Below are 83753 nucleotides of genomic sequence, written 5' to 3' on the forward strand. Positions count from 1 at the left end.
TTTGTTTCGGCATTTGCCATCAAGGAGCGGTAGGGCTCCCTGATGGCAAGAAGCCGGCGGCGTCAGGCCGCCGGGTCCGCTTCTGCGGTCTATGCTTTTGCGAGACGGTGTCCTTGCAGGATGTTGTTGGTGAGGGCGTACCAGAGCACGACGGCACGAATCTTCTCGATGCCGCGCACGGTCAATTGCCTGAGGTCCCAGTTCCGCCATCGGGCATGGATGCATTCGCAGATCGTGCGGGCTTGGTACTGTGCCTTGCCGGCTTCGCTGGCCATGCGAGCACGCCAAGCCGCTACCCCAGGACCGTCGCTGCTCCGGGGTAAAAAGGGATCGACACCGCTCCTGGATTTGGGGGGAGGACAGTAAATCTCAACACCTTCGCCATGCGCCCATTCGATGTCCTCGCCACTGCAGAACCCGCCATCGGCGAGGTAGCGGCCTGGCAAGCGCTTCAGCCGAGCGCGCGTTCGCTCCAGCATCGGCCGCATCAAGCCACGATCTGAGCCGCTGTTGTCGACATCGATCGCGACCACGAGCAGTTCGCCGGCTGCACTGGCGACCTGCACATTGTAGGCCGGGCGGAAGCCGGCATCCGCCATCTTCATCACCCGTGCTTGCGGATCAGTGGTGGAGGCACGTGATTCCTTCGGCTTTTTGCCGTTGCCGCCCTTGTCGTCGAGCTGCTTTCGCTTGCGCCTGATCTCAGCCAGCGCGGCTTGGGCCGCTTGCACCCGCTCGCTGCGTTCCCGCGCCGCACGCTCCCTGGCAGCCCGGATGCGCCGATTGCTGGCTTCCGGATCCGCATCAACCTCGCGCCTGAGCTCTTCCACTACGGCCTTCGCCTGTGCCATCTGCCGATCCAGCGTCGCCTCCCGCCGGAAGGAGCCAGTTCCCGCACTCGCCCGTATCCGCACCCCGTCCTGAGTCAGCTTCTCCAGATCGACCAGCCCTGCCTCATTCAGGGCCATCAGATGTTCGACCAGCAAACGGTCGAGCAAGTCGGCACAGCCGACCCGGAAGTCCGACAGCGTATGATGGTTCAAAGACACGCCGCCGCAGAGCCAGCGATAGACGTCGTGACTATCGCAGAGTCGGTCCAAGGCACGCGCGCTGCCAACGCCATCGCTCGTGGCGTAAAGCCAAAGCGCCAGCAACAGCCGCGGCGACGGTGCTGGATGGCCGGGCGTGTTTTCCCTCGCCTTGACCCGATCCTCCAGCTCGCTCAGGTCCAGCCCCTCAACATAAGCCCAGATCACCCGTGCCGGATGATCCTGCCCGATCAGGCTATCAATATCGACCGCTCGCAACTCGATCTGATTGCGAACAGGCTCGCGCAGCCGAGGTCCACCCCGCGGCACCTCCTCGGTTCGTGGCCCCGACTGTTCCGGCAATTCGCCAAAAAGTCCGTCGTCAGACATCACTGCCTCCAGCAATCAACCTGCTCAGAGAATCACATCCGCCCAACGCCCGGTACAAAAAGATTCACAGTCTCGTAGGGTGGGTTAGCGTAGCGTAACCCACCTCTTTGCTCTCCACGCGTCGAGAGAAGGGGTGGGTTACGCCGAGCGGACTGCGCTTCGCGCAGCCGCGGGGCTAACCCACCCTACGGCATCCCGCCTAATTCTGCTTCTCGCGCGGCTTCCTCGCGGCGGCGGGCTTCGCCGGCCCGCGGCGCGCGCCGTCGAGGGCGCCGTCCTTGCCCGCCTTCAGCACCTCGTCCGACAGCTCGCTGGAACCGGCAATGCGCGCCAGCAGCATGGTGCCAGCCATGGTCGCGAGCGTCGCGATCGCCTGCTTGCGTGCCGCCTTGCGCGGCATGTTGGGGATGAAATCGGTCATCATCTCGATCATCTCGTCCAGCTTGCCGGCAAAAGCCTTGCGGGTCTTCGGGCTCTCGCGGGCGATCTCGGCGCCAAGCGAGGGGATCGAGCAGCCGTGACCGGGATTGTCGCGATGGAGCACCGAGAGATAGGCGTCCGCGATCAGTGCCAGCCGCTTTTCGGGAGCGGCCTCGTCGGTGATCTTGCGCCAGTGCTCCATCGAGCGATCCATGGCATAGGCAAAGGCCTCCATCACCAGCGCCTCGCGGGAATCGAAGTGGGCATAGAAGCCGCCATGGGTCAGGCCGGCCTCCTTCATGAGGTCGGCGACGCCGATGCCGTGAGCGCCCTTTTCGCGCAGCCGCACGGAGGCCTTCTTCACGATGCGGTCGTGGGTTTCCTGCTTGTGTTCCCTGGAGTAGCGCATGCGGATCTCATTGGATGTCGGAAGTCATTTAATAGCACGGGAATGGCCGAGTGCGCATTAATTCGCAGTTAAGTCGTTGCCGATCATGGAAAAGGTTGCAGTTGCATGCACCGCTAGGGCCCCTTTTCCGTCACGGACGAAGCCCTCGGTGTAGCTGGTCCGGCGTCCCAGCTTGATCACCTTGCCTTCGGCCGAAACCAGCCCCGAGCGTACCGACAGCGGCCGCAGGAAGGTCAGCTTCAGATCGAGCGTGACGGACCCCTGCCCGGCCCCCAGCCGGGTCGAGATCGCACACCCCATGGCGGTGTCGAGCAGCGCCGCCGCTGTCGCGCCGTGCAGGAGGCCAATGGTATTCTCGAGGTCCTCGCGCGGCTCCAGTTCCATCACGATCCGCCCCGGCTCGACCACGGCCATGGTGAAGCCGATCAGCTTGGCGAAGGGTGGCGGCGGTAGGCGGCCGTCGCGAATGCCGAGCATGGCGTCCATGCCGGAGAAGCCCATGGCCGCCTTCGCAACCGGTGCCGGCACCTGCCAGTCCACCACGCGCTCGCGCCGGCGCGCGGGCGAAAACAGGTCGGGCTGATCGATGTCGGTCATGGCGGCCTCTTTATATTATGTATGTCATACTATGTCACGGACTTCGCGCTGGCAACCTCTCCTCGCCGCTTGACAAGCAGAGCGTTTCGGCCCGGAAGTGATCCCGACCGGTGCCCCCCGCGCACGTCCACGAAACTTAGAGATCCCGCCATGGAAATGCTCAATCATCACTGCGGCGTGACGCGCGATGCGCGCGGCGTCGTTCATGTTGCGATCTGCAACGCCGGCTCGCTCAACATCCTAGGCTCGCCGGTGACCGATGCGGTCCGCGAAGGCCTGCAGCAGTTGGCGGCCGATCGCAGCATTCGCGTGGTCGTGCTGCGCGGCCAGAGCGAAAAAAGCATGATCGGCGGCGCCGACATCAAGGAGATGGCGAAGCTCGACCAGACATCGGCCGAAGCCTTCATCAGCCGCCTGCGCGATCTCTGCGAAGCCGTGCGCGCCTTCCCGGCCCCCGTGATCGCGCGCATGCCGGGCTGGTGCCTCGGCGGCGGACTTGAAGTCGCCGCCGCCTGCGATTTCCGGATCGCCGCGCATGATGCGCATTTCGGCATGCCGGAGGTCCGCGTCGGCATTCCCTCGGTGATCCATGCCGCGCTTTTGCCGCGCCTGATCGGCTGGGCCCGCGCGCGCTGGCTGGTGATGACGGCCGAAAACATCGACGCGCCGACGGCGCTCGCCTGGGGACTGGTGGACAAGGTCGCCGCGCCGGGCGAACTCGATGCCGCGGTCGAGCACACAATCAAGAGCCTGCTCGAATGCGGCCCTGAAGCGCTGCGGTCGCAGAAGGCGTTGCTGCGGCAGTGGGAAGAACTGCCGCTGACGGAGTCTGTGAACCTCAGCGTCAAGGTGTTCGGCGAGTCGTTCCTGACCGACGAGCCGACGCGGCTGATGCAGGCGTTTGCGAATCGGAAGCGGTAAGCCTCCAAAGACGATGTCATGCCCCGCGAAGGCGGGGCATCCAGTACGCCGCGGCTTCTCCGTATCCGTGTACTGCCTCTGGAATACTGGATCGCCCGCCTTCGCGGACGATGACAGAGGCGTATGGGCCAACGGCTGCGTGTCAGAAGCTCCTCCGATCGAACGAGCAAAGCTCATCCGATCCACGACAAATTCTCATCCGAGCCGAGGTTGCATTTCCCGCGTCGCATCATATGATGATCATAATCCTAATGACTCGTCATCTCAGGGAGCCCGTCATGGCCGAAGCCGCCGATCCCGTCGTCATCCTCTCCGCCGCCCGCACCCCGCTCGGCCGTTTCATGGGCGAGCTGTCGCCGCTGGCCGCGCACAAGCTTGGGTCGCACGTGATCGGCGCGGCGCTGGAGCGCGCCAAGCTTGCACCCGAGAAGGTCGACGAGGTCTTCATGGGTTGCGTGCTGCCGGCCGGCCAGGGTCAGGCGCCGGCGCGCCAGGCGGCGCGCGCTGCTGGCCTCCCCGACGCCACCGGCGCGACCACCGTCAACAAGGTCTGCGGCTCCGGCATGAAGGCGACCATGCTGGCTCATGACATCATCCGCGCCGGCTCGGCCGACATCGTCGTCTCCGGCGGCATGGAGAGCATGAGCAATGCGCCCTATCTGCTCGCGAAGGCGCGCGGCGGCTATCGCGCCGGCCACGACCGCATCATCGACCACATGATGATGGACGGGCTCGAGGACGCCTACGAGACCGGCCGCTCCATGGGCGATTTCGGCGAGGCGACGGCCGAAGCCTACCAGTTCACCCGCAAGGACCAGGACGCCTATGCGATGGAGACGCTGAGCCGCGCGCGCAAGGCAGTCGAGGGCGGCGCCTTCAAGGCCGAGATCGCGCCGATCACGCTCACCGAGAAGGCCGGCCCGCGCATCATCGCCAATGACGAACATCCGCTGAAGGTTGATCCGGCAAAAATCCCGGGGCTGAAGCCGGCGTTCCGCGCCAACGGCACCATCACGCCGGCGGCCTCCTCCGCCAATGCCGACGGCGCTGCCGCGCTCGTGCTGACGAAGCGCTCGATCGCCGATCGGGCCGGCCTTCCGGCGCTGGCCGAGATCAAGGGCCACGCCACCCACAGCCAGGAGCCGCAATGGTTCACCACGGCACCGATCCCGGCAATCCGTAAGCTGCTCGACAAGATCGGCTGGAACGCCGGCGACGTCGACCTGTTCGAGATCAACGAAGCCTTCGCCGTGGTGGCGATGGCGGCACAACGTGACCTCGGCATTCCCCGCGACAAGCTGAACATCAATGGGGGCGCCTGCGCGCTTGGCCATCCCATCGGCGCGACCGGCGCGCGGCTGGTCGTGACGCTGCTGCATGCGCTGGAGGCACAGAACCTCAAGCGCGGCGTCGCGGCACTCTGCATCGGCGGCGGCGAGGCAACAGCGATCGCCGTGGAACGGATCGCGCGCTGACCGGACGAAACGTCCGAAAACGAGGGAAGTCTGGCATTTTAGACTTTTGAGTCCTGTGCCAGTCTGCAACGATGACGCGGGTCTCGCTATGCCCGCCAACCAAGATTGAGGGGCAATGATTTCGAACTGGCTCGCGGCAGCACTCGGCCGCCGCAATATCCACTACGGCTGGGTGATGGTCGGCGTGACCTTCCTCGCCGCGCTGATCAGCGCCGGCACCGTCGGCGCGCCCGGCGTGTTCATCGTGCCGCTCCAGAAGGAGTTCGGCTGGAGCACCGCGCAGATCTCATCGGCGCTGTCGATCCGCTTCATCCTGTTCGGGCTGATGGCGCCATTCGCCGCGGCGCTCCTCAACCGCTACGGTCTGCGCAACGTCACGCTTGCCGCGCAGCTCATCGTCGTCTCCGCGCTGGTGGCTTCGCTCGGCATGACCGAGGTCTGGCAGCTCGTGCTGCTGTGGGGCGTCGTGATCGGGATCGGCACCGGCATGACCGCGCTGGTGCTGGGCGCGACCATCGCCACGCGCTGGTTCGCGGCACGTCGCGGTCTCGTCGTGGGCATCATGACAGCAAGCGTCGCTACCGGTCAGCTCGTGTTCCTGCCGCTGCTCGCGAGCCTCACAGACCGCTTCGGCTGGCGCCTAGCGCTCGGCTTCGTCTGCATCATGCTCGGCGTCTCGGCGCTGGCCGTCGCGCTCGCGATGCGCGACCGGCCGAGCGACCTCGGCCTGCGTCCATTCGGCGATGAAGGCACCGAGCCCCTGCCCGCACCGCCCGTCAACCACGGCTCGATCACAGGCGTTGCGCTCGGCACGCTCCGCGACGCCTCGAAGTCGAGCGCGTTCTGGATCCTGTTTGCGACCTTCTTCGTCTGCGGCGCCTCCACCAACGGCCTCGTCCAGGTGCACCTGATCCCGATGTGCCTCGATTTCGGTATCCCGCAGGTGCAGGCGGCGAGCCTGCTCGCGGCCATGGGCATCTTCGATTTCTTCGGCACCATCATGTCGGGCTGGCTGTCGGACCGCTACGACAATCGCTGGCTCCTGTTCTGGTACTACGGCCTGCGCGGGCTCTCGCTGATCTTCCTGCCGTTCAGCGATTTCTCGTTCTACGGACTGTCGCTGTTTGCGATGTTCTACGGGCTCGACTGGATTGCGACGGTGCCGCCGACGGTGCGGCTCACCGCGCAGAAGTTTGGCCCTGAGCGCGCCAACCTGGTGTTCGGCTGGATCTTTGCCGGCCACCAGCTCGGCGCCGGCACGGCCGCGTTCGGAGCGGGCCTGTCGAGGACACTGCTGGCGAGCTATCTGCCCGCCTTCTTCGTCGCCGGCGCACTCTGCGTGTTCGCATCGCTGATCGTGCTGGCGCTCTCGCACCAACCGAGCCCGAAGCCGAAGCCCGCGATGGCCTGAGGGCGCGTATCAGGCCGGCGCGCGCCGGCCTAATACCTGATCGTGGTGGTCACGCCGAACACCGCGGCGTCGCCGATCCGCGAGATGCCGGTCGGATCGTTCGGATTCGGGATGCCGCCGGAGGGCCTGAACACGTACTGGAAGTAAGGCGCGATCAGCCAGCCCGGCTTGATGTGCGCTTCGTAGATCATCTCGATCAGGGTCTCGTTGCTTCGTATCGGATTCTGGGTACCGGTGTAGAACCGAGTATCGAGGTCGAGGTTGCGGGCGGTGTTCGAGATCCGCATGTAGGCCATCGCCACGCCGAAACGATCGAGCGCACGGCCGGGCGTGAAGCCGACGAAGCCGATGCCGCCGTCGAGATAAAGGTCGATCAGGTTGCGGTCCGCTGGGCTGTAGGCAATGCGGCCGAAGGCGGTGACGCCCGGGATCGATGCGGACGTGGTGTTGTCGGTCGTCCCCGGCGGCCGATACAGCACCTGCTCGATGACCGCGTAGATTCCGTAGTTGCCGCGAAGCTTGGCTGGAATGCCGGTGCCGTCGGGATCGGCAATCGACAGGCCCTCCGCCGTGAAGCGCTGGCTGTTGAAGTCGCCATAGTGCTTCCAGGCGCCGGGTGTGAAGTTGCCGGCGAGCGAACGGCCGCCAATGTCGAGATCGTAGTCGAAGTGAACCTGCCCGATGACCCAGGGCGGATCATTGACGCGAAACGCGAGGCCGTGATGGTCGCGCATCTGCGGATCGCCCCCGCCTGGCCCCGAGGGGTCGCCATTGAACACCGCGCCAAAGAGGGTGATCTTGTCCGAGACCGCGGCCTTGACGCGAATGCCGGGCACCGCGATCGGCGGCGCCGGGCCGCCGGCCGGAAGGTTGGAGGCCTTGATGGCAGGCCAGCCGAACGTGCCGTTGATGAAGAGGTCGTCGGTCTCGCTGTCGAAGAACTCGACATCCGCCGCCTGCTGGCCAGCCCTGATATTCAGCGCCCCATTGAAGAAGCTCTGCTCGAAATAGGCATTGTAGAGACGCTGGTCGGGCAGCGCCTCGATCTCGCTGATGGTGGCGAGGTTGAAGATGTAGTTGCGCGTCAGCCCGCGCCCGTAGATCTCGAAGGCGTTGGCGTAGAAGCGGCCACCGGTCCAGCCGACAAGCTTGTCGAGATCGGCGTCGACGGAGATATCGAGGCGGCCGAAATGGATCGCACCGCGCCCGACCCCGCCCGACACATTGCCGATATTGTCGGCGATGAAGGTCGCGCCGAAATTCAGGCCCTTGTTGGCGAGCCCGTCATGCCATTCGTTGAACCATTTTGGGGACAGCCACTCGGCCGCGCTTTCGTCCTTGGCGCCGGCGAATGCGCTCGTGCTCGCCATCGTGCTCGCCACCGCCATTGCGACCGCGCTCCGCGACCGAGTTCTATGGGCAGTCCCACTCACGGCCGGTACCGGTTCGCGTGCGCTATTTGAAAATGCCCGTGCGCCGCATGAACAGATAGGCCGCACCGATCGAGCCGACCATCAGCGCCGCGGCCCAGAGAAACCCCTCGTCGACATCGGTGAGCGGCAGGCCCTTGGTGTTCATGCCGAAGATTCCGGTGATCAAGGTCGGCGGCAGCAGCAGTGTCGTCACGATGGAGAGCGTGTGGAGGTGGCGGTTGCTCTCTTCCTCGTTCTTGAAGCGAAGCTCCTCCTCGAGCAGGCGGCTGCGCTCGCGCAGCTCGACGATGTCGTGATCGAGGCCATCGAGCCTCTGCGCGAGCTTGCCGGCCTGAATCCGCAGGCTCGGCGTCAGGTGATCGGTGTTCTTCTGGTCGAGGCGGTGAAACAGCACACGCAATCCCGTGAGCTGGCGATGTAGCCTGACGCAGGTGCGGCGCAGCCGGCCGAGGTTGCGGCGCATCTCGGGCTTGGCGTCGTCGGCCAGGATCCGCTCCTCGATGCCGTCGATCTCCTGCCCGAGCTTGTCGGCCATCCGGTCCAGCGTGTCGGCGACCTCGTCGACGATCTTCTCGAGGAGATGGGCGACGTTCTCGACGCGATAGCCGCCCTCGAGCACGCGGCGCGTCGCATCGGCCGAGCACAGCGCCTGATGGCGGCCGCTGACCAGAAGCCGCTCGGTCATGGCAAAGCGCAGGAATGCGGTCTCCTCCGTCGCGGCTTCGATGTCGCGCACGAGGTCGGAGAACACGCCGTAGACACAGCGGTCGATGACGTGGAGCTGCTGGAACGTGTCGTTGGAGAGCAGCAGCTCGCGCGCGAGCGGCGGCAGCTGTGAGGCCGCGATCCACGGCCGCACGCGCGCGTCGGTCAGGTTGAAATGGAGCCAGAGCCTGCCGTCATGGCTGAGCTCGATCGGCTGGTCGATCGGCAACGCCTCGGCGCTGCCGTCGCTGTGCAGCCGAAACGCCCACACCAGACCGGGAATGGCAGGCTCGGCGTCAGACATCGCGCTGACAAGCTTTGCCGGCTCAGCCATACTCACCCCCACGTCGATGCAGCCCATATCCGGGGGGGCAGTTGGCCGCCTCCTCCGGACTTCTCGCGGGTACTGAATTACGCTTCTGTTACAGCTTGATGATGGTGGTCTGCCCTATTCCGCGGCCAGCCCCGTCGCAGCCGCGGCCTCGGCTTCCTTGACGTAGTCGTGCACGACGCGGCCAAACGGCAGCGTCAGGTCGGCGATGTAGTGATGCGCGCCGACGACGCGGCGGACCGGAAAATCGGCAACCGGCGCGTTGACGTGCGGCACCAGATGCAGGCGGCCGGGCCCCATCCACGACCCCTTCGGCACGATGTCCGTGAGGTTGATCGCGACGAGCTGGCAGACCTCGAGGCGGCCATCGACGCCGGGAATCATCTTCAGATTGACTTGCGTCTTCGACAGCGTGGCGCGTGTGAGTTCGCCGTTGCCGGCCATGCTCTCATGCTTGTAGCCCATCGTGCCCATCGCAACGAGCTGGCCGGCATATTCGAGCGTGCCCGTCAGCGTGTCCTTGACGATCTCGAGTTTTGGATGGGCGTACTTCTTGGGAAAGCCCCAGATCTCGCGGCCCGCCGCGATCGGCGGATCGTCGTCCAGATACATCTGCGAGACGAAGTTGACCTCCTCGCCGTTGAGGCGCGCAGGGATCACGAGACCGGATTCGGTGTAGCTGCCGAAGCCGGACGAGTCCGGCATCCTGATCCATTCGTAATGCACGATCGGCTGGTCGATCGGCTCCAGCGGCTCAGGCAGGCCGGCGCGGATCAGATCCGGGTCGGTCTCGTAGGTGATGACGAGGAATTCGCGATTGATGAAGCGATAGGGACCAGCCGGATAGCTCGGTCCGGCAGCCGGCATGGACGGGAGTCTCAGAACGTCTTCCCTGCGCATCGCAGTCTCCTGTGTGATGCTGGTGTGATGTTCGTCCGGCGGCGACGAGCTTAGCGCAAATTGCTAGCCCTCGTCATTGACTGCGATGTGATGGATTTCCGTCAGGCGCGTGACCTAGCCGTCATGCCAGCGGCGCTGACCTGCATGCCCACGATGCATCGGCGCCACAATTGTCATCAGGCCGTCACCGCCGGGCGCAATCGTTTCGGCTTGTTGTAGAGGCATGTTCTCGTCGGAAAACCGCTGCGCACTTTTCCGGATCATGCCTGGCAGGAGGCAATCGGCCATGGACGCCAGGACGTCGCAACCGACATATCAGACACATCAGCCTCCCTCGCGGGGCTGGCGGCCCGAGCGCTGCGACCGCGTCGCGCTGGTGCTGCAGGGCGGCGGCGCGCTTGGCGCCTACCAGGCCGGCGTCTATCAGGCGCTGCACGAGGCTGGCATCGAGCCGGACTGGGTCTGCGGCGTCTCGATCGGCGCGATCAACTCCGCCATCATCGCCGGCAATAGGCCGGAGAAGCGGCTTGATGCGCTCCGCATCTTCTGGGAGCGCATCACCAACCGCAAGATCTGGCACTACACGCCCGACGGCGACGTCTTCCGCCAGTGGCGCAACTTCTACAGCGCCTGGATGACGTCGGCCATGGGCCAGCCGGGCTTCTTCACCCCGCATCAGGTCAATCCCTGGTTCAGCCCGGTCGGCGCCAGAACCGCGACCAGCTATTACGACACCAAGCCCTTGCGCGACAGCCTGCGCGAGCTCGTCGACTTCGACCTCATCAACGAGAAGAAGGTCCGCTTCGCGGTCGGCGCGGTGAACGTGCTGTCCGGCAACTTCATCTATTTCGACAATGCCCATGACGAGATCGAGCCGGAGCACGTCATGGCCTCCGGCGCGCTGCCGCCGGCGCTGCCGATGGTGCGGATCGGCACCGATCACTTCTGGGACGGCGGCATCGTCTCCAACACGCCCCTGCAGCACCTGCTCGACCAGGAGGACGCGCTCAACTCGCTGGTGTTCCAGGTCGACCTGTTCAGCGCGCGGGGCGTGCTGCCGCGCTCGATCCAGGACGTGATGGCCCGCCACAAGGACATCATGTATTCCTCGCGAACGCGCCACAACACCGACGTCTATCGCCGAACACATAACCTCAAGGTCCTGCTCTACAAGGCGCTGTCGAATATCCCGGACGAGCAGTTGTCCGAGGACGACCGCAAGCTCAAGACGAGCCTGCGCAACATGCCGGAGATCGCGATCCTGCATCTGATCTACCAGCAGAAGGCCTATGAGGGCGACGCCAAGGACCACGAGTTCTCGGGCACCTCGATGCGCGAGCACTGGTCCAGCGGCTACGAGGACACCAAGCGCACCCTGAAGCGCCGCGATTGGATCAAGATGCCCGAGGAAGGCATGGGCCTCGTCGTGCACGACGTGCACCGCGAGACGGAGAGCGCGTAGGCCGCCTCACCACTTGACCCGGCCATCCACGTGACGCCACACATGCTGAAGAACGTGGATGCCCGGGACAAGCCCAGGCATGACGACGGAGTGCGGGCGAGTGCTACCGGTCAACAGCCGCCAACAAAAATCTCGAAAACAACCCCATGCAAAGTAGCCGGTGGCGGGCGGCGGTCGCCTCGCGCACCCGCAAAATCAATTGACACGTCGGGCAAAACACCGGCATCACGTTATCATTGCGAACTCCGCAAGACGCCCCCATGCCCTGCCCGTCAGCCGGCGCTTTGCGGAGTGGCGCACACCTCGACATTGACGCCGGCTGTTTTCCTCAGCTCACCGAGCCGCGCGGGTTGACGACCGTATAGCCCCGCAATGAACGCGCGTGCATTCGCGTTGCGTGTCCGCCTGAGTTGGCGTCATACGCCATCCACATGTCGCCTCCGAGGTGCTGCTCCAGGACGAAGACGTGGCCGCGTCGGGCGGCAACCATTCCCGGTGCGGGCGACGTCCGGGGAAAACGCAGCCAGTTGGACGCGAGATTCAATTCCGGCACGATATGACCAAACACACGGATAGCCGCGCCGCAGCCGCAGAAGGATGAAGGGCATCCGGACGGCCGGCCGCCGACGACACGACTGCCAGAGACATTCACCACCGTGGCGGCGTTGCCCGCGTCGGTCACTGTCAATTGCTGCGAACGGTACGCTTGTAGTGAGTATCTCGACACCCGTTCGCGGCGTGTTTGCGAGTACGAGAAGTCGCAGGGCATGGTCACATTGCATTCGCGTGCTTGCGGAATGCGGTAGGGCCGTGCCTCGGAAGCGATAGAGCTAACGGTAAAGAACAGACACGCCGAAAGAACTTGCTTGAACATTGCAGGACTCCGAATTGAAGCTCCTGCCCCGGGGCCAGAGAAACCGATAGCAGTTTGGCTGAAATGGGCCTAAAGCACGGCCGAAAATGGCTGCATCTGCGTGTCGTGTTGTTCGGTTATCATAAGCTGAACGTTGCGACCGAAATGATTAACCCGCAATAGCACGAACGCTCGCCTCGGGCGGCGCACAACTCGCCCGCGCTGACGAGGTGATCGAGTGAGACACAACGCGCAACCCGCGCCGCGATGACAGAACGGGTCCCGCTGGATGTCCGCTTTGCGCCGCCAATAGCTGCCCTCCCGCCAGGTCGCATCTTGACCCGAGGTCAACCTCTGACGCCATTCAGTCAACCGGTCGGCAGCCATGATCCGACCCGCGCTCCAGCCGCTCATGTCGAGCTGGCCCGGCGCCGCAACGTGTCACCCGCCGGACCAACGCTCACGCTGCGACGTGCACGGTCTTTCTGGCGTTACGCCGCTAAGTGCCGGGCGTTTTGACGACCAGCTTTATATTCAGGAGATTGACGCCCTTGAACGGGTTCGGCGCACTTTCGATCGTTCCCGTGCCCGTAGCGTTCGCATAGACACCCGTGCCGGAAAGGATCGTGTATTCGCCCTTTGACTTGCCGTCTTTCGCCGAGCCGGTGTAACGCGCGGTTATCGAACCGTCCTCGAACGTATAGGTGCTATAGCCGAAGAACGGACCCGAACCTTTGAGCAGGTCCGAGGTATTGACGAACTCTTTCACCCCGATACGGCCGTCCTTGAAGACAGCAACGCCGAAAAATTTGCCGGACACGACCGTCTGTCCCTCGATATTCGCCGCCTCCATTACCTTGACATCGATCGGCCTGGTGACGAGCTTGAACTCGAGCACCTGCTCACCGGCTACGGCGGTTGACGCCGCAACGACGACTGCCATGCCAGAAAGAAAAAAGGCGAGAGACTTCCGCATAGGTTCCTCCTGCGCTTTGTGAGATCAATCGTGGGATGCACAGCGGGCTACCTCATGCCCCAGCTTTTGCGCTGCGGCACGACAAGGAGCGCTCAGCGCCCAGCTAGCGGCTGAAACTAATCGGTACTCGGCATGGCTGGGACGCAACTATGAGTCTAAACGATGGAGAAAAGGTTCAGGGTTCGATCGGACGAAGTTGTCAGCCGGCGCCACCGAGACGGCCCTCGGGCGCCCTGCCGCCGAAGCGCGATGTGATCAAAGCTGACGCTCGTTCTCAGTAAGGCATTTTCGACGCTGGCACTTCCAAGCCATGCGGGTCCGGTCGAACGCCCGCTTTTGCGCGAGAGCTTGATGATCGCGACCGCTTGCGAGCGGCACGATGAATCAAACGAGCGCACCTCTTATTCGCGGTTGTCATTCGATACGCAGGCACTATCGTGCGCAAGCGGCGCAGCCGCAGCGTTCATCCAATAATTCCAGATTATGGGAGAATCGCATGAAATTCATAACCACATGGAGCGTACCTCAAGGCACCTTCAATGCAGCCGTCGCCCGCTTTCTCGAAACCGGCGGCACACCACCCGAAGGCGTCAAGATGCTGGGTCGCTGGCACGGCATGAACGGACAGGGATTTGCGATCTCGGAATCGAGCGATCCGAAAGCCATGTATCGCTGGCTCGCACAATGGTCTGACCTGCTCCCGTTGACCGTCACGCCCTGCCTCGAGGATGGAGACGCCGGCGAAGTGATGGCCTCGCTACCCAAGCGTTGATCTTCTCACGTCATTGCCGCCGGGATCGGCGGCAATGGCAGGCCTGCTGAGCTTCGCCTCGAAGCTCAGCTTCGATCTGCCTCCGCAGGCTGGCGAGCCCGTCGACATCACCCGCTAATCATTCTCTCGAGTGCAACCAGTGATCCGAACACGATCCCGGTGACAGCGAGGAAGACGACGGCAAGATAGAGGCGATGCATGCGTAAAACACTCCGAATGCGCTATCAGCGATAACAGATACGCCTTCAGATGGTTTCTGCTCGAATGGTTAAGGGCAATCCTTCCGATCGAGGCGGCCCTGCCCTCTGTCACAAATCTGCAAAGCGCCCTTGTGATACTGGCGGCTTGGCCGCCGCTCTCTTCGGTTGAGAAGCATTTTCAAATGGCTGGAGCTGTCGATCAGACGTGCATCCGGCTGCCCGAACCAGCGCGCTGGCTACTGCCGAAAACCGCTAGCGAGTTCATTTTGATTGCTAGCTCAGATGAACTACCGTGGGGCTCATTTCAAGAATTAATCATATTTTAGGAGCGACCATTGCCGTCAAGCATTGAATCGATCGTTTCTGCATATGTACGTTTGAGGAACCGGCGAGCACTGGAAGACATGCAAGACCTTCGGCGCCAGTTGCTTGGAAACCTGCAGTCCACATCCAGCATCGATCCGCGCATGGCTCTCGACATCGTGCGCGAGGACCTGCAAGTGATCGAGGACGGACTGGAACAGCTCCAACCGCCGCCCGGGACTCTGCCCGAGAACGAGTGGCGCTAGTCGGATCCGGCCTTCGTACTCCGACGCAACGATAACCCGCCCAGCCTTTGGCCAAGCAGCTCTCGACCGTGGCAACGTTTTTCGATTTTTCGACCGAGATAGAGGATGGGGTTTCGAACGTTCAGGCGCACAACGCTTTGCCGGCTTCGGGCGCCGCAAGCGGGAGAACACATTCGAAAGATCCTTGAGACCTTGAACTTGAGGACCGATGGCTCGCCCTGCCGGACGATCGTGGCTTTACGTCGCTCTGTCGGAAGCAGCGGCATCGCGCGAGCAACCGCACAACGTAACTTCATCGAACCATGAACTTTTCTGTCTCACACGCATTGTGCCGCCGCTGGCGCGAATTCTGCGGAGGGGGAAGGTGCACAATCTTCCTGTCGTTCTCGTGGTCGAGGACGAAGAGTTGCTACAAGACATTGTTCATGACGCCCTCAAGGAAGGCGGCTTCGACTTGACGGCTGTCGCTTCCGGCCACGAAGCGGTGACGATGATCGACAGCGGGGTGGTCGTGTATTCCGCGCTCGTGACCGATGTTGTCCTCGGAGGACAGATGAGGGGCTGGGACATTGCGCGCCTGGTCAGGCAAATCGATCCTTCATTCCCGATCGTCTATATGACGGGCGCAGCGGCCGACGAGTGGGCACACGAAGGCGTCCCGAACAGCATTCTGCTGACGAAGCCGTTTGCACCAGCGCAGCTTGTTGCTGCGCTGTCTCAACTCCTTCATCTGGCTTCGTCGGACTGACGCGGGATCTGCCGCATCATCTCCCGAGCACTATGGTTGAGACAGAACAACATTGATCGCTGATCCCAGCTCTCTTGTCAGACATGGCTTCGTAGCACCGGGCGTTCGCGAAGCGTTGCGGGAACCCCGGCAGGGCCGTAGCCCGTGACGAAAAGCAAGGGAAGACCACGTGCCACGACAGCCTCCGCGACCGGCTGCACGTCGAACCCGTGCAGATTGATGTCGAGGATCGCGAGATCATACTCCTCTTCCTGGGCGAGCGCGCGGCCATCGCTGACATCTCCTGCGACCGCAATGACGCGATGCCCGAGCTCTTCAATCATGTCGATGAGCAACAATCGAATGAGCGCCTCGTCCTCGACAAGGATGACGGATGCCTTGCTCATTGCTCGCTCCTGCCTCCCTTTGGGCGGTTAGGCTGCCTTCGCCGCCGCTCTCTCACACGAAATGTAGAAAAGTGGGCGGAACGCCTTTGTTCCGCGGAGCCATCAAGATTTGGCACCGCGCTTCCGTCCTGCCGATCACCGGATGGACTCGTCGGGAAAGCCACGACTCCCTGGCTAGCGCTGAGGAGAGCGCGGAATCACCCATTGCTGGAGGCGATCGATTGACGCCTCCCGTTCGTGCTGGCCCAGCCAAATCGTGAGGAGAACCAGCGCGCCGGCGAGAGCGCCGATGCCGAAGTACAGGTTCCTCATGCGCGTTGAATGCGGAGCGCCGGAAATGGTTCCTCGCACCGCAGCCTATCGCTGCGCAGCTACGGCCGGATCGTCATATTCCCCGGCGGTCCCGGCGTTCGCAGCGGCTCCGCCAGCCGCGCGAACTCGCACAAGAGCGATCGTGTCTTGCGGGGGTCGATGATCTCCTCGACCCAGAATTTTTCGGCCGAGCGGAACGGCGAGCGCAGCTTGTTGAGGCGCTCCTCGATTTCCTTCAGCTTGGCCGCCCTGTCCTCTGCCGCGTCGATGTCGGCGCGGTAGGCAGCCTCGATGCCGCCTTCGAGCGGCAGCGATCCCCAATAGGCCGAGGGCCAGGCGTAGCGGATCGAGAAGCGGTCCGCCGGCTGATGCACCACGCCGGCGACGCCGAAGGCGTTGCGCAGGATCACCGTGCACCAGGGCACCGTGGTCTGGTTGACCGCGGCCATGGCGCGGACGCCATGGCGGATGGTGGCCGCCTTCTCGGCATCCAGGCCGATCATGAAGCCGGGGCAGTCCATGAGATAGACGATCGGCAGATGGAAGGTCTCGGCGAAATCGACCCAGCGCACCACCTTCTGGCACGCATCCGCCGTCCATGAGCCGCCATAGTGAAAGCTGTCGCTGGCGAGCAGTAGCACCGCCCTGCCCTCGAGCCGCGCGAGCCCGGCGATGATCGGCCTGCCGAAATTCCTGGCGACCTCGAAGAACGAGCCCTTGTCGACGACGGACTCGATGATGGGGCGCATCTTGTAGACTTGCTTGCGGTTGCGCGGCACCGCGTTCATCAGCGATTCTTCGCCGCGGTCGGGATCGTCGGTGCAGGGCAATGTCGGCGGCAGCTCGTAGACCGACGACGGCAGATAGGACAGGAAGCGGCGCGCGCAGGCAAACGCCTCCTCCTCGGTCTCGACGGCATGATCAATCGCGCCGGCGCGGGTCTGGATGTCGGCGCCGCCGAGATCCCCCTTCGAGAGGTCCTGTCCCAGCGCCTTCACAACCGGCGGTCCGGCGACGAACATCGCAGAGGACTTCGTCATGATCGAATAGTGGCTGGCGGCAAGACGCGCCGCGCCAAGGCCCGCGACCGAGCCGAGGCCCAGCGCGACCACGGGCACGCGGGACAGGTTTTCGGTCGTGAAGCGATACCAGCGCGTGCCGCCGATGCCGCCCGGCAGATTTGCGGCGCCCTTGGTCTCGATCGTCTTGACCGAGCCGCCGCCGCCCGAGCCTTCGATGATGCGGATGATGGGGAGGCGAAAATCGTGCGCCATCTCCTCAGCCATCAGCGGCTTGGCCGAGATCGACGCATCGGCCGAGCCGCCGCGCACGGTAAAATCGTCGCCGACGACGACCACGGTGCGCCCCTCCATACGCGCGCGGCCGAACACGCAGTTGGCCGGCGTGACGTGCTTCACTTCGCCCTTCGGATCGTACTCGCCGATGCCGGAGACGGCACCGATTTCGTGAAAGCTGCCTCTGTCGATCAGCTTGTCGATGCGCTCCCGAACAGTCAGCCGGCCCTGGTCATGCTGTCGCTTGACCTTGTCAACGCCTCCCATCTCCCGCGCGAAGGCTTCGCGCCGGGCGAGCTCGTCGAGTTCCGGCTTCCAGTTCATTCAATCCCCCCGGCGTGATCGGCTTGTTATTGTTTTGCACCGCCATCGCGATCGACTTGCGCGCGAGACGATTGTTGAACACGTCGGCTTCCGCGCCTTCGACCAGACTGCCCAGCGACCGGCCGAGCTCGACCATCAGCGGCGCGACTTCCGCATGCAGCCGCTGCTCGTCATACATCGAAGACAAGAGGCCGATCGTGATGACCACGAAGGTCTGATATTGCGGCGACCAGATCGGCACCGCGAGCCCGTTGATGTGCGGGCTCCACAATCCGCAGGCCACCACATAGCCATGCTCGCGCAGGAACTGGCGGTTGGCCTCGATGCGAGGCTTCAGCGTCTTCGCGGCCTCGGGGGCTTCGCGTTCCATTTCCGCAAGCAAGGCATCGCCGACCTCTGGTGCCAGCGCCGCCGTGTAGGCCGCGCCCGCGGCGGTCGAGGCCATCGAGATGCGGCTGCCGGTGCCCTCATGCAGGCCGAGTGCGGCCGCCGAGCGCGCGAATTGCACATAGACGAGATGGAAGCGGTCCGGCACGACGAAGCCGACCGTGCCCGGCAGTTGATCGGCGACCTCCTGGAGGCGCTGCCGGATCATGCTGCGGAGCTGCGCGCCCTTCATCATCGAAGCGCTCATCGCCACCGCGCTCGGCCCGATCCGATATTTCTGGTCACGCGGCAGATAGACGAGCTGACCCATGCGAGTCAGCGTGTGCGTGAGCCGCGATACCGTCGAGCGCGGCAGGCCGCAGCGATTGGAAATCTCGAGATTGCCGAGCCGGGCCTCGTGGCCCTCGAAGCATCGCAGCACGTCAAACGCGCGCGATACCACCTGGATGACATCACCTTCACCGGCATCGCCGGCGAGCATTCCTTGCCTACTCAAGCGCTCCGAACGTCGTCCCATGTTCCCTACCAAGCTGTGTTCCGCTGTGCGGAATTAAATTCCGCTTGAAGGACACGCTACCTCAGGCATTTTGCGACGACAACAAAAAGGCGATTGGCATGCCAGATATTCGAATTGTCACGGAGGTCGCGGGACGCGTGTGCGCGATTCCCGTGGAGGTTGGCGGAAGCGTCGCAGATGGCGATGACGTTGCAATCGTCGAAGCCATGAAGATGGAGATCCCCGTGTCCTCGCCCGCGACCGGCACGATCAATTCGCTTCTCGTGAAACTCGACGACGTCGTCGCCGAAGGTCAGGCCATCGCGATCGTCGCGAGCTGAAGCGCGCATCAAGCGCGTGGGTGAGCAATCTCTTTGTGGCCCATCCTTCGAGACGCCCGCTTTTGGCGGGCTCCTCAGGATGCGGCCTATTTTCGCGGCAAATTCGTAGACCTCATGGTGAGGAGCGCCGCTCGCGGCGCGTCTCGAACCATGGGCGCGCACTTTGCAATCGACAAGACGCCGGATGCGATTGACCTGCTCGTCGTCCGCGACAATCTGTCTGCCCGACTCTTCGCTGCGCGGTACGGCGTTGCCATCGCCGATTGCCGATGACATGATCCGATCCAAGCAAGAAAGTCTTCGCGGCAAGCGGAGACAATTGGAGGGAAACATGTTTCGTGGGCTGCTCATGCTCGCGCCTGCCTTGGTTGCGGGCTTTTCTTTTGCGTCTACACGCTATGTCTTCGCCGAAGACACCAAGCTGCCGCCGACCCTGACCTTCACCGCCTATGACACGGGAACCGCGGGCTTCAACATCGCGGTCGGCGTCGGCAAGATGATGAAGGACAAATACGGCACCGACGTGCGCGTGCTGCCGGCCGGCAATGACGTCGCGCGCCTCGCGCCGCTGCGCGCCAAGCGCGCGGCTTCCGCGGCGATGGGATCGGGCACCTACTTTGCGCAGGAAGGCGTGTTCGAGTTCGGTAGCAAGGAATGGGGCCCGCAGCCGCTCCAGATCCTGCTCTCGACCGTCGACTGCAATTGCGGCTCGCTCGGCGTCGCGGCGGACTCAGGCGTGAAGGAGCTCAGGGACCTCAAAGGCAAGCGGGTCGGCTTCGTGGTCGGCTCGCCGGCGCTGAACCAGAACTCGCTCGCCGTGCTCGCCTTCGCCGGTCTGACGAAGGACGACGTCAAGGTCGTCGAGTTCGCAAGCTATGGCGCGATGTGGAAGGGACTGATCAACAACGACACCGATGCCGCCTTCGGCACCACCATCACCGGCCCCGCCAAGGAAGCGGAGACCTCGCCGCGCGGCCTGATCTGGCCGTCGCTGCCTGCCAAGGACAAGGAAGGCTGGGCGCGGATGCAGAAGGTCGGCTCGTTCTTCTTCCCGCAGCTCGCGACCTGCGGCGCCGGCATCTCGCCGGACAAGCCGATCGAGCTCGGCAACTACCCCTACCCGATCTTCGTCGCCTACGCCGCGCAACCAGCCGACCAGGTCTATGCGATGACCAAGGCGATGATCGCGAACTACGACGCCTACAAGGACTCCGCACCCGGCGCCGGCGGGCTCGCCGCAGAACGGCAGACCAAGAACTGGGTGGTGCCAGTACATCCCGGCGCGGTGAAAGCGCTGAAGGAGGCGGGGCAATGGACCGACGCGCAGGAGGCCCACAACAACAAGCTCTTCAAGCGCCAGGAGGTGCTCGCGTCCGCCTGGGCCGACTACGGCAAATCCAATCCGCCATCGGACGACAAGGCGTTCCTCGACGGCTGGATGAAGCTGCGCGCGGCCGCGCTCGCCAAGGCCGACATGCCGAACGGGTTCGACTGATCGTCACTTTTTGTTTGCGCATGATCTTCTCGGAAAACCGCTCCACACTTTTCCGGATCATGCTTTAGCCTGCCGCAGCAACGTTTGAGGAGAGCGCGGATGTCCGACAGCGCGGCAGCGCCGGCGAAGAAGATCGAATTCGGGGATCCGCATCTCGGCGCGACGGCGGACTTGCAGGAAGCCGAGGTCACGCGCGTCCGCACACTGCAGGGCACGTGGCGCTGGGTGCTGATGGTCGCCACGGCGGCCACCATCCTGCTGTGCGTCAACCAGCAGTTCTCGCTGCGGTTCTTCATCGACTACACGCAGCTCAACACCGAATATTTCTACCTGCTGATAGCGCTGATGCTGCCGTTCACCTTCCTGATCTTCCCGGGATCGGAGACGGCGCCGCTCGACCGCATCCCCTGGTATGACCTGCTGCTGTTCGCGCTGACCTTCGGCTCGGCGATCTGGCTGATGCTGAACATCCGCAAAGCTGCGCAATTCGGCTGGGAGTTCGACGGCGCACCGGCCAACGTCGTCGCCGCCGGACTCGTGATGTGGTTCGTGCTGATGGAGGCGCTACGGCGCACCGGCGGCTGGAGCCTGTTGCTCAGCGTATTGCCCTTCACCTTCTATCCGATGTTTGCGGATTCCACCTGGCTCGGTCCGTTCCGCGGCACGCAATCGACGCTGCAGCAGACCACGTCCTATCACATGCTCTCGGGTGAAAGCCTGCTCGGAATCCCGATCCAGGCCTTTGCCGACACCGTGATCGGCTTCCTCGTGTTCGGCACCGCGCTGATGATGACGGGCGCCGGGAAGTTCTTCATCAACATCGCATTCGCGATGTGCGGCACGTTCCGCGGCGGCGCGGCGAAGGTCTGCGTGTTCGCCTCCGGCCTGCTCGGCACAGTCGGCGGCAGCATCGTCTCCAACGTGCTCACCGCCGGCACGATGACGATCCCCGCCATGAAGAAGACCGGCTTCACGCCGTCCTATTCCGGCGCGATCGAGGCCTGCGCGTCGACCGGCGCCGTGCTGGCACCGCCAGTGTTGGGTGCCACCGCTTTCGTCATGGCGCAGTTCATGAACACGGGCTATGCCGACGTGGCACTCGCCGCGACGATTCCCTCCGTACTTTATTATGTCGGCCTGTTCGCGCAGGTCGACGCCTATGCCGCCCGCCACAAGCTGAAGGGCCTTCCGCGCGCCGAGCTGCCGCGCTTCTGGGACGCCTTCAAGGACGGCTGGTATTATCTGTTCGTGATCGTCGTGCTCGTGGTGATGCTGCTCTACTTCAAGCGCGAGAGCCACGCGCCGTTCTATGCCTCCGTGCTGCTGGTGATCCTGCACCAATGGTCGGGGCCGGCGCCCTGGAAGCTCGGCAACACGCTCGTGCTCGCGGGCTCGATCGTGGCGACAGCAGCGATGTTCTGGTTCGGTGTGCTCAATGCCGCGCTGTGGGGCATGTGCCTGCTTGCGGCGCTCAACGAGTTCTTTCCCGGCAAGAACTGGGGCGGCGCACGCTGGCTGCAATTCCTCGAGCTGAACGGCAAGACCTTCGTCGAGCTGATCGCGATCCTCGCCGGCTGCGGCCTCCTGATCGGCGCGTTCTCGCTCACCGGCGTGATCTCGAGCCTCGCCAACGATCTCCTCAGCATCGCGGGCGGCGATGCCTTCCTGCTGCTCATCATGTGCGCCGTGACCAGCCTGATCCTCGGGCTCGGGCTGACCACGACGTCCTGCTACATCTTCCTCGCCATCCTGGTGGCGCCGGCGCTGGAGAAGCTCGGGCTCAACAAGATGGCGGTGCATATGTTCATCTTCTACTGGGGCATGCTGTCCTCGATCACGCCGCCGGTCGCGATCGCCTCGTTTGCGGCCGCCGGGATCGCCGGCGCGCCCGCGATGAAGACCGGGTGGGAAAGCATGTGGGTCGGCAGCATCATCTACTTCATTCCGTTCTTCTTCGTGCTCAATCCGGCGCTGCTGCTCCAGGGCAATAATCCCTATCTGGAGGCGTTCGGGCTCACCGGGCTCGCCTGCTTCGGCATCGTCTTCATCTGCGGCGGCATCCAGGGCTACCAGGCCTTCGTCGGCGATCTCCGCGGCGCCGGCATGCTGGAGTGGCCGCTCCGCGTGCTGCTGGTGATCGGCGGCTTCGTGGTCGCAACCCCCGGCGGTGGGATCATGCCACTGTCGCAGATGCAGATCACGCTGTTGGGGCTCGCCATCCTGGCGCCGACGGTTCTGATCGCGTTGCTGCTGGTCCGGCGGCAGGCCGTGGTGCCGGACGGGTTGCGCGTACCCTGATTGCGTTGCACAAAGAGAGGCGATGAAACCGCTATCGCCTCCCGCCTCCGCCTGGACCCGCTCGAAACCGCCCTTGCTGCGGTTTCTGGACAATTGTCTCAGCGAATTCTCCGCCGAAACCTCCGGCGCGGTCGCCGACTACATCCCCGAGCTCGGCAAGGCCGACCCTGCCTATTTCGGCATCAGCCTCGCGACGCTGGACGGCCACGTCTACGAAGTGGGCGACAGCCGGGTGCCCTTCACCATCCAGTCGATGTCAAAGCCGTTCGTGTTCGCGCTGGCGCTGGACCTGCTCGGGGCGGCGCGGGTCGAAAGCACGATCGGCGTCGAGCCGTCGGGCGATCCCTTCAACTCGATCCGGCTCAATGCCGAGAACCACCCGTTCAACCCGATGGTCAATGCCGGCGCGATCGCCTGCACCGGGCTGATTCACGAGAGCAAGGGCGACGATGCCTTCGAGCAGATCCGCCTCGCGCTCGGACGTTTCGCCGGTCGCGATCTCGACGTCGACGAGGCCGTCTATACCTCCGAAAGCCAGACCGGCGACCGCAACCGCGCCATTGCCTATCTCCTGCGCACCAATGCCGTGATCAAGGACAATGTCGCCGCTGTGCTCGACGTCTATTTCCGGCAATGCGCGGTGCTGGTGACGGCGCGCGACATCGCGGTGATGGCGGCAACGCTCGCCAACCGCGGCGTCAATCCGGTCACCGGCGAGCAGGTGGTGACCCCCTACGCGATCGCGCGGACGCTGTCGGTCATGACGTCGTCCGGCATGTACGACTATGCCGGCGAGTGGATCTACCGGATCGGCATCCCCGCCAAGAGCGGCGTCGGCGGCGGCATCCTCGCAGCCCTGCCCGCCCGCCTCGGGCTCGGCAGCTATTCGCCGCGGCTTGACAAGCACGGCAATAGCGTGCGCGGCATCAAGGTCTGCGAGGCGCTGTCCTCGCATTACGACCTGCACATGCTCAACCGCAGCGACGACGCCCGCAACGCCGTCATCGCCGACTACGACATCGGCAAGAGCCCGTCGCGGCGCGTGCGCCGTCCGCAGGAGCGCGAGATCCTGGCTGCCCATGAGCAGGAGGTGCGGATCATCGAGCTGGTTGGCACGCTGTCGCTGTCCGCGGTCGACTACGTGTCTCGGCGGCTGGCGGGGCGGCCGCGGCCGCAAATCGTCGTGTTCGACCTGCACCGCGTCACCTCCACGACACGCGCCGGCGCGCGGCTGATCGCGGAGGCTTTTGAGGAACTGGCAGCGCTGAATGTCACGGTGGTCCTGTCCGGGGTCAAGCGCGCCTCCCGGGAATGGAACAGCTTGCGCGAATGGACCGCCGAGCTGAAGAACGTCCGCGACTTCTATCTGCTCGACACCGCAATCGAATGGGCGGAAGACCAGATCGTGTATCGCTATGGCGGCTCGATCGACTTCCACGAGATCACCGAGCTTGCCGAACAGCCCCTGCTCGCCGGCCTGAGCGAGGAGGAGCTGACGGATCTGGCCTCGCTGTGCAGCATCCGGACCTATCAATCCGGCGCGAAAATCCTCACCACCGGCGATCCGGCCGATGCCCTGTTCTTCCTGCGCAGCGGCGCCGTCCACGTCACGCTGCCCGACGGCGTGCGGCTGGCAACGCTGACCGCCGGCATGGCCTTCGGCGAGATGGCGCTCCTGGAGCAGACCCGCTCCGCCGATGTGTTCGCCGACATGGCCGCGACCGCGTTCGAGGTGCCGTTGAAAGATTTCGAACGTTTCCGCAAGCAGCACCCGCGCGCCGGCGAGCGCATCATGCGCAATTTGGCGCAGCTCCTCGCCGATCGCCTGATCGTGGCCAACGCCAAGGTCGACATCCTGACGTCGATGTGAGGCCCTCCGGGATCTTGAGGCGCCTGTTTGTCTGCCGTCACCCATCGGCCTCGTCCTGCGGAGCGCGCTCTTGCGCGCGTCTCGAAGGACGGCCAGAGGCGAGATCCCGCCCGCGGCCATCCTTCGAGACGCCCGCTTCCAGCGGGCCCTCAGGATGAGGTCCATCAGATTGACCGCACGGAAGGGATCGTCTAGCGGCTCGCGGCCTCGCTGAGCCGCCGGTTGATCCTGGCTGCGCTTTTCTTGAGCAGTTCGGACGGCGTCTGGCCGGTCGCCGCGCACAGGCAGGCCCAGTAGTAGATGACATCGCCGAGTTCATCGACGAGACCCGCCTGATCGAGCCAGCCGTCGCGGAGGAGCTTCTTGATGTGGTCGGCGACTTCGCCGGACTCGCCGGCGAGGCCAAGACCGAGATAGGACAACCGCTCGTTCGACGGGTGCTCTTCGACTTTCGCAATGGTTGCGGCCCAGGCCGCATATTCATCGATCGTCATCGGCATCCCTCGCCGCTGCTGTCGGATCAGCCCACCACTTCGGTCACGGGCTGCAGATCGATCTCGAAGGTCTCGAGGAATTTCGAGGTCATGATGTAGAAGCCGACCGAGAGCTGCAGCTCGACCAGCGCGGCCGGCGTGAGCTTTGAGGCGATCGCCTTGAACGTCGCATCCGTCGGCTTGTTCAGCTTGACGATCTCGTCGGTGAAGGCGAGCGCGGCGCGCTGCGTCTCGTCGAAACAGCTCGCGGCCTGCCAGTTCACCAGCGCTTCATTCTGCTCGTCGGTGACGCCGACATTCTTGCCGATGCGCTTGTGTGCAACGATCTCGTACGGCGCCTCGCACAGAATTCCGGTGCGCGTGATCGCGAGCTCGCGCACGATCGGATCGAGCTCGCCTTTGTGGCGGATGGCGCCGCCGAGCCGGCAGTACTGCTCAAAATAGCTCGGCGAATGCGCCATCATGCGGAAGATGTTGGCGTGGCGGTTCTTGTCGAGGATCTCGCGGGTGCGGTCGGATGCCTTGGACGGATCGCTGTAGTCGATGCGGGCCATGATTTTCCTGAGGATTTTGGCCGAAGAGTTTCCTTGAGGATTTTCCTCGGACTTTCGATGCTTTTTGTCGTTGTCGGCGAAAATTCCCGGAAACTGTATTCGCACGCCGACGCAGGAGCAACATTATCGAGTCAAATTGCCGCCGCATTGCTGATCGACCTTGGCACAGTCGATATTCGCCGCGTGGGGACAAATCGCGGCGAGTACTCGAAGTGGGGTGTTCCGAGTAAAAATAATTGGCCATCGATTGCGCAGCGCGCGCAACGATGAGTCACGCCCAAGTCTAGGGAGAAAAAGGCATGAGGGAAGCCACCAGGAGGGCGGCCTCGGGAGCGCTCGCGCATATGCTGGCGGTGACGGCGATGCTCGTCATCGCCAGCATATTGTTCTACGGGCGTTAGCGTTAGTATGAGTGTTTTCGTCATTCCGGGGTGGCTCTCGCACAAGCCAGGCCCAGAATCCCGTTCCAGGTTCGGTCCTTCTGGACCGCCCCCGAATGACGAATCCTACTACGCCTTCTTGGTGAAGAACGGCACGAGCTTGCCGGCAAAGGACTTGAAGCTCGCATCGACCTCATCGCCGATGGCAAGACCGGCCTCGCCGTGCGCCATCATGCGAAAACCCTCGGCGCAATCGACCAGCAGGATGTTGTAGGGCACGTGCGCGCGCGTCTCGGGCGTGGCGGCGCGGCAGACCAGCGAGGTCGCATAGACCCTGCCCTTGCCGCTTGCGTGCTGCTGGCGCGGATTGGCAGCTCCGCAAGCCGCGCAGAAGGCGCGGTGGAAATATTGTACATGGCCGCATGAGCCGCAGGTCTGGTACGTGATGGCCTCTTCGCCCCTGGTCCAGTCGCCAATTCGCTCGTTGCTGCTCATCGCACCTGCTCCAGGAACATGCTGACATGCGAGGACAGCACGCCGCCATCACCGTGCAACAGCGCAATTGAGGCGTCGCGCACCTGGCGATTCGCCGCCCGCCCCGTCATCTGCAGATGCGTCTCGACCAGATGCGCCATGGCGCCGCCGACGCCACAATGGCCGTAGCTGAGAAGGCCACCATGGGTGTTGAGCGGCATTGCCCCGTCGCGGCCGAAATGCCCGGCGCGCACCCGCGCCGCCGCCTCGCCGCGACCCGCAAGCCCGAGGTCTTCCAGCAGCATCGCGAGCGTGATGGTAAAACTGTCGTAGACGGCAGCGTAGCGCACGTCCGAGATCGCAAGGCCCGTCGCCTCCTTGGCGCGCGCGATGGAGATCTCGGCGCCAAGCTCGCTCAGGGCAGGTGCCGCCGTCACATGCTGATGCGTGTGAGCCTGGGCGCAGCCGCGAATGCGCACCCCGGCCGCGCCCATCCGCTCGCGGCTGACGACGAACGCCGCGCCGCCGTCGGACACCGGACAGCAGTCGAGCAGCTTCAGCGGCATCGCCACCGGCTTCGAGGCCATGACGTCGGCGACCGTGATCGGCTCGTGAAATTGCGCACCGGGATGCGTGCAGGCATGCTCGCGCATCAGCACCGCGAACTCGGCAAGGTCTTCTTCGCTCACGCCGTATTCGTGCATGTAGCGTGAGGCGACGAGGCCGTAATAGGCGGGGATGGTCGGCCCCAGCGGCACCTCGTAGTCGGGATGACCGACCTGCGCCAGCGCCTGGATCGAGGCATCGCGGCTCTGTCCGGTAAGACGGTTCTCGCCGGCCACCACGAGCACATGCCGCACCACGCCGGCCTCGACGAGATGATGCGCGAGCATCGTCATCGCCAGCCCCGTGGCGCCGCCGACCTGCACAGCATGGGCATAAGAAGGACAAATGCCGAAGTGCTCGGCGAACACGGTCGCCAGCATGATGTGCGGTGAGACGGTCGAATAGCCGCAGAGAATGCCGTCGATCTCGGCGCGCTTGAGCCCGGCATCGTCGATCGCGAGCTGGGCAGCCCTGCTCATCAGGTCGAGCGAGGACGAGCCTTCGTGCTTGCCGTAGGGTGTGAGGCCAACGCCGGTGATGAAGCTCATGGGATCAACCTCCCTGTCGTCATTCCGTGGCGCGACAACGTCGCGAGCCCGGAATCAATCGTTCAGCATGTGAAGGAGATAAATGGATTCCGGGCTCGCGCCCCAAATGGGCGCGCCCCGGAATGACGAATGAGAGAGCCTTTGCCATCGCTTGCCCCTACTCCGGCAAAGAACGTGTAACACCATCGCGGACCATGGCCGCAATCTCGTCTGCGGCGTACCCGATCTCTCGCAAGATCTCCGCGCCGTGCTCGTTGAGCCGCGGTGCGAGACGGACCGGCTCGGCCTCGGTCTCCGACCAGCTCGCGGTGACCTTCATGCTGCGGATCGGGCCTTCGGTCGGATGCTCGACGACGGGAAAAAAGCCGGTCGCCTCCAGATGCTCATCGTGCAGGATCGACGCGAGGTCGTGCATCGGCATCACCGGCACGTCGGCTTTGGTGAGCAGCTCGATCCATTCGCCCGTGGTGCGCGTCTCGAAGATGCGTGCGAGCTCGGCGTAGACGACGTCGATATTGGCGGCGCGGCCGGCGAAGGTGGCAAACTTCGGATCGGCGCGCAAGTCATCGCGCTCCGTGGCCTTGAAGAAGTTCTCCCACTGCTTGTCGTTGTAGACGATGACGCTGAGATAGCCGTCTGACGTCTTGTAAGGTCTGCGGTCGCGCGAGAGGTGGCGGGCATAGCCGCCCTTGTCGAGCGGCGGCTCGTAGGTAAGCCCGCCCATGTGATCACCCATGACGAAGCCCGCCATGGTTTCGAACATCGGGATGTCGACGCGCTGGCCGCGCCCGGTACGGTCGCGATGCACGAGGCTGGCGCAGATCGCGCCGACGGCGGTTAAGCCCACGATGCGGTCGACCAGCGCATTGGGCACGTAGCGCGGCACGCCGTCGCCGGTCTGCGCCATCAGCGCCGGCAGTGCGGTGGCACCTTGAATCAAATCGTCATAGGCGGGCTTGGCCGCATAGGGCCCGTCCTGGCCGAAGCCGAACACGCCGGCATAGACCAGGCGCGGATTGATCTCGGAGACGACGTCATAACCAAGTTGCAGCCGCGCCATGGCCTGCGGGCGGACGTTGTAGACGAGGACGTCTGCCCCCCTCAGCAGCCGCAGCACGGCCTCCCGGCCGGCGGGCTTCTTGAGGTCGAGGCAGATCGAGCGCTTGCTGCGATTGGTGTTGAGGAACACCGGCCCCATGCCGGCATGCCGCATCGGGCCGATCAGACGGGTGACGTCGCCCTCCAGCGATTCCACCTTGATGACGTCGGCACCGTAGTCGCCGAGCATCTGGGTCGCATAGGGCCCCATCAGCACGGTCGTCATGTCGATGACCTTGATGCCCGCCAAAGGCCCCATAGTTCACTCCCGATTGCGCGGGCTCAGCTATCGGCCCGCGATTTCGGTCCAGCTAACGGCAGCGGCGCGGCGCGAGCAAGGGCGGAGAACGTATGCCCGCATGCACCGCGCGGCGGCAGAGGCGCTATTTCTTCTGGCGGGATTCGCGGATCTTCAGCAGCCGCTCGAGTTCTTCGTTCTGCTGGTTGATGCGATCGGCGATGCGTGCCTCGCTCTGCTCGCCGGAAGCGGCGGCGGCCTGCTCGATGAGCTGCCTGATATTGCTTTCGAGGATCGCAATGCGATCGTTGATTTCGTCGAGTGAAAGTGACGTGTCATTGCTCATGATGCGAATCCTGTAAAATCAATCAAGAGCAGTAGGGTGGGCAAAGCGCAGCGTACCCACCATGACTTAACGCAAAGACAAAGGTGGGCACGGCGCATTGCGCCTTTGCCCACCCTACGAAAGCTTACTTCAACGGCTCCAGCACGGAAACGTAGTTGGCGACGGCGGCGCCGCCCATGTTGAAGATGCCGCCGAGCTTGGCGTTCTTGAGCTGCATGCCCTCGGGGGCCTGGCCCGCAAGCTGCATCGCGGTCATCACGTGCATCGAGACGCCGGTGGCGCCGATCGGATGGCCCTTGGCCTTCAGGCCGCCGGACGGATTGACCGGCAGCTTTCCGTCCTTGAGCGTCCAGCCTTCCTTGATGGCTCGGGCACCCTGCCCCTTCGGCGTCAGGCCCATCGCTTCGTACTCGATCAACTCGGCGACCGTGAAGCAGTCATGGGTCTCGACGAAGGACAAGTCGGAGAGCGAGATTCCGGCCTTCTCCAGCGCGCGCTGCCAGGCAACCGTGCAGCCCTCGAACTGGAGGATGTCGCGCTTCGACATCGGCAGGAAGTCCTGGGCATGCGCGGTGGCGCGGAAGCCGATCGACTTGCTCATGCCCTTGGCTATCTCGGCGTCGGCCAGCACCAGCGCCGCGGCGCCGTCCGAGACGAGCGAGCAGTCCGTGCGCTTCAGGGGTCCCGCGACAAACGGGTTCTTCTCGCTCTCGGCGCGGCAAAACTCGAAGCCGAAATCCTTGCGCATTTGGGCGAAGGGATTGGCGACGCCATTCTTGTGGTTCTTGGCCGCGATCAGCGCCAAGGCATCGGACTGATCGCCGTATTTCTGGAAATAGCCGCTGGCGATCTTGCCGAACACGCCGGCGAAGCCGCCGACGGTGTCGCCATCCTCGGGCAGATAGGACGCCTTCAACAGGTTCTTGCCGATCTCCGGCCCCGGCGTGCGCGTCATCTGCTCGACGCCGACGACCAGCACGATCTTGGCAGCCCCTGCGGCGATCGCGCGCAGTCCCTGGTGCACTGCGGCGGAGCCGGTCGCGCAGGCGTTCTCCACGCGGGTCGCCGGCTTGAAGCGCAGATGCGGGTCGGCCTGGAGCACCAGCGAGGCGGTAAAATCCTGCGGCGAGAAGCCGGCGTTGAAATGGCCGAGCACGATCTCGTCGACGTCGGAGGCGGCAATGCCGGCGTCCGCCAGCGCCTCATTGGCGACGCGGGTGACGAGGCTTTCGACGGTCTCGGTGTCGAACTTGCCGAACGGCGTGTGCGCCCATCCGACGATGCTGGCGGTCATGGTCAATCTCCCTAGGTCTTACCTGACCTAAGTCTTAGCCCATCGATCGCAAGACTTCACGCGGCTTTCAGGGCCTTCAGGGTGCGCTGGCAGATGGCAGTTATGCCGGCCCAGTTCCCGGCCCTGATCTCCGCCGTCGGGCACAGCCAGGACCCGCCGACCGCCACCACATTGGGCTCGGCAAGCCAGGTCGCCGCATTGGCCTCCCCGACGCCGCCGGTGGGACAGAACCGTACGCTCGGGAACGGACCGCCGAGCGCCCGCAGGCCCTTGATGCCGCCGGCCTGCTCGGCCGGGAAGAACTTTGCGAGGTCGAAGCCCGCCGCCAGGGCCATCATCAGCTCGGACGCGGTCGCGATGCCCGGCGCGAACGGCAAGGCGCTGTCGGCTGCGGCCTTCAGCAGATCGGGGGTCAGGCCCGGGCTGATGCCGAACTTGACGCCCAGCTTCTCGACGCGGGCGAAGTCGGCCGGATTGAGGATGGTTCCGATGCCGACGATCGCCTCGGGCACCTCTGACATCATCGCCCTCGCTGCCTCGATCGCAACGGGGGTGCGCAGGGTCACCTCCAGCGTGCGGACGCCGCCGGCGACCAGCGCACGCGCCAGCGGCACGGCATCCTGGATACGCTCGATGGTGAGGACGGGAATGACAGTCGCGGCCTTGAACAGCGCGACGAGTTGGTTCTGTTGGGCAGTCGTGGTCATCGCGTGAATCTTGGCTTTCGTTTCACTTGGTCGCTTATCACTTGGTCGCTTGGCGTGAGGTCGCCGGCCGGTGCCGTTTCTTCGGCGGCATGGCATAGCCCGGAATGATGGCGCCGGGATAGCAGATCACGAGGCTCGCGAGACGGTGACTGGCCTGGGCAGCCTCGACCGGATCGGAACCGGCGAGCCGGGCCGCGATATAGGCCGCGGCAAAGCTGTCGCCGGCCGCGGTGGTGTCGACCACCGGCTTGGTCATCGGCTCGGCACGGATCTCGCTCGTCCCGCCGGGAAAGCGCAGCAGGCTGACGGGCTCGGCGAGCCGGAACACAAGTTCTGGCGCCGGAATGCGCGCCATCAGCTGGTCATGGCTCTCGCCGGGATAGAGCGCGATCAAATCCTCGGTCGAGGTCAGTACGATATCGGCTGTCGCAAACGCCGCATCGAAGACCTCGCGAGCGACGTCGCGATCCGGCCAGCCGCGCGCGCGGAAATTGGTGTCGAACACGAAGCGGGTGCCGAGCAGCCGCGCGCGCTTGATCGCCGCAAACAGGCGCTCGCGCCCGGCCGGATCGTAGATCGAGAGCGTGATCGCCGAGAGATAGATGATATCGTAGCTCATCAACGAGTTGAGGATCTCCTCCGTCTCCGGAATATCCATCAGCCGGCGCGCCGCCGCGCTGTCGCGCCAGTGGAAGAACTGGCGCTCGCCCTTGGCATCTAGCTGGATCATGTAGAGGCCCGGCAGCTTGCCCGGCAGTCGCACGACGCGCCTGGTGCCGACGCCCTCCGCGGCCCAGGCCGCGACCATTTCCTCGCTCAAGGCGTCATCGCCGAGCGCGGTGAAATAGTCGACCTTGACCTCGAGCCGCGCCAGATAGACCGCCGTGTTGAGGGTGTCGCCGCCGAAGCCGCGCGAATAGAGGCCGCCGCCCTGCCCGCTGGATTGTCCGGCAGACTGTCCACCTTGGGCCTGCCTGAGCTCGACCATGCACTCGCCGATGCAAGCAACGCTCGCCATCTGTCGACCCACACTGTTCACCGGTTTAGGTCAGGCGACGAAGTTGCCGCCAAGCTCGTCTTCGATGTGAATGCGGATGATATCGTCGAAGCTCTGCTCGGCGGTGGTGAAGCCGAGCTCGCGCGAGCGCTTCGCATCGAAATTGCGCGGCCATCCGCCGACGATGCCGACGATGAAGGGATCCGGCTCGCGCTTGATGCGCGCGGCGACTTTCTCGCCAGCGACGCGCTTCAGGGCGGCGATCTGCTCGCCGACGGTTGCGGACAGGCCGGGCATGGTGAGGTTGCGGCGCGGACCGACAGCGGCGAGATCCATCGTGCCGGCATGGAGCAGGAAGCCCACGGCAGAGCGCGGCGTGGCGTGCCAGTGGCGGACGTCCTCCGAGACCGGCAGGATCGCCTCCTTGCCGGCAAGCGGCTCGCGCAGGATGTTGGAGAAGAAGCCGGATGCCGCCTTGTTGGGCAGGCCGGGCCGGATGCAGATGGTCGGCAGGCGGATGCCGATGCCGTCGAGGAAGCCGCGGCGCGAATAGTCGGCGAGCAGCAGTTCGCCGATCGCCTTCTGGGTGCCGTAGCTGAGCAACGGCGTGTGGAAGAACTCGTCGCCGATCGCGTCCGGGAACGGCGCGCCGAACACCGCGATCGAGGACGTGAACACCACGCGCGGCTTGTAGCCGCCGCCCGCAAGGCGGATGGCGTCGAGCAGCATCCGCGTGCCGTCGAGATTGATGCGGTAGCCCTTGTCGAAATCGAGCTCGGCTTCGCCGGAGACGATGGCGGCGAGATGGAAGATCACGTCCGGACGGCCCGCGATCAGCTTCTCAGCCGCGCCCGGCACGGCGAAGTCACCCGACACGGTCTCGACGGGAAAGCCGGCCTTTTCCGGCTTCTTCGGCTCGACCACGTCATGCATGGTCAATTTTGTGATGTCGCTCTTGCCGAGCCGGCCGTCGCGCAGCAGCCGTTCACAGAGTTTGCGGCCGACCATGCCGGCAGCGCCCAGAACCAGAATGTGCAAGAGCCTACTCCTTCTTTTTGGTTAGAGAACGCGCCGCGCTTGATACGCTTCTTGGCGCGTTCTCATGGCAGGCCCGCAGGTCACTCCTTCACGGCGCCGGTCATCGCCGACACATAGTGCTCAACGAAGAAGGCGTAAAGGATGACGAGCGGCAGCGAGCCGGCCAGCGCTCCTGCCATCAGCGAGCCCCAGCGGTAGATGTCACCGTCCACGAACTCGTTGACGATCGCGACCGGCACGGTCTTGTTGCTGGTCGATTGCAGGAACGTCAGCGCGTAGATGAACTCGTTCCAGCACAGCGTGAAGCAAAAGATGAAGGCCGAGATCAGGCCGGGTATCGCGAGCGGCAGCACGATCTTGATCAGGATCTGCCAGCGGCTGGCACCATCGATCAGCGCGCACTCCTCGAGCTCGAACGGGATGGTCTTGAAATAGCCCATCAGCAGCCAGGTCGAGAACGGGATCAGGATCGTCGGATAGGTCAGGATCAGCGCCAACGGCGAGTCGAACAGGCCGTACTGGAACACGACGGTGGCGAGCGGAATGAACAGGATCGACGGCGGCACGAGATAGGCGAGGAAGATCAGTCCCCCGACGAGATTGGCCCCCTTGTAGCGCAGCCGCACGATGGCATAGGCGGCCAGCACGCTGGCGAAAATCGAAAGCACCGTCGCGCAGACGGCGACGTACATCGTGTTCCAGAGCCAGTGCGGGTAGTAGCTCTCGAACAACAGCTTGTGGAAGTGCTTGAACGTCGGATTCCAGGTCCAGAACGGATTGTACCGTTCGAGGTCGAGCAGCTGGTCGTCGGGCTTCACCGACGTCAGCGCCATCCAGTAGAACGGGAACAGCAGGATGAAGACGATGATCGCGAGCGGCAGATAGAGCGTCACGATCCTGCGCGGCACCGACTGCAGATAGCTCATGCCCTCGCTGTGATCGGCACGCGCCGGCGTCGATATGACGGCCTTGAGATCGACTTTCGAGGCAGGAAGATCAGTCATTGCTTTCTCCCTGTTGCCACTTGCGCCGCTGCAGACCGAACCAGGAGACCATGATCGCAGCGAGCAGGAACGGAATCATGGCGCTCGAGATCGCGGCCCCCTCGCCCAGCTGCCCGGCGATGATCGCGCGCTGATAGGACAGGGTCGCCATCAGATGAGTGGCGTTGACCGGGCCGCCGCGGGTCATCGCCCAGATCAGCTGGAAGTCGGTAAAGGTGAAGAGCACCGAAAACGTCATGACGACGGCAATGATCGGCGTCAGCAGCGGATAGGTGATGTGCCGGAACATCTGCCAGCGCGACGCGCCGTCGAGGGTTGCAGCCTCATAGAGCGACGGCGAGACGGTCTGCAGCCCCGCGAGCAGCGTGATCGCGACGAACGGAACGCCGCGCCAGACATTGGCGAAGATCACGCAGATGCGTGCCCAGGTGGTGTCGCCCAGGAAATTGATGTTCTGACTGATCAGTCCGAGATGCTTCAACGACCAGGAGATGATCGAGAATTGCGAGTCGAAGATCCACCAGAAGGCGAGCGCCGACAGCACCGTCGGAACGATGAAGGGAATGAGGACCATTGCGCGCAGCATCGCCTTGAAAGGCATGTGCTCGTTCAACAGCAGCGCGAGGTACAGCCCAATGCCGAATTTGAAGGCGCTGGCGACGAAGGTGTAGAGCAGCGTGTTGGTCACCGACAACCAGAAGATGGCGTCGTCCCAGAGCCACTCATAGTTCTCGGTTCCGATAAACTGCCCGACCCTGCCGATGCGGGTGTCCGTGAAGGACAGCCAGATGCCGAGCCCCAGCGGATAGGCCAGGAAGAAGATCAGGAACGCCATGGCCGGCAGCATGAACCAGAAGCCGAGCCAGTTGCGATTGTGTTTGAGCTGGGTCCAGGCGTTGACCTCTCTCATCTGAGGCCTGGCCCGGGGAACTACGACATCAGCCATGCCCGATATCCCTGATCGAAGTGTTGACGAGCGGGCGGCCAGACTGCCGCCCGCTCCGTGACCCTCAGCGATAGATGCGCTTCAGCTGGCGCTCGGCTTCCACCATCGCGCCCTTCGCATCCTTGGAGCCGGTGCAATAGTTGGCGAACATGTCGACGACGATGAAGTCGGCGATTGCGGTTGCCGCCTTCTCGCCGACCGTGCCGATGCCGGACGCCGGCAGGGTGCGCTTCGAAGCCTGGGAGAACACGAAGTTCTTGGGATCCGCCGTCCAGATCGGCGCCGACTCATAGGCGTTCAAGGTCTGCGTCAGATAGCCTTGCGCGCCATCCAGCCACTTCTCGTAGTTTTCCTTCTCCAGCATGAAGGCGACGAAGGCCTTCGCCGCGTTCGGATATTTGGTGAAGTTGAAGGCGAGGATCGGCAGCGCAAGCTGCAGCTCGGTCGGCTTGCCGATCGGCCCTACCGGCCAAAGCGCGTGATAGGTGTCCTCGGCAAGCTCCTTCTTGGTCGGATCGGTCTTGGCGGCCACGTAGATCGAGATGCCGTTCGCCGTGCAATAGAGCTCGCCGGCGAGGAACGCCTTGTTGTTGGAGGAATCGTTCCAGGACGGCGTGCCCGGGATGAAGCTCTCGTACAGCGCCTTGCAATATTCCAGCGCCTTTGCCGTCTCCGGCGAGTTGATGATGATCTTGTCGTTCTGGTCGACCGTGTAGGCGCCGTGCCCCCACAGCACCCAGTGCAGCCACGAATTGGCGTCGCCCGACGCATGGCCGAGAGCGAAGCCGGCCGGCGTGTTGTTCGCCTTGAGGGCCTTGCACATCTCGAGGAAGCTGGGGAAGTCCTTCGGGAACTCCTTGAAGCCCGCCTTGTCGAGCGCCGACTTGCGGTAGGTCATGTAACCGCCGTTGGTCGCGACGGGAATGCCGAGCCAGTCGTCGCCGAGCTTGCAGGTCTTGGCGGCCGCATCCGTCCAGCCGCCATATTTCTTGCCGAGATAATCGGCGACGTCGTTCATCTTCAGCACTTTGGTGGGGAAGAGCTGCGGCAGCGTGTGCAAGCCCCAGGCGAGATCGAGCCCGGAGCCGGTATTGGCTGCAACCGAAGCCTTCGGCTGCACGTCCTCGAAGGATTCGCTGAACACGTTCATCTCGGTGCCGGTCGCTGTCTTGAACGCTGCGACCATTGCGTTGAACGCATCGTCCTCCTGCGGCACGAAACGCTTCCAGCGCATCACGGTCAGCTTGGCGCCCGGCTCCGCCTTCCACGGCGAGCTCTGCGCCCAGGCCTTGGCGAACTCGAACAGTGCCGGCCCAGTCAGCATGCCGGTGGCAGCCAGAGCCGTTCCGCCTTGAAGCAGAGTCCGGCGGGTAAAGTCTTGCATGTCGTCCTCCCTGTGATGCTTTTTATTGTCTTGCTATGGTCTTGCGCTACGCGTTCAGCCGCTTGCCGGTCGCCTCGTCGAACAAGTGGACCAGGGCCGGATCCGGCTTCAGCCGGACCTTGTCGCCCGGGTTGAACTGATGTCGCTCGCGGAAGACCGCGACGACCTGCTCGCCGCCGATCTTCGCGAACACCTGCGTTTCGGAGCCGGTCGGCTCGACCACGACGATCTCGGCCTCGGCGCCGTCGTCGGCGATCGTGAAGTGCTCGGGCCGCACGCCATAGACCGCAGGACGACCGTCGGAGGCGGTCGGCGCGGTCTTGAGCGGCAGCTTGACGCCGTTCGGTCCCTCAAAGACGGCAACGCCGTTCGTGCGCACATGGCCTTTCAGGAAGTTCATAGCCGGGGAGCCGATGAAGCCGGCGACGAACTGGTTGTCCGGCTTGTCGTAGAGCTCGAGCGGCGTGCCCATCTGCTCGACGATGCCGTCGTGCATGACGACGATCTTGTCGGCCATCGTCATGGCCTCGATCTGGTCGTGGGTGACGTAGACGGTGGTCGTCTTCAGCCGCTGGTGCAGCTCCTTGATCTCGGTACGCATGGCGACACGCAACTTGGCGTCGAGGTTCGACAGCGGTTCGTCGAACAGGAACACCTGCGGATCGCGCACGATGGCGCGGCCCATGGCGACGCGCTGGCGCTGGCCGCCGGAGAGCTGCCGCGGATAGCGTTCGAGCAGCGGCGACAGCGCGAGAATTTCAGCGGCGCGCTTGACGCGCTTGTTGATCTCGTCGGAGCTCGCGCCGCGCAGCTTGAGCGAGAAGCCCATGTTGTCCCCAACCGTCATGTGCGGGTACAGCGCGTAGTTCTGGAACACCATCGCAATGTCCCGCTCCTTGGGCTGGACATTGTTGACGACGCGATCGCCGATCGAGATCGTGCCCGAGGTGATGTTCTCGAGGCCGGCCAGCATGCGCAGAAGCGTCGACTTGCCGCAGCCGGAGGGGCCAACCAGGACGACGAACTGACCGTCCTCGATCGGAACCGTCACGCCGTGCAGGACTTCAAAATTGCCGAACGATTTCCGCACGTCGCGGATTTGCACAGACGACATCTAGCTCCCTCCTCACGAATCCACGACGCCCCTAGCGCCGCGACCGTCTTGTTCTTTCAGGCTTCACCGACCGAAGCCCGATCTTAACGGGCGACATTGTCGGCAGTTTGTGCGGTTTTGGCAATTTGTCTTTGGTTAGTATTTGCTGGTAGCGCTGTCAACGTTCCTTTGTTTGCGGGAGGGCCTGTGCTATGAGCAGCAAATGGGTCGAAAGCGCACCAAGTCAGGCAAAATCCGGCTGGCGGAAGTCGCCGAGCTTGCCGGCGTCAGCCCGATCACGGCCTCCCGCTTCTTCCGCAATCCCGAGGCCTTGTCGGTCGCCAAGCGGGCCCGGGTCGAAAGCGCCGCCAAGGAGCTCGGCTATGTGCCGAACCTCGCGGCGCGCGCGCTGGCCTCGCAGCGCACCGAGGTGATCGGCGTCCTAATCCCCTCGCTCACCAACAACGTGTTCTCGGACGTGCTGCGCGGCATCTATGATGCCTCCGAAGGCAGCCGCTATTCGATCCAGCTCTCCAACACCCGCTACAGCATCCTCCAGGAGGAGAGACTGTTGCGGCTATTTCTGGCGCAGAAGCCGGCCGGGCTGATCGTCACAGGGATCGACCAGACCGCGGAATCACGCGCGATGATGGAGGCGGCCGACTGCCCGATCGTGCAGATCATGGAGCTCGGACCCAGTCCCGTCGACATGATGATCGGCTTTTCGCACTATGATGCAGCGCGCGCGGCGGTTGCGCACTTGTTCGCGCAGGGCTGTCGCCGGATTGGATTCGTGGGGGCGCGCATGGACCCGCGGGTGCAGCGGCGGCTCGACGGCTATGTCTCGGCCATGAAGGACACCGCGCTGTACGAGCAGCGTCTCGTCGTCACGACCGCCACACCGACCTCGGTGACGCTCGGCGGCGCCCTGTTCGCCGATCTGCTGGCGCGGGAGCCTGGCATCGATGGGGTGTTCTGCGCCAACGACGACCTCGCGCTCGGCGTGCTGTTTGAATGCCGTCGCCGGGAGATCGAAGTGCCCGAGCAGATCGCGATCGTCGGCTTCAACGATCTCGAATTCATGGCAAGCACCGTCCCCACCCTGACCAGCGTGCGCACCAACCGCTATGAGATGGGCCGCACCGCCGCCACGATGCTGGTCGAGGCGATCGAAGGACGGCGACCGGAGGAGCCGGTGCTCGATCTCGGCTTCAAGGTGATCGAACGGCAGAGCTCGCTGGCGCAGCGCGCGGAGAGCCAGCCAATGGTGTCCGAACTGGTGGCGGATCGAACAAAATGATAGCGTTACCAACCGCCCATGACTAGTATCGCACTTGTGAGGAAATGACCCGCCGCGGCAAACGATCCATCGTCCGCGCCGTTGGGCATCGCACAAGCCGACAACGCAAGACCGACGCCAGTGCGTTTGCATTGCAGGAGAGACCAATGACAAAAAAACCAACCAACGGGCAAGCGCCCGCCAGCAACGGCAGTCGCCGGCACCTTCGTTCCCAGGAATGGTTCAACAACCCGCATAATCCCGGCATGACCGCGCTCTATATGGAGCGCTATCTCAATTACGGCCTCACCCGTGCCGAGCTGCAGTCCGGCAAGCCGATCATCGGCATCGCGCAGACCGGCAACGACCTCTCCCCCTGCAACCGCCACCATATCGAGCTCGCCCATCGCGTCCGCGAAGGCATCCGCGAGGCCGGCGGCATCGCGATGGAATTTCCAACCCATCCGATCCAGGAGACCGGCAAGCGCCCGACCGCGGCGCTCGATCGCAACCTTGCCTATCTCGGCCTGGTCGAGATCCTGTACGGCTATCCGCTCGACGGCGTCGTGCTGACCACCGGCTGCGACAAGACCACGCCGGCCTGCATGATGGCGGCCGCCACCGTGAACCTGCCGGCGATCGTGCTGTCGGGCGGCCCGATGCTCAACGGCTGGCACGACGGCGAGCGCACCGGCTCCGGCACCATCGTCTGGAAGTCGCGCGAGCGGCTCGCCGCCGGCGAGATCGACTATGAGGAGTTCATGGAGATCGTGGCGTCGTCGGCGCCCTCGGTCGGCCATTGCAACACCATGGGCACCGCCTCGACCATGAACGGGCTTGCCGAAGCCCTGGGCTTCTCGCTGCCGGGCTGCGCGGCGATCCCGGCGCCCTATCGCGAGCGCGGCCAGATCGCCTACGAGACGGGCAAGCGCATCGTCGAGATGGTCTGGGAGGATCTGAAGCCCTCGGACATCCTGACCCGCAAGGCGTTCGAGAACTGCATCGTGATCAACTCGGCGATCGGCGGCTCGACCAACGCGCCGATCCACATCAACGCGCTGGCGCGCCACATCGGCGTGGAGCTGTCGATCGACGACTGGCAGAAATACGGCCACGGCGTGCCGCTGCTCGTCAACATGCAGCCGGCCGGCTTCTATCTCGGCGAGGAATTTCACCGCGCCGGCGGCATACCGGCTGTGGTGCGCGAGCTGATGCAGCACAAGCGCATCCATGAGGACGCGGTCACGGTTAACGGCCGCGGCATTGGCGAGAACTGCAAGGATGCGCCCAAGCCCGACAACGACGTGATCTGGAATTACGACAAGCCGCTGGTGAAGGACGCCGGCTTCCTTGTGCTGAGAGGCAACCTGTTCGACTCCGCGATCATGAAGACCAGCGTGATCTCCAAGGAGTTTCGCGACCGCTACCTCAGCAACCCGAAGGACCTCAACGCCTTCGAGGGCCGCGCCATCGTGTTCGAGGGGCCCGAGGACTATCACGAGCGGATCGACGATCCCTCGCTCGACATCGACGAGCGCTGTGTGCTGTTCATCCGCGGCACCGGCCCGATCGGCTATCCCGGCGGCGCCGAGGTCGTGAACATGCAGCCACCCGCGGCGCTGATCAAACGCGGCATCCTGTCCCTGCCCTGCATCGGCGACGGCCGCCAGTCCGGCACCTCGGGCTCGCCGTCGATCCTCAACGCCTCGCCGGAAGCCGCCGCCAATGGCGGGCTCGCGATTCTCAAGACCGGCGACAAGGTGCGCATCGACCTCAACAAGGGCAGCGCCAACATCCTGATCTCCGACGACGAGGTGAAGAAGCGCCACGCCGAGCTGACGGCCAATGGCGGCTTCAAGCATCCGCCGAACCAGACGCCCTGGCAGGAGATCTATCGCAACACCGTCGGCCAGCAGTCGACCGGGGCCTGCATGGAGCTCGCCACGCGCTATCAGAACGTCGCCGGCACATTCGGTGTGGCGCGGGACAACCACTAGCAACGACATCGTCATTGCGAGCGAAGCGAAGCAATCCAGAGTTATCTCCGCGGAGACACCCTGGATTGCGTCGTCGCAAGCGCTCCTCGCAATGACGAGCCAACAGACACATTCAAGGTGAGGAGAACAAGAAAATGGCAGACCGCCTCAAGGGAAAACGCGCCGTTGTCACCGCCGCAGCCGCGGGCATCGGGCGTGCATGCGCAATCGCATTCGCGCGTGAAGGCGCAACCGTGATCGCCACCGACATCAACGAGAGCGGCATCGCCAGCCTCGGCAAGGAGGGCATCGCCGAGACGGCCAAGCTCGACGTTCGCAACAGCGCCGACGTCAACGCCTTCGCCAAGCGCATCGGCAAGGTCGATATCCTGCTCAACGCGGCGGGCTTCGTGCACCACGGCACCATCCTGGACTGCTCGGAAGAGGATTGGGATTTTTCGTTCGACCTCAACGTCAAGTCCATGCACCGGACCATCAAGGCGTTTCTGCCGGCAATGCTGGCCGGCGGGGGCGGCAGCATTGTCAACATCTCGTCCTGCGCGGCGCTCAGGCCACCGGCCAATCGTTATGCCTACAGCGCATCCAAGGCGGCAGTGTCGCTCTTGACGCGCGCGGTTGCGCTCGACTTCATCACGCAAGGCATCCGCTGCAACAGCATCTGCCCCGGCACCGTCGAGACACCGTCGATGCTCGACCGTGCCGCCGCCCAGGGCCCGCAGGGCAAGGAGATGTTCATCTCCCGACAGAAGATGGGTCGGCTCGGCACCGCGGAGGAAATCGCGGCCATGGCCGTCTATCTCGGCAGCGACGAAAGCGCGTTCACCACCGGCGTCGACCTCGTCGTCGACGGCGGCTACATGCTCTGATCACGCCTCATCCCGAGAAGGCGCGACCAGCTCCGTCTCGAGGGATGGGCCACGAGCTTCATGGTTCGAGACGCTCGCAAAAGCGGGCTCCTCACCATGAGGGATAGAGAACGGGGATTCTGCATGAACAAGATCGATCTGAACGGCCGCGTTGCCATCGTCACGGGCGGCGCGCAGGGCTTTGGCCGCGCCATCGCCGAACGTTTCGTCGCCTCCGGCGCCAAGGTCGCGATCTGGGATTTTGATGCGAACCTGGCCGAGAAGACTGCCAAGGAGATCGGCGGCGACGCGCGCGTCTTCAAGGTCGACATCACTGACACTGCCGCAGTCGAGCAGGCGCGCGATGCCACTTTGGCTGCCTTCGGCAAGATCGACATCCTCGTCAACAATGCCGGTATCGCCGGCGTCAACAAGAGCGTCTGGGAGACCGACCTCGAGGAATGGCGGAAAGTCCTGCGCATCAACCTCGACGGCCCCTTCATCTGTTGCAAGGCGATCGTGCCCGCGATGCTCAAGCAGAAATACGGGCGGATCGTGAACATCGCCTCGATCGCCGGCAAGGAAGGCAATCCCAACGCGGCGCACTACTCGGCCTCCAAGGCCGGACTGATCGCGCTGACGAAATCGCTCGGCAAGGAGCTCGCCGCGCATGACATCCTCGTGAATGCGGTGACGCCGGCCGCGGCGAAAACCGCGATCTTCGACCAGATGACGCAGCAGCATATCGACTTCATGCTGTCAAAAATCCCGAAGGGTCGCTTCGTGCTGGTGGAAGAGCTTGCCGCGATGGTGGCCTGGCTTGCATCCGAAGATTGTGCCTTCTCCACCGGCGCGGTGTTTGATATTTCCGGTGGCCGGGCGACCTACTGAGACATTGGACGCCCTTAAGGGGGCGACCATGGGGCTTGCACGTCGGGATTTTGTAAAGCTCGCAGCGGGAGCGTGCGCGCTGCCGCTCGTTGGCCCTGCCTTCGCGCAACTGGCGCCCAATCCCCCGAACATCCGTCCGCCATCGCCGGCCGAGCGCGGCGCGATGGCGCGGCTGGCGCGCGCCTTCATGGACAAGTACGACGTGCCGGCGCTGTCCTTCGCCATCGGCTATGCCGGCGCGATCGTCCACCAGGACGCACTCGGTCTTGCCGATCGCGAGCGCAACGAGGCGGTGACGCCGCGGCATCTGTTCCGGATCGCCAGCGTCAGCAAGATGATCACTTCGGTCACGATCTTCCGCCTGATCGAGGAGAACCGCGTCAAGCTGTCGGACCGGGTGTTCGGCCCTGGTGCGATCCTCGGCACCGACTACGGGCAGCCGCCCTACTCCGCCGGCATCGACCAGATCACGCTCGAGCACCTGTTGACGCACACCGCCGGCGGCTGGAGCAACGACAACCGCGATCCCATGTTCACGCATCCGCGGATGGATCACGCACAGCTCATCGCATGGACGCTCGCCAACCGGCCGCTCGATCGCCCGCCCGGCCAGCGCTACGCCTATTCCAACTTCGGCTATTGCGTGGTGGGTCGGATCATCGAGAAGCTCACCGGCCAGCCCTATGCGGATTACGTCCGCACTGAGGTGCTCGGCCGCTGCGGCGTCTCCGACATGTCGATCGCCGGCAACACCCGCGATCAGCGCCAGGCCGGCGAAGTCGCCTACTACAGCCAGGGCGAAAACCCCTACGACATGAACGTGAGGCGGATGGACTCTCACGGCGGCTGGATCGCGACGCCCGCCGATATCGTGCAGTTCCTGATGCATGTCGACGGCTACGCGAGGCCGGCAAACATCCTGCGGCCGCGGACCATCCAGACCATGACAACAGCCCCCGCGGTCAGCCCGGATTACGCCAAGGGCTTTTGCGTCAACAAATCCGACAATTGGTGGCACAATGGCAGCCTGCCCGGCACCAGCACGATTGCCGTGCGCACCCATGGCGGCTTCTGCTGGGCCGCCTTCACCAACACACGGCGCGGGAATTCCAACATGGACGGCGATCTCGACGAGCTCAACTGGAACATGGCGCGCCAGGTCGGCGAGTGGCGGGTGGCCTGAGCCATGATCCGGGAAGGTGGATGCCTGTGCGGCGCAGTGCGGTTCAAGGCAGAAGGCGAGCCGCTCAATGTCCGCATCTGCCACTGCCGCAACTGCCAGAAGGCGATGGGTTCGCCCTTCTTCGCCCGCGCGCAGTTCGATCAGAAGGCGCTGACGGTCGAGGGCGACACCGCCCGCTATGCCTCATCGGAGCACATCGATCGCGTGTTCTGTACACGTTGCGGCACGCGCCTGTTCGCCTGGCGACGCAACGGTACGCTCGCGGGCGTGGCGCTGGCGACATTCGACGACCGTAACGCCTTCGCACCGACCGAGCACATCTGGGTCTCGGAAAAGATCGCCTGGCTGAAGCTCGACGACGGCCTGCCGCAATATTCGACGACGATCCCGGCGTGACGTCAGGATTGGCTTGACGCGGACGCGCTCGCGGCCTGAATGCGCGTCCCCGTTGTCGTGGCGATCCAGATTCCGGCAAAGACCGCGACGATGCCGGCTGCCAGATTCCAGCGCAGCGGCTCCTGCAGCAGCCAGGCGCCGACCAGCGACGCCGTGATCGGATTGACCGTCACCGAGATCGCCACGCGAGTCGGCGTCGTTCGCTCCAGCGCGAAGGCCCAAAGATAGAACGTCAGCGCCGCGCCGAAGGCGCCGAGATAGAAGGCCGCCAGCCATTGCGGCGCACCGAAGCCCGCGACCGGGGCAAAGCTGCCGCGGAGATAGGAGAGCAGGATGAGGCAGGCCGCGCCCGCCGCCATGCTCATCGTCGTGAAGCCGATCGGACTGGAGCGGCGGATCAGCGGCTTCGACCAGATGCCATACAGTGCCATGCAGAGCGCGGCGGCGACCATCAAGAGATCACCACGCCAGGCGCCTGCAGGCGCCGAGGTCAGGTCGGTAAGCAGCGCGACCGCAACCCCCAATGTCGCCACCACAACGCCGACGGATTTGCGCAGTGTCAGCGCTTCGCTGCCGAGCGCGGCCCCGATCACCAGCGTCAGCAGCGGTAGCGTCGACAGGGCGAGCGCACCGCGCGCGGCGGTCGTGAAGATGAGCGATGCATTGAACAGAATTGGAAACAGGGCGAAGAACAGAAAGCCGAGCCCGGCTGCGGCGGCCCAGTCCGCTCGCTGCGGCCAGCGATCGCCGCGCAGGATCGTCAGCGGCAACAATGGCAAAAAGCCGATGCCGAAGCGGAACGAGCCGATCGCGAGCGGATCGATCGCACTGACGAGATAACGCGTGGCGCCGATCGAGGTGCCGCCCAGCGCACTCGACAGCACAGCGGCCAAGACGCCGGAGATCTCGCCCATGTCCTTCCCCATTCACGATTATGCAAACAGCATAGGAGGCGCGCCGAAACAGGGAATGGAATTTCCGTCATGCTGGGATAACTTTTCATCATGACCGCGCCCGATCTCGATCCCGACCTTCTGAAGGCGTTCCTCGCCGTCGCCGAGCATCGCTCGTTCACGCTTGCCGCAGCGGCGCTCAACCGGACCCAATCGGCCGTGAGCGTCCAGATCAGGCGCCTTGAGCAGCGGCTCGGCACAAGGCTATTCCACCGCACGAGGGCCGGCGTCGCTCTAACGGCGGCCGGTGAAGAGCTGCGCGGATATGCGCGTCGCATTCTCGCGCTCAACACTGAGGCGGTCGGCGCGCTCCGCGCGCGCAAGATCGACGGCGTGGTCCGGCTCGGCGTGATGGATGATTACGGCACAATCGTCATTCCGCCATTGCTGGCGAGCTTTGCCAAAAGCCACCCGCAGGTGCGAGTCGAGATCGAGACCGGACTGACCGCGACGATGCCGGCCCGGCTCGGCGAGACTTACGACCTCGTCATCGCCATGCATCCGCAAGGCCGCGGCGACGGCGAGCTGCTGCGTTGTGAGCAGGCGGTCTGGGCGGCGGCCGCCTCATATCCGGCCGCGGCGCAAGATCCGCTGCCGGTCGCGCTCTACCCGCCGGGATGCCTGTTCAGGCAGTGGGCCGCGGAGGCGCTCGACGCCGCCCGCCGACCGTGGCGGCTCGCCTTTGTCAGCCGCACCCTTGCGGCGGTGGAAGCGATCGCGGCCCAGGGCCTCGCGGTGACCGTGGTGAAGGCCGGCACCCTGCCTGCCCGCCTTCGCCCTCTCAGCGTGCGCGACGGTCTGCCGCCGCTGCCTGCGGCCGACATTCGCCTTCATCGCGCGCCCAATCTGTCACGCGCATGTGCCCTGCTGGCGGATCATTTGCAGTGGAGCATTTCAGAATCGGCCCCCATATGTTGACCTGAAGCGTCGCTGCACCGCCGGACTTGGCCGGGTCGGCTGCAAGGCCGCGAGCCACAACCAAGGCGGATGAGCCGTGAACATTTCCTTCTATGACCTGTCGGTCTGGGTACTCCCGCTGGTGCTTGCCATCACCTTCCACGAAGCCGCGCATGGCTTCGTGGCGCACCGTCTCGGCGACGATACCGCCTGGAAGCTCGGCCGGGTCAGCTTCAACCCGCTCCGGCATATCGATCCATTCGGCACTTTGATCCTGCCGGCGATGTTGTTGTTTGCGCATTCGCCGTTCCTGTTCGGCTATGCCAAGCCGGTGCCGGTGAATTTCCGCAAGCTCAACAATCCAAGGCTCGACATGGTCTGGGTCGCGCTGGCAGGTCCGGCGACGAACATTCTGCTCGCACTCGTCACGGCTCTCGCCTTCCACGCCCTGCCCTGGGTGCCCGCCAGTTCGGCGCAATGGGTCGTCGACAATCTCAAGAATTCACTCGTGATCAATGCGGTGCTGGCCGTGTTCAACATGATGCCGATCCCGCCGCTCGACGGCGGGCGGGTCGCGGTCGGGCTGTTGCCGCGGCCGCTCGCCTTGCCGCTGGCGCGGCTCGAGCCGTTTGGCATGCTGATCCTGATCGGACTGCTGATCCTGCTACCGCTGGCGGGTTCCCAGTTCGGTCTAAATCTTGATGTTATTTCAGCAATACTGCGGACGTTGACCGGTTATGTGATTCAGGCTGTTCTCTTGCTGACCGGCAACGCGTAGTTGATTGAGACATCTGAAGACGAGCCGAAGGGCCAGAGGCCAACTTGGTCAAAGCTGCCGATATGCTGATCGCGCGACGAGCCGATACCCGCGCCCGCGCCGATTTTGCCACGTGGAAGATGATGGCCAAGCTCAACGGGTTGTCGGCCCTGCCTCCGGACGCGCAAGGCTTCCTCGCGAGCTACAAGAACCTTCTGGAGCAGATGAGCGAGACGGAAGCGACCGAAACCACCATCGCGGCGGTCTACAAGGCCTATTATGCCGAGATGGGTGGCGCGGGAACCGCACCTGACGTCCGCCCGCGCACGGCCGAGCCGGTCACGGACAATGTCACCGCGTTCCGGCGGCCAGCGCCCAAGCCGAAGAAGGCTCCGTTCGGGGCAGCGGCATACAGCGGAACCCAGAAGCGGCCGCTTCCGGTCGCCCTGATCTTCGCCTGCCTGGTCGTGGTCTACGTCGCGATCCGCTACTACTGGCGCTGACGGCTACCCCAGCTATTTCGGCTTCTTGAAGTTCACGGGCAGGCTGAAGGCGAACTGATCATCCGTGAGCTCGGCCGGCGGAACCGGCACCGGATCCGAACGGCGCACCATGGCTACGGCCTCATTGTCGAAAACGGTGTCGCCGGAGGACTGGGTCACATCGACCGAGACGACATTGCCGCGGCGGTTCAACACCAGGCTGAGTACGACGGACGCCGTCTTGCTCTTCTCCTTGGGATAGCGCTTGTGAAGCTCGAAATAGGCGCTGATCCTCTTGCCCCACTCGGCCGTCAGCTTGCGAATGTCCTTGCCGATGCCCCGGTTCGGTGCAGCGGCCTTCTCATCCTCGCGCGCGTTCTCATCCAGCGCCTGCTTCGCCGACTCCTGGGCATTCGGCATTTCCTCGACGGCCTGGGTTTCAACCTTGGCCACCTTCGTGTTTTCCTCAACCGGCTTCTTGGAGTCGTTCTCGGTGACGACCCGGTCCGGGTCTTCGGCTTCCTGAGGCCGATCCTTCGGTAGATCGGTCTCCTTCACCTCGGCCTGCTGCTGCATTTGCTGCGGCTGGAACTGCGAGGCCTCACTGTCCGGGCCCGGCGGCAGATCCGTTTCCGGAAGCTTCGGCGAGGTCATCTCGACGGCGTATTCCGCACCATTGGCCCCGAGGCCATCGTCACCGTCGTCGGCCCGCAGGTTCGCCAGCGCCAGCGCGGCACCGCCAAGATGCAATGCGAGCGCGGCCACCGCGGCCAGAATCCACAGCCGCCGGGATGGTTTCACCTCGATCAAAGGATCAGACATCGCGCTGCCATCAGGGCTGGGGCGCCCCTTGGGACGGCCCAGCCGCCGCAGGAGCCGCTTCGAGCGCCACCAGCTTGACCCGAGAATAGCCGCCGGCACGCAGGATTTCCATCACGCCCATCAGCTCGCCATAAGGCACGGCACGATCGGCGCGCAGGAACACATATTTGTCCTTGCTCATGTCGGCCATCCCGTTGAGGGAGCCGATCAGCTCGGTTCGCTTGACCGGATTCTCTCCGATCGCCAGCGTCAGGTCGGATTTGATGCTGACATAGGTCGGCTTGTCCGGCTTCTTTTGCGGCGTCGAGCTTGAAGTCGGCAGGTCGATCGGCAGGTCGACCGTCGAAAGCGGTGCAGCGACCATGAAGATGATCAGCAGCACCAGAATGACGTCGATGAACGGCGTGACGTTGATGTCATGCGTCTCGGAGAAGTCCGCATCGTCGTCGAGGTCATTGTCTGCGATCGAGGCGCCCATGGTTTACTCCGCCGCGCGCGAATGCATGGTGCCGTGCGTGCGATCGAGATCGCGCGAGAGAAGCCGGGCCGAAGCGCCGGAGGCGCGGCTGACCAGCTCGAGATAGCTCTTCGTCACGCGCGAGAAGTGATTGTAGACGATGACCGCCGGGATGGCAGCGACGAGGCCGATCGCGGTCGCCAGCAGTGCTTCGGCGATGCCGGGCGCGACGACCGCGAGGTTCGTCGTCTGCGACTTCGAGATGCCGATGAAGCTGTTCATGATGCCCCACACCGTGCCGAACAGGCCGACGAAGGGCGACGTGGAGCCGATGGTCGCCAGCACGCCCATGCCGATGCGGATGCGCCGCTGCTCCGCGCGCACGATCTCGGCGAAGCTCGAGGCCGCGCGCTCCTTGATGCCGGCATCGCTGGAAAGACCGGCCGACATCCTCGCCTCGCGCAGCGCTGCCGCGAGGAAGGACGGCAGTATCCCCTGCTTGGTGCCGAGCGCCATCTGCGCTTCAGCGAGCGAACGCGCCTCCGCAATCTTCTTCAGCGCCGAACGGAGCTTGCCGGAGGCAACCGACAGCTCGATCGACTTCGCGATGAAGACGGTCCAGGTCACGAGCGAGGCGAAGGCGAGCCCGATCATCACCGCCTTCACGATGATGTCCGCGGACATGAACATCACCCAGGGCGACAATTCCTTCATGACCGGCCCAGCCGATTTCTGCGCGCGGTCGGCGGACGCCACCTCGCCGGCTGCCGGACCAGCATCGGTCGAGGACGCGGCGGGCGCGGCGGCCGGCGTGGAGACAGCCGGCGTCGTGGCCGCGGGGGCCGCGGTCGATGGCGCGACCGGCGCCACCGCGCTTGGCTGCGGCGCCACGGGAGCCGGAGCGGCCACGGGCCGCTGAGCCGCCGCTGGCGCCGGCCCCGCCGGCTGGGTTTGTTGCTGGGCAGATACAGGGGATGCGAGCCACGTCGCCGCCATCAGCACGGCTGCGGCAAGGCTTGCTTGGAGAGATGTGGTCTTCATACTTCTGCCCAGTAGCGAATGAGATTGTGATAGATGCCCGTCAATTTGACCGTTTCGGGATCGTCGCGCCCGAGCCGTTCCACCAGCGCCTGGATGGCGGTGTCGAGGTCAAAGATCATGCTGCGGGCGTGGTCATCCCGTATCATGCTCTGAAGCCAGAAGAAAGACGCAACCCGGGCCCCCCGGGTCACCGGCGTCACGAGGTGCAGGCTGGTCGAAGGATACAGCACACAGTCGCCCGCCGGTAACTTCACTTCATGCGAGCCGTAGGTGTCCTCGATCACAAGTTCGCCACCGTCGTACTCTTCCGGCTCAGCCAGAAACAGTGTGACCGACAGATCGGTTCGGATGCGAAGGCCGGTCAGGCGGTCGCCGCGGATCGCGTTGTCGACGTGCAGGCCGAAATGATGGCCGCTGCTCGCCGCATAGCGGTTGAACAGCGGCGGGAAGATCTGCAGCGGGATCGCCGCGGCGAGGAAGCGCGGGTGCGACGTCAGCGCCGAAATGATGCGGTTGCCGAGCTTGCGCGCGACCTCGCTGTCCGGCGGCAACTGCTCGTTGCGCTTGACCATTGCTGACTGCGCGCCCGCGGTGGAACGGCCGTCTTCCCATTCGCTGGCGTCCATGATGCGGCGGAAGTCCGCTACATCATCCTTGCTCAGGACGCCTTCTATGCATGTCAGCATGGCACCTCGTCATGACTCCATCAGTAGCGCGCCGAGATCACCAGATAGGCGGCACGCCCTGGGGCCTCCAGCACGAACGGCGCAGCGCTCTGGTACAGCGCGTCGTAGTAGCGCTTGTCGAAGATGTTGTTCACGAACAGCTTGGCCGTCCAGTTCTTGTTGATCTTGGCTTCCGCGAACACGTCGAAACGCCAATAGCTCGGAATCGATGTGCCCTGGTTGGCCGCGAGGAACGTGCCACCATAGATCTTCGAGCGATAGACGGCCTGACCGCCAAGTTCCCACGTGTCGGTCAGCTGGTACTTGCTGAGCATACTGAATGACTGATGCGCCACGTTCGCGAGGGGCAGTCCAACGTTCGTGGTGTAGAGGGTCGTGTTGGCCGGCGGGATCAGCGACTTTGTTACTTCCGACTGCATCAGGACGAGACCGCCGAAGACACTCCACTTGTCGGTGATCTTGCCGCCAACTTCAAGGTCAATGCCGCGAATGCGATATGCCGCGCCCGCGCTTATGCAGGAGACATTCCCTGACGTAGCCGTGTAGGGGCATGCTGCAGTCGCAGTGGCTGCCGTGACGTTACGCGACTCGCGGGCATTTTCCTTTTCCGTCTGGAAGAGCGCGGCTGTCACCAGCAGACGCCGGTCGAACAGCTCCCACTTGGTACCAAGTTCAATCGCCTTGTTCTTTTCCGGACCGAATATCTGAGGGGGGGCGCCATTCAACACCGGCGCAAGGCCTCCGTACTGAATGCTTGTGCCGTCAAATTCGGCACCGACCGGGTTCGACGAGGTCGCGTAGGCCGCGTAAACGCTTCCATTCGGCAATGGCTTCAGGGTGACGCCAAGATTGAAGTTCGGCATCCCGTAGTCTTGTTGTTGCTGGCCGAAAGCGTTCAGGGTTCCTCCATTGACCGAACCCCAACCGTTCACCTTGATATTATAGTCGTCGTAACGGACACCACCGTTCAGGATCAGCAGGTCGTTATAGTTGGCCGTATCCAGCGCGTAGACACTCTTGGTGTCGATCCGAATGTTTGTCGGCTTACCTGTAAGGCCGCCGGGGATTCCGAACGGAAGGTTCGTGTATTGTGGATAGAACACGCTAACGCCAGACAATGAATTGCCGGTGAAGCCACCAGGAAGCGCTTCCGAGGCAAGGCCAGTATAGCTGTCGATGGACGACGTTTCGTGATCATATTCAAAACCGGCGAGCGCCGTGTGCTTAAACCCGACACCATCGTTAAACTTGTAGGTCGCCTCCGTCTGGTTGGCGATCACATCCGTTGCCTGATAGCGGCTTTGCGGATTGGCAGTAAGAGTCGATGCTGAGAGTGGAGTTTGGATCTGCGGATTTTCCGGGAGCGTTCCGATGTAGTTTTGAGTGGAGTGAGAATCCCGGAACCGGTTGGTGAGAAGCAGATCGGGCGTGACCTGCACCTCGGCATTGAGCGAGCCGATGTCCTGGCCAGTCCGATAGAAGTCGCGATTGACGAATCCGTACCAGTTGTTGCGGTTGGAGCCGAAGTCCGGGAACGGGCCACCGGCGGTGCTCGCCGTGCTCGGCCGGTAGTACGGCACGCCGAAGTCCGGCAGGCCGGTCAACTCGGTATGGATGTAGCCGGCGGTGATTTTAACTGCATCCACCGGCTTCCAGGTTGTGGCAACGAACGCGCCATCGCGATTGTCTTTCACATAGTCTCGACCAGCGACACCGGCATCCTGGAACAGCCCGCCTGCACGCACCGCCCAGGTCGGATCGATCACCTGGTTGACGTCGAGGACCACGCGCTTGGTGCGATCGGTCCCAAACGTGGTGTCCATGTTGTAGAAGTTGCCTGCTGTCGTTGCCTGCTTGGTGACGATGTTGATCGCGCCGCCGGCCGTGCCGCGACCGGCGAAGGACGACGCCGGACCGCGCAGGATCTCGACCTGTTCGGTGAAGAAATTCTCGCGCACGCTGACGCCGGCATCGCGCACGCCGTCGATGAAGATGTCGTTGCGGGCATCGAAGCCGCGGATGAAGAAGCGGTCGCCAAACGCGTTGCCCCCCTCGCCCGTGCCCAGCGTTACGCCGGCCGTGCTGAGAATCGCCTGCTTCAGTGTCGTGGCGTTCTTGTCCTCCAGCACGTCCTTTGTGAGCACTGTGATTGATTTGGGTGTATTGAGGATCGGCTCGGGAAATTTACCCGACGCCTGCACGCGGTTGGCCATGTAGGGCGCTGCCGGATTCGCGTATGGATCGGCATCTGGCGCAACAGCATTTGCGGACGGCGCCTGCGCCGTCTGCTGGCGCTGTGCTGCGCGCCGCAGCGCGGTGCGGGCGCGGATCTGCTCGGGTGACGGCTTCGAGGCCGCAGGACGCGGACGCTCCTTGGGCGCATCGACCGTCACCGGGGGCAGGCTCGACTGCTGCGCCTGCGCTCCGGTTGAAACCGATGCGACCGCGATCAGGCTCGCAACGGCGGAGACCGTCTTGCCCGTTGCAGCGTCGAAATTGTTCTCGAAAGATTTTCTCGCCGCAGCCGAACGCAATGACCGCGGTGCCCGAACGCCACCCATTTCAAGCCCCACCACATGAAGACGATTGATCGCATTGTGACAACGCGACGCGTCGTTGGTATCGAGCGGGATAGATGGGGTCAACGTGACGACGGCCGCGATGCGGTTGAATCGCTCCATTTCAAAACGATTCTAAACTTGTCGACGCCTTGCAATTTGAAACGGTTCTAAAGTTGTAGTTTTTAAGCGTTCTAAACTGCACTTGAATTATTTATTGAGCCGCGCTCGTTTCGCCAGTTGTTCGCGCGCTCACGCGGCAAATGCAGAGGGCGTATCGCATCTCTCGCTTCGGCGCCTCTCATCTTGCAGCGATCAATCGCTGCTCGGCGGCTTCATCAACGAGAACAATTCGTCGACGGTTCGCTGCGCGGCCGCACGGACACGATCGGTGTTGTCCATGCCGGCGATGTTGACGCCGTTCACGACGGCTTTGATCTCGTCGCGAAAGTCGGTGAGGAAGCGCAAGGGATCGCGCTGCTCGTTGGCGACGCGCGCGATCAGGCCCGTGATCAGAATCTGACACGCGATCATCTTGCCGTTCAGCTCGTCCATTCTGCGCTCCCGTTGTGGCGGCGCTGATATGAACGAGGCCGATTTTCCTGACAACCGAAACGCTGCGGGAGCGATTTAGAACCGTTCTCGCCAAGGCCATGCCGGCGACTTCGCGCGCGCCGCCTGCACTCGCGCAGCGCGTTGCACGAGACCATGCGCGGGCATTTCAGATCGGCTGCCGGCCGTTTGCGCGCTGAAAATGCAGCGCTGCACGCTGTCGCGCCAGGCCGCCCGAAGCCGGTGCAAAGCTTTCCAATTGTTTAGGATTCTCAACCGATAGTGCTGTTTACACTGGAACTTGGCGTGTATTATACAAGCGCGCTGGAACCCTACGATTGCCTCACAATTCGTAGTTTTGGGCATACGAGCCGATAACGAGCCGAAATGAAAAAATCACGGCCGATCCTCTGGATTTTGATCATCGCGGCCGTGGGCTCCGCGGGCTATTACGGGTGGCAGCGATACTCCGCTGCTGAGGCCGGAAAAGCCCAGACCGCACAGAAGGGTCCGGCGCGGGCACCCGCCATTCCTGTGAGCGTTGCGCCGGTCGAGAAGACGGATTTTCCGGTCTATTTGACGGGTCTCGGCACGGTTCAGGGCTTCAACACGGTGCAGGTCCGGACCCGCGTGGATGGCCAGATCGACAAGATCGCCTTCACTGAGGGCCAGATCGTCAATCAGGGCGATCTCCTGGTCGAAATCGATCCGCGGCCGTTCCAGGCCGTGCTCGACCAGGCCAAGGCCAAGAAGCAGCAGGACGAGGCCAACCTCGCCAACGCCAATCTCGACCTGCAGCGCTATACCAAGCTCGGCGAGTTCGCGACGCGGCAGCAGACCGATACCCAGCGCTCCACCGTCGCCCAGCTCACCGCCCAGATCGCCGCCGACGAAGCCGCGATCGCTAACGCCCAGACCCAGCTCGACTATACCCAGATCAAGGCGCCGATCACCGGCGTCGCGGGCCTCCGCCAGGTCGACATCGGCAACATCGTCAACGCCGTTACACAGACCGGGATCGTCACGATCTCGCAGATCGAGCCCATCTCGGTGATCTTCACGGCGCCGGAGGATCAGCTTCCCTACATCAGCGAGGGGCAGAAGGCCGGCGCACTCAAGGTGATCGCGCTCACCACCGACGGCAAGAAGACGCTTGCGGAAGGCAAGCTCGCCGTCATCAACAACCAGGTCGATACGACCAGCGGAACTATTCGTCTCAAGGCGGTGTTCGACAACAAGGACCACAATTTGTGGCCGGGACAGTCGGTTTCGACACGGCTGCTGGTGCGCACCCTCAAGGATGCGACCGTGGTTCCGGATGATGCGGTCCAGCATTCGACCAATGGCCTGTACGCATATACCGTCAACCAAGAGAACAAGGCCGAGCTGCGCAAGATCAAGGCCAGCTACTCCATCGACGGACGTTCCGTCGTTGATGAAGGGCTGACGCCAGGGCAGCAGGTGATCACCGGCGGTCAATTCAAGGTACAGCCGGGAAGCCTCGTCACCACGACCGTGGCGAGTTCGGATCCCGGCCAGAACAAGGTTCGACAGGAATGACCGAGGGCGGGATTTCGGCACCTTTCATCCGTTATCCCATCGGCACCTCGCTGCTGATGGCCGGCATCCTCTTTGTCGGTCTCGTCGCCTATCCCCTGCTGCCCGTCGCGCCGCTGCCGCAGGTGGACTTCCCGACCATCCAGATCACCGCGAATCTGCCCGGCGGCAGTCCCGAGACCATGGCCTCGTCGGTGGCGCAGCCGCTCGAACGGCAATTCGCCCAGATTCCCGGCATCGCCCAGATGACCTCGACGAGCTATCTGGGCACGGCGTCGATCACCATCCAGTTCGACCTCAACCGCAGCATCGACGGCGCCGCAAACGACGTGCAGGGCGCGATCAACGCGGCGAGCGGCCAGCTGCCCAAGAACCTGCCCTCGCCGCCGACCTACCGCAAGGTGAACCCCGCGGACGCGCCGATCCTGCTATTGTCGGCGACCTCGGACACCCTGCCACTCACCAGCGTCAGCGACGCGGTCGACGCCCAGCTTGCCCAGCAGATCAGCCAGCTTTCCGGCGTTGCGCAGGTCTTCATCGGCGGTCAGCAGAAACCGTCCGTCCGCGTCCAGATCGATCCCGCGAAACTCGTCGCCAAGGGCCTGTCGCTCGAGGATGTGCGTAGCCAGATCGCGATCGCCACGGTCGACAGCCCCAAGGGCAACATCGACGGCGAGAAGCGCGCCTTTACGATCTACGCCAACGACCAGCTCACCCAGTCAAAGGACTGGAACGACGTCATCATCGCCTATCGCAATGGGGGCCCCTTGCGGATTCGGGACATCGGCCAGGCCGTCACCGGTCCCGAGGACGCCAAGCAGGCAGCCTGGGCCAACGGCAAGCGCGGCGTGTTCCTGGTGGTGTTCAAGCAGCCCGGCGCCAACGTCATCGAGACCGTCGACCGGATCAAGGCAACGCTGCCCCGGCTCGTCGCGGCGATCCCGCCGGCCATCAAGATCGAGGTCATCAGCGACCGCACCACGACCATCCGCGCCGCGGTCGAGGACGTCCAGTTCACGCTGCTTCTGACCATTGCCCTCGTGGTCATGGTCATCTTCATCTTCCTGCGCAGCTTCTGGGCGACCGTGATTCCGACTGTCACGGTTCCGCTGGCGCTCCTTGGCGCCTGCGCCCTGATGTGGGTTTTTGGCTATTCCTTGGACAATCTCTCACTGATGGCGCTGACGATCGCGGTCGGTTTCGTCGTCGACGACGCCATCGTGATGCTCGAGAACATCACGCGCTATATCGAGGAAGGCGCTTCCCCGCTGGCCGCCGCCTACAAGGGGTCGAAGGAAATCGGCTTCACCATCGTGTCGATCAGCGTCTCGCTGGTCGCCGTGCTCATCCCGTTGCTGCTGATGGGCGGCATCATCGGACGCCTGTTCCGCGAATTCGCCGTCGTGCTGGCGATGACGATCTTCGTCTCGATGTTCGTGTCGCTGACGCTGACGCCGATGATGGCCTCACGCTTCCTGCGCGCGCATGGTGAAGTGACCCACGGCAAGTTCTACCAGTGGAGCGAACGCGCCTTCGACGCGATGTTGCGCGGCTACGAATACGTCCTCGATCACGCCCTGAGCTGGCGGCGCACCACGCTCACGATCTTCTTCGCGACACTGGCCCTGTCGGTCTATCTGTTCGTCCTGATCCCGAAAGGCTTCTTCCCGCAGCAAGACGTCGGCCTGATCACCGCGACGTCGGAAGCCTCCCAGGACATCTCGTTCGCCGAGATGCAGCGGCGGCAGGTCGAGCTCGGCAAGGTCGTGATGGCCGATCCCGACGTCGCCTCGATCGCAATGAACATCGGCGGCAGCGGCCGCGCCGGCAACAACGGCAACATGTTCATCACGCTGAAGCCGCGCGACCAGCGCCAGGCCTCCGCGCAGCAGATCATCGGCCGGCTGCGCCCGCAGCTCGAGAAAGTGTCAGGCGCCCGCCTCTACATGCAAGCTGCCCAGGACGTGCGGCTCGGCGGCCGTCCGACCCGTACGCAGTTTGAGTTTACCCTGCAGGATGCCGATCTCGGCGAGCTCAACGAATGGGCGCCAAAAATCCTCGCCAAGATGCAGACGCTGCCGCAGCTGCGCGACGTCGCGACCGACCAGCAAACGCAGGGCACAACCGTCCAGCTCAAGATCAACCGCGACACTGCCTCGCGCTACGGCATCCAGCCGCAGCTGATCGACGACACGCTCTACGACGCCTTCGGCCAGCGCCAGGTCGCCCAGTACTTCACCCAGCTCAACAGCTATCACGTGATCCTGGAAATCCTGCCGGAGATGCAGGGCAATCTGGATTCGCTCAACAAGCTCTACCTGAAGTCGCCGCTGACCGGCGACCAGGTGCCGCTGTCGACCTTTGCGACCTGGACCACCGATCCGGTCCGGCCGCTCTCGATCAGCCACCAGGGCCAGTTCCCGGCAATCACGATCAGCTTCAACCTCGCGCAGGGCGTCGCGCTCGGTCAGGCCACCGAGGCGGTGCAGAAGGCAATGGCTGATCTGGGCGCGCCGGCGACGCTCAATTCGAGCTTCCAGGGCACCGCGCAGGCATTCCAGCAGTCGCTCGGCACCGTGCCGCTGCTGATCCTCGCGGCGCTTGTCGTGGTCTATCTGATCCTCGGCATCCTCTACGAGAGCTACATCCATCCGATCACGATTCTGTCGACCCTGCCCTCGGCCGGCGTCGGAGCACTCTTGATCCTGATGGCGGCCGGCTTCGACTTCAGCCTGATCGCGCTGATCGGCATCATCCTGCTGATCGGCATCGTGAAGAAGAACGGCATCATGATGGTCGACTTCGCCATCGCCGCCGAACGCGACGAGCACAAGACGCCGGAGGAATCGATCCGTCAGGCCGCGATCCTGCGCTTCCGCCCGATCATGATGACGACGATGGCGGCGTTGCTGGGCGGCGTGCCCTTGATGCTCGGCCACGGCACCGGAGCCGAAATCCGCCAGCCGCTCGGCTACGCCATGGTCGGCGGCCTGATCGTCAGCCAAGCGCTGACCCTGTTCACCACCCCGGTCGTCTACCTCTATCTCGACAAGTTCTCCAACCTGTTCTCGAGCGGGGGCCGTTCGGGCGATGGCGACGGGGACGAGGTGGCCGAGCACGGCACCGTCAAGGAAGCCGCAGAGTAAGCTTGCGCTACCCGTCCTGCGACGGTACAGCGACACTCCCCTTTCACGCCAACGCGATATTTCATGCCCATGCGATCCAAACTGATTGCCTTCACTGCCGCTGCCCTGTTGTCGACGGGCGCCGCGTACGCTCAGCAAGCCGCCAAGAAGAATGCGGCGCCGGCTCACCCCGCGCCGGCCGCAGTGCCGTCGCCCGCCCCGCAAGCGCAGGCCGACGCCGCGCAAGGCGACGCGCAGCAGCCGGGCTGGATCGCGCGCTGCACCAGCCCGAGCCGAGACGCACCGCTCGAATGCGCGATCGAGCAGAACGCCGTCCTGACCAAGACCGGCCAGACCGTCGTCCTGATCAACATCCGCGTCGCCCCCGATACCCGCACGCCGGTGGCACTGCTCCAGCTTCCGCTCGGCCTCAACCTTCCCGTGGGCGCAAAGCTCCAGGTCGACGAAGGCAAGGCGATCGACCTTCAGATCCAGACCTGTGAAAACCGCGGCTGCTATGCCTCTACCCCGATCGCGCCGGATCTGCTCGCGACGCTGAAGTCGGGCAAGCAGTTGAAGGTCTCCTTCCAGAACATGGCCAAGGAGACGCTCACAATCCCGATGCCACTCAGCGACTTCGCGGCCGCCTACGACAAGATCAAGTAACGGGCGTTTCCTTCCCTTTACTGCCGCGCCATCTGCGCATTGCCGACGGCATCGCCATCGAGCGTCTGGTCGTTGTGCATGGTGACGGTGACGCGCGACAGCCGTCCAGCGAATTCGAACGGCGCCTCGTAATGCGACACGGGGCTGCCGCGGTCGCGGCCAATGTCGAGGCCGGACCACGAGATCAGCGTGTGAAAACCGAGCTGGGTCTGGAGCGACCCGGCCGGCTCGCCATCGATCAGCAGCGTGTATTCGGAGATGCCGGTGCGCGAGCCCTTGGCGGGCGGCTCCTTGCGCACGAGGCGCTCGACATGCACCCCTAGCCGCTGGACGCCCGACGGCACCTTGCGATCCGAGCGCACGATCTGGTGGCTGCCGCCGATGTTGAGGTCGTGCACCAAGAGACCATCCTTGATGTAAAGGCTGTAGCCCGACGTCGCATCGCCATGCGCGATCAACACGCCGTGGGCGCCCGTCCCATCGATCTCGACATGCGCCTCGATCGTGTAGCTGCGGCTGCGCACGTCGGGCGCAACGTCGGTCGGCACGTGTCCCATGCCGGCATGGAAGACGAAATGGTGACGCGCGCCGTGGAAGCGCGCGGCGTTCTCGGCAAAGCGCGGGCCAAACCGGTCGTCGAGCGGCAGCACGTTGTGCGTCTCGGCCTCCGCCCACCAGAGCGCGATCATCTCGGCCAAACGATCCGGCTGCTCCGCGGCAAGATCATTGGTCTCGGAAAAATCCAGGTCGAGATGAAACAGCTCCCATTTGTCGTTCTCGAACGGCGTGCCCGGTGGATGATAGGCGACCGCCTTCCAGCCGCCGTGCCAGAGGCCGCGATGGCCGAACATCTCGAAATATTGCGGCGAACGCTTCGATGGCGCCGACGCATCGGTGATCGAGCGCGCAAAGCTCTCGCCTTCGAGCGGCATCTGCGGACAGCCAGCGATCGTGTTGGGCGCCTCGATGCCGATCAGATCCAAGAGCGTCGGCGTGAGGTCGCAGGCATGCACGAACTGGTGGCGTAGCTCGCCCCTGCCTGCGATGGGCTTCGGCCAGTTGATCACGAAGGGATCGCGGATACCGCCGCCATGGGTGTTCTGCTTGTAGCGGCGCAGCGGCGTGTTCGAAGCCATCGCCCAGCCATGTGGGAAATTGCTGTGGGTGTCGGGCCCGCCGATGTCGTCGATGCGGCGCAGCTTCTCCGCGATCGGCTCCGGCTTGAAATTGAACGGCCCCATCGCATTGACGAAGCCGAGCGGCCCACCCTCCTGGCTCGCGCCGTTGTCGGACATCACGATGATCATCGTGTTGTCGCGGATGCCGGCCGTCTCCAGGAAGGCGACGAGCCGCGCCAGATGCCAATCGGAATGGTCGAGCATGCCGGCGAAGGCGGCTTGCAGGCGCGTAAACACGCGCCGCTCGTCGGCGGAATGCTCCTCCCAGGCCTTCACGCCGTCGTTGCGCACGGGCATTCGCGTGTCCTGCGGCACCAGCCCCATCGCCTTCTGCCGCGACAGCCGCTGCTCACGCTCGACGTCCCAGCCGTGCGCGAACGCAGCGTCATAGCTCCTGATGATATCGGATGGCGCCTGGTGCGGCGCATGACAGGCGCCCAGCGCGACCCAGGTCAGCCAGGGGATATCGGGCCGGTCGGCGACGTGGTCGCCGATGAAGCGGATGGCCTGGTCGATGAGATCTTCGGTCAGATGATAGCGTTCGGCATATGTCCCCGGCGGATCGATATGCGTGTTGTCGGAGACGAGCTCGGGCGCATACTGGTCAGTCTCGGCATCAAGGAAGCCGTAGAAGCGGTCGAAGCCGCGCCCGAGCGGCCAGCCGTCGAACGGGCCCGTGGCGCCGCTTTCGGTCAGCGGCGTGACGTGCCATTTGCCGACCATGTAGTTGCGATAGCCGTGCACGCGCAGCATCTCGGCGAGTGTCCCCGCCTCGCGTGCAATCTTGCCGCGATAGCCGGGATAACCGGAGTCGAAATTGGCAAGGCATCCGACCCCGACCGAATGGTGGTTGCGCCCGGTGAGCAGCGCCGCGCGCGTCGTCGAGCACATCGCCGTGGTGTGGAAGCCGGTGTAGCGCAAGCCTTCGGCGGCGAGCCGATCGATGGTCGGCGTCCTGATCGCCGAGCCGTAGCAGCCGAAATCGGAGAAGCCGACGTCGTCGAACAGCACGACCAGGATGTTTGGCGCGCCCTGAGGCGGCTTCGGCGCCTCCGGCCACCAGGGTCTCGAGTCCGCGACGGTCTTGCCGACGGTGCCGCGGAACGGCGTGCCGCTGCCTGCGCTCATCTGCTCCTCCCTGATTGCTGCGCGAGCGGCCACGGTTGACCCAAGGCCCGTCTACGCATAAATTATAATCCGAATTATGATTATAATTTAAGCTGGATGCAAGCACGGATGCGGCCACGATCAAGGGAGCCGGAACTTCGCGAGTTCGACCTGCCGGGCGTTGCCCCGTCGCGCCAGAAGCGCAGCCGGGAGATGACGTTCGCGCTGTTACGCGCAGGCGCCGACATGCTGCGCACGCGCAGCCTTGGCGAACTCGCGATCGAGCCCCTCTGCGCCGAGGTCGGCGTGACCGTCGGCGCGTTCTACAGCCGCTTCGAGAGCAAGGAAGCCTATTTCAACGCGCTGATTGCCCTCGCTGCGCGCGATGGCGAACAACGGCTGACGGACATGGGCAGCGCTTCGTCAGCGAACGTCGGTCTTGATGAGCTCTGTCGCGTCATCGTCAGCGGCATCATTGCCTGGATACGCAAGCACGAGGGCGTGCTGCGCGCCGCGCTTCAGCATGACGATACGCGCCCGGACAAATGGACGACGTTCAAGGGCCTCGCCCGCGCCACCGGCGAGCACGCCACCCCTCTCCTGCTGCCGGCGATGGGCAAGGGCCGCAAGGCGGCAAAGACCCGCGCCATCGCCTTCGGCTTCCAGGTCGTGCTCGGCACGCTCGTGAATGCAATCCTCAACGATCCCGGCCCGCTATCGCTCCAGTCGAAAGAGATGGAGGCCCGGCTCGCCGACTGCCTGTTGCTGCTGCTTCAGGCGGAAATTGGTCAGCCGACGCCCAGATAGGCCTTTTGCACCTGCGGATCGTCGGCCAGCGCCGCCGCCGTGCCGGACAGCACGCTTCTGCCGACCTGGAGCACGGTCGCGAAATCCGACACTTCCAGCGCGAGTTCGATCGACTGCTCGGCGAGCAGGATGGTCAGGCCCTCGCGATGCAGGCGGCCGAAGGTCTCGTACATCGATTCGACGACCGCCGGCGCAAGGCCGAGCGACGGTTCGTCGAGCATCAGGAGTCTTGGATCGCTCATCAAGGCGCGGCCGACCGCGAGCATCTGCCGCTCGCCGCCGGACATGGTGCCGGCGCGCTGGTCGCGGCGCTCCTTCAGGCGCGGAAAAATCTCGTAGACGCGCTCGAGCAGTGCGGCCTTGCGCGACTTGTCGTGTAGCGGCGTTGCCCCGAGCAAGAGATTGTTCTCGACGCTCTGCTGCACGAACAGCCGCCAGCCTTCCGGTGACAACGCGAGCCCCTTGCGTACGATCGCGAAGGCGTTCTGGCCCGCGATGTCCTCGCCGCGAAAGCTGATCACGCCGGAATGCACCGGGATGAGGCCGGCAACCGCGTTCAACGTCGTGGTCTTGCCACCGCCGTTCGAGCCGAGCAGCGCGACGACGCTGCCCTCGGGCACCTCCAGCGACACGTCGGAGACGCCGATCAAATCGCCGTAGCGCACCTCGAGGTGCTCGATCCGGAGCAAAGGCCCGCTCATGTGAGCGGCCCGCCCATCAGCTCGATCGGCGTGTGTCCCGCGGCCGCCTTGGCCGCGCGGGTGCCGAGATAGGCCGCGATCACCGCGGGGTTGGACGTGACCTCGCGCGGGCTGCCGCGGGCGATTTCCTTGCCTTGATGGAACACCATCACGCGGCTTGCCAGCGACATGATCACTTCCATGATGTGCTCGACGATGACGAGCGTGATGCCGGAGCGGTGGATGTCGCGCACGAGGTCGATCGCGAGCTTCACCTCATTGGCGTTGAGACCGGCCATGGCCTCGTCGAGCAACAACACCTTCGGCTCGGTCGCGAGCGCCCGCGCAATCTCCAGCCGCTTGCGCCCGGGCGTGCCGAGCGAGCGCGCGGACGCCTCCGCAAGCCGGCTCATCCCGACGCGCTCCAGCACGGCGTGCGCCTTGGTCTCGGCTTCGGCGCGATGCGAAGACCGCAGGAAGGCGCCGATCATGACGTTCTCGAGCACCGTCATGCCCTCGAACGTCTGCGGCACCTGGAAGGTGCGCGCGAGCCCGAGCTCCGCGCGCAGCTCCGGCGTGAAGTCGGTGATGTCACGCCCCCCGAATAGCACGCGGCCGGAGGTGGCCTTGAGGTCGCCGGTCAGGCAATTGAAGAAGGTGGACTTGCCGGCGCCGTTCGGACCGATCAGGCCGAGGATGTCGCCTTGCTCCAGCGTCACGGAGGCATCGTCCACTGCCTTGAAGCTGCCGAACGCCTTGGTGATGCCGCGTGCTTCAAGGAGCATGGCTTGCTCCCGTATCGACGCCCGGCTTGCCGCGCCGCTTGAACAGGCTGAGGATACCACCCGGCTGGAAGCGGGCGATCAGCACGATGATCGCGCCATAGACCACGAAGGTGAGCCCGGCGCCCTTGCCGCCGAGCCAGCTGTTGGAGATCTCCTCCAGCGGCACCAGGATCGCGGCACCGACCAAAGGGCCAAACAAAAGCCCCGCCCCGCCCAGCGCTGCCATGATCAGGATCTTCACCGAGATCAGGATGCCGAGACCCGACTCGGGATCGACGAAGCCGAACATCATCGCATAGAGCGCGCCGGCGACGCTCGTCAGCGCCGCGCTCAGCATGAACGCATAGAGCTTCGTGCGGCTGGCGGGCGCACCGAGCGAACGCGCCGCGCGCTCGGAATCCTTGATCGCGCGCAGGTAAAATCCCATCCGGCTATTGGCCATCCACCAGGTGATGAGAAGCGTGATCGCGAGGATGACGAGGAAGAGATAGTAGTACGGCAGCGACGACAGGAACGAGAGATCGAAGATGTTGCGCGGCACGGTCGGACCGGAGAGGCCTACGGCCGCACCGAGATAATCGGTGTTGGTGACGATCAGCCGCATCGTCTCGGCGACCGCGATCGTCGCCATGCTGAAATAATGGCCGGATAGCCGCAGCGTCGGCACGCCGACGATGGCCGCGAGAACCACCGCCAGCACGATGCCGCCGGGGATGCCGAACAGCGGCGACAGGCCGAACTTGGCGTAGGAGCCCATCGCGGCATAGGCGCCGCAGCCGAAGAACACGACATGACCGACCGAGACCTGGCCGGCATAGCCGCCGACGATGTTCCACGCAGAGGCTGCAATCGCATAGAGCAGCACTAGCGCGCCGAGGCGTTGCTGGAACGGCGAAGACAGAAGCAGCGGATAGGCAATCGCCACCGCTGCGACGACCGAGAGCCAGAGCAGGCGCCGCATCACATCTTCCCCATCAAGCCTTGCGGCCGGAACCAGAGGAAGAACAGGAACAGGACATAGACGACGATGTCCTTGTAGACGGCGCCGATCAGATAGCCCGACAGCGACTCGATCACGCCGATCAGGAGCCCTGCGACGAGCGCGCCGGGCACGCTGCCGAAGCCGCCGAGCGACACCGTGACGAAGGCGACGATGGCGAGCGTCTCGCCGACCGTCGGCACGATGTAGAAGAAATTCGCGATCAGCGCGCCGGCAAGGCCCGTCGCGCCGGCCGCGATCGCCCAGGCAATCGCCTGCATCGTGTCGGGCCGGATGCCCATGAGCTGGGCCGCGGTCGCATCCTCCGCCACCGCCAGCATCTTCGAGCCCAGCGAGGTACGCGTCAGCAATAAATGCAGGCCGAACGTCACCAGCAGCGCGACGACGCCGGCCAGCAATCGCGAAGCCTCGATGCGCAGGCCCGCGAACGCATAAGTGCCGCCGACGATGTCCTGCGGCATCGAGAGGAAGTTAGCGCCGAACCACCAGAACACCGAGTATCGCAAGAGCAGCGCGAGCCCGAACGTGCCGAGGATCTGCGCCAGCATCGGCCCCTTCATGATGTCGCGGATCAGGGCGAAATAGACGACGACGCCGAGGGTCGCGAGCACCAGCGTTGCCAGCGGCGCGCCGAGGATCGGCCCTCCCCCCATCAAGGTGTACACGACATAGGCGACGTACATGCCGAGCATGACGAAATCGCCATGGGCGAAATTGACGATGTTCATCATGCCCCACACCAGGGTGAGGCCCGAGGAAAACAGGGCGTAGACGGCGCCAAGCAGCAGCCCGCCGACGATCACCTGCACGAGAACAAAGGACATCAGCCAGCGTTGCTCTGATCGAATCCCAACAGGAAGGGCGGGACCGACGGCCCCGCCCTCAGAGATCACCAGCCCTTGTAGGGCAGCATCGGCGCCTTCTCGGCACTGGCCTTCGGCCACACCGCGACGTAGTTCTCACCGTCCTGAAGCTGGATGATCAGACCCGAGGCGAGAACGTTCTGGCCCTTGTCGTCGAACTTCACGCCTTTGTAGCCCATCATGAGCTGCTCGGGCTTCAGATCGGTCGCCTTCAGCGCCGCCTGGATCTTTGCAGGCTCGGTCGAGCCGGCGCGGTCGATCGCGTCGGCCAGCACGAAGAACCCCTGCATCTGGCGGCCGACGGTGTCATCCATCTCCTCGCCGCTCTTCTTCTTGTACATGTCGGCGATGATGGCCGAGGGCGAGCCGGACGGCCCGACCGCCCAGGACGAGCGATTGAAGACGCCTTGAGAAATCTTGCCGACGGCCTTGATGAAGGACGGGTCGGAATAGCCGGCGTCGTCGGCGAGCAGCACCGGCGGCTTGTAGTCGAGCGACTGCATGGTCTTGGCGAACAGGATCGCATCCGACGTGTAGCTGATCATGATGATCACGTCGGGCTTCTTGTCCTTGAGCTGCAGCACCTGCCCCTGCACGTCCGTTGCATTCACGGGATAGGCGACGTCGACCGCGATCGGCTGGCCCTTCTCCTTGAAGGCGGTGCTGATCGTGTTCGCGACCGAGGCGCCGTATTCGGTGTTGTCGTGGACCAGCGCGATCGCGTCGGTCTTGATACCCTGCGCCCTCAGGTCGGAGAGGAAGTCGACATAGATCTTGGCGAAGTCGGTGGCGATCGGCGTGGTGCGGAAAAACCATTTGAAGCCGCGCTCGGTGAGATTGGCGGCGACCGACTCCGAGTTCAGATAGGGAATGCCGTATTTCTCGGCGATCGCGCTCGAGGTCAGCGTGATGCCGGACTGATAGGCGCCGAACACGGCCGCGACCTTCTCTTCCGTGATCAGGCGCAACGCCTGGTTCTGTCCCGTGGCGGGGTTGCCCTGGTTGTCGGCGAACACGGCTTCGATCCTGGCGCCACCGAGGCCGGCAAGCCCGGCGTTCTTCGCCAGCGGCAGATTGCCGAGCTCGGGATGGGCGTTGTTGATGATGTCCATGGCGACCTCGATCGCCGCCTTGGCATGCGCCCCGATCGACGCGGTGCCGCCGGACATCGGCATGATCACGCCGATCTTGACGACCTTGTCCTCGGCCCGCGCGCCTGCCGCGAGCGCAAGGGACATCGCGGCCGCGCAAAGCAGCCCGGTGACGTGCTTCAATGTCATGAAATCAGACCTCCCAAAGGGTTTCCCCAACCAAGGTTTTTTGAAAGCTCGGCGTTGCGCTGGCCCCCGTTTGATTATTCCTGGCAATGCGAGGATGGCATGCCGGTCAGGAGCCGGCAAGGTGAAACGGGCTGCCACGATGCTGCAGAGATGCAGCGGGAGCGCCGCATCGTTCATTGTGAGCGCGACAACCGGCGAGGTTGTCCATGTCTACAACGACGCCCGCTGGGTAGCCCGCTGCGTAGGGTGGGTTAGCTAGCGAAGCGTAACCCACCACTGTCTGTTTCCGCGGAAACAAAAGAGTGGGTTACGCCTAGCGGACTGCGCTTCGCGCAGCCGCAGGCGCTAACCCACCCTACGAAACACGTCTACGGTTCCCACGCGTCAGCCCGTGGCGTCGCGCGCCTGGAGCAGCGTTTCGAAACCGCCATAGATCATCCGCTTGCCGTCGAACGGCATGTCGCCGGCCTTGAGTCGCGGGTCGGCCATCACCTGCTTGTTGACGGCATCGCGATGCTGGCGGTCGCGGTAGACGATCCAGGAGAACACCACGACCTCGTCCTCCTTCGCCATCACCGCGCGCGGAAAGGAGGTCAGCTCGCCATAGGGGACGTCGTCGCCGATGCACTCGACGTAATTGAGCGCGCCGTATTCCATCCAGACAGCGCAGGCCGTTCGCGCCAGCGCCTTGTAGGCCTCGATCTTGTCCTTCGGCACGGCCAGCACGAAACCATCGACATAAGGCATCTCGGATCTCCTTGGGTGACGTTGAGCCCCAAGGACGATGCAGCGGGTGGTGATCCGACGCCCGCCGACCGTTTCGAGATGAGGCAAACCGTCGCGAGCCCCAGTCGGGGCGAGTCGGCGGCGTGAATGATCGATGCGCAGGAGCTTGTCGGGAGGCGCCTTCTCTTCAGAGGCGCGGCTGGCTGGGGAACCTGGAAGAAATTCTGATCTTCCTAAATATCTGACGCTCCATAGCTTTTTGTTTTTGCTGTCTAAAACGAGCGCATGTGATACGACGGGGTGTTACGACTCGGCCGCCCCGGAGATTCTCACATGAGCGTTTCGACCAACGTCGTCCGTCGCCCTGGAAGCCGAAATTATTACGTCCGGTTGGCGGTGCCGCGCGATCTCCAGGTGCGCATGGGCAAGCCTGGGAAGCCCCGCAAAGAGCTTTGGAAGAGCCTGAACACGTCAGACGCGCGTGAGGCTAGGCAGTTGTCCAGGCCGATCCTGGACGAATGGGAGCGCATGTTTGCGGAGCTGCGCCGGCCGAAGCAGTTGACCGAGGCGGAGCTGCAAGACGCGATCTGGCGCCGCTACCTGGAGCTGATCACGACCGATGAGAAGTTCCGGCAGTCCCTGCCCACCAATGACGACCTGGACGCGATCTGGAAATACCTGGAGGTCGAGTTCGGCGAGCAGAGCATATCGGCCTACCGCATCTATGAAGAGCTGCGCGACCGGTTCGACAACAACCAGCGTGAGCGTGCCGCCCGCCTCGCGCAGATGAAGGCAGAGGCCGCGCGCGGCGAGACCAAGCTGATCGCCGACGTGGTCGAGCAGGTCATCGAGGCTCGCCGGCTGGGCGTGGATCCAGGAACGCCAGAATATCGCAAGCTCGCCCATGGGCTCCAGCGTGCAGAGCTGGAAGGCCTGGGGCGCACCGTCGAGCGCGACCAGGGCGACTTCTCCGGCGCGCCGAAAGACAAGATGGTGCAACAGCCCACCGTGTTCGATCCGCCCAAAGGTGAGCAGATCCTGGAGCTGTTCGACCGCTACGCGCGGGAGAAGCCGGGCCGGGTGTCGGCGGACACGTGGCAGTCCAATCGCAAGGTCGTGGCGCTCTTTGACGACTTCGTTGGGGGCAAGGCGCACATATCCGCCTTCAACCGAAAGAACGTCCGGGAGTGGAAGGACAAGCTGTTCGAATGGCCGGTGAAGGCGATCGAGGCGCGCGAGTTTCGTGGGCTGTCGTTCCTGGACGTGATCCAGCGTAACAAGGTCGTCGGAAAGCCGGTAATCCAGCACAAGACGATCAACCGCTATCTGGCCGCTCTGGGCGGCTTCTGTAACTGGTTGCTCGCCAATGACTTCATCCGCGAGGACGTCATGGTCGGCATGTATCTGGAGGTCGACCGCAAGAAAAAGACGGTGCTGCCATACACGGAGACGCAACTGCAAACGATCTTCCGTTCGGCGCTCTTCCATCGATGTGGTGGCGACAAGCTGGAGCATCAGGCCGGCGACGTCGAGGTTCGGGACTGGCGCTACTGGATCCCGCTAATCGCGATCTACTCGGGCGCACGGCTCGGTGAGATTTGTCAGTTGATGGTTGCCGACGTTCGCCAACTGCATTCGACGTGGATCCTTCACATCACCGAGGAGGGCGCCGGAGGGAAGTCGACCAAGACGGAAGGATCGATGCGCGTGGTGCCGGTGCATTCACGGCTGATCGAGCTGGGCTTCCTCAAATTCCACGCTCGCATGAAGGCGTTCGGGGACAGGCTCTTTCCGGAGATCAAGGCCGACGCGCGAGGCTATATCAGCGGCAAGCCCTCGACATTCTTCAATGACTACTTCCGGACCATCGGTGTGAAGGCAGACCGATCGAACAACTTCCATTCGTTCCGCCACAACGTCGCCGACGCCTTCCGCGCTGCCGGTTATCTCGACGAGACTTTCGGCCCGCTCTTGGGGCATACCAAAAGCACCACAACACAGAAGTATGGCGTGCTGCCGGAAGGTCCGCTGCGGGATCGCGTGACGATGATCGAGGCGATAGAATACCCTAGTCTCTCTCTTTGACCATAAGCGGATACTTCTGTTGGAAGCTCAGATCAAACTCCCGCACGCGACCCAAGACGGGTGGATTGAACCCTAGCCGTTGAGGATCCTCCAATTGTTGGTCTGCTGCATTGGCCAAAATTTTGATGTGGTCCGTCCGGATGGAGGGAGACCATTCCGAGTAGAACCCAGAAACTCCGGTCAAGCGCAAGCCTGCGCTCGTCGGCCTGGGAAATTTCACGAAGCCCATTAGGTGCTCAAACTTCGGAGGCGATAAGTGGATGTAAGCTTGGATTGAATCTTCCTGCTTCTGACTTTCAAAATCCCATTCAGTTTCGTAGCCGATCGAACCCCACAGGCGACACTCATCCTGGTCATTGGCCGACTTGTAAATAAACAGCCCAAAATCGGTTATCCTACGCTGTGTGCCGAACATAGAGTAGGTGCCGGACTGTCTCGCTTCAATCGAGGGGCGCAACCGGCCGAAAATGTGCTCGGAAACTTCGGCTTTGGTGCCGCTCCCATCCCGGTCATCTGTGCTCATGCGGAGATTGCATGATGGGATCAATTCGACGACTTCAAAATACAAGCTGTATCCCCAAGGGACCTGATCGCGCCCGATCTGCCTGCCCTTGGCGTCGAATTCTTTGATCGACCATTCATAAAGATTTTTGTGCTCGCGCTCGGTGCTCAGCACGACGCGATTGTCAACGCAGTAATTCATGCCCCCTCCCGGCTTCCTCGCGCAATCTAAACGAGAGGAAAGCTCCCGGGCAAGAGCACTGGCCCGCAACGCAGAAGGGCGCGGTGTGATCCGCGCCCTTTGAGTTAGATGGTGGTCCGGTTGGAGGGCCTTACTCTCCGAAGTCGAAGATCTTCTCTTCCGTCAGCCGGATATAGTTCTTGAACTCCGTTTCGTTGTCGATTGCCGCCGCCGTCATGACGTGGGCAATAGCGCCGACACATGAATTCCGATCGGCGCGGCCGGCCTTGTATGCATCCAGCACGGTCTCCAAAAATTGGTCGAGCGAGGCGTGGTCGGTTTTGGTTGGTTCAAAGGACATTCTGGTCGTCTCCATGTCTCCCGGGGAAACGAAACCCCTCCCGGCGGAGACAACCGAGAGGGGCGTTGCGTTGCGTCGTGCTGCGGAGCGTGGCCTTGCGGCGCGGCGCGCTGCGGCGCGATGATTTGCGCTATAGCGATCGAGCCTCCGATCGCCGGTCACGAAAAGTTACAGCGCCTCAGTGCAGGCGCATGCTGCCCAGGCCGGCGAGCCCCTGGTCAATCTCCGACGGATGGGCTGGATCGCGATCGGCGCTTGATGCCGGGTAGATGTCGGCCGCGCACAACGCGACCTGGACGCGGTGCTCGACGAAGGCGCGACCCATCACGACATAGCGGTCGGTGCCCGCCTGCATGTCAGTCAGGGTCTCCACGAGTTTAAAGTAGCGGCAGTCGGAGATCGTCATTGGTCAGCCCCGTGTTGGTGATGCACGGGAATCCAGATGCGCGATTTGTGAGTCGCCGGCAAGACATCGAAATTCGTCAAAAACGAAAAGTAAGTTATTGCTGACACAACCGAGTGAATCGTATCAATTGGTTGATGGACTGATATTTATTTTGCGGTCAACGCCCGCTTACAACGAGTTCTTGATGACAGAACCGGTAACCGCTGCGACAGTTTGGAGCATACCCCTCCCGCAGATTGTGGGATTTGCTGTCACCATTCTTGCTTCATTCTTATCTGCCCGTTGGGGAACGGCCGAGACTCGAAAGCAATTCCAAAAGAAGACGGAGGACGATGAGCGAGCCGCCGCTGCGGAGTTGGTGCCACTACTCCTAAAATTTGCTCTCGACTGCGATAAGAAGAAGATAGATCTATCCCTTTACATATCGAGTGACGGGCATGCAGGCGCTGACGAAACTGTCCATGGCATCGACTTCCCGTCAGCAATCCACTCCGCCGCTGCGCGCCTGGGCCCCCGTATTACGGAGCGAGCGATCAAGCTAGAGGTAACTAAGACTAGAGCCGAACGTTACGTTGCCGACGCTAGCGACTTTGTCGAGAACTACGAACTCGACCAAAAGATACTTAGCTTCCTTGCGCTCCTTTCTCTTCGGGCGCGCCACCTTTGCGATATGGCTGCCGAAAAAGTTGGGCTCGCCATGCGCCATCCCGAAGATGATATGGATCGCCTGCTAAAGGAATCGATGCATCACATGCACGAGATCGACTCGGGCTCGGAAGCGAATTGGTATTGAGATCACGAACAGCATAGCCCTGGGTCGGAACGCCTCGGTCAGGCCGATGGCCGATGGTGAGCCGCCGGAGGCGGCGAGCATGGCCGGAAGGGTCTCAGTCAGGCCGGAGGGCTTCCATCACCGGGAAGTCCTCTTCATAGCCGGAAGCATCCATCTCCGGAGATGGTTCAAGAGCGAGCCGCCGAAGGCGGCCGGCGCCGAAGGCGCCTCTTGGAGCGAAGCGACCGAGCGGAGCGAGGGAGACCGCGAGTTTCGCTGTCACGCTTCCTAGAGGGCTAACGCCCTCGCTTTCCTAAACCACCAAACTACTAGCTACTTCTAGGAAGCGTGACAGGCCGGCTCTTCAAAAACCCCTTGTTTTGTAGGGTTTTTGAAAACAGGGTGGATCAGAACGGTTTGAATCTGTTCCACCCTGCCCCAAAATCTGTTCCACCCTGCCTCCACAAGCCATTGATAACACGCCTCTTTTTTAGCAGCGTGACAGCGAATATAGCGCGCTACAGGTTGTGCCAAGGTCCGCCATCAGCCTCAAGGGAGGCGGCGATTTGGCGGAACTGCCAAGCCTTCTTTCGGGTGAACCCATCCCCCAGGTGTCTCGCGAGATCGGCGTCGGACATCGCGCCGTAATGGCCGATCAAGATCCGTGACAGATAACGGAAGCCCGCAAGCTCGCTCTCGCGTCCGCGCAATTGCTCGAGCTGTTTGTCACCGCGCGGCTTGGCCGTCGCCTTCCGCAGTGTGCTCGCGAGCTTCGCGATACTCGTTTCCCTGGGACGCGCGCGATGCATGCGCTGCCGGTTGCGGGCGCGGCGCCGTTTCTTCTCCGCAGCGTTGTTGCGGATCATCTCGGCATAGTTGGGTAGCGACGGCGCAGCTAAATTTTCTTTGAAATTGAGCGCGAGAACCTGAGCGGGAGTGCTATAATCAGATTGTTCAGACATGAGCTTGGAACCTTCGGTCTGGACCGTCCAGTCAGTAATGACCCCTTACTGGACACTCCTTTTGAAAACCCTCGCTTCGCAGGCGGGGGTTTTCGTTTTTCAGGGGCTATATAGCGGCGAGCTACAGGATCTCGCGCTGTTTATCGCCGCATCCAGCCGCCCGGCCGTGTCGCGGTCCTGAGTTCATCGGCGATCATGGTCCTGATGTGATGCTGCGCTGCCTGGGCGATGTTCTCGCCCATGCGCGCGTGATCCTGCTCCGACATGCCGGGGTTGCCCTGCACCGAGACGGAGATCGACGGCGCGATGACGCTCTGATGGCTGGCGATCATGGGCGCGGCCGGCGAGCCGCCGCCGACCAGTCCGCCATCGGCGAACCGGGGCACGCCGCGATTGATCGCCTCAAGGACGGCGCGGTGTTTCCTGGTCGACTCCGCGTTGATCACATACTCGCCCGGCGACAAGCGGGCCAAAACCCGGTCATCGCGGGGACCGCCTGGGCCAGTAACCTCGCCCCCATCGCTGAACATCGGGAAGCTCAAGCCGCCAGTGCCGGCGCCAAGGCCGGATGACATGACGGGCGCAGATCCAGAGCCCAGGCCGAACAGGCTTCCGAATCCGGAGAGCAGTGGCTTCACGATCAGCGCTTGATTCGCCATCTGCAACAGCGAGCGGGCGAAGCTTGAGACGAAGGATTGCAGTGATTGTGTCGCGCTCTTGGTGCCCATCTCGAAATCGGTCAGCGGGCCGTTCAGCGAGTTGCTGAACGCGTCCCCCACCCCCTTCAAGGCGTTGTTCACCCGGATTGCCGCCGCCTCAGTGGAAGCGAGGGCGCGGGGAACGTCGTTTCCATAGACGCCACGAAGCTCTTGCGCGATCTGCACGTCTTCCGGCGACATGAGCGCGGTCTGCCGGCCGAAATCGATCTGGGATTGAACCTTTGCCTTCGCCAGCGCGTCCGCCGCCTCGCTAGCGCGGTTCTGTAGCTCCCTAAACTTGGCCGCTTGGTCGGCGGTCTCTTTGCCGCCGTTCGCCTGCACGGCGGCGGTTTCCTGGGCCTCCGCCCGAAAGCGAGCCAGTGCCGCTTCACCCAGGCCTACCGCCTTGGTGTCGGCTTCCATTTGCTGAGTGTGCCGGCGTAGAGAGTTGATCGCGGAATCGACCTTGTCGTCCTGGTTGGCCGTGGGCGCGCCTGGGGCTTTCGACGTGTCGCGGCGAACACCCGACTGGACGTTGCTCGCCTCCTGCATGGCGCGCTGCACGTTGGCCGGGTTCATCATGGCCGCCCGCAGCCTGTTCGTGCCGTCCAGGCGCTGTGCGTCGATGCCCGTCTCGATGCCGAGCGAAGCCGGGTCCGAATTCAGGCCCAGCGCGCCGGTCATCTCGGTCATGCGGGTCCAAATCGACGAGCTACCCATGGCCGCGAAGCCATCGGGGATCTGCTTGAGCAACCCGTAGAGCTTGTCCGCCAGCCCGACGAGCTCGGCAAACACCTCGACAACGCTGGTCCAGTTGCCCTTGAAGTTGATACCGAGCTGGGCCATGTCTTGCTGAATGGGCTTCCATTTGTCGGCGAGAATCTTTTGCGCCTCGTCCATGCGGTCGCGGAGCTGGATCGCCCGGCCGATATCGTCTTGGCTGACAATCTCCGCCTTGTTCATGGCGTCGGCCTTTTGCAGCATCTGATCCAGGTAACCATTATCGGCGCGCAACGCCGCCGCGACCGGCTCGCCGAATGCCTTGCTGGCGATATCCAGAGCTGCGAGGCGCTCGCCTTTCTGCATCGCCTGATCAATCAGCGACACGATCGCGCGCAACCTCGTTTCCGTGGTTGAAGCTCCGGCAAACTGTCCGACGCCGCCATTGCCCGCGAAGTTCCCAGCCTTCACAAGGGCGTCAATCCGTTGCTGGAGATCGCTTCCGCCAAGCTGTTCGGTCGACGCCTTGTTGAAGTTCTGTAGCGCCTCGGTCACATGATCGATCGAAAGCGCCGCATTTGGCGCGCTCTTGGTGAAACGCTGAAAGAAATCGGTCGAGACGCCGGCCGATCCAGCTTTAGAGGCGATGGCGTTGAACGCTTCGATTTGCTGGCCCGCAAGCTCAACGCTCTTCTTTAGAAATGCGAATGTGTCGACAACTGCGGTGACGCCGAGGGCGATCGGCCGGATGACCGTGAGCAGCCGCCCAAAGGCGAGCGTTGCAGCGCCGGCCGCGCCCTGCGAGGCGAGGAAACCGGCTGACATTTTGATGGTCGTGGCGGTAACCGCGCGCGCCGCGTTCGCAGCGAGCACGGAAGTTTCATTCATCTGGCTCTTGAAGGTATCGAGCCCGGTGACTTTGATCGGGATATTAAGCGCGGGCGTCATCGGGCTTTCCTACGTAAAGGGCCATGAGGACATCTGCCGCAACGGCAGCATTGGCCGCGACGGGGGCGCCCCGAACGTGCTGATCCAAAAGCTTGTCGGCGTCGCGTTCGGACATGCCAGAGCCGATCAGGCCCAACTCTAGAATGCGCTCGATATCGTCGATCGAATAGGCGCCAGTCTCAAACCCAAGCAGGAGCGATGCCGGCGGCTTCCCGTTGATGCCGCGATAGCTCAGCACACGGCGAACCCAGGGATAGTTTAGGTTCAAGCCATAGGTTTGTTCGCCCCAGGTGATCGTTCGGGCGCACGGGTCAACTTCACTCATTTCAAAACCTCACTAACTGCATCATTGATTGCTTCTTGGATCTCGGGTTTGAGCGCGCGGTAGGTCGGCCAGAAAAACGGCCGCGCCGCTTGCCGCGAGGTGCCGTATTCAAATGCCTCGCTGTAGTCATAGGGGACACCGGACCCATCGCGGACTTCCTTGGTCGTCATGTCGCCGCCGGCCTGAACGATGTATTCGAGTTCATTAGCGCCGGGAGCCACGGTGCAGGACGCTTCCAAGGCGCCCGTCTCCGGTGACTCTTCAAGCGCCCGCAATGCATCGCGTTGCGCGTCCGAAAGGCGGAAGGCCTGTTCGCGCAGCACGTCGCTAAGGCGCTCAGTGAGCTTGTCGGGTAGCGATTGCAGGTAGTCGTCGAGGTCGTCACTCATGTGGCACCAAAGTATTCCCGAAACGTCGCCGTGATCGTGTTCGGGGTGTCCGAGACCCTTGAGAACTCCTTGCAGGTCCACTTGCGCGTCACCCCGTCGCGCAGCGCGTAATAGAACGGGATCGTGCCCTTGTGCGCGACGAAGAAGTTCATGATCGTGTCAGCGTCAGCGTCGAGCAGCGCGGCCCAGTTCAGCGCCGCGACCTGTCGAATATTGTTGATACCGTCCGGAGATCCCTGGGTGTAGCCGTCACCGAACGGCGCCTCTAAGGTTTTGACCTCGGGCGTCATCTTGGTGCCGGGCGACTGAGGGACCGGCGGGGCGAAGGTGTCGAGATCGTCTTGGCTCACGTCACAAAGTCTCCGGCGGTTAGTCTGGGGTCATCCCAAAGCGAGGGGCCGGTGTCGCCGGCCGCAGCACGCGAGCAGGCCATCCAGGTCGCCACGGCCCCGTCGATCCTGTCCGTGCTCTTGCCCTTGTGCATCACGCGATTGCCGGCGCTGTCGGTATGGATAGCCACGTTCTGCATGCACCAACGCAACACCGGATGTGCGCCGTGGCGGAAGTTGCCGCTGATGATCGCGGCCTCAAGCGTGTTGAGTGCCGGCGATTGTGTCACCCAACCTTGGCGGATGGTGACGACCGGAAACCCTTCGTCGATCAGAGGGGTCATGACGGCGCGCGCATAAGCCACGTCAAAACCGACTTCGCGAACCTCAAACCGTTCGGCGAGACCGCGAATGTAGTCCGCGATTGCAGATTCATCGATCACGTTGCCCGGCGTGGCTGTCAGGAAGCCATCGCGCCGCCACTGCTCATAGTTCACGCCGTCAACGTCGCCGCGCCGGACAATGTCAGCCTCGGGACAAAAGAAGTGCGGCAACACCGTGTAGGTGTCGTCATCTTTGAAACACGCAACCACGGCCGAGAGGTCGGTGGTCTTGGACATGTCGACACCAATCCAGCACGGCTGGCCGTGCAAGGCCTCGTAGTCGATCGGATCGCCGCCCAGGTCATAAATGGTGAGGTCGACAAACGACGACGTCGTTTTCGCCTGCCAGAGGTTCAAGTTGAGCTGGAGGAAGCTCTGTCGTTCGGACGGAGAGTCGATCGCCTTCTTTACCTTGTCGCGATAGGCGCCAAGGTTGGGATAGCCGTAGCGCATGCCGGGGTTCAGGGCCTTCCAAACGGCCTCGCTCTTCCAGTCGTCGCCTTCCTCCATCATGAAGATGACGGGCAGCGTCGCGGGATCTTCGATCTCGCCCTTCTGCACCTTGATTGCGTGCTGAACGATCTCGAATGCCAGATTGTCCTCGCCGCGACCGGCAGTCGTCGCGACGACCATGAGCGTTTCGGGGATCTTGACCAGGGCGGAGTCCAGAGCCTCCCACTGCGATCGGCCAGCGCGGCCTTCCCAGGCGTGCAATTCATCGGCAATGACGACCTTGGGCGTCTTGCCGTGCTGCACCTTGCCGTCCGACGCGACGGCCTTGTAGCGGATGTTGTCCCGGCCGAACGTCATCGTGTGATTGTTGCCGCGCAGGATCCGCATGTGCTTGGACAGGCGCCGATCGTGTTCGATGATCAGAGCGGTCTCTTGGAACAACTCCAGCGCCTGCTCATGCGCTGATGCTGCCGAGACAATGAGGCTTCCGGGCTCGCGCTCCGGTCCGATCAGGTGCAAGAGATTGATCGCTGCCGCCAGAGACGTTTTACGACCGCCCCTGGGCAAGAGAAGGATGACGCGGCGGACAATGCGCGAGCCCTTGCGCGCGACCAGAATGCCGTCGTCGTAAACGTCCTCAAGGTGGCGCGGGCCGTAGACCTTGAGAAGGATGCGCTCTTGCCACGGGTCCAACTGGAACGGATTTCCGAGCGCGCGGTTTTTCGGATGCTTCAGCCTCCGAACCCATTCGACCGCTTGAGCACCATACCCGAAGGGGTCCGGGATCTCGGACTCGTCATCAATCCAGGAGGGAGTCAGCATCGCTGTCGTCTTCCCGGATGGATGGCCGCGAGCGCGAGGTCGGCGTCAGGCCAAGCTCGGCCGCGAGCTGACGCGCCGTCACCATGGCCTTATCCTGCATGCGGACCAACTTGTGATCGATGCCGGCGCGTAGCAGTAGCTCAAGCTCGCGGATGCGGCCGATCGCGAGGCAGTAGCTTTCCAGGCAGCCGAGATCGGCCAGCGTGAGGATGCGGCGCTTGGCAAGCTCCGGCATGACGCGGCGCCATTCGGCTTTTGCGTGCTTGCTCAACCACGTCGGCGGCCGGGTCGAGGCGTCGAGCGCGTTGGCGTCGGCCTGTAGCTCTGGTTTGCGGCCCTTCACGCGGGCCTCAATGCTAGATTGGTCCACCGGTTGTCGTCGAGAATGCCGTTGATGCGACGCACGCGAAATCCCGTGGGCCACGAGCCGGTCATGTAGAGCCAGCAAAGGCGCGAAGCCTGATAAAATCGCCCATCGATACAGATCCGGCGGTGACCAACGCTGTTGATATTGCCAGCAATGTCACCTGTCTTTGCGCGGCGGGAATTGGTGTTGGCCTTCCAACGGAAGATGCCGGTGGCGGGGTCATACGTGAGCAGTTGCCGGAGGCGTTCAGCGGTGATCATGGGCCAACCTTCTCCACCGTGAGGTCCAGGCCGCGCCGCCGGCCAAGCTCTTTGATGCTGACGATCTGGTATTGCCGGCCGTCATAGGTGACGCGGTTCTCGAGACTGACGCCATCGAGCCAGCGGATGCGGAAGGTCCGCACAATGTCGGTGGTGTGGCCGCGAGCGCCTTCCTTGTCGTCGGTGGCGTGCTGCAAGAGCTGGGCGCGCATGGTGGCGATGGTCGTCCAGGTCGGAGCGGCCGCGCCATAGAGGTCCGGCGCGGTCATGGCGATGGCCTGGATCTGGATAACGCGGTCGAGGTTGCCGGCCCTCATGCCGCCCTCGCTTTCACGATCGCCGCGACCGTGACAATGCCGTGGCTGTAGGAGCCGTGCGGATCGCGGAGGTAGCGCGTTTGGGTGGCCTGCATGTCATGGACGGTGAAGCCGTCGATCGGCAGCACGCCATCGGCCTGGGCGTCGATCCGCAGCGCCGCCACGATAGCCGAGACGGCCTCCTTACATTGGACTAGGCCGGGCTCCTGAAACCATACGTGCAAGGTGGCGTGTGTGGTCGCGTCCCAGCGCCGGAGGATGGTCTGGCTCTCGCCGATGTAGACGGCCGGCATGATCTCGGGGCGGCCGGTGGCGTCCACCACATGGTCAGCCTGGACCAGGGTCATCAGCTCCGGGCTGGCGATCAGGCGCTCGCGGATGGCCTTCTGAAGGGCGAGAGACGGGTCTGAAGTGGTCATTTTAGAACGAGAACGCGCGGTAAGGGGCCAACAGATCGAGGAAACCGAACGGCAATGCTGACGCGGTGACGCCCACAAGGCTGGCCTCGCGGTTCTCATAGAGGTGCGCGGCCAATTGCAGGATCGCCTCATTGATCGCCGCCGGAGTGGTGTCCAGGCTGGGATCTGACGCGGTATAGGCGCCAACCCATGCCCTCGCGGCCTCAAGTTTGCCCGTGAGGAGCTGGTCATCCTGGTCGGTGGTGAGGTTCAGGTGCGCCTTGAGGTCGGCCAAAGTGACTGCGGCCATGGTCAGAAAATCTCCAATTTGGGCGTCTCTTGCGCGGAGGGAATGTGCCGGTCGTCGGCGCTTTTTGGGTGGGGTTGACCCACCCCCGGGGTATGTCGTTGTGAGGCCACGATGGCGCGCTCGGCTTCGTCGCGCTGCGCTGCCAAGTGCTGGTCGAGGCCATGACGTAGCTCAGCCATCTGCTCCTCCATCTGGCGCAGACACTGGCGCACCGAACGTGTCATCTTGCGGTGTGCAGCATGCATGTCGCGCTGGTAGTCGAGCAGCGCAGGCAGCGAGTCTGCGAGCGTCTTGCTTGAACGTTTGGGGTTGGGCTTAGCGGTCATCTCGGCGCTCTTGTGATTGCTTGGTGCTGTTGTGGTGATGGGCACAAAGGGGCTGCCAGTTGCCCTTGTCCCAGAACTTGGCCCTGTCGCCGCGATGGGGCGTCTTGTGATCGACCACGACGGCAGGCTTGCCGCACATGGCGCAATCCGGGTGTTTGTCGAGGAAGGCGCGGCGTGCCAGCTTCCATCGGCTGTCATAGCCACGATCGTTCGCATTGGGCCGGCGCCGATCGTTCTCGGCCTTGCGTTTGATCTGGCATTCACAGAGGTCGGTTGCAGCGATGATCTTGCCGCAGCGACATACGCGGCGAGGTTTCCAGGCCATCAGCGCGGCCTCACATGGTTGGTCATGTCGCCGATGGCGTTGAGGTCAGCCTTCATGTCGGCGAACGACTTGTCCGCTACGTCTGCGGTCTGCTCCTCTTTGCCGCCGCCGAAGATCGCCTTGAGCATTTCCATGCGGCCCTTCTGGGCGTTGACGATCTCCGAGATCGTTGCGTCCCAAACGTCCTCGGGAGCCCAACCAAGCCAGCCGGTGCCGATCTGGAAGAGCTGGGTGAAGTAATCATCGAACGGGACAGGTTTGCCCGTCTGCGGTCCATCGGTGCTGCTGGCGTTGGCGCCGCACAGGATGACGACGAAGTCTTGAAGCTGGTCTTTTGCGCCCAGGAGGTCGCGAACCACGGCATTGCCAGCGAGCGCGTAAGCCGCCCAGGCCTTCTGATCCACGATGGTCGCGTTGATGAGATCGACGGCGGTCGTAACGCTCCCTTCTGCGAGGTAGCGCGAGAGGTTGTGGAAGCCGTCGTAACGCTCGTATAGGATAAATGCGGCTCGCAGCGACGGCTTCAAGTCGAAAGACTTGTCGCCGAGCTGGAGGGCAAAAGTATTCGCTGCGAGCCGCATAGCTGTGTCCCTTAGGTCGCCGAGACCTTGAGCTTCACGAACCGGTCGGGGTTCGTGATCGAGCCGCCCACGCGCTTGCGCGAGTGGAAACGGGTCTGGCCCTTGGTCGCCATGCTGTAGGGATCGCGCAGCACCTGGAACGAGACGCGATCGACGATCCGATAACCGGACAGGTCGCCGAACAGGATGGGGAACTTGTTCGCCCCGATATCGTCCATGTCGACGGCCTCGATGATCGGACGGCCGAGCAGCGTCGGCGCGGCGCCGTTATTGAGATCGTCGATCAGAAGATAACGGCCCATGCCGTCCTTGAACTGGCGGATTGCCGAGATCGTGTTGCGATTCATCAGCCACACGCCACGCTGCGCCCAGAGGGTTGGGATGGCGTGAAACATCCCGATCAGCACGTCAGCCGGCGTCGAGCTCGGGAAACCACCAGCGGCGCCGGTGATGACCTGGGAAATGCCGCTGGCGGTCATGAGGCCGGCCGGCTGAGTGGTGCCGTTGCCCTTCACGAACGCGGTGCCCTCTGCGATCGCGAACGACTCCGCCGTGTCGGAGGCAAGTTCGCCTTCGAGGTTGTAGGCGTTGTCCTCCAGGAGCTGGTTGGAGACGTCCGTGTAGGTCGCCGCCTCGTAAGGCGTGATGGTCACGCCAGCGTAAGACGGCTCGCTCTCGGTGCGGTCGGCGGTGTCAGCCACCCAGGTCGCGGCGGTGCTGCCGGTGCGGCTCGGATACTGGATCTGTGCCGCGCCGACCGTCACGACACGCGCATACTGGCGGATCGGCGAGAACAGGCGCAGAAGCTTGAGGACTTCGCGACCGAATTCCGGCGGCGTGAGCGCGCCGTTGGCGGCGACGGCAAGCGTCTTTTTTTCGAGTTCGCTCAGGGCGTCGGGTCCGTTGCGAAGGAAGTTTCCGAACGACTTCGTCTCGCCGTCGTCGGACACCGCGCCGTGGCCCTGGCGGTTCAGCTTTGCCTCCAGGCGATCGAGGCGTTCGGCCGATTTGGTCTCGATTGCCTTGATTCGATCTTCGAACGAGCCTTGAAACTCGCCGAGGGCCTTGGTCACGATCGCCGCCGGGTCGGTATCGCCGCCGGTGTCTTTCAGTTCGAGGGGAGAAACATGCTTCATGGTAGTGACGTTCACCTTTCTAGGGTTGGTTCAGTTGGATGACGCCGCAGCGAAGCGTCGAATTATTGCTGCCACCGCAAGCGCGGCGTCGTAGTTCTTCGCGCTGGTGATGCGAGCGCGGGGATGGGCGGGATTGCGCACCACGCTGATCTCAGCGAGGTCGAGCGCACTGATGACGCGGTTACGGCCTTGCGTGGTTGACGCCTTGGTGCGGAAGCCAATCGACAATCCGTCGACCAGCTTGCTCTTGACCATTGCGAGAACCGAACGAGCACGCGGCTTGTCCATGTGAAGCTTGCCTTTGACGACAAGGCCTTCGGTTGTCTCGGCGGTTTCTGTCCAGGTGCCGACTAGTGGTTCATCACAGTGGTTTTGACTCTTTGGCGGCAACTGGATAGGCGCGACCGAGTTTGGCGCGGGCTTTGTCGGTTGTGAACATCCATTTGATGCGGTCTCGCGCCTTGTTTCGCTGCCGTTGCCATGCTGCGATTTCTTTTCGAAGCCTTTTGGGATCGTCGATGCGACGGCCGAGACACTGGCGCTGCAGCACGCTGATCTCGCACTCGACCATATTGAGCCAGCTGGCGTGTTTCGGGGTGTAGTGGAACTCGAGGCGGCGCAGGATGCGACGGGCCTCGGCAGGCGCAAATGCCTGATATAGCGCGCCGGCCGTATGAATCGACAGATTGTCCTGCACCACACGGATGCAGGCGGCATTGGGATAGTGGACGTCGACGAGTTCGCGCATGCAGTGCGCGTAGTCGACCGCGGCGCGGTGGTCTGTAACCTTGACATTGCGCCAGCCGCGATGCGGATCGAAGGTGACGAAGAGATTGACGGTACCGTTGCGGCGATATTCGTAATCGTAGCGCTCGCGCTGTCCCGGTTGGGCAGGGATCGGCTGGCGTACCTCGCCGATCAGCTGGACTGGGGTCTCGTCGAAGCAAACCAGGGGCCGCTCGGGATCCGGCGCCTCGGCGTAGAGATCGAGCACATCCTCCATCCGGGCGACGTATTCGCCGTCGACATGAGGAATGCACCACATATCCCGGCGCCACGGCTTGAGGTCGTTGTCGGCCAGCCGGCGGCGCACGGTCTCGCCCGACAGGCTGGCGTGATCGGTGAGCTTGACCATCGCGTCGGCCAGCAATGTCAGCGTCCAGCGTTTGCGGCCGGCGGGCGGCTTGGCGCATGCCGTCGCCACCAGCAGGGCCTCTTCCTTGCCTGTCAGCTTGCGTTCCGCGCCCGGACGCGGCTCCTCACTCAAGGCCCGCTCCAGATTGCCTTCTACGAAACGGCGTTTGGTCCGGCCGACGGTGGAAAGGCTGACCCGGACGGTTCGGGCAATCTCCGCGTCGCAGCTGCCTGAATCGGCCGCCAGCACAATCTGAGCCCGTTTGAGTTTGCGGGCGGAATGCGTGCCGCCGCCGAGCATTGCCGTCAGTTCGTCCCGCTCGGCTTGGCTCAATTCGACCCGATAACGTACATTCATGCTTCGCCTCCTTGTCGGAGGCCGGGACGAATCCAGCTATGAGTCAAAAATCAGGCGCGCACTTCACCGAGAAGCAGGGACACTATCTCGCTTTCATCCATACCTACTCGTACATGTTCGGACAGCCGCCCGCCGAGGCCGACATCCAGCGGCATTTCCGCGTCAGCCCGCCGTCAGTCCACCAGATGATCCTCACCCTCGAACGCAACGGGTTCATTCGTCGCCAGCCCGGCGTCGCTCGAAGCATCGAGATCCTCTTGCCACCCGAAAAGTTGCCTATCCTCGGATGGCTCGGTATCAAAACGTCAAAATCACTGTGATGAACCACTAG

87 protein-coding genes are annotated in these 83753 nt (G+C 63.5%); 28 read left to right on the plus strand and 59 right to left on the minus strand.

The window, feature by feature from the left end; all coding sequences use genetic code 11:
* Positions 1 to 89 precede the first annotated feature (89 nt).
* The 3 genes from AXW67_RS24080 to AXW67_RS24090 form a co-directional block, all read right to left on the minus strand.
* Entirely contained in the window at positions 90 to 1418 is a 1329-nt protein-coding gene (locus AXW67_RS24080) for an IS1182-like element ISBne1 family transposase (RefSeq protein ID WP_076611901.1), read from the minus strand.
* Between the two features lie 199 nt (positions 1419 to 1617).
* Complete coding sequence (locus tag AXW67_RS24085; RefSeq protein ID WP_063679864.1) at positions 1618 to 2247, minus strand: TetR/AcrR family transcriptional regulator; 630 nt, start codon at positions 2245 to 2247, stop codon at positions 1618 to 1620.
* A 57-nt stretch (positions 2248 to 2304) separates the two neighbouring features.
* Positions 2305 to 2844 (minus strand): PaaI family thioesterase, encoded by a 540-nt coding sequence (locus tag AXW67_RS24090; RefSeq protein ID WP_063679865.1) that lies wholly within the window; start codon positions 2842 to 2844, stop codon positions 2305 to 2307.
* Positions 2845 to 2994: 150 nt separating this feature from the next.
* Between AXW67_RS24090 and AXW67_RS24095 the strand changes: the two genes are divergently transcribed.
* From AXW67_RS24095 to AXW67_RS24105, 3 genes are all read left to right on the plus strand, one after another.
* Positions 2995 to 3765: an enoyl-CoA hydratase gene (locus tag AXW67_RS24095; protein ID WP_063679866.1), complete on the plus strand. Its 771-nt coding sequence runs from the start codon at positions 2995 to 2997 to the stop codon at positions 3763 to 3765.
* A 278-nt stretch (positions 3766 to 4043) separates the two neighbouring features.
* Entirely contained in the window at positions 4044 to 5240 is a 1197-nt protein-coding gene (locus AXW67_RS24100; RefSeq protein WP_063679867.1) for an acetyl-CoA C-acyltransferase, read from the plus strand.
* Between the two features lie 115 nt (positions 5241 to 5355).
* Positions 5356 to 6651 carry an MFS transporter gene (locus AXW67_RS24105; RefSeq protein WP_027551560.1) on the plus strand — a complete coding sequence of 432 codons (1296 nt, stop codon included), beginning with the start codon at positions 5356 to 5358 and terminating at the stop codon, positions 6649 to 6651.
* A 29-nt stretch (positions 6652 to 6680) separates the two neighbouring features.
* On the opposite strand, the gene AXW67_RS24110 is transcribed toward AXW67_RS24105, so the two are convergent.
* From AXW67_RS24110 to AXW67_RS24120, 3 genes are all read right to left on the minus strand, one after another.
* On the minus strand, positions 6681 to 8021 hold the full coding sequence (locus AXW67_RS24110) for a carbohydrate porin (RefSeq protein WP_245315698.1): 1341 nt from the start codon (positions 8019 to 8021) through the stop codon (positions 6681 to 6683).
* Positions 8022 to 8106: 85 nt separating this feature from the next.
* Positions 8107 to 9123, minus strand: coding sequence for a transporter (locus tag AXW67_RS24115; protein WP_063679930.1), 1017 nt, complete (start codon positions 9121 to 9123; stop codon positions 8107 to 8109).
* 114 nt (positions 9124 to 9237) lie between these two features.
* Positions 9238 to 10020: an acetoacetate decarboxylase gene (locus AXW67_RS24120; protein ID WP_027551563.1), complete on the minus strand. Its 783-nt coding sequence runs from the start codon at positions 10018 to 10020 to the stop codon at positions 9238 to 9240.
* A gap of 286 nt (positions 10021 to 10306) precedes the next feature.
* Between AXW67_RS24120 and AXW67_RS24125 the strand changes: the two genes are divergently transcribed.
* Positions 10307 to 11482: a patatin-like phospholipase family protein gene (locus AXW67_RS24125; protein WP_063679869.1), complete on the plus strand. Its 1176-nt coding sequence runs from the start codon at positions 10307 to 10309 to the stop codon at positions 11480 to 11482.
* A gap of 328 nt (positions 11483 to 11810) precedes the next feature.
* Here the strand turns inward: AXW67_RS24125 and AXW67_RS40810 are convergent, their stop codons facing one another.
* Both AXW67_RS40810 and AXW67_RS24130 read right to left on the minus strand, forming a co-directional pair.
* A complete protein-coding gene (locus tag AXW67_RS40810) occupies positions 11811 to 12356 on the minus strand; it encodes a hypothetical protein (protein WP_082908024.1) in 546 nt (181 codons plus the stop codon).
* Between the two features lie 478 nt (positions 12357 to 12834).
* Positions 12835 to 13311, minus strand: coding sequence for a hypothetical protein (locus tag AXW67_RS24130; RefSeq protein WP_063679870.1), 477 nt, complete (start codon positions 13309 to 13311; stop codon positions 12835 to 12837).
* Between the two features lie 496 nt (positions 13312 to 13807).
* On the opposite strand from AXW67_RS24130, the gene AXW67_RS24135 reads away from it, so the two are divergent.
* The 3 genes from AXW67_RS24135 (at position 13808) to AXW67_RS24145 (ending at position 15600) form a co-directional block, all read left to right on the plus strand.
* Positions 13808 to 14083, plus strand: a complete 276-nt coding sequence (locus AXW67_RS24135) for a DUF3303 domain-containing protein (protein WP_063679871.1) — start codon at positions 13808 to 13810, stop codon at positions 14081 to 14083.
* A 604-nt stretch (positions 14084 to 14687) separates the two neighbouring features.
* The gene (locus tag AXW67_RS24140; protein ID WP_245283889.1) at positions 14688 to 14852 is read left to right on the plus strand and encodes a hypothetical protein; all 165 of its coding nucleotides are present in this window, start codon (positions 14688 to 14690) and stop codon (positions 14850 to 14852) included.
* A gap of 208 nt (positions 14853 to 15060) precedes the next feature.
* Positions 15061 to 15600 carry a response regulator gene (locus AXW67_RS24145; RefSeq protein ID WP_082908025.1) on the plus strand — a complete coding sequence of 180 codons (540 nt, stop codon included), beginning with the start codon at positions 15061 to 15063 and terminating at the stop codon, positions 15598 to 15600.
* A 77-nt stretch (positions 15601 to 15677) separates the two neighbouring features.
* Here AXW67_RS24145 and AXW67_RS24150 read toward each other — a convergent pair whose 3' ends face one another.
* From AXW67_RS24150 to AXW67_RS24160, 3 genes are all read right to left on the minus strand, one after another.
* Entirely contained in the window at positions 15678 to 15986 is a 309-nt protein-coding gene (locus AXW67_RS24150) for a response regulator (protein WP_082908026.1), read from the minus strand.
* Positions 15987 to 16357: 371 nt separating this feature from the next.
* A complete protein-coding gene (locus tag AXW67_RS24155; RefSeq protein WP_063679872.1) occupies positions 16358 to 17917 on the minus strand; it encodes an acyl-CoA carboxylase subunit beta in 1560 nt (519 codons plus the stop codon).
* On the minus strand, positions 17847 to 18821 hold the full coding sequence (locus AXW67_RS24160; protein ID WP_063679873.1) for an IclR family transcriptional regulator: 975 nt from the start codon (positions 18819 to 18821) through the stop codon (positions 17847 to 17849). The genes AXW67_RS24155 and AXW67_RS24160 overlap by 71 nt, the downstream gene beginning before the upstream one ends.
* Positions 18822 to 18865: 44 nt before the next feature.
* On the opposite strand from AXW67_RS24160, the gene AXW67_RS24165 reads away from it, so the two are divergent.
* From AXW67_RS24165 to glsA, 4 genes are all read left to right on the plus strand, one after another.
* Positions 18866 to 19141 (plus strand): acyl-CoA carboxylase biotin carboxyl carrier protein subunit, encoded by a 276-nt coding sequence (locus tag AXW67_RS24165; RefSeq protein WP_283806467.1) that lies wholly within the window; start codon positions 18866 to 18868, stop codon positions 19139 to 19141.
* A 331-nt stretch (positions 19142 to 19472) separates the two neighbouring features.
* Complete coding sequence (locus AXW67_RS24170; protein ID WP_063679874.1) at positions 19473 to 20636, plus strand: TAXI family TRAP transporter solute-binding subunit; 1164 nt, start codon at positions 19473 to 19475, stop codon at positions 20634 to 20636.
* Between the two features lie 99 nt (positions 20637 to 20735).
* Entirely contained in the window at positions 20736 to 22934 is a 2199-nt protein-coding gene (locus AXW67_RS24175; protein ID WP_063679875.1) for a TRAP transporter permease, read from the plus strand.
* A 22-nt stretch (positions 22935 to 22956) separates the two neighbouring features.
* Positions 22957 to 24804 carry a glutaminase A gene (glsA, locus tag AXW67_RS24180; protein WP_063679876.1) on the plus strand — a complete coding sequence of 616 codons (1848 nt, stop codon included), beginning with the start codon at positions 22957 to 22959 and terminating at the stop codon, positions 24802 to 24804.
* Between the two features lie 191 nt (positions 24805 to 24995).
* Here the strand turns inward: glsA and AXW67_RS24185 are convergent, their stop codons facing one another.
* Together AXW67_RS24185 and AXW67_RS24190 are read right to left on the minus strand one after the other, a co-directional pair.
* Entirely contained in the window at positions 24996 to 25298 is a 303-nt protein-coding gene (locus AXW67_RS24185; protein ID WP_027551574.1) for a nucleoside triphosphate pyrophosphohydrolase family protein, read from the minus strand.
* A 26-nt stretch (positions 25299 to 25324) separates the two neighbouring features.
* On the minus strand, positions 25325 to 25852 hold the full coding sequence (locus AXW67_RS24190; RefSeq protein WP_027551575.1) for a carboxymuconolactone decarboxylase family protein: 528 nt from the start codon (positions 25850 to 25852) through the stop codon (positions 25325 to 25327).
* Between the two features lie 33 nt (positions 25853 to 25885).
* On the opposite strand from AXW67_RS24190, the gene AXW67_RS42140 reads away from it, so the two are divergent.
* Positions 25886 to 26122 (plus strand): hypothetical protein, encoded by a 237-nt coding sequence (locus AXW67_RS42140; RefSeq protein ID WP_145927836.1) that lies wholly within the window; start codon positions 25886 to 25888, stop codon positions 26120 to 26122.
* Between the two features lie 239 nt (positions 26123 to 26361).
* On the opposite strand, the gene AXW67_RS24195 is transcribed toward AXW67_RS42140, so the two are convergent.
* The 12 genes from AXW67_RS24195 to AXW67_RS24250 form a co-directional block, all read right to left on the minus strand.
* Entirely contained in the window at positions 26362 to 26727 is a 366-nt protein-coding gene (locus AXW67_RS24195; protein WP_027551576.1) for a Zn-ribbon domain-containing OB-fold protein, read from the minus strand.
* A complete protein-coding gene (locus AXW67_RS24200) occupies positions 26724 to 27860 on the minus strand; it encodes a thiolase family protein (RefSeq protein WP_063679877.1) in 1137 nt (378 codons plus the stop codon). The genes AXW67_RS24195 and AXW67_RS24200 overlap by 4 nt, the downstream gene beginning before the upstream one ends.
* A gap of 157 nt (positions 27861 to 28017) precedes the next feature.
* Positions 28018 to 29217, minus strand: coding sequence for a CaiB/BaiF CoA transferase family protein (locus tag AXW67_RS24205; protein WP_063679878.1), 1200 nt, complete (start codon positions 29215 to 29217; stop codon positions 28018 to 28020).
* A 124-nt stretch (positions 29218 to 29341) separates the two neighbouring features.
* A complete protein-coding gene (locus AXW67_RS24210; protein ID WP_063679879.1) occupies positions 29342 to 29542 on the minus strand; it encodes a hypothetical protein in 201 nt (66 codons plus the stop codon).
* A gap of 124 nt (positions 29543 to 29666) precedes the next feature.
* Positions 29667 to 30836: an acetyl-CoA acetyltransferase gene (locus tag AXW67_RS24215; protein ID WP_063679880.1), complete on the minus strand. Its 1170-nt coding sequence runs from the start codon at positions 30834 to 30836 to the stop codon at positions 29667 to 29669.
* 56 nt (positions 30837 to 30892) lie between these two features.
* The gene (gene eda, locus AXW67_RS24220) at positions 30893 to 31543 is read right to left on the minus strand and encodes a bifunctional 4-hydroxy-2-oxoglutarate aldolase/2-dehydro-3-deoxy-phosphogluconate aldolase (RefSeq protein ID WP_063679881.1); all 651 of its coding nucleotides are present in this window, start codon (positions 31541 to 31543) and stop codon (positions 30893 to 30895) included.
* A 37-nt stretch (positions 31544 to 31580) separates the two neighbouring features.
* Positions 31581 to 32561: a sugar kinase gene (locus AXW67_RS24225; protein WP_063679882.1), complete on the minus strand. Its 981-nt coding sequence runs from the start codon at positions 32559 to 32561 to the stop codon at positions 31581 to 31583.
* Between the two features lie 30 nt (positions 32562 to 32591).
* Positions 32592 to 33578: a D-erythronate dehydrogenase gene (gene denD / locus AXW67_RS24230; protein ID WP_063679883.1), complete on the minus strand. Its 987-nt coding sequence runs from the start codon at positions 33576 to 33578 to the stop codon at positions 32592 to 32594.
* A gap of 80 nt (positions 33579 to 33658) precedes the next feature.
* Positions 33659 to 34582 carry a carbohydrate ABC transporter permease gene (locus tag AXW67_RS24235; RefSeq protein WP_063679884.1) on the minus strand — a complete coding sequence of 308 codons (924 nt, stop codon included), beginning with the start codon at positions 34580 to 34582 and terminating at the stop codon, positions 33659 to 33661.
* On the minus strand, positions 34575 to 35492 hold the full coding sequence (locus AXW67_RS24240) for a carbohydrate ABC transporter permease (RefSeq protein ID WP_201723708.1): 918 nt from the start codon (positions 35490 to 35492) through the stop codon (positions 34575 to 34577). Before AXW67_RS24240 ends, AXW67_RS24235 begins: the two co-directional genes overlap by 8 nt.
* Before the next feature lie 100 nt (positions 35493 to 35592).
* The gene (locus AXW67_RS24245) at positions 35593 to 36912 is read right to left on the minus strand and encodes an ABC transporter substrate-binding protein (RefSeq protein ID WP_063679886.1); all 1320 of its coding nucleotides are present in this window, start codon (positions 36910 to 36912) and stop codon (positions 35593 to 35595) included.
* A gap of 46 nt (positions 36913 to 36958) precedes the next feature.
* Positions 36959 to 38026, minus strand: a complete 1068-nt coding sequence (locus tag AXW67_RS24250; RefSeq protein ID WP_027551587.1) for an ABC transporter ATP-binding protein — start codon at positions 38024 to 38026, stop codon at positions 36959 to 36961.
* Between the two features lie 202 nt (positions 38027 to 38228).
* Here AXW67_RS24250 and gntR point away from each other — a divergent pair, with 202 nt between their 5' ends.
* The 6 genes from gntR (at position 38229) to AXW67_RS24280 (ending at position 44596) form a co-directional block, all read left to right on the plus strand.
* Positions 38229 to 39305, plus strand: a complete 1077-nt coding sequence (gene gntR, locus AXW67_RS24255) for an HTH-type transcriptional regulator GntR (RefSeq protein ID WP_051310549.1) — start codon at positions 38229 to 38231, stop codon at positions 39303 to 39305.
* Between the two features lie 146 nt (positions 39306 to 39451).
* The gene (locus AXW67_RS24260; protein ID WP_063679887.1) at positions 39452 to 41281 is read left to right on the plus strand and encodes an IlvD/Edd family dehydratase; all 1830 of its coding nucleotides are present in this window, start codon (positions 39452 to 39454) and stop codon (positions 41279 to 41281) included.
* A gap of 134 nt (positions 41282 to 41415) precedes the next feature.
* Positions 41416 to 42147, plus strand: a complete 732-nt coding sequence (locus AXW67_RS24265; protein WP_063679888.1) for an SDR family oxidoreductase — start codon at positions 41416 to 41418, stop codon at positions 42145 to 42147.
* A 123-nt stretch (positions 42148 to 42270) separates the two neighbouring features.
* Entirely contained in the window at positions 42271 to 43017 is a 747-nt protein-coding gene (locus AXW67_RS24270; protein WP_063679889.1) for an SDR family NAD(P)-dependent oxidoreductase, read from the plus strand.
* Between the two features lie 28 nt (positions 43018 to 43045).
* Positions 43046 to 44200 (plus strand): serine hydrolase domain-containing protein, encoded by a 1155-nt coding sequence (locus AXW67_RS24275; protein WP_063679890.1) that lies wholly within the window; start codon positions 43046 to 43048, stop codon positions 44198 to 44200.
* A 3-nt stretch (positions 44201 to 44203) separates the two neighbouring features.
* On the plus strand, positions 44204 to 44596 hold the full coding sequence (locus AXW67_RS24280; RefSeq protein ID WP_027551592.1) for a GFA family protein: 393 nt from the start codon (positions 44204 to 44206) through the stop codon (positions 44594 to 44596).
* 2 nt (positions 44597 to 44598) lie between these two features.
* On the opposite strand, the gene AXW67_RS24285 is transcribed toward AXW67_RS24280, so the two are convergent.
* Entirely contained in the window at positions 44599 to 45510 is a 912-nt protein-coding gene (locus tag AXW67_RS24285) for a DMT family transporter (protein WP_063679891.1), read from the minus strand.
* Between the two features lie 90 nt (positions 45511 to 45600).
* Between AXW67_RS24285 and AXW67_RS24290 the strand changes: the two genes are divergently transcribed.
* The 3 genes from AXW67_RS24290 (at position 45601) to AXW67_RS24300 (ending at position 47706) form a co-directional block, all read left to right on the plus strand.
* Positions 45601 to 46467, plus strand: a complete 867-nt coding sequence (locus tag AXW67_RS24290; protein WP_063679892.1) for a LysR family transcriptional regulator — start codon at positions 45601 to 45603, stop codon at positions 46465 to 46467.
* Positions 46468 to 46543: 76 nt separating this feature from the next.
* The gene (locus AXW67_RS24295) at positions 46544 to 47224 is read left to right on the plus strand and encodes a site-2 protease family protein (RefSeq protein ID WP_063679893.1); all 681 of its coding nucleotides are present in this window, start codon (positions 46544 to 46546) and stop codon (positions 47222 to 47224) included.
* Between the two features lie 62 nt (positions 47225 to 47286).
* Entirely contained in the window at positions 47287 to 47706 is a 420-nt protein-coding gene (locus AXW67_RS24300; RefSeq protein WP_063679894.1) for a hypothetical protein, read from the plus strand.
* Between the two features lie 12 nt (positions 47707 to 47718).
* On the opposite strand, the gene AXW67_RS24305 is transcribed toward AXW67_RS24300, so the two are convergent.
* The 6 genes from AXW67_RS24305 to AXW67_RS24330 all read right to left on the minus strand — a co-directional run bounded on the left by AXW67_RS24305 (position 47719) and on the right by AXW67_RS24330 (position 53804).
* Positions 47719 to 48507 (minus strand): energy transducer TonB, encoded by a 789-nt coding sequence (locus AXW67_RS24305; protein ID WP_027551597.1) that lies wholly within the window; start codon positions 48505 to 48507, stop codon positions 47719 to 47721.
* 10 nt (positions 48508 to 48517) lie between these two features.
* Entirely contained in the window at positions 48518 to 48985 is a 468-nt protein-coding gene (gene exbD, locus AXW67_RS24310; RefSeq protein ID WP_063679895.1) for a TonB system transport protein ExbD, read from the minus strand.
* Between the two features lie 3 nt (positions 48986 to 48988).
* On the minus strand, positions 48989 to 50005 hold the full coding sequence (gene exbB, locus AXW67_RS24315; RefSeq protein ID WP_063679896.1) for a tonB-system energizer ExbB: 1017 nt from the start codon (positions 50003 to 50005) through the stop codon (positions 48989 to 48991).
* Positions 50002 to 50691, minus strand: a complete 690-nt coding sequence (locus AXW67_RS24320; protein WP_063679897.1) for a Fe2+-dependent dioxygenase — start codon at positions 50689 to 50691, stop codon at positions 50002 to 50004. Before AXW67_RS24320 ends, exbB begins: the two co-directional genes overlap by 4 nt.
* A 20-nt stretch (positions 50692 to 50711) precedes the next feature.
* Entirely contained in the window at positions 50712 to 53252 is a 2541-nt protein-coding gene (locus AXW67_RS24325) for a TonB-dependent receptor (protein WP_063679933.1), read from the minus strand.
* A gap of 312 nt (positions 53253 to 53564) precedes the next feature.
* Positions 53565 to 53804, minus strand: coding sequence for a hypothetical protein (locus AXW67_RS24330; protein WP_063679898.1), 240 nt, complete (start codon positions 53802 to 53804; stop codon positions 53565 to 53567).
* 384 nt (positions 53805 to 54188) lie between these two features.
* On the opposite strand from AXW67_RS24330, the gene AXW67_RS24335 reads away from it, so the two are divergent.
* The 3 genes from AXW67_RS24335 to AXW67_RS24345 all read left to right on the plus strand — a co-directional run bounded on the left by AXW67_RS24335 (position 54189) and on the right by AXW67_RS24345 (position 59149).
* Positions 54189 to 55361: an efflux RND transporter periplasmic adaptor subunit gene (locus tag AXW67_RS24335; RefSeq protein ID WP_063679899.1), complete on the plus strand. Its 1173-nt coding sequence runs from the start codon at positions 54189 to 54191 to the stop codon at positions 55359 to 55361.
* Complete coding sequence (locus tag AXW67_RS24340; RefSeq protein ID WP_063679900.1) at positions 55358 to 58504, plus strand: multidrug efflux RND transporter permease subunit; 3147 nt, start codon at positions 55358 to 55360, stop codon at positions 58502 to 58504. Before AXW67_RS24335 ends, AXW67_RS24340 begins: the two co-directional genes overlap by 4 nt.
* Before the next feature lie 63 nt (positions 58505 to 58567).
* Positions 58568 to 59149 (plus strand): invasion associated locus B family protein, encoded by a 582-nt coding sequence (locus AXW67_RS24345; RefSeq protein ID WP_063679901.1) that lies wholly within the window; start codon positions 58568 to 58570, stop codon positions 59147 to 59149.
* 17 nt (positions 59150 to 59166) lie between these two features.
* Here the strand turns inward: AXW67_RS24345 and AXW67_RS24350 are convergent, their stop codons facing one another.
* On the minus strand, positions 59167 to 61455 hold the full coding sequence (locus AXW67_RS24350; RefSeq protein ID WP_063679902.1) for an arylsulfatase: 2289 nt from the start codon (positions 61453 to 61455) through the stop codon (positions 59167 to 59169).
* A 108-nt stretch (positions 61456 to 61563) separates the two neighbouring features.
* Between AXW67_RS24350 and AXW67_RS24355 the strand changes: the two genes are divergently transcribed.
* Positions 61564 to 62241: a TetR/AcrR family transcriptional regulator gene (locus AXW67_RS24355; protein WP_063679903.1), complete on the plus strand. Its 678-nt coding sequence runs from the start codon at positions 61564 to 61566 to the stop codon at positions 62239 to 62241.
* Here the strand turns inward: AXW67_RS24355 and AXW67_RS24360 are convergent.
* From AXW67_RS24360 to AXW67_RS24385, 6 genes are all read right to left on the minus strand, one after another.
* The gene (locus tag AXW67_RS24360) at positions 62223 to 62942 is read right to left on the minus strand and encodes an ABC transporter ATP-binding protein (RefSeq protein ID WP_063679904.1); all 720 of its coding nucleotides are present in this window, start codon (positions 62940 to 62942) and stop codon (positions 62223 to 62225) included. The genes AXW67_RS24355 and AXW67_RS24360 overlap by 19 nt on opposite strands.
* Positions 62939 to 63706, minus strand: a complete 768-nt coding sequence (locus AXW67_RS24365) for an ABC transporter ATP-binding protein (protein WP_063679905.1) — start codon at positions 63704 to 63706, stop codon at positions 62939 to 62941. The genes AXW67_RS24360 and AXW67_RS24365 overlap by 4 nt, the downstream gene beginning before the upstream one ends.
* Positions 63696 to 64667 (minus strand): branched-chain amino acid ABC transporter permease, encoded by a 972-nt coding sequence (locus AXW67_RS24370; RefSeq protein WP_063679906.1) that lies wholly within the window; start codon positions 64665 to 64667, stop codon positions 63696 to 63698. Before AXW67_RS24370 ends, AXW67_RS24365 begins: the two co-directional genes overlap by 11 nt.
* The gene (locus AXW67_RS24375; protein ID WP_027551611.1) at positions 64667 to 65530 is read right to left on the minus strand and encodes a branched-chain amino acid ABC transporter permease; all 864 of its coding nucleotides are present in this window, start codon (positions 65528 to 65530) and stop codon (positions 64667 to 64669) included. The genes AXW67_RS24370 and AXW67_RS24375 overlap by 1 nt, the downstream gene beginning before the upstream one ends.
* A 65-nt stretch (positions 65531 to 65595) precedes the next feature.
* Entirely contained in the window at positions 65596 to 66849 is a 1254-nt protein-coding gene (locus AXW67_RS24380) for an ABC transporter substrate-binding protein (protein WP_063679907.1), read from the minus strand.
* Between the two features lie 384 nt (positions 66850 to 67233).
* On the minus strand, positions 67234 to 67596 hold the full coding sequence (locus AXW67_RS24385) for a DUF1428 domain-containing protein (protein ID WP_027551613.1): 363 nt from the start codon (positions 67594 to 67596) through the stop codon (positions 67234 to 67236).
* 312 nt (positions 67597 to 67908) lie between these two features.
* Between AXW67_RS24385 and AXW67_RS24390 the strand changes: the two genes are divergently transcribed.
* Positions 67909 to 69660, plus strand: a complete 1752-nt coding sequence (locus tag AXW67_RS24390; RefSeq protein ID WP_063679908.1) for a site-specific integrase — start codon at positions 67909 to 67911, stop codon at positions 69658 to 69660.
* Here AXW67_RS24390 and AXW67_RS24395 read toward each other — a convergent pair.
* From AXW67_RS24395 to AXW67_RS24405, 3 genes are all read right to left on the minus strand, one after another.
* A complete protein-coding gene (locus tag AXW67_RS24395; protein WP_063679909.1) occupies positions 69644 to 70363 on the minus strand; it encodes a hypothetical protein in 720 nt (239 codons plus the stop codon). The two genes, AXW67_RS24390 and AXW67_RS24395, sit on opposite strands and share 17 nt — an antisense overlap.
* A gap of 130 nt (positions 70364 to 70493) precedes the next feature.
* Positions 70494 to 70718 carry a hypothetical protein gene (locus AXW67_RS24400; protein WP_145927840.1) on the minus strand — a complete coding sequence of 75 codons (225 nt, stop codon included), beginning with the start codon at positions 70716 to 70718 and terminating at the stop codon, positions 70494 to 70496.
* A 163-nt stretch (positions 70719 to 70881) separates the two neighbouring features.
* Complete coding sequence (locus AXW67_RS24405) at positions 70882 to 71109, minus strand: hypothetical protein (RefSeq protein WP_063679911.1); 228 nt, start codon at positions 71107 to 71109, stop codon at positions 70882 to 70884.
* Between the two features lie 184 nt (positions 71110 to 71293).
* Between AXW67_RS24405 and AXW67_RS24410 the strand changes: the two genes are divergently transcribed.
* The gene (locus AXW67_RS24410) at positions 71294 to 71902 is read left to right on the plus strand and encodes a hypothetical protein (RefSeq protein WP_145927841.1); all 609 of its coding nucleotides are present in this window, start codon (positions 71294 to 71296) and stop codon (positions 71900 to 71902) included.
* Between the two features lie 497 nt (positions 71903 to 72399).
* On the opposite strand, the gene AXW67_RS24420 is transcribed toward AXW67_RS24410, so the two are convergent.
* The 17 genes from AXW67_RS24420 to AXW67_RS24505 all read right to left on the minus strand — a co-directional run bounded on the left by AXW67_RS24420 (position 72400) and on the right by AXW67_RS24505 (position 83422).
* Positions 72400 to 72843, minus strand: a complete 444-nt coding sequence (locus AXW67_RS24420; protein WP_145927842.1) for a hypothetical protein — start codon at positions 72841 to 72843, stop codon at positions 72400 to 72402.
* Positions 72844 to 72983: 140 nt separating this feature from the next.
* On the minus strand, positions 72984 to 75209 hold the full coding sequence (locus AXW67_RS24430) for a phage tail tape measure protein (protein ID WP_063679916.1): 2226 nt from the start codon (positions 75207 to 75209) through the stop codon (positions 72984 to 72986).
* A complete protein-coding gene (locus tag AXW67_RS24435) occupies positions 75193 to 75534 on the minus strand; it encodes a GTA-gp10 family protein (protein ID WP_063679917.1) in 342 nt (113 codons plus the stop codon). Before AXW67_RS24435 ends, AXW67_RS24430 begins: the two co-directional genes overlap by 17 nt.
* Complete coding sequence (locus AXW67_RS24440; protein WP_063679918.1) at positions 75531 to 75923, minus strand: HK97-gp10 family putative phage morphogenesis protein; 393 nt, start codon at positions 75921 to 75923, stop codon at positions 75531 to 75533. The genes AXW67_RS24435 and AXW67_RS24440 overlap by 4 nt, the downstream gene beginning before the upstream one ends.
* Positions 75920 to 76273 carry a phage tail protein gene (locus AXW67_RS24445; RefSeq protein WP_082908028.1) on the minus strand — a complete coding sequence of 118 codons (354 nt, stop codon included), beginning with the start codon at positions 76271 to 76273 and terminating at the stop codon, positions 75920 to 75922. The genes AXW67_RS24440 and AXW67_RS24445 overlap by 4 nt, the downstream gene beginning before the upstream one ends.
* Positions 76270 to 77910, minus strand: a complete 1641-nt coding sequence (locus AXW67_RS24450; RefSeq protein WP_063679919.1) for a terminase large subunit — start codon at positions 77908 to 77910, stop codon at positions 76270 to 76272. Before AXW67_RS24450 ends, AXW67_RS24445 begins: the two co-directional genes overlap by 4 nt.
* Complete coding sequence (locus AXW67_RS24455) at positions 77888 to 78253, minus strand: phage terminase small subunit P27 family (protein ID WP_063679920.1); 366 nt, start codon at positions 78251 to 78253, stop codon at positions 77888 to 77890. Before AXW67_RS24455 ends, AXW67_RS24450 begins: the two co-directional genes overlap by 23 nt.
* Positions 78250 to 78537 carry an HNH endonuclease gene (locus AXW67_RS24460; protein ID WP_063679921.1) on the minus strand — a complete coding sequence of 96 codons (288 nt, stop codon included), beginning with the start codon at positions 78535 to 78537 and terminating at the stop codon, positions 78250 to 78252. The genes AXW67_RS24455 and AXW67_RS24460 overlap by 4 nt, the downstream gene beginning before the upstream one ends.
* Positions 78534 to 78854, minus strand: a complete 321-nt coding sequence (locus tag AXW67_RS24465; protein WP_063679922.1) for a phage head closure protein — start codon at positions 78852 to 78854, stop codon at positions 78534 to 78536. Before AXW67_RS24465 ends, AXW67_RS24460 begins: the two co-directional genes overlap by 4 nt.
* Positions 78851 to 79273, minus strand: a complete 423-nt coding sequence (locus AXW67_RS24470) for a DUF3168 domain-containing protein (RefSeq protein WP_063679923.1) — start codon at positions 79271 to 79273, stop codon at positions 78851 to 78853. Before AXW67_RS24470 ends, AXW67_RS24465 begins: the two co-directional genes overlap by 4 nt.
* Position 79274: 1 nt before the next feature.
* Positions 79275 to 79562, minus strand: coding sequence for a head-tail connector protein (locus AXW67_RS24475; RefSeq protein WP_063679924.1), 288 nt, complete (start codon positions 79560 to 79562; stop codon positions 79275 to 79277).
* Between the two features lie 2 nt (positions 79563 to 79564).
* Positions 79565 to 79888, minus strand: coding sequence for a hypothetical protein (locus AXW67_RS24480; RefSeq protein ID WP_063679925.1), 324 nt, complete (start codon positions 79886 to 79888; stop codon positions 79565 to 79567).
* The gene (locus AXW67_RS24485; protein WP_063679926.1) at positions 79878 to 80213 is read right to left on the minus strand and encodes an HNH endonuclease signature motif containing protein; all 336 of its coding nucleotides are present in this window, start codon (positions 80211 to 80213) and stop codon (positions 79878 to 79880) included. Before AXW67_RS24485 ends, AXW67_RS24480 begins: the two co-directional genes overlap by 11 nt.
* A complete protein-coding gene (locus AXW67_RS24490; RefSeq protein ID WP_063679927.1) occupies positions 80213 to 80794 on the minus strand; it encodes a hypothetical protein in 582 nt (193 codons plus the stop codon). Before AXW67_RS24490 ends, AXW67_RS24485 begins: the two co-directional genes overlap by 1 nt.
* Before the next feature lie 11 nt (positions 80795 to 80805).
* Positions 80806 to 81930: a phage major capsid protein gene (locus tag AXW67_RS24495; RefSeq protein WP_063679928.1), complete on the minus strand. Its 1125-nt coding sequence runs from the start codon at positions 81928 to 81930 to the stop codon at positions 80806 to 80808.
* A gap of 30 nt (positions 81931 to 81960) precedes the next feature.
* Positions 81961 to 82320, minus strand: coding sequence for an HK97 family phage prohead protease (locus tag AXW67_RS24500; RefSeq protein ID WP_245315701.1), 360 nt, complete (start codon positions 82318 to 82320; stop codon positions 81961 to 81963).
* Complete coding sequence (locus AXW67_RS24505) at positions 82292 to 83422, minus strand: IS630 family transposase (protein ID WP_063675747.1); 1131 nt, start codon at positions 83420 to 83422, stop codon at positions 82292 to 82294. The genes AXW67_RS24500 and AXW67_RS24505 overlap by 29 nt, the downstream gene beginning before the upstream one ends.
* Before the next feature lie 38 nt (positions 83423 to 83460).
* Here AXW67_RS24505 and AXW67_RS24510 point away from each other — a divergent pair, with 38 nt between their 5' ends.
* A complete protein-coding gene (locus AXW67_RS24510) occupies positions 83461 to 83742 on the plus strand; it encodes a LexA family protein (RefSeq protein ID WP_063675745.1) in 282 nt (93 codons plus the stop codon).
* The last annotated feature ends 11 nt before the right edge of the window (positions 83743 to 83753 follow it).

It is taken from the genome of Bradyrhizobium neotropicale (assembly GCF_001641695.1).
In the GTDB taxonomy this organism is placed as follows: domain Bacteria; phylum Pseudomonadota; class Alphaproteobacteria; order Rhizobiales; family Xanthobacteraceae; genus Bradyrhizobium; species Bradyrhizobium neotropicale.

Bases quoted from the DNA above. Each gene is read 5' to 3' on its own strand.
- AXW67_RS24080 (WP_076611901.1), bottom strand. From the start codon at position 1,418: ATGTCTGACGACGGACTTTTTGGCGAATTGCCGGAACAGTCGGGGCCA.
- AXW67_RS24085 (WP_063679864.1), bottom strand. From the start codon at position 2,247: ATGCGCTACTCCAGGGAACACAAGCAGGAAACCCACGACCGCATCGTG.
- AXW67_RS24090 (WP_063679865.1), bottom strand. From the start codon at position 2,844: ATGACCGACATCGATCAGCCCGACCTGTTTTCGCCCGCGCGCCGGCGC.
- AXW67_RS24095 (WP_063679866.1), top strand. From the start codon at position 2,995: ATGGAAATGCTCAATCATCACTGCGGCGTGACGCGCGATGCGCGCGGC.
- AXW67_RS24100 (WP_063679867.1), top strand. From the start codon at position 4,044: ATGGCCGAAGCCGCCGATCCCGTCGTCATCCTCTCCGCCGCCCGCACC.
- AXW67_RS24105 (WP_027551560.1), top strand. From the start codon at position 5,356: ATGATTTCGAACTGGCTCGCGGCAGCACTCGGCCGCCGCAATATCCAC.
- AXW67_RS24110 (WP_245315698.1), bottom strand. From the start codon at position 8,021: ATGGCGAGCACGAGCGCATTCGCCGGCGCCAAGGACGAAAGCGCGGCC.
- AXW67_RS24115 (WP_063679930.1), bottom strand. From the start codon at position 9,123: ATGGCTGAGCCGGCAAAGCTTGTCAGCGCGATGTCTGACGCCGAGCCT.
- AXW67_RS24120 (WP_027551563.1), bottom strand. From the start codon at position 10,020: ATGCGCAGGGAAGACGTTCTGAGACTCCCGTCCATGCCGGCTGCCGGA.
- AXW67_RS24125 (WP_063679869.1), top strand. From the start codon at position 10,307: ATGGACGCCAGGACGTCGCAACCGACATATCAGACACATCAGCCTCCC.
- AXW67_RS40810 (WP_082908024.1), bottom strand. From the start codon at position 12,356: ATGTTCAAGCAAGTTCTTTCGGCGTGTCTGTTCTTTACCGTTAGCTCT.
- AXW67_RS24130 (WP_063679870.1), bottom strand. From the start codon at position 13,311: ATGCGGAAGTCTCTCGCCTTTTTTCTTTCTGGCATGGCAGTCGTCGTT.
- AXW67_RS24135 (WP_063679871.1), top strand. From the start codon at position 13,808: ATGAAATTCATAACCACATGGAGCGTACCTCAAGGCACCTTCAATGCA.
- AXW67_RS24140 (WP_245283889.1), top strand. From the start codon at position 14,688: ATGCAAGACCTTCGGCGCCAGTTGCTTGGAAACCTGCAGTCCACATCC.
- AXW67_RS24145 (WP_082908025.1), top strand. From the start codon at position 15,061: ATGGCTCGCCCTGCCGGACGATCGTGGCTTTACGTCGCTCTGTCGGAA.
- AXW67_RS24150 (WP_082908026.1), bottom strand. From the start codon at position 15,986: ATGAGCAAGGCATCCGTCATCCTTGTCGAGGACGAGGCGCTCATTCGA.
- AXW67_RS24155 (WP_063679872.1), bottom strand. From the start codon at position 17,917: ATGAACTGGAAGCCGGAACTCGACGAGCTCGCCCGGCGCGAAGCCTTC.
- AXW67_RS24160 (WP_063679873.1), bottom strand. From the start codon at position 18,821: ATGGGACGACGTTCGGAGCGCTTGAGTAGGCAAGGAATGCTCGCCGGC.
- AXW67_RS24170 (WP_063679874.1), top strand. From the start codon at position 19,473: ATGTTTCGTGGGCTGCTCATGCTCGCGCCTGCCTTGGTTGCGGGCTTT.
- AXW67_RS24175 (WP_063679875.1), top strand. From the start codon at position 20,736: ATGTCCGACAGCGCGGCAGCGCCGGCGAAGAAGATCGAATTCGGGGAT.
- glsA (WP_063679876.1), top strand. From the start codon at position 22,957: ATGAAACCGCTATCGCCTCCCGCCTCCGCCTGGACCCGCTCGAAACCG.
- AXW67_RS24185 (WP_027551574.1), bottom strand. From the start codon at position 25,298: ATGACGATCGATGAATATGCGGCCTGGGCCGCAACCATTGCGAAAGTC.
- AXW67_RS24190 (WP_027551575.1), bottom strand. From the start codon at position 25,852: ATGGCCCGCATCGACTACAGCGATCCGTCCAAGGCATCCGACCGCACC.
- AXW67_RS24195 (WP_027551576.1), bottom strand. From the start codon at position 26,727: ATGAGCAGCAACGAGCGAATTGGCGACTGGACCAGGGGCGAAGAGGCC.
- AXW67_RS24200 (WP_063679877.1), bottom strand. From the start codon at position 27,860: ATGAGCTTCATCACCGGCGTTGGCCTCACACCCTACGGCAAGCACGAA.
- AXW67_RS24205 (WP_063679878.1), bottom strand. From the start codon at position 29,217: ATGGGGCCTTTGGCGGGCATCAAGGTCATCGACATGACGACCGTGCTG.
- AXW67_RS24210 (WP_063679879.1), bottom strand. From the start codon at position 29,542: ATGAGCAATGACACGTCACTTTCACTCGACGAAATCAACGATCGCATT.
- AXW67_RS24215 (WP_063679880.1), bottom strand. From the start codon at position 30,836: ATGACCGCCAGCATCGTCGGATGGGCGCACACGCCGTTCGGCAAGTTC.
- eda (WP_063679881.1), bottom strand. From the start codon at position 31,543: ATGACCACGACTGCCCAACAGAACCAACTCGTCGCGCTGTTCAAGGCC.
- AXW67_RS24225 (WP_063679882.1), bottom strand. From the start codon at position 32,561: ATGGCGAGCGTTGCTTGCATCGGCGAGTGCATGGTCGAGCTCAGGCAG.
- AXW67_RS24235 (WP_063679884.1), bottom strand. From the start codon at position 34,582: ATGACTGATCTTCCTGCCTCGAAAGTCGATCTCAAGGCCGTCATATCG.
- AXW67_RS24240 (WP_201723708.1), bottom strand. From the start codon at position 35,492: ATGAGAGAGGTCAACGCCTGGACCCAGCTCAAACACAATCGCAACTGG.
- AXW67_RS24245 (WP_063679886.1), bottom strand. From the start codon at position 36,912: ATGCAAGACTTTACCCGCCGGACTCTGCTTCAAGGCGGAACGGCTCTG.
- AXW67_RS24250 (WP_027551587.1), bottom strand. From the start codon at position 38,026: ATGTCGTCTGTGCAAATCCGCGACGTGCGGAAATCGTTCGGCAATTTT.
- gntR (WP_051310549.1), top strand. From the start codon at position 38,229: ATGGGTCGAAAGCGCACCAAGTCAGGCAAAATCCGGCTGGCGGAAGTC.
- AXW67_RS24260 (WP_063679887.1), top strand. From the start codon at position 39,452: ATGACAAAAAAACCAACCAACGGGCAAGCGCCCGCCAGCAACGGCAGT.
- AXW67_RS24265 (WP_063679888.1), top strand. From the start codon at position 41,416: ATGGCAGACCGCCTCAAGGGAAAACGCGCCGTTGTCACCGCCGCAGCC.
- AXW67_RS24270 (WP_063679889.1), top strand. From the start codon at position 42,271: ATGAACAAGATCGATCTGAACGGCCGCGTTGCCATCGTCACGGGCGGC.
- AXW67_RS24275 (WP_063679890.1), top strand. From the start codon at position 43,046: ATGGGGCTTGCACGTCGGGATTTTGTAAAGCTCGCAGCGGGAGCGTGC.
- AXW67_RS24280 (WP_027551592.1), top strand. From the start codon at position 44,204: ATGATCCGGGAAGGTGGATGCCTGTGCGGCGCAGTGCGGTTCAAGGCA.
- AXW67_RS24285 (WP_063679891.1), bottom strand. From the start codon at position 45,510: ATGGGCGAGATCTCCGGCGTCTTGGCCGCTGTGCTGTCGAGTGCGCTG.
- AXW67_RS24290 (WP_063679892.1), top strand. From the start codon at position 45,601: ATGACCGCGCCCGATCTCGATCCCGACCTTCTGAAGGCGTTCCTCGCC.
- AXW67_RS24300 (WP_063679894.1), top strand. From the start codon at position 47,287: ATGCTGATCGCGCGACGAGCCGATACCCGCGCCCGCGCCGATTTTGCC.
- AXW67_RS24305 (WP_027551597.1), bottom strand. From the start codon at position 48,507: ATGTCTGATCCTTTGATCGAGGTGAAACCATCCCGGCGGCTGTGGATT.
- exbD (WP_063679895.1), bottom strand. From the start codon at position 48,985: ATGGGCGCCTCGATCGCAGACAATGACCTCGACGACGATGCGGACTTC.
- exbB (WP_063679896.1), bottom strand. From the start codon at position 50,005: ATGAAGACCACATCTCTCCAAGCAAGCCTTGCCGCAGCCGTGCTGATG.
- AXW67_RS24320 (WP_063679897.1), bottom strand. From the start codon at position 50,691: ATGCTGACATGCATAGAAGGCGTCCTGAGCAAGGATGATGTAGCGGAC.
- AXW67_RS24325 (WP_063679933.1), bottom strand. From the start codon at position 53,252: ATGGGTGGCGTTCGGGCACCGCGGTCATTGCGTTCGGCTGCGGCGAGA.
- AXW67_RS24330 (WP_063679898.1), bottom strand. From the start codon at position 53,804: ATGGACGAGCTGAACGGCAAGATGATCGCGTGTCAGATTCTGATCACG.
- AXW67_RS24335 (WP_063679899.1), top strand. From the start codon at position 54,189: ATGAAAAAATCACGGCCGATCCTCTGGATTTTGATCATCGCGGCCGTG.
- AXW67_RS24340 (WP_063679900.1), top strand. From the start codon at position 55,358: ATGACCGAGGGCGGGATTTCGGCACCTTTCATCCGTTATCCCATCGGC.
- AXW67_RS24345 (WP_063679901.1), top strand. From the start codon at position 58,568: ATGCCCATGCGATCCAAACTGATTGCCTTCACTGCCGCTGCCCTGTTG.
- AXW67_RS24350 (WP_063679902.1), bottom strand. From the start codon at position 61,455: ATGAGCGCAGGCAGCGGCACGCCGTTCCGCGGCACCGTCGGCAAGACC.
- AXW67_RS24355 (WP_063679903.1), top strand. From the start codon at position 61,564: ATGCGGCCACGATCAAGGGAGCCGGAACTTCGCGAGTTCGACCTGCCG.
- AXW67_RS24360 (WP_063679904.1), bottom strand. From the start codon at position 62,942: ATGAGCGGGCCTTTGCTCCGGATCGAGCACCTCGAGGTGCGCTACGGC.
- AXW67_RS24365 (WP_063679905.1), bottom strand. From the start codon at position 63,706: ATGCTCCTTGAAGCACGCGGCATCACCAAGGCGTTCGGCAGCTTCAAG.
- AXW67_RS24370 (WP_063679906.1), bottom strand. From the start codon at position 64,667: ATGCGGCGCCTGCTCTGGCTCTCGGTCGTCGCAGCGGTGGCGATTGCC.
- AXW67_RS24375 (WP_027551611.1), bottom strand. From the start codon at position 65,530: ATGTCCTTTGTTCTCGTGCAGGTGATCGTCGGCGGGCTGCTGCTTGGC.
- AXW67_RS24380 (WP_063679907.1), bottom strand. From the start codon at position 66,849: ATGACATTGAAGCACGTCACCGGGCTGCTTTGCGCGGCCGCGATGTCC.
- AXW67_RS24385 (WP_027551613.1), bottom strand. From the start codon at position 67,596: ATGCCTTATGTCGATGGTTTCGTGCTGGCCGTGCCGAAGGACAAGATC.
- AXW67_RS24390 (WP_063679908.1), top strand. From the start codon at position 67,909: ATGAGCGTTTCGACCAACGTCGTCCGTCGCCCTGGAAGCCGAAATTAT.
- AXW67_RS24395 (WP_063679909.1), bottom strand. From the start codon at position 70,363: ATGAATTACTGCGTTGACAATCGCGTCGTGCTGAGCACCGAGCGCGAG.
- AXW67_RS24400 (WP_145927840.1), bottom strand. From the start codon at position 70,718: ATGGAGACGACCAGAATGTCCTTTGAACCAACCAAAACCGACCACGCC.
- AXW67_RS24405 (WP_063679911.1), bottom strand. From the start codon at position 71,109: ATGACGATCTCCGACTGCCGCTACTTTAAACTCGTGGAGACCCTGACT.
- AXW67_RS24410 (WP_145927841.1), top strand. From the start codon at position 71,294: ATGACAGAACCGGTAACCGCTGCGACAGTTTGGAGCATACCCCTCCCG.
- AXW67_RS24420 (WP_145927842.1), bottom strand. From the start codon at position 72,843: ATGTCTGAACAATCTGATTATAGCACTCCCGCTCAGGTTCTCGCGCTC.
- AXW67_RS24430 (WP_063679916.1), bottom strand. From the start codon at position 75,209: ATGACGCCCGCGCTTAATATCCCGATCAAAGTCACCGGGCTCGATACC.
- AXW67_RS24435 (WP_063679917.1), bottom strand. From the start codon at position 75,534: ATGAGTGAAGTTGACCCGTGCGCCCGAACGATCACCTGGGGCGAACAA.
- AXW67_RS24440 (WP_063679918.1), bottom strand. From the start codon at position 75,923: ATGAGTGACGACCTCGACGACTACCTGCAATCGCTACCCGACAAGCTC.
- AXW67_RS24450 (WP_063679919.1), bottom strand. From the start codon at position 77,910: ATGCTGACTCCCTCCTGGATTGATGACGAGTCCGAGATCCCGGACCCC.
- AXW67_RS24460 (WP_063679921.1), bottom strand. From the start codon at position 78,537: ATGATCACCGCTGAACGCCTCCGGCAACTGCTCACGTATGACCCCGCC.
- AXW67_RS24465 (WP_063679922.1), bottom strand. From the start codon at position 78,854: ATGAGGGCCGGCAACCTCGACCGCGTTATCCAGATCCAGGCCATCGCC.
- AXW67_RS24470 (WP_063679923.1), bottom strand. From the start codon at position 79,273: ATGACCACTTCAGACCCGTCTCTCGCCCTTCAGAAGGCCATCCGCGAG.
- AXW67_RS24475 (WP_063679924.1), bottom strand. From the start codon at position 79,562: ATGGCCGCAGTCACTTTGGCCGACCTCAAGGCGCACCTGAACCTCACC.
- AXW67_RS24480 (WP_063679925.1), bottom strand. From the start codon at position 79,888: ATGACCGCTAAGCCCAACCCCAAACGTTCAAGCAAGACGCTCGCAGAC.
- AXW67_RS24485 (WP_063679926.1), bottom strand. From the start codon at position 80,213: ATGGCCTGGAAACCTCGCCGCGTATGTCGCTGCGGCAAGATCATCGCT.
- AXW67_RS24490 (WP_063679927.1), bottom strand. From the start codon at position 80,794: ATGCGGCTCGCAGCGAATACTTTTGCCCTCCAGCTCGGCGACAAGTCT.
- AXW67_RS24495 (WP_063679928.1), bottom strand. From the start codon at position 81,930: ATGAAGCATGTTTCTCCCCTCGAACTGAAAGACACCGGCGGCGATACC.
- AXW67_RS24505 (WP_063675747.1), bottom strand. From the start codon at position 83,422: ATGAATGTACGTTATCGGGTCGAATTGAGCCAAGCCGAGCGGGACGAA.
- AXW67_RS24510 (WP_063675745.1), top strand. From the start codon at position 83,461: ATGAGTCAAAAATCAGGCGCGCACTTCACCGAGAAGCAGGGACACTAT.